Here is a 114,500-nt window from a genome sequence, read left to right as displayed (position 1 = left end):
AGAAGGCGATCATCGAAGAGTACGCGACGCACCCCGGTGACACCGGATCCCCCGAGGTGCAGGTCGCGATGCTGACGCAGCGCATCAAGGACCTCACCGAGCACCTCAAGGAGCACAAGCACGACCACCACTCGCGTCGTGGCCTGTTCCTGCTCGTCGGTCAGCGTCGTCGCCTGCTGGGTTACCTGCAGGACATCGACATCAACCGTTACCGCTCGCTCATCGAGCGTCTCGGTCTGCGCCGCTAAGGCTTCGCGCCCAGCGTTCAATCGCGCAAAACATTCTTGGAGAGCCTCCCCACGGTGTGGGGAGGCTCTCGTCATTCCACGGCCCGTTGCCGCCGCGGCCGGAGGCGCGGGCGGGGTCAGGCGCGGGCGGCGAGCAGGTCGGCGTGCCAGCGCTCGGCGACGTCGGGATGCGCGCGCAGGCGCGACTTGAGGGCGTTCTCGCCGTAGAGGCCGTGAATCGGGTTCGTCGGGTCCTGCGTCACCCCGCGCGCCTGTGCGGCCATCTCCAGCGGCAGTTCGATGAGCGGCAGCCGCGCGTCGAGGGCGGGGTTGAAGAAGAAGGGCACCGAGATGCGATCGTCCGGATGCCGCGGCGAGACGACTCGGTGATTGGTGGCGATGAGATAGCCGCCGGTCGCGTACTCGAGCATCTCGCCGATGTTCACGACGAATGCTCCCGGCACGGGCGGCGCGTCGACCCATTCGCCGTCGCGCTCGACCTGGAGCCCACCCTTGCCGGGCTCGACCCACAGCAGTGTGACGACGCCGGAGTCCTTGTGCGCACCCACGCCCTGCGCGGGCTCGGGGGAGGCCGAGCCGGGGTAGCGCACGATCTTCAGCAGCGTCGAGGGTTCTCCGAAGTGGTCGTCGAAGTATCCTTCGGAGGCGCCGAGGGCGAGCGCCCACGCGCGCAGCAGCTTTCGCGCGACGCCGGTGAGCTGCTCCTGCCACAGCGCGGCGACCTCGCGCAGTTCTGGCTGAGCCGCCGGCCAGAGGTTCGGGCCGATCAGTCGCGCGAAGTCGGGAGCGTCGGGGTCCGTGACAGCCTCCCGTTCCGGCCCGATGTCGATCTGCTCGCGCCAGTCGACCTTTCCCTGGGTGCGTTCCCCGCCCACCCGCGTGTACCCGCGGAAGTGCGGGCTCGTCACGTTCTCGATCGCGAGCTTGTCGGCTTCCGGCAAGGCGAAGAAGTCCCGCGCTGCGTGATGCAGGCGCTGTTCCAGCTCGGGGGTGACGCCGGTGCCGGTGAGATAGAAGAACCCGACGTCGTGCGTCGCCGATCGCAGCTCGTCGCGGAAGCGCGCTGCCGCCGCCGGCCCCGCGTCCAGCAGCGAGAGGTCGAGCACGGGGAGAGTGAGATCGCTCATGAGGCGAGGGTAGGCGTCCTGATACCGGCGCCGGCGGCATGTTGCGTCCGGTTACCGGTGTGCGGGTCGGGAATAACCTGGACACTGCGGTGTTGTACGAGATACATTCACTTGCATGGAATGGATGCCGAGGCATCCGGAAGGCGAAGGACACCGTGAACGAGAAGAGCCCGCAGATGCAGTTCGGCATCTTCACCGTCAGCGACATCACGCAGGACCCCACCACGGGCCACACGCCGAGCGAGGCCGAGCGCATCCGCGCCACCGTGGAGATCGCGAAGCACGCCGAAGAGGTGGGCCTGGACGTCTTCGCGCTCGGCGAGCACCACAACCCGCCGTTCTGGTCGTCGTCGCCCACGACGACGCTGGCGTACATCGCCGCCCAGACCGAGCGGCTCATCGTCTCGACCTCGACGACGCTGATCACGACGAACGACCCCGTGAAGATCGCCGAGGACTACGCGATGCTGCAGCACCTCTCCGGTGGCCGCATGGACCTCATGCTCGGCCGCGGGAACACGGGGCCCGTCTACCCCTGGTTCGGCAAGGACATCCGTCAGGGTCTTCCGCTGTCGATCGAGAACTACGCGCTGCTGCACAAGCTGTGGCGTGAGGACGTCGTGGACTGGGAGGGCAAGTTCCGCACCTCGCTGCAGGGCTTCACCGCGACCCCGCGGCCCCTCGACGGCGTCGCGCCCTTCGTCTGGCACGGCTCGATCCGCACGCCCGAGATCGCGGAGCAGGCCGCGTACTACGGCGACGGCTTCTTCGCGAACAACATCTTCTGGCCGGCCGAGCACTACCAGCGCCTCATCGGTCTCTACCGCCAGCGCTGGGAGCACTACGGCCACGGCGCACCGGAGACGGCGATCGTGGGCCTGGGCGGCCAGGCGTTCATGGCGAAGAACTCGCAGGATGCCGTGAACCAGTTCCGTCCGTACTTCGACAACGCCCCGGTGTACGGCCACGGCCCGTCGATGGAGGACTTCACCGAGATGACGCCGCTGACCGTCGGCTCGCCGCAGCAGGTCATCGACCGCTACGCGGGGATGCGCGACATCTTCGGCGACTACCAGCGCCAGCTGTTCCTCATGGATCACGCCGGCCTGCCGCTGAAGACGGTGCTGGAGCAGCTCGACTTCCTCGGCGGCGAGGTCGTGCCGGCGCTGCGCAAGGAGTTCGCGAAGGACCGTCCCGAGAACGTGCCGGACGCCCCGACGCACGCCTCTCTGGTCCGCGCCGCCTACGGCGACGGACCCTCACGCCAGGCGACGCCGCGCGCCAACCGCGGTGACAACCTGAGCGGGCCCTCGCCCTACCAGGACGCCCCCGCCCCCGCCGGTGCCGCGTTCGGGGTGGGGGCGACCCGATGAGCGCGCGTCGCATCGCCGTGGTCTCGGCCGGCCTGTCGAATCCCTCGTCCACGCGCATGCTCGCCGACCGCCTGGCGGCGGCGACGGTCGCGGCGCTGGCTGAGCTGACGGGTCCTGACGGCGCGCCCATCCAGGCCACCGTCGACACGATCGAACTGCGCGATCTCGCACACGACATCACGAACAACCTCCTGACCGGCTTCGCTCCACCCGCGCTGGAGTCGGCCATCAACACGGTCGTGTCGGCTGACGCCCTCATCGTGGTCACCCCGATCTTCTCCACGAGCTACTCGGGGCTGTTCAAGTCGTTCATCGACGTGCTCGACCCCGACGCGCTCACGGGCAAGCCCGTGCTGATCGGCGCCAACGCCGGCACGGCGCGGCATTCGCTCGCGATCGACTACGCCATCCGCCCGCTGTTCGCCTACCTGCACGCCGAAGCCGTCTCGACGGGTGTGTTCGCGGCATCCAGCGACTGGGGCGCCGCGGCCGATCAGGTCGCGCCGCTGAGCTCGCGCGTCGAGCGCGGTGCCCGCGAACTGGCCGAGGCCGTCGCGCGCCGTCAGCCCGCCGGCAGCGGCGACCCGTTCGATCCGGCGAACTACCTCGGGGAGGGCCGCTCGTTCGGTCACCTGCTCGGCGGTCTCGCCGGGGAGTGACTCCTGGCGACGCCCCCGATCACGCTCCGGCGCGGTCGGGGGCATCGCCGTCTCAGCCGGCTGCGGCCTCAGCGCGGGCGAGGGCGGATGCCGCGCGCACGAGAGCCAGGTGCGAGAGCGCCTGCGGAGTGTTGCCGGCCTGCCGCTTCTCGGCCACGTCGTACTCCTCGGACAGCAGGCCGACATCGTTCGCGCGGGCACAGGCGCGGTCCATGAGCGCCCGCGCGTCGGCGAGACGGCCGCTCGCCGCGTACTGCTCGACGAGCCAGAACGAACACGCCAGGAACGGGTTCTCCGTGCCTTCCAGCCCGTCCACCCCCGACTCGGTGCGATAGCGCAGCACGAGGCCGTCGACCATGAGAGTGCGCTCGATCTCGGCCACGGTGGCCAGCATGCGCGGGTCGTCCGCGGCGCAGAATCCGACCGTCGGAAGCAACAGCAGCGAGGCATCGACCGCGTCCGTCGCGGTGTGCTGCACGAAATGGCCTCGTGGGGAGACTCCGTGAGCGTCGATGTCGGCGCGCACCCGGTCGCGCAGCTGCTCCCAGTGCGCGTCGGGGCCGTGCAGACCGTGTTCGCGCACCGAGCGCACGCCGCGATCGAATGCCGCCCACACCATGGCCCGGGAGTGCACGAAGACCTGCGGCGCACCGCGGATCTCCCAGATGCCCTGATCGGGTTCGTCGATGCGCTCCTCGGCACGGCGCAGCAGCGCGCGCTCCAACGGCCACGAGATCGCCGACTGCTCGATGCCGGCAGCACGCGCGGCGAACAGGCACGTCATGACCTCACCGGTCACGTCGGCCTGATACTGCTGCGCCGCGCCGTTGCCGATCCGCACGGGCGCGGCGCCGCCATAGCCGGGTAGGTCGTCGAGCTCCCGCTCGAGGAGGTCGCGCTCGCCGGCGATGCCGTAGACGATCTGCAGGTCGGCCGGGTCGCCCGCGATCGCCCGCAGCAGCCAGCGCTGCCAGTGCGCCACGACGTGCGCGAAGCCCTGGCCGAGGAGCACCTCGATCGTCAGCGAGGCGTCTCGCAACCAGACGAAGCGGTAGTCCCAGTTGCGCTCGCCGCCGAACTGTTCGGGCAGCGACGTGGTGGGTGCGGCGATGATGCCGCCCGTGTCGCGGTGCGTGAGCGCGCGCAAGGTCAACAGCGAACGCACGACGACGTCGCGGTGCGGCCCGTGCACGTCGATGCGTTCGGCCCACGCGCTCCACCATTCGCGCGTGCACTGCAGGGCATCCTCGACGTCCAGCGGGGCGGGGACAGGGCGGTGCGAGGCATGCCAGGTGAGCGTGAGGTCGCGGTGCTCGCCCGCGGCGATGCTCAGCGTGCCGCGGTGCACGTGGTCGGTGGCCGTCAACGGTGCACCGCGCAGGGCCACAGCATCCGGTCCGGCGATCGCCGTCACCTCGGGGGCGTCGGCCGTCCCGGTCTGGCGCACCCACGGCAGCGCGCGGGCGTAGTCGAAGCGCAGCCTCACCTGCTGCTCGAACTCGATGCGGCCGCTGATGCCGACGACGCGGCGCACCAGGTCGACGCGGTGCACGACGTCGAGATGCCGGGGATCGACGGGCAGACAATCGTGCACCTCGGCCACGCCGTCCGCGCTCTCCCAGCGCGTGATGAGGGTGAAGGTGTCGCCGTCGTAGTGCCGTGTCGCCCGCGCGTCGGGATCGACGGGCCGCAGCGCCCATCGTCCCTGATGGTCGTCGCCGAGGAGGGCGGCGAACACGGATGCCGAATCGAACCGCGGCAGGCACAGCCAGTCGATCGATCCGTCGCGCGAGACCAGCGCCGCCGTGCGGCAGCTGCTCAGGAGCGCGTAATCCTCGATGGGCGTGGGGGAAGAGATCCGGCCCGCGTATGCATCTGCCACGGAATGATTCTGCCCCCTCGCCGCCCCGCACCGGGCGACATAGGGTGTGCACATGGCTGACGTGTCGACACTGGTGATCATCGGGGCAAGCGGCGATCTGACACAGCGACTGCTGCTGCCGGCGCTCGCCGATCTGCTGCGAGGACAACCGCAACGGCAGCTGCATCTGGTCGGTGTCGGTCGCACCGAGATCAGCGACGCGCAGTGGCGGCGACGTGTGCGGACCGCGTTCCGGGAAGCCGGAGCGGACGATGCCTTCTCCGCTGTCGCATCGACGCCGTTCATCACGGCCGACGCGACGACCGCCGCGGGCCTGCGCGCGGTGATCGGCGCCGTCCCGGAGGGGCGGCTCGTGCTGTACTTCGCCGTGCCGCCCGCTGCGGCGGCGGCCGCCTGCGCGGCGCTGTCTCCGGCCGATCTGCCCGAGGGGACGACCCTCGCGTTGGAGAAGCCGTTCGGTGAAGACGAAGCCAGCGCGCGTGAACTCAATGCGGTACTGCTGAAGCTGCTGCCCGAGGAGCAGGTCTTCCGCGTCGATCACTTCCTCGGCCGCTCCACCGTTCTCGACGTGCTCGGCGCCCGGTTCGCGAACCGGCTTCTGGAGCCCATCTGGTCAGCGGAGCACATCGAGCGGGTCGAGATCCGCTTCGACGAGACCCTCGGGTTGGAGGGGCGTGCGGGCTTCTACGATCACGCCGGGGCACTCGTCGACATGATCCAAAGCCATCTGCTGCAGGTGATGGCCGTCGTCGCGATGGAGCCCCCCGCGGCCCTCACCGCGACGGACGTGCGTGACGCCACCGCGGCGGTGCTGCGGGCGACGCACGTCTGGGACGACAACGCCGTGCGCTCCTCGCACCGCGCGCGCTACACGGCCGGCACGGCGGGCGAGGAACGGATGCCGTCGTACGTCGACGAGCCGGGCGTCGATCCCGCGCGGGAGACCGAGACGCTCGCCCAGGTGCGCGTCGAGGTGCGAAACGCCCGGTGGGCGGGCGTGCCGTTCACCCTGCGCTCCGGGAAGGCCCTGGCCGCCAAGCGAGCAGAGGTCGACGTCGTCCTGCATCCCGTGCGCCACCTGCCGCTGGGGTTCAACGGCGATGCGAGTGGTGCCGTCCTGCGCTTCGGACTCGGGCCGGACAAGCTCACGATGGAGATCTCGGTCAATGGCGGTGACGAGCCGTTCGCTCTGCACCGCGCGACGCTCGAGGCCGACCTCGGCCTCGGCACCCACGCCGCGTACACGGAGGTTCTCGCCGCGATCCTCGACGGCGACGCCATGCTGGCCGTGCGCGGCGACGCCGCCGAGGAGTGCTGGCGCATCATCCAGCCCGTCCGCGACGCGTGGCGGCGCGGCGACGTGCCCATGGATGACTACCCTGCCGGATCGGACGGTCCCGACGGGTGGGGCGTTTCCTGAGTCATCTCCAGCGGTACTCGGTCTCCGGCCGTCCGCGCGTGCCGTAGCGGGGCGTGCGCTCGACGCGGCCGGCCTCGGCGAGGTGCTCGAGGTAGCGCCGGGCTGCCACGCGCGACATTCCCAAGGCGTCGGCGGCTTCGGTCGCCGACAGTCCGCCGCCTTCGCGGACGGCCTGGGACACCCGTTCCAGCGACGCGGGGGACAGCCCCTTCGGCAGTCCGATCGTGCCCGTCGGACGCAGCGCCCCCAGCATCGCGTCGATCTCGGACTGGGTCGCTGCCCCCGATGTCGCGCGGGCGCGCTCGCGATATGCGCGATATTGCTCCATCCGGTCGTGGAAGGTCGCGAAGGTGAACGGCTTGACGAGGTACTGCGCCGCGCCGAGGGCGACCACCTGACGGACGACGTCGGCGTCGCGTACCGAGGTGATCGCGATGACGTCGACGTCGGCGGCGTGTGCGCGCACGTGGCGCAGGACGTCCAGGCCCGAGCCGTCGGGCATGGTCATGTCCAAAAGGACGAGGTCGATGCGCTCCCGGTCGGGCGCGTCCAGAATCGCCGAGACAGCGGCCCGCGCGCCCGCGCACTCGGCGACCACCTCGAAACCGTCGACCCGCTCGATGTACGAGCGGTGCAGCTCGAGCGTCAGCGCCTCGTCGTCGACGAGCAGGACGCCGATCATGACCGCACCGTCGGCAGGACGACGCGGAACGTCGTCGGGGAGATCTCGACGGTGATCGTCCCGCCGATCTCGTCGATGACGGCACGCACCAGCGCCAGCCCGACGCCCCGACCGTCGCTGCCGGCCGGTTTGGTCGAGAATCCTCGCTCGAACATTCGTGCACGCACCTCCTCGTCGGGGCCGTCCCCGGAGTCGGAGACGGTGAGCAGCAGTTCGTCCTCCGCCGTGCGCGACATGTGCACGCGCACCCACCTCGGCGCCGGACCGCTCGCGGCAGCGTCCAGGGCGTTGTCGATGAGGTTGCCGACCAGCGCGACCGCGTCGATCGGGCTGAGCAACGAGCGGGGAGCGTCGGGGGCGATGTCGGTCGACCAGTCGATCCCGCGTTCCATCGCCTGCGAGGCTTTGCCGAGCAGCAGCGCCCCGACGGTGGGATCGCCCTCGGTGCGGGCCGCGACCTGGTCCACCAGCGCCTGACTCTGACGCGCCGAATCCGTCAGGATGCCGATCGCATCATCCGTGCGTCCCAGTTCGATGAGTGCGACGGCAGCGTGCATGCGATTGCCGTGCTCGTGCGTCTGTGCGCGCAGGGCCTCGCCGAGCGTGCGCATCGACTCCGCGGATGCCAGGGTGTCGCGGATGGCGCCGGCGGGGAGGTCGCCGGCGACCAACCGCGTCGCGCGGCGGGCGAGCACCGCGCCGGCGAGCCCGGCGCCGACGAGCACGAGGCCGACGGCGGCGACCACGAGCAGCCGCGGCACCACTTGCGCGGTGACCGTTCGGATCGTCACGCCGACCGAGACCCAGCCGACGAGGCGTCCGTCCGCCTCCACCGGCATGATCGTGCGCAGCGACGGTCCGAGGGTCCCGCTGAACTCTTCGGTGAGGGCTGTCGGGGTGTTCGGGATGGTGCCGATGTAGCGCTTTCCGATCTGCGCCGGGTCGCGGTGCGTCACGCGGATGCCGTCGGCATCCATGATCGTGACGAAGTCGACACCCGCGTCCGACATGACCGCCGTCGCCATCGGCTGCAGCGCCTGGCTGGCGGTGACGTCGTCGCCCTGCGCGAGAGCCGTGGAGACCTCCTCCAGGTCGGCGAGGGTAGCCGACACCGCCTGCGTCACACGCTCGGCCTCGGCGCGTGCCGTGCGCTGCGCCTCCAGCACCAGCAGTCCGGCGGTGGCGAGAGCCAGCACGAGAGCGGCGCCGGCCAGCCACAGGAAGATCCGGGACGCGGCGCTGCGTCCGATTCTTCGGGTCATGGCGTCCTCGGCGGTCGATGGCGGGTCGTCGGCCGTCCCGACGGGTATCGGAGCGGCCGCCGGGACCAATACGACCACAAGTGAACCACGAGGCAGCCGACGCTGCACTCTGTGCGTGTGGCCGCCAGCGTCGGCGCCACCCGAACAACGACCCGTTCACACCTGGAGGCGGACATGGCCCTCACATCATCTTTCAAGCTCCCCGGCTACAACTGGCGCCGCGGCAAGAGCTCGTGGGACAAGCACACCTGGCTCTACGTGGCGGTGATCATCGCGGTGGTCCTGGGCGCGGTGGTCGGCCTCGTCTGGCCGGAGTTCGCGAAGGGGCTCGAGCCGGTCGGCAAGGCCTTCGTGAACCTCATCAAGATGATGATCGCACCGATCATCTTCTGCACCATCGTCGTCGGGGTGGGATCGATCGCGAAAGCGGCGACGGTCGGCAAGATCGGGGGCCTCGCACTGCTCTACTTCCTCGTGATGTCGACCTTCGCCCTCGCGATCGGCCTCGTGGTCGGCAACATCATCCACCCGGGTGAAGGGCTGAACATGGCCGGTGCCACGTACGACGCCGGCAAGTCCGGAGAGGCCACCGACACCGTGAGCTTCCTCCTCGGGATCATCCCCACGACGTTCTTCAGCGCCTTCACCGGCCCGAGCGTCCTGCAGGTGCTCTTCATCGCGCTGTTGGTGGGCTTCGCCCTGCAGCAGCTCGGAAAGAAGGGCGAGCCGATCATGTTCGCGGTCAAGCAGCTGCAGGTGCTGGTGTTCCGCATCCTCGGAATGATCCTCTGGCTCGCTCCGATCGGCGCCTTCGGCGCGATCGCGGCGGTCGTCGGCAAGACCGGCGTCTCGGCCATCGTGAGCCTCGGCATCCTGATGATCGCCTTCTACATCACGTGCGCGGTGTTCATCATCGGCGTGCTCGGGTCGCTGCTGTACGCGGTCACCCGGGTCAACATCTTCAGCCTCATCAAGTACCTCGCGCGCGAGTACCTGCTCATCATCGGCACCAGCTCCTCCGAGTCGGCTCTGCCGCGTCTGATCGGAAAGATGGAGCACATCGGTGTGTCCAAGCCCGTCGTGGGCATCACCGTGCCCACCGGCTACTCCTTCAACCTCGACGGCACCGCGATCTACCTGACGATGGCGTCGCTGTTCATCGCGACGGGGATGGGGATGCCGATGTCGATCCCCGAGCAGATCGGCCTGCTGGTGTTCATGATCATCGCCTCCAAGGGCGCCGCGGGCGTCACCGGTGCGGGCCTGGCGACCCTCGCCGGCGGTCTGCAGGCGTTCCGCCCCGATCTGGTCAACGGTGTCGGGGTCATCGTCGGCATCGACCGCTTCATGTCCGAGGGTCGCGCGGTCACCAACTTCACCGGCAACGCGGTGGCCACTCTCCTCATCGGCACCTGGACGAAGCAGATCGACCGTGACCGCGTGCGCGATGTGCTCGCCGGCCGCATCCCCTTCGACGAGGCCACCCTCACCGGCGACGGTCACGATGGCATGTCGACCGACACCGCGGCGGTCGGCACCCAGGGGCTGGAGGAGGCGGCGATCGCCGAAGCCGAGGCGAAGCAGGAGCGTGCCCGCGAGCGCGCCGGGGTCCGCTGACCCGAACCGCCTACGACGGCGCCGCGCCCCCGATCACGCGTCGGGGGCGCGGCGCCGTTGTGCGCGGGCCACGATCGCGTCCGCCGCCGCGCCGAGCACGATCGCCACGACGACCGAGGCGATGACCGCGGCGACGGTGCCGCCCGGGATCAGTGCGGCGACGGCCGCCCCCAGCAGGGCCTGATAGAGCGCCCACGCGCTCGCCGCCGGCGCCGCCAGCAGCAGGTATCGCCGCATCGGCATCCGCGAGGCGCCCGCGACGAGATTCACGGCGAGGCGGGCGAACGGGATGAAGCGGGCCGTGAACATCAACGTCGCGCCGCGGCGGTCCAAGGCGCTACGCGCCCCGCCGAGAGCCGCCGCCACTCTCGGACCGCGCATCCAGCGCCATCGTTCGAGGCCCGCGGTGCGGCCGACGAGGTAGCAGCCGAGGTCTCCGGTCAGTGCGGCTGCCGCCGCGACGACGATGACGGCGGCGAGCGGGGGAGAGCCTTCCGCGACAGCGAGCGCCCCGAGCGTCGTGACGGCGGCTTCGCCGGGGATGACGACGAGGAAGGCGTCGCCGACGACGAGGGCGGCCATCGCGGGGAGGGCCCAGGGACTCTGGGCGAGGGCCTGCAGCCACGCGTCGGTCACGCCTTCGGAATAGCATGCCGTCATGAACGCGCGGGGAACGGCGCGTGCGACGGTGACGTCGGGATGGCCGCCGCGGGACCGTTCGGCGAACACTGCGTTCCCGAGGCCGATTCGGCCCCGTCGCACGCGCTGCAGCCGCAACGCTGGACCCATGAGAGTCGCGTTCGTCGCCGAGTCGTTCCTGCCTCATATGAACGGGGTCACCGGTTCGGTGCTGCAGTCGGTCCGCCATCTCACCGCGAGCGGGCACGAGGCCCTCGTCGTCGCCCCGGGCGCTCCGGGCGCGCGCTCTGACCAGCAGACGCGTCTGCTGCCCTCGATGCCGCTGCCGGGCTACCCACAGGTCCGCGTGGCGCTCGGGCGCACCGGAACCCTGGCCGGCATCCTGCGCGACTACCGTCCCGACGTCGTGCACCTCGCCTCGCCGTTCGTGCTGGGCTGGCGTGCCGTTGCAGCGGCGGCGAGCCTGGACCTGCCGACCGTGGCCGTCTACCAGACCGACGTCATCGCCTACGCCAGAAAGTACGGTCTGCCGCGGGCGACGGCCCTCACCGCGGCGCATGTCGCCCGCTTGCATGCGCGTGCGACTCTCACCCTCGCCCCGTCGTCGTCGGCGCTGGCGCAGCTGCACGAGCTCGGCGTCGATCGCACCCGCCTGTGGGGTCGCGGCGTCGACACCGAGCGTTTCCACCCCGACCGCCGCAGTGACGCGTGGCGCCACTGGATCGCTCCCGGCGAGGTCATCGTCGGCTATGTCGGGCGCCTCGCCCCCGAGAAGCAGGTGGAGGATCTGGCCGCGATCGCCCGGATGCCGGGCGTGCGGCTGGTCATCGTCGGCGACGGGCCCGCGCGTGCACGGCTGGAGCGCACGCTGCCGGGCGCGGTTTTCCTCGGCCACCTCTCGGGTCTGGAGCTCGCCCAGGCGATGGCCGGCTTCGACGTCTTCGTGCACCCGGGGGAGAGCGAGACGTTCGGTCAGACGATCCAGGAGGCGCACGCCAGCGGGGTTCCCGTGGTGGCCACCGGACGTGGCGGCCCCGTCGACCTGGTCCGCTCCAGCGTGGACGGCTGGCTCTACCGGCCCGGTGACCTCGGCGATCTGCGTGAGCGCGTGCGTGACCTCGTCGGAGACGTGACCAAGCGGCGCGCCTTCGGTACGGCGGCGCGCGCCGGCGTCGAAGGACGCACCTGGCCGGCACTCGTCGACGTGCTCCACGGCTACTACCTCGAGGCGCAGCAGCTGCATGCCGCCGACGCGGCGCGCACACCGGGGCCGCACCCGGCATCCCTCGCGCCCGCGCCCTCACCCCGGTCGTGGAGCCGCGTCGTGGCGCTCGGCGACTCGCTCACCGAGGGCCTGTGCGACACGTCACGGATGCCCGAGGGGCAATACCGCGGTTGGGCCGACCGTCTGGCGACGCTCCTTGCACAGCGGTCGTCGTCGACGGTGCGCTACGCGAACCTCGCCGTCCGCAGCCGCCGAGTAGGGGATCTCCTCGACGAGCAGCTGCCACGGGCTCTCGAGCTCGCGCCGGATCTGACCACCGTGCTGATCGGCGCGAACGACCTCGTGTCGCATCGCGCCGATCCCGACGCGCTCGCCGATCGCCTGGACGAGGCCGTCGGCGCGCTGCGGGCCGCCGGCAGCGACGTGCTGCTCGTGACACCGTTTCTTCCCGCTCGTCGCGCATCGGGTCTGTTCGCGCGCCGGTTCGCCCGTTTCGCCGAGCGGCTGCGCGAGACCGCGTCGGCCCACGGGGCGTTCCTGCTCGACCTCGACAGCGATCCGGACGTCGGGGAACTCGAGAAGTGGGCGCACGACAAGGTGCACCTGAGCTCGCGGGGCCACCGTTTCGTCTCGTATCGCGCCGCGGAGGTGCTCGGGCTGCCCGATGTGGAAACGCTCGGGGCGCTCGATGCCGCCCTGCACGCGGAAGAGGACCGTCCGGTCTCCGGGACCTGGCTGCTGCGCGACGCTCTGCCCTGGGTCTGGCGGCGCCTGCGCGGACGCACAGCGGGCGACGAGATCACCGCAAAGCACACCGACTACATCGAACTGCCGGCCGGAGGATCCACCGCGCGCACGCGCGCGGCGCAGCCGTGAGGAGCGAACGTCAGCCGCTCTTGCGTCGGAACTCCCGCTTCGTGACCGCGCCGTGGGTGCCGTGCACCGCGGAGTCGCCGTCGAGGTGGGCCTCTCCGGTGCGACGCTGCGCGTTCTTCTTGTCGAGCGCCTCCTTGAACTTGCGCTTCATCTCCTCGGATGCCGTCGTGTCGTCGGTGCTCATGGCATCAACCATACGCACGCCGAGGTGCGACTGATAGGGTTGAGCAGGTTGCCGTGGATCTTCCGCGGCATCCGGAGCAGGCCGGCAGGAAGCTGGTCCCCTGTGGTGGGTTCCCGTTCGACACGATCCGATGCGAACGGTGGCTTTCTACTGGTGGCCAGCGCTGATCGTCCCGGCGGCGCCGCACGCGGAGCCGCCGCGCGTCTGGATCTGCCTGTTCCTGCTCCTTCGCACGATCTCGTGCGCGAAACGCGCGCGCGAGTCTAAACAAAGAAGGAGAGACCTCTTGGAAGGTCCAGAAATCACCGCCGCCGAAGCTGTTCTCGACAACGGCCGATTCGGCACCCGCACGATCCGGTTCGAGACCGGACGACTGGCGCAGCAGGCACAGGGTGCCGTCGCCGCCTACCTCGACGAAGAGACCATGCTGCTGTCGGCCACGAGCGCGGGCAAGCACCCGCGTGAGGGCTTCGACTTCTTCCCGCTGACCGTCGACGTCGAAGAGCGTTCGTACGCGGCCGGCAAGATCCCGGGATCGTTCTTCCGCCGCGAGGGCCGTCCCTCCACCGAGGCGATCCTCGTGTGCCGCCTCATCGACCGGCCGCTGCGCCCGTCGTTCGTGGATGGCCTGCGCAACGAGGTCCAGATCGTCGTCACCGTCCTGAGCATCGCCCCGGGCGAGTTCTACGACGCGCTGGCGATCAACGCGGCATCGCTGTCGACGCAGATCTCCGGCCTGCCGTTCTCCGGCCCCATCGCCGGCGTCCGTCTCGCGCTCATCCCGGGCCACGGCGAGCACGCCGACCAGTGGGTCGCGTTCCCGACGGCCGCTCAGGTCGAGGAGGCCGTGTTCGACCTGATGGTCGCCGGTCGCGTCCTCGAGGACGGCGACGTCGCGATCATGATGGTCGAGGCCGAGGCCACCGAGAACAGCTGGAACCTCATCAAGGCCGGCGCGGTCAAGCCCAGCGAGGAGATCGTCGCGCAGGGTCTGGAGGCCTCCAAGCCCTTCATCAAGGAGCTCGTCGCGGCGCAGAACGTCGTCGCGAACACCGCCGCCAAGGAGATCCAGCCCTACCCGGTCTTCCCGGCGTACGCGAAGGAGACCTACGACTTCGTCGCCGGTCGCGCCTACGACCGCCTCGTCCCGGTGTACCAGATCGCCGACAAGATCGAGCGTCAGAACGCCGACGACGCCGTGAAGGACGACGTCAAGGCGCAGCTGGTCGCCGCCGTCGAGGCGGGCGAGCTGCCCGAGAGCGCACTGGCCGAGTTCGGCGGCGCCTACAAGTCGGTCACCAAGCTCATCGTGCGCAGCCGCATCCTCACCGAGGGTGTGCGCATCGACGGCCGTGGCCTGGCGGACATCCGTCCGCTGGATGCCGAGGTGCAGGTCATCCCGCGCGTGCACGGTTCGGCGATCTTCCAGCGCGGCGAGACCCAGATCCTGGGTGTCACCACGCTGAACATGCTGAAGATGGAGCAGCAGATCGACTCGCTGTCGCCCACGACGAGCAAGCGGTACATGCACCACTACAACTTCCCGCCGTACTCGACCGGTGAGACCGGCCGCGTGGGCTCGCCGAAGCGTCGTGAGATCGGGCACGGCTTCCTCGCCGAGCGCGCCCTCGTGCCGGTGCTGCCCAGCCGCGAGGAGTTCCCCTACGCGATCCGTCAGGTCTCCGAGGCTCTCGGCTCCAACGGCTCGACGTCGATGGGCTCGGTCTGCGCCTCGACGCTGTCGCTGCTCAACGCGGGTGTGCCGCTGCGCGCCCCCGTGGCCGGCATCGCGATGGGCCTCGTCTCCGACCAGGTCGACGGCCAGACCCGCTATGCGGCGCTGACCGACATCCTCGGCGCCGAGGATGCCCTCGGCGACATGGACTTCAAGGTCGCAGGCACGAGCGAGTTCGTCACGGCGATCCAGCTCGACACGAAGCTCGACGGCATCCCGTCGTCGGTGCTCACGGCCGCGCTGACGCAGGCCAAGGACGCGCGCATGACGATCCTGAACGTCCTCAACGCCGCCATCGACGGACCGGACGAGATGGCGCCGACCGCGCCGCGCGTCATCAGCGTGCAGATCCCCGTCGACAAGATCGGTGAGCTGATCGGCCCGAAGGGCAAGACGATCAACGCGATCCAGGACGAGACCGGCGCGCAGATCTCCATCGAGGAGGACGGCACCGTCTACATCGGCGCGACCGATGGCCCGTCGGCGGAGGCCGCGCGCGCTCAGGTCAACGCGATCGCCAACCCCACCAACCCGGAGGTGGGCGAGCAGTTCCTCGGAACCGTCGTCAAGCTCGCGGCGTTCGGTGCCTTCATCTCGCTGCTGCCCGGCAAGGACGGCCTGCTGCACATCAGTGAGGTGCGCAAGCTCGCCGGTGGCAAGCGCGTCGAGAACGTCGAAGACGTGCTCGGCGTCGGCCAGAAGCTGCTCGTCAAGATCACCAAGATCGACGACCGCGGCAAGCTGTCCCTCGAGCCGGTGCTCGAAGAGGCCGCCGACCAGGAAGGCCGTGCGGCGGCCAGCGAAGGCCCGGAGGCTCCCGCCGAAGGCTGAGTGCTTCGTCGCCCGGCGCTGAGGGATCCACCCTGAGCGTGCCGCGGCGGCGACCCGGACACGGATGCCCGCTTCCTCCCGTCTCGGAGGGGCGGGCATCCGTTCGTTCATCCGGTGTCCACCGGATGGGGGACACCGCCCCCGCGCACAGCGACGCCGTGACGCAAGCGTTATGGAATGTTTACCGTTCGTTGGGCTCAATGCGCGGACCGTACCCGCGTCTGCCCTACCCTCGGAACTACGCATCGGGGGGTGGGTAGACAAGAAGAGCGACACCGCATCCGCGGTTCGTGAAGGGGGTGAACGGATGGGTTACTTCGGTATCGGCGCGACACCGACGGCCGTCAGAACCGCGCCGCCCGCGCACCCCTCCGCTCCCATTCCCGTTCAGGGGGCACCCGTGGGAGCCGGCATCCGCGTTCCGCTCGGCGAGTCCGGGCTTGAGGTCTTTCCGTTCCTCCTCGGTGCCGCCGAGTTCGGCTGGCATGTCGATCTCACCGCCGCGCACGCGATTCTCGACGCGTACCACGCGCGTGGTGGCAACGCGGTGCACACGTCCGACGGATATGCGGCGGGGCGCAGCGAGCACATCGTCGGGCAGTGGCTGCAGCGCCGCGGCATCCGCGACGACATCGTCGTCGCCGTTCGTGTCGGAGCCAACCCCGACCACCCCGGGCTCGGACCGGTGAACCTCATCCGCGCGGTCGAGGCGTCGCTCACGCGGCTGCACACGGACCGGATCGACCTGCTCTACCTCGACGCGCTGTCGGATGACGCGACAACCCTCGAAGACACCCTGGCGACGGTGGAATGGCTGATCGAGTCGGGAAAGGTGCGCGCCGTGGGAGCCTACGGCCACACGGCCGCCCAGCTGGTCGAAGCCCGGATTCTCGCATCGGCGGGTTACCCCCGCCTCACGGTGCTGGACGTCCCGTACAACATCCTTCGGCAGTCCGAGTTCGATGGCGATCTGCGTCTCGTGGCCAGCGCGCAGGGTATCGCCGTGACGCCCTCGCAGGCGCTCGAGCACGGCTATCTCGCCGGTGTGCACCGCGACCGTGCGCAGGTCGCGTATTCGGTACGCGGCATCCAATTGGCTGCGGCCATGAACCGGCGCGGATCGCGTACGCTGCGTGCGCTGGACCGGATCGGTGACGAACTGTCGGTGCCGCCGTCCGCCGTCGCCATCGCTTGGCTGCTGGCGCAGCGCGCGGTGGTCGCCCCCATCGTGAACGTCTTTGCCGTGACCCACGTCGAAGAACTCGTGCAGGGTGTGGGCGCGCGGCTCAGTCGCTCGCACCTGGGTGAGATCTCGCGCGCCACGCAGTAGAGGCGGCGCGGCGTCGCGTGTCAAGACCCGGGTTGACGTCGACCGCCTGACGTAGGCTGGGAGCTGCCCCACCCCCAGGCGAGACGAGTATGACGTGACGCATTACCTGTACCTCGTGCGACACGGAGAACATCTCGACGCGGAGCACGGTCTGGAAGACGGGTCGCTGTCGCCGCGGGGGAGACGCCAGGCGGAGCTTCTCGCCGACCGCCTCTCCGGCGTGCCGTTGGATGCTGTGTGGCACTCGCCCCTGGAGCGCGCGGCCGAGACGGCTCGCGCCGTGTCGGGCCGCCTTCCCTCGGTGACCCCGAAGCCGTCCGCACTGCTGTTCGACTGCATCCCCACCGGGATGCTGCCCGAGACGCCGTCGATCTACGAGCCGTTCTTCGGCTCCTACACCGAGGCCGAGATGGAAGCGGGGCGCGCGCAGATGGGCGACGCGGTCGCCGAGTTCCTCGTGCGAAAGCCCGCCGCCCACGAACTGCTCATCACCCACAACGCCGTGATCGCCTGGTTCGTGCGTGAGGTGCTCGATGCCCCCGACTGGCGGTGGATGACGATCAATCAGGCGCACTGCGGCCTCACCGTGCTCGCGCAGCGCAAGGGGCGTCCGTGGGCTCTCGTGACCCACAACGACCTCGCGCATCTGCCCATGGAGCTGCGCACGGGCTTGCCCGAGGTTCCCCCGGTCTGAGTCGGCAGGATGCGGCGGCCGCGTCCGGCGGGCGGTATCCGACGGCCTGCGCTCGCTGGTCGGCGTTCACAACTCCGGACAGTCTCGCCGGGCTGTCGGGGCGCCCGCACCGCCGCGCGGAAACTCCGGCCGCACGTCGACGATTCTCCGGAGTTGGGAACAGTCCGCGCCGCTGGTCAGTCGTTGCGTGCGACGATCCGCGTGGCGATGCGGCGGATCTCCGCGACGATCGGCGCAAGATCGCCGTCGACCTCCGCGACGTCGTCATACGCGTCGTCGAGCACCGCCAGCAGATCGATCGACTCGTCGTCGGCGCCGTGACGGTAGCGGGAGTGTGCCCACCGCGTGAGCGCACGCGGGCTCACCTCGTCATGAAGAACGAGGTGGCACAGTCGATGCACGACGACCGGTTCGAGGTCCGAGTGAACCGCCTCGGTGATACCCGCGTCGCCCGCTGCCCGGTCGATCAACTCGTCGACGTCGAACCGATTCGCGGTCTCATCGATCAGCGCCAGCTGCACCAGGTCGTAGCCGTCTCTGCCGGCGATCAGCGCCGCCGTCGCCGCGTCGGCGAGCAGGGTTCGTGCGCCGGGCAGATCGGCGCGCCAACAGGCGACGGCCGCCACGAGTTCGGTGACGTCGTGTTCCCCAGCGGGCATGTCGACATCCTTCCACGCGCCTCGGCCGGTCAGTCGATGCAGCCGCCCGAGCTCAGAGCACCTTGCCGTACCAGCGCGTCGCGTTGGGGTTCTCGTTGTAGGGCTCGATGGCGGTGAAACCCGAGCGTGCGTAGAGCGCGCCGGCGGCTTCGAGCGTGTGGTGGGTGTCGAGTACCAGTTCGGCCGCGCCGAAGGCGCGAGCCCGCTCCTCGAGCCCGTCCAGCAGCAGCCGACCCCAGCCGCGACCGCGCGTGCGCGGCTGCAGGTAGAGGTGCTTCACCTCGTACCGCACGCCCGTCGGCGCGTCCTCGATCCGTCGGATGCCGCCGCATCCGACGTCCGCCCCGTCCTCGTCGACGAGGACGAGGAAGACACCTGCTGGCGGGGTGAAGACGGATGCCGTGGGAAAGACGGGACGGTAGGCCTGGCCCTGAGGGAAGGCGTCGGCGCGCATCTGGAAGTACTCCTCCAGGAGGGCATGTGCGCGCGGGTCGTCGGCGGCGAGGGCGTGGAGCAGCACCATCCCTCGAGCGTAACCGTGTCGGTCGCACGGCCTAGGCTGGAACCATGACGACGAGAGTGGCCCTCGTGGGCGGCACCGGCAAGCTCGGTGCGATCATCGCCGGCGTGATCGATGAGCTCGACGACTTCGAGACGGTCGCCGTTCTCGGCTCTGCGAGCGATCTCGCCGAGATCGACGCGGCCGATCTCGTCGTCGACGCGTCGACACCCGGCGTGTCGATCGATGTGGTGCGGGCGGCGATCGAACGCGGCAAGAACGTGCTCGTCGGCACCTCCGGGTGGTCCACCGAACGGATCGCGCTGGTGCGCCCCCTCGTCGAGGCGGCGGGCACGGGCGCGGTCTTCATTCCCAACTTCTCCCTGGGCTCTGTCGTCGCCACGGCGTTGGCGGCGGCGGCGGCGCCGTTGTTCCCCTCGATCGAGATCGTCGAGACCCATCGCGAGACGAAGGTGGATTCACCCAGCGGCACGGCCGTGCGCACCGCCGAACTGATCGCCGACGCCCGCGTCGGGGTCGGCCCGGTGGAATCGCCGCACGTCGACCAGAGGGCGCGCGGCCAGCAGGTCGCCAGTGTTCCCATCCACTCTCTGCGACGACCCGGTGTCATCGCGAAGCAGGAGACGATCCTGTCGGGGCCGGGGGAGTCGCTGACGATCGTCCACGACACGGTCGAGCCGGCACGTGCCTACGCACCCGGCATCCGCGTCGCCCTCGCAGCCGCGCGCGACGCGCGCGGGGTCACGATCGGCCTCGACGCGCTCATCGATCTGGGACTCGGTACGCCGCGCGACGCCGCGTCGGCGAGCGAGGTCATCGACGAGGGCGCCGTTCCGGGCCAGGTCGCCCGCGTCACCGGGGCATGAAGGCCCGCGCGGGTGTCGCCGTCATGGCGGCGCTGCTCGTCCTCTACATCGTCCTCGTCGCACAGCGCGCGTGGCTGTTGTTGACCTCGGGGCAGATCATCGGCGTCGCGATGGGGGTGGCGCTGCTCGTCCTGCCCGTCATCGCCGGGTGGGCGCTCTGGCGAGAGCTCTCATTCGGGCGCAGTGCCGAGCGACTCGCACGGCGTCTGGAGGCCGAGGGTGCGCTGCCGACCGAGGAGATGGATGTCCGTGTGAGCGGCCGTCCCGATCGTGCGCAGGCCGACGCCGTGTTCCCGCACTACCGAGAAGACGTCGAGGCGCACCCGACCGATTGGCGAGCCTGGTTCCGGCTGGGGCTGGCCTACGACGGCGCCGGCGACCGACGCCGCGCCCGCGAAGCCATTCGGCGGGCGATCACGCTCGAGAAGAAGCCGACGACGCGCTGATCACGCCGGCACCGCGGCGGCTACGGCATCCTCGACCGTCGGGTGCGAGAAGACGAATCCGGATGCCGTGAGCGCTTCGGGAACCACGTTCATGTCGCACGTGAGCAGTCCCTCCGCCGCATCGCGCCCGAGCACCAACTTCAGTGCCCACTCCGGCACCCGCAGCAGGTAGGGGCGGTTCATCCGTCTCGCGAGCGCCAGGCCGAGGTCGTTGGCCGTCGTCCGCTGGGGGCCCGCGAGGTTGACAGGGCCGGTGAGGGCGTTGTCGATGACATGCCGGATCGCGCGGACCTCGTCGTCGAGAGAGATCAGCGGCCAGACCTGCGTTCCGCGCCCGATGGGGCCCGACAGGCCGAGTTTGGTCAGCAGCAGAAGGGGCTTGAGAACACCGTCGGCGTGCACCACCGGCGCGGTCCGCAACAGGGACACGCGGGCACGATCTCCGGCGCCGCGCGTCGCGGCCGTCTCCCACTCGCCGCAGAGGTCTGCGAGGAAGGAGTCTCCGCGGGGCGACGACTCCGTGAAGGTGACTCCCGTCGCCGACGGGTAGTAGCCGACCGCGGACGACGACACGAAGTGCGGGGCGTCATCGCCGAGGGCGCGCACGGCTGCCGCCAATGCCTGGGTCGGCGCGATCCGCGACCACACGAGGTCGTGCTTGTACCGCCGCGTCCACGGGAAATGCCCGAGGGTGGCTCCGTTGAGACCGACGACGGCCCGCGCCCCTTCGAGGGCGGAGGGCGGCAGCGGTCGGCTCGCCGGATCCCAGGAGAGCTCGTCCGGCGCGGCGCTGGGGCGGCGCACGAGGCGCGTCACGGCGATGCCGTCGGCGCGCAGGCTCGCCACGAGGGCACGGCCGATCAGGCCGGAGGCTCCGGCGACGACGACGCGCCCCTCGGCGCGCGACGAGTCGTTCTCAGGCAAGCGTGGCCTCGAGGGTGATCTCGATGCCTGCCAGCGCCGCCGAGACGGGGCATCCCGTCTTCGCTTCGCCGGCAATGCGGGCGAAGTCCTCGGCCGACAGCCCCGGGACCACCGCGTTGACGTTCAGATGCGAGCCGGTGATGCCGGTGCCCGGGATGAAGGTGACAGACGCCGTGGTCTCGATGCTCTCGGGGGGCGTCCCGTTGCCGGCGAGCGCGTGCGAGAGTGCCATGCTGAAGCACGAGGAGTGCGCCGCGGCGAGCAGTTCCTCCGGGGTCGTGACCGACGCGGAGCCCTCACTGCGCGCCTTCCAGTCGACGGCGAACGGACCCTGGTTGGAACTCTCCAGGGCGATCTCGCCGGACCCGTCCGTGAGGGAGCCCTTCCAGCTCGTGGACGCTTCGCTCGTGACGCTCATGTGTGCTCCTCGTGTCGGATGCGGGCCGCGTATCGGCGGTGTGCATCCGAGCCTAGACGGGCCCAGGCTCCCGCGGAACCGGTGCGGCCGGCGCGGGCGCAGACCCTCAGACGGTGGCGGGGGTGGCGGTGACGCGCCCGAGCTCCAGCTCGATCGCGCTGCGGCTGGGAGTACCGCCGAAGCGGGTCTGGATGACCCCGTCGCGGTCGAGGATCAACGTCGTCGGCGTCTGAAGCACGTGGAAGTGCTTCGCGATGTCGGGACGGTCGGTGAGATCGACGTCCAGGTGCATCACGCCGTCGTGGGCATCGGCGATCGATCCCAGCACGCGGTGCACGCCGGGGCAGCGCGCGCACATCTGCGTGCTGAACTGCAGCAGGGTGGCCCGCTCGCCGAGGGCGTCGGCTCCGAGGCGTCGCGGTTCCACGACTTCATCGGTCGAGGCCCGGCGGGGACGATTCTGCGTCCACCGCAGGAGCAGTCCGACGGCGAGGGTCACGGCGAGCAGTGCGGTCAGCACGAGCACGGCATCGACGATGTTCACGGTCTGCCACGATACCGCCTCCGGAGGTGCACCGGCTCCGATGACGGGCCGTGCGTAACAGTCCCGGCGTCGGCGGGCGAGGGTAGGGTGGCTGGCGTGAGCGCGGCATCCATCCCCACCCCCTACGAAGACCTCCTCCGCGAGGTGCTCGCCGACGGCGTACACAAGGACGATCGCACCGGCACCGGCACGACGAGTGTGTTCGGACGCCAGATCCGTTTCGACCTGTCGCAGGGCTTCCCGCTCATCACGACGAAGCGTGTGCACATGAAGTCGATCGCCTATGAACTGCTCTGGTTCCTGCGAGGTGAGTCGAACGTCTCGTGGCTCCAGCAGCACGGTGTGACCATCTGGGACGAATGGGCGGATGCCGACGGCGAGCTCGGGCCGGTCTACGGAGTGCAGTGGCGCTCGTGGCCGACGCCGTCCGGCGAGCAGATCGACCAGATCTCACAGGTCATCGAGCAGATCCACGCCAACCCCGACTCGCGCCGGCTCATCGTGTCGGCGTGGAACCCCGCCGACATCCCGCAGATGGCACTCGCTCCCTGCCACGCGTTGTTCCAGTTCTACGTCGCGGACGGCAAGCTGTCGTGCCAGCTGTATCAGCGCAGCGCCGACATGTTTCTCGGTGTGCCGTTCAACATCGCGTCCTACGCGCTGCTGACGATGATGATCGCCCAGCAGACGGGGCTCGAGCCCGGCGATTTCGTGTGGACCGGCGGTGATTGCCACATCTACGACAACCACCTCGAGCAGGTCCGCGAGCAGATCACACGGGAGCCGTATCCGTATCCCCGCCTCTCGTTCGGGCGGACGCCCGCGTCGATCTTCGACTACACGTACGACGACATCGTGGTCGAGGACTACCAGCACCACCCCACGATCCGAGCCGCGGTCGCGGTATGACCCGGCTCGGCCTGATCTGGGCCGAGGCGCGCGGCGGCGTCATCGGCAAGGACGGCGGCATGCCGTGGCACGTGCCCGAGGACCTCGCGCATTTCCGCGCCGCGACGATGGGGGATCCGGTCATCATGGGGCGCCGGACGTGGGAGTCCTTCCCGCCCCGCTTCCGGCCACTTCCGGGGCGACGCAACGTCGTGGTCACCCGCAATGAGTCCTGGCGGGACGACGGCGCGGAGCGGGCCGCCTCGCTCGATGGTGCGCTGGAGGTCGTCGACAGGGAAGAGGCGGCCTGGGTCATCGGGGGAGCGGGGCTGTTCGCCGAGGCGATCGCGCGCGCCGATGTGCTGGAGGTCACCGAGCTCGATCTCGAGGTCGACGGTGACACGTACGCCCCCCGGCGGGACGGGTGGGCCGTGGCGCGCATCGACCCGGACGATGGCTGGTCGCTCTCGCGCACCGGCGTCCCCTATCGCTTCCTGACTCTGATCCGTCCCTGAACGGTTCGTGTCTCGAGCGGCGACGACGAGAGGGAGCTCAGAATGGGCAAGACAGCGGTGGTGACGGGCGCCAGTTCGGGCCTCGGCGCGGAGTTCGCGCGTCAACTGGCGGCACGCGGAGCCGACCTCGTCCTGGTCGCCCGAGACAAGGACGCGCTCGAAGACATCGCGGAGCGACTGCGCGCAGATCACCGGGTACAGGTCGAGGTGCTCGCCGCCGATCTCGTCGCCGATGACGGTCTCGCCGCGGTCGTGGCCCGCGTCGCCGACCGCGAGCGACCGATCGGCATCCTCGTCAACAATGCGGGATTCGGACTCGACCTCGACTTCGCGGCGGGCGACATCGCCGACGAGCAGCGCCACCTCGATCTGCACGTGCGTGCGACGATGCATCTGACCCACGCCGCGCTGGGCACCATGCTCGAGCGGGGATACGGCCGGATCGTCAATGTCGCCTCGGTCGCGGGTTTTCTTCCGCGAGGCACCTACGGTGCGGTCAAGGCCTGGGTGATCTACTTCAGTCGATGGGCCAACATCGCGTACGCGCCGCGCGGCGTCACCGTGACGGCGCTGTGCCCGGGCTTCACGCACACGAACTTCCACGAGCGCTTGGGGCTGCCGCCGGGGCGGGAGGGCATTCCGGCGGTGATGTGGCTCGACGCAGCGGACGTCGTCCGCGAAGGGCTGCGCGACGCCGCGCGGGGCAAGGCCGTCTCGATTCCCTCTCTGCGCTACAAGGTGCTGGTGGCGGCGATGCGTGTGCTGCCGGGCCCCGTGGCCGCGCGCCTGGCGCGCACCGGACGCTGAGGACTCGGCCGTGACCCACCCGCGGTCTGCTCCGACGGGGTCGCCGCGAGCCGGTAGCCTGGAAGCATGACGCACTCGGGCAATCCCTTCGGACAGGTCCTCGTCGCTCTCGTCACTCCGATGACGGCCGACGGTGAAGTGGACTGGCCCGCTGTCGAGAAGCACATCGACGACGTCATCACCGCCGGCGCCGACGGCATCGTCGTCACGGGCACGACCGGCGAGACGAGCACACTCACCGATCCCGAGAAGCTGAAGCTCGTCGAGGTCGGCAAGTCCGTCTCCAGCGGGCGGGCGAAGATCATCACCGGCGGCGGCTCGAACGAGACCGCGCACGCGATCGAGCTCTACAAAGCCAGTGAGAAGGCCGGCGCCGACGGCATCATGATCGTGACGCCGTACTACAACAAGCCCACCCAGGCCGGCATCTTGACGCACTTCCGTCTGGTCGCCGACGCCACCGACCTTCCCGTCATCCTCTACGACATTCCGGGACGCACTGGCGTGCCGATCAAGTACGAGACGATCCTGCGGCTCGCCAACCACCCGAACATCCTCGCGGTCAAGGACGCGAAGGGTGACTTCAGCGAGGTCAGCCGGGTGCTCAACCAGACCGACCTGATGTACTTCTCCGGTGACGATGCGAACGTCCTGCCGCATCTGTCGATCGGCGCGTCGGGCCTCATCGGCGTGACGGCGAACATCACTGCGACGCCCTACCGCGTCATCGTGGATGCCGTCAACCGCGGAGACCTGGCCACGGCGACCGCCGCCCACCAGCAGCTCGAGCCGCTCGTGCGCGCCGTCATGACGCACGTGCCCGGGACCGTGAGCGCGAAGTACATCCTGCACGGACTCGGCCGCATCTCGAGCCCTCGGGTGCGGCTGCCGCTCGTCGGCCCCGAAGAGTGGGAGGCCGCACTCATCGAGGATGAGCTCGCACTCGTGAAGGGCGTCGACGGCGCCGACTTCTCCAACTTCCGTCCCGACCGCAACGCCGCCGCCGGCGGCGCGCTTCCCAAGGTCCACGGCACCACCCGCTGAGCGACCGCGATACCGGTGGATGCCGCGGCATCCACGAAAGGCAGACGATGCCCACGACGTTCTCCGAGCCTCCCGCGCTCGCCCCCCAGACCCTTCGCGTCATCCCGCTCGGCGGGTTGGGCGAGATCGGTCGCAACATGACGGTCTTCGAATACGACGGCAAGCTCCTCGTCGTCGACTGCGGCGTGCTGTTCCCCGAGGAGCACCAGCCCGGCGTCGACCTCATCCTCCCCGACTTCGAGCCGATCAAGGATCGGCTCGACGATGTCGTGGGCGTCGTGCTCACGCACGGCCACGAGGATCACATCGGCGCGGTGCCGTACCTGCTGCGGTTGAAGAACGACATTCCCTTGATCGGTTCGAAACTCACCCTCGCCCTGGTCGAAGCGAAGCTCAAGGAGCATCGCATCAAGGCCTACACGCTCACCGTCGAGGAGGGGCAGGATGAGCAGGTCGGTCCGTTCGACCTCGAGTTCGTCGCGGTCAACCACTCGATTCCCGATGCGCTCGCCGTCGCGATCCACACCGACGCCGGGACGGTGCTGGCCACCGGTGACTTCAAGATGGACCAGCTGCCGCTGGATGGACGCCTCACCGACCTGCGCGCGTTCGCCAGCCTCGGCGAGGACGGCGTCGACCTCTTCCTGGTCGATTCCACCAACGCCGACGTGCCGGGCTTCACACCGCTCGAGCGCGACATCGGTCCGGTTCTCGACCAGGTGATCGCCAAGGCACCTCGACGGGTCATCGTCGCGAGCTTCTCCAGCCACGTCCATCGTGTGCAGCAGGTCATCGACGCGGCGGCGGCAAACGGACGCCGTCTCGCGTTCCTCGGCCGCTCGATGGTGCGCAACATGACGATCGCCGAAGACCTCGGCTACCTGCGCGTCCCGGACGGGGTGCTGATCGACTACAAGAAGGCCCAGGATCTGCCCGACGACAAGATCGTCTACATGTCGACCGGGTCGCAGGGTGAGCCCATGGCGGTCCTCAGCCGCATGGCGAACCTGGACCACGCGATCGAGCCCGGACCGGGTGACACGGTCATCCTCGCCTCGAGCCTGATCCCGGGCAACGAGAACGCGGTCTATCGCGTGATCGACGGGCTCACCAAGCTGGGAGCCAACGTGGTGCACAAGGGCAATGCCAAGGTGCACGTCTCGGGTCACGCGGCGGCGGGCGAGCTGCTGTACTGCTACAACATCCTCCAGCCACGCAACGTCATGCCGGTGCACGGCGAGTACCGTCACCTCATCGCCAACGCCAAGCTCGCGCAGGACACCGGCATCCCCGCGGAGAACACGATCATCGCCGAGAACGGCACCGTCGTCGACCTCAAGGACGGCGTTGCCCGCGTCGTCGGCCAGCTCGATCTCGGCTTCGTCTACGTCGACGGATCGACAGTGGGCGAGATCACCGACGCCGACCTCAAGGATCGCCGGATCCTCGGCGAGGAGGGCTTCATCTCGGTGATCGTCGTCGTCGATGCCACGACGGGGCGGATCATCACCGGCCCCGAAATCCACGCACGAGGGTTCGCCGAGGACGACAAGGTGTTCGACGACGTCAAGCCCAAGATCGCCGCGGCCCTCACGGAGGCGGCTCAATCGGGCGTCCGCGACACCCACGCGCTGTCGCAGGTCGTGCGCCGCACGATCGGTCGGTGGGTGAACCAGCGGCTGCGTCGTCGCCCGATGATCGTCCCCCTCGTCATCGAAGCCTGAGCAGTCGCGGCGCAGCGCTACGATCGGCTCCATGCCCGTCAGCTTTCGTGTGCGCCCCGCGACACAGGCCGATGGCGCGTTCCTCGGAGACATGGTCGTCGAGGCGGCGAACTGGCGGCAAGGGGGCGCGCGGCCGCGGCACGAGGTGCTGACGCACCCCGATCACAATCGCTACATCTCGGGGTGGATGCGTCCCGGCGACGCCGGCTTCGTCGCGATCGACGCGCAGGACAGTCCGGTCGGTGCCGCGTGGTACCGGATGCTGCCGCGCACCGATCCCGGCTTCGGGTACATCGGCACGGGCGTGCCGGAGCTCATCATCGGGGTGCGGCCCATCTGGCGGGCTCACGGGGTGGGGCGTGCCCTCCTGCAGCGGCTCTGCGAGCACGCGCGCGCACAGGGATACGCTCGCATCAGCCTGTCGGTGGAACGGGGCAACTACGCCCAGACGCTCTACCGCAGTGAGGGCTTCGCCGTCACGCAGGCCGGTCATGGCCGCGACACCATGGTCAAGCGCCTGCGTTGACCAGGCGCGGCGGATGCCGGGCCCGCCTCGGGCCGCGTCAATCCGCGGATCCGGGGACCTGTGCGCCTACCGTGGAGTAATGGCACGATCCACGAGCACGCCCACGAACGCCCGCGCGTCCGCGAAGGGCTCATCGACCCGTGCCCGCAAGCCCGCGCCGGCTCCCACGAAGTACGTCGACGACACCGACCGCCCGCCGCTCGCCGTCCGCGCCTGGCTCGGCGTCGCGCACGCCGTCGGCGGCATGTTCCGCGCTTTCGGCCTCGAGACGCTCGAGAAGGACCAGCGCCGCGACGGCTTCCCGTTCCTGCTCGTCGTGCTGGCCGCGCTCGGCGCCGTCAACGAGTGGTTCTTCATCGGCAACGACGCCGCGACGCAGATCAGCGCCTACACCGTGGGGCTGTTCGTCGGCCGCGTCGCCTTCATCATGCCCGTGCTCCTGCTGGTGCTGGCGGGTTGGCTGTTCCGGCACCCGCCGTCCATCCACGACAACGGGCGCATCGGCATCGGCTTCGGACTGTTCGTGCTCTCGATCGCCGGCTTCTGCCATGTTGCGGGCGGTCGGCCGCAGCCGTCGCAGGGCATGCCGGCGCTCAGCGCCGCAGGCGGTCTGTTCGGGTGGACCATCGGCGAGCCGCTGTCGCTGCTCACGCCGATCGGCGCCTACATCCTCCTGGGTGCGCTGACACTGCTGAGCATTCTCATCCTCACCAAGACCCCGCCCAACCGCATCGGCCGCCGTCTCGGAGACCTGTACGCGTGGATGTTCGGCGCCGAGCGCCCCGACGCGCCCGCGGCCGACGCACCCACGGTCGCCTTCGGCGAGACGGACGATGCCGCGGAGAAGGACCTGCCGTGGTGGCGCCGCAACAAGTCCGGCCGGGAGGAGGACGTCGACGGCCACCTGGGCTCCGATGACCTGACGGCGCTCCTGGACACCAGCGGCGACGGCGGCTTCGAGCAGGCCGTCGCGATGCCGGCGGCCGTTCCTCCGGTGCCCCCGCTGCCGGAGGCGCCGACCGAGATCATCGATCCGGCGGTGATCGCCCACGCGAAGAAGGCCGCCCGTCGTGCCGACACCGGCATCCGCGAGGACAGCGGCGAGATCATCCTCGACGACGGGATCCTCCCGGGTATCTCCGCCCTGGGGGACGACCACGATGGACAGCCGCCGCAGGCGCCCTATCGGCTTCCCTCGGTCGCCGCACTGGCCCAAGGCGACCCGCCGAAGGCGCGATCGGAGGCGAACGACCGCGTGGTCGCGGCCATCAGAGGCGTCTTCGAGCAGTTCGGTGTCGATGCGCGCGTCACGGGCTTCTCGCGCGGGCCGACGGTGACCCAGTACGAGATCTCGCTCGGCCCCGGCGTCAAGGTCGAGCGCATCACCGCGCTCACCAACAACATCGCGTACGCCGTCGCGTCGAACGAGGTGCGCATCCTCGCGCCCATCCCCGGCAAGAGCGCCATCGGTGTCGAGATCCCCAACACCGACCGTGAGATCGTCACCCTGGGCGACGTGCTGCGCTCGCAGGCGGCGACCAGTCAGACGCATCCGATGACGATCGGCGTCGGCAAGGACGTCGGCGGCGGCTACGTCGTCGCGAACCTGGCCAAGATGCCCCACCTGCTCGTGGCCGGTTCCACCGGCTCGGGCAAGTCGAGTTTCGTGAACTCGATGATCACGAGCCTGCTGATGCGCGCCAAGCCCTCCGAGGTGCGCATGGTGCTCATCGACCCCAAGCGCGTCGAGCTCACGAGCTATGCCGGCGTCCCGCACCTGATCACGCCCATCATCACGAACCCGAAGAAGGCCGCGGAGGCGCTGCAGTGGGTCGTGAAGGAGATGGACATGCGGTACGACGACCTCGCGTCGTTCGGCTTCCGCCACATCGACGACTTCAATCGCGCGGTGGTCGCGGGGGAGATCAACCTCCCCGTCGGCAGTGAGCGCGTGCTCAAGCCCTACCCCTATCTGCTCGTGGTCGTGGACGAGCTCGCCGACCTCATGATGGTCGCCCCGCGCGACGTCGAGGACTCGATCGTGCGGATCACCCAGCTCGCCCGCGCCAGCGGCATCCACCTCGTGCTCGCGACGCAGCGGCCCTCCGTCGACGTGGTCACGGGTCTGATCAAGGCGAACGTGCCCTCGCGCCTGGCGTTCGCCGTCACGAGCGTCACCGATTCGCGCGTCATCCTCGACCAGCCCGGTGCCGACCGACTCATCGGTCAGGGCGACGGTCTCTTCCTGCCGATGGGTGCGTCCAAAGCGCTGCGCGTTCAAGGCGCGTGGGTGGCGGAGAGCGAGATCGAGAAGGTCGTCACGCACGTCAAGAACCAGGCTCGGCCGGAGTACCGGGCCGATGTCGCCGCGGTCGCCGAGAAGAAGGAGATCGACGCCGACATCGGTGACGACCTCGAGTTGCTGCTGGCGGCGGCCGAGCAGATCATTTCGACGCAGTTCGGCTCGACCTCGATGCTGCAGCGCAAGCTCCGCGTCGGCTTCGCGAAGGCCGGTCGTCTCATGGATCTGCTGGAGTCGCGAGAGATCGTCGGTCCCTCGGAGGGGTCGAAGGCTCGCGACGTGCTCGTCACGCCGGATCAGCTTCCCGAGGTGCTCGCCCGCCTGCGCGGCGACGACCCCCCGGCTACCCACGCGGCGCCGGCGAACGACCCGTACGGGCCGGATGCGGTCGGTGCCCAGTTCGACGGGCTTCCGGTGGTCGATGGCGACGACGGGTCCGAGGACGCGTGGAGCCTCACCGGCCGCGACTGAGCTCGCCTCGGGGCCCGTGCGGACCACTGGCCCCGAGTAGGCTCGCCTCGTGGCGATTCCCCGGCAGCTCCCCAACGCGATCACGATCGTCCGCATCCTGTGCGCGCCGGTCTTCCTCTGGATGCTCCTGGCCGATCAGGGCGGCGACGGCCCGCTGCGGTGGTGGGCAGGTGTGCTGTTCATCGTCGCGATCGCGACGGACGGTATCGACGGCTACCTGGCGCGCAAGTACGAGATCGTCACCGACCTCGGCAAGCTCCTCGACCCGATCGCAGACAAGGCTCTGACCGGCTGTGCCTTCGTCGGGCTCTCCCTCCTGGGCGAGCTCCCCTGGGCCGTCACGATCGTGGTTCTCGTCCGCGAGGTCGGTATCACAGTGCATCGCCTCATCGTCGCGAGCAGTCACGTGGTCGCCGCGGCGTGGATGGGCAAGCTGAAGACCGTCGCGCAGGCGGTCGCGCTCTCCCTCGCGCTGCTGCCGCTGTGGAACGTGGTCGGTGAGTGGGTCCACGTCGTGAACACCGCGGCGATGTGGATCGCGGTCGTCCTCACGGTGGCGAGCGGCGTCGACTACGTGGTCACCGAGATCCGTGGAGCCCGAGCCGCCCGCGGCGGCACCGTGACGGGCACGCGTCGATGAGCGCCTCGTCCCGGCGTGGGGGCGCGCACGACGAACATCCGGATGCCGAGGGAGACGACCTCGAGAGCACCCTGGTCTCCGCGGGTCGTCGCAGTAGCGAGCCGGAGCGCCTCGTCGCCCGACTCGCCGACCTCGGCTGGAGCATTGCGGCGGCCGAATCGTTGACCGGGGGACTGCTCGCCGCATCCATCGTCTCGGTATCGGGAGCCTCGCGCGTCTTCCGCGGCGGGATCGTCGCCTACGCGACCGACGTGAAGGCGAGCCTTCTGGGCGTCGAGCAGCATCTGCTCGACGCGCACGGGCCGGTGCATCCCCGGGTCGCCAGCCAGATGGCGGAGGGCGTGCGCCGCGCGCTCGGACGTGACGGCGTGCCCGCCGACGTGGGCGTGGCGACGACCGGCATCGCGGGCCCGCTGTCACCGGACGGCCAGCCCGTCGGCACGGTGCATATCGCCGTCGCCACTCCGCTGGGCTCACGGGTCGAGTCCGTGCTGATCGACGGCGACCGCGCCGCCATCCGCACCGAGACGGCGGCGCGCGCCGTCCGGCTGGTGCTGGACACGCTCTGAGCCCTCAGATGACGCGGGGAATACCGCTCGTGTCGACGCCGTTACATGACAGCGATTCCCATTCATTACCCAGCACGAGAGGGCTATCGTGGCCAGCACGTGGGGTACTGTTGTCCACCCGGGCACCGATACCCGGTGGGAATCTCGAGTAGAGGAGGGGGCCCGAACATGATCCTGGTTCGTCAGGAGATCGGCGAAGTGCTTCGCGACTTCCGCCTGCAGAAGGGTCGTACCCTCCGCCAGGTCGCCGGACGCGCGAGTGTCGCCCTCGGATATCTCAGCGAGGTCGAGCGCGGTCAGAAGGAGGCCTCGAGCGAGATCCTCGCGGCGGTCGCCGAGGCGCTGGACGTTCCGATCTCGACCATCATGCGCGAGGTCGGTGACCGGCTGTCGGTGCTGGAGGGCCTGCAGGTCTTCCCCGACGTCGTTCCCGACGATCTCGCCGGGCTCGAGGACGGCCTCGTCCAGCCCGAGTTGTCGCTGCGCTGACGTGCGGCGCAGCGAGTTCACGCGAGCCGTCGCGGACGAGTTCGGCGCGCGGGCATCGAGCTTGGTCGCCGACCTCGCTCTGCCCGGTGTGGGTCACCGGACCGCAGCCGAAGCCCTCGCTGACGGCGTCGAGCCGCGCGAGATCTGGCTTGCTCTGTGCGACGAGACGGACGTCCCCGCTTCGCGGCGCCACGGCGTCGGACTGATGGAGCCGCGCCGACGCTGATCCGCGACGGACGCGCGGCGTGTCGCGTGATCGAAACTCTGTTCGATGGGCGTAGGCTCCTGCACATGAGGTGACTCGGGACGTTTGTCCACATTCGAGGCCTGTCGCCGACCGATGTCGGAGACCGTCTCTAGCGTGGACACCGTCATCACGACACCTCCGCCTTGTCGCAGCATCCTTCCCGCCGGGAGGGGGCGTGACAGCCTACAGGCGACGGAATCCCGAGGCCGGCAGCGCCGTCCACGGCAGAGCACAAGGAGCACGTCATGCCCTCACCCGCTGACCGCGAGAAGGCCCTCGAGTCGGCCCTCGCCCAGATCGACCGGCAGTTCGGAAAGGGCTCGGTCATGCGACTGGGCAGCGACGACCGTGCCCCTGTCGAAGTCATCCCCACCGGTTCGATCGCCCTCGATGTCGCTCTCGGCGTGGGAGGTCTTCCCCGCGGGCGCATCATCGAGATCTACGGTCCCGAATCCTCGGGTAAGACGACGCTCACGCTCCACGCGATCGCCAACGTGCAGCGAGCCGGCGGCATCGCCGCCTTCATCGACGCCGAACACGCGCTCGACCCCGACTACGCGCAGAAGCTCGGTGTCGACATCGATCAGCTGCTCGTGTCGCAGCCCGACACGGGGGAGCAGGCGCTGGAGATCGCCGACATGCTGGTTCGTTCGGGAGCGATCGATCTGGTCGTCATCGACTCCGTCGCTGCGCTCGTCCCCAAGGCCGAGATCGAAGGCGAGATGGGCGACTCCCACGTCGGCCTGCAGGCTCGCCTCATGTCTCAGGCGCTGCGCAAGCTGACCGGTGGTCTCAATCAGACCAACACGACCATGATCTTCATCAACCAGCTGCGTGAGAAGATCGGCGTCTTCTTCGGCTCACCCGAGACCACCGCCGGCGGAAAGGCGTTGAAGTTCTACGCCTCGGTGCGTCTCGACATCCGTCGCATCGAGACGTTGAAGGACGGCACCGACGCGGTCGGCAACCGGACGCGCGTCAAGGTCGTCAAGAACAAGATGGCGCCGCCGTTCAAGCAGGCCGAGTTCGACATCCTCTACGGCACCGGCATCTCGCGCGAAGGCTCGCTCATCGACTTCGGCGTCGAGCACGCCCTCGTGAAGAAGTCCGGCGCCTGGTACACCTACGACGGTGAGCAGCTCGGTCAGGGCAAGGAGAACGCCCGCAACTTCCTGCTGAAGAACCCCGACATCGCGGCGGAGATCGAAACCAAGATCAAGCAGAAGCTGGGAATCGGTCAGCCGCGCGGCGGGGCAGAGGTCGCGCCTGCCGATGATCTGGCCGCGCGCCGACCGGCCTGATGACGACGTCGCGACACGGGGGCGAGTCCGAGCGGCTCGCCCCCGTGATCCCGCTGTTCGGCGGGGATGCCGCCGACGCACGCGTCTCCTCCGCCTCTGCGAACCAGCCACCGGATGAGGCAGGTCCGCGCGACCCGCAACCCGGGTCACCCACCGTGTTCCCTGGTCCGTCCGGGCATGAAGGCGGTGTGGGTGATCTCAGCTGGCATCCGACCTGGACGGAGGAGCCCGTCGACGCGGTGTGGGAGGACGACATCGCGACCGTCGTCGACGATGCGGAGGCCGCGCTGATCAAGCGCTTGCGAACGCGCTCCCTGTCCGAACGGGAGGCATCGCGATTCTTGCGCGAACGCGAGCTCGGCGATGCGGCGATCGACCACGTCATCGACCGCATGAGGAGCCTCGGATATCTCGACGACTCGGCACTGGCGGAGCAGCTCGTGCACAGTGGCGTGGAACGAAAGGGACAGGGGCGCGCGATGCTCGTGCAGACCTTGTCGGCCCGCGGCATCCCGCGCGAGGTCATCGACGAGGCCCTCGATGCGCTGCCTGACGATGATGCGGACCGTGCTCTCGAGTTCGCGCGGCAGAAAGCCCGGACGATGCGCGACCTCGATCGCGATACGGCGTTGCGGCGGCTGTCGGGCCAACTCGCGCGGCGCGGGTACGGTGCGAGCGCGCTGACCGCAGCGCGGCAGGCCCTCGAAGAACTCGGGCGACCGGTTCGGCGTGCGCCGGCGGGAACCGTGCGCTTCGAGTGAGCCGTTTTCCCGGTGCGCGGGGCCTCGGGTTCGTGCATGGTGACGGATCGTAGAATGAACGCATCATGACTTCTCCGTCCGCCGCCCCCACGCTGATCGCGCCCTCGGACGCCGCCGTCGCCGCCGACGGACGTGCCCGGACCTACGAGGTGCGCACCTTCGGCTGCCAGATGAACGTGCACGATTCCGAGCGACTTTCCGGCTCGTTGGAGAGCGCCGGATACGTGCGAGCGGAGGCGGGCTCCGAGGCCGATGTCGTCGTGATCAACACGTGTGCGGTGCGCGACAACGCCGCCGGCAAGCTGTACGGCACCCTCGGGCATCTGAAGAGTCGCAAGGATCGTCACGAGGGCATGCAGATCGCCGTCGGCGGCTGTATGGCTCAGATGGACAAAGAGGCCGTGCTCGAGAAGGCGCCGTGGGTCGACGTCGTCTTCGGCACCCACAACATGGGCTCGCTGCCCAGCCTCCTCGAGCGGGCGCGCCACAACGGCGATGCAGAACTGGAGATCCTCGAGGCGCTCGAGGTCTTCCCCTCGACCCTGCCGACCAAGCGCGACGCCGTGCACAGCGGCTGGGTCTCGATCTCCGTCGGATGCAACAACACCTGCACCTTCTGCATCGTGCCGAGCCTGCGCGGCAAGGAGAAGGATCGCCGCCCCGGCGACATCCTCAACGAGATCCGGCTCCTCGTCGAGGACGGCGCCGTCGAGGTCACCCTCCTGGGTCAGAACGTCAACAGCTACGGGGTCGAGTTCGGTGACCGTCAGGCGTTCGGCAAGCTGCTGCGTGCCGCCGGGCAGATCCCGGGGCTCGAGCGCATCCGCTTCACCAGTCCGCACCCGGCCGCCTTCACCGATGACGTCATCGATGCCATGGCCGAGACTCCTCAGGTCATGCCGCAGCTGCACATGCCGCTGCAGTCCGGATCCGATCGCGTCCTACGGGCGATGCGGCGTTCCTACCGCAGTGACCGCTTCCTCGGCATCCTCGAGCGGGTCCGCGACCGCATCCCGCACGCGGCGATCTCCACCGACATCATCGTCGGCTTCCCCGGTGAGACGGATGAGGATTTCGAGGACACGATGCGCGTCGTCGCGCAGGCACGGTTCGCCAGCGCCTTCACCTTCCAGTACTCGATCCGTGAGGGCACCCCCGCCGCGACGATGCCCGACCAGGTGCCGAAGGTCATGGTGCAAGAGCGGTACGAGCGGCTCATCGCCCTGCAGGAGCGCATCAGCCTCGAAGAGAACCAGGCCCAGATCGGCCGCGAGCTGCAGGTGCTGGTCTCGACCGGCGAGGGAAAGAAGGATGCCGAGACCCACCGCCTGACCGGCCGCGCCGAAGACAATCGGCTCGTCCACTTCGAGCTGCCTCGGGGTTCGGCCGTTCCGCGCCCCGGAGACGTCGTGACAGTGACCGTGACGCACGCCGCTCCGTTCCACCTGCTCGCCGATAGCCCCGACGGGGCGCCGCTGCGCATTCGGCGCACGCGCGCGGGCGACGCCTGGGATCGCACCCAGGCGGAGTCATGCGGCGTGCCGACATCCTCGGGCGTCGCGGGCGAGACGGGCGCACCCCGCGCGGTGTCGCTCGGGTTGCCGACGCTCCGCCTCGGGTGACCGGGCGTCTGTGGGGCGTCGTGGGCGCCACGGGCACGGGCAAGTCCGATCTGTCCCTGCGGCTCGCGGAAGCGCTCACCGCCCGCGGTCGCCCGGCGGAGATCGTCAACGCCGACGCCATGCAGCTGTATCGCGGAATGGACATCGGCACCGCCAAGCTGTCGGTCGCCGAGCGCCGCGGCATCCCGCACCATCTCTTCGATGTGCTCGAGGTCACGGATGAGGCCGCGGTCGCGGCGTACCAGGAAGCGGCCCGTACCGTCATCTCAGAGATCTTCCACCGCGGAGCGGACGCCATCCTCGTCGGCGGCTCCGGCCTCTACGTCTCGAGTGTCGTCTACGACTTCCGTTTCCCGCCGCACGACGACATCCTGCGCGCACAGCTGGAAGCGGATCTCGAAGAGGGCGGCCCCGGGCCGCTCCTGGAGCGTCTGCGCGCACTGGACCCGGCGACCGCCGACCGTATCGATGCGCGCAACGCTCGGCGGATCGTGCGCGCCCTCGAGGTCGCCGTGCAGGGCGACCGCGGTCACGGCGCCGTCCTGCCCGCAGATCCCGTGCTCTGGCACGTGCCGACGACCCTCATCGGTGTGGAGGTCGAGCGTGCAACCCTCGTCGCGCGCCTCGACGAGCGGGTGACCCGCATGTGGCGCGAGGGCCTTCTCACCGAAGTCGCAGCCCTCCGCGACCGCGGTCTCGAGCAGGGCGTGACGGCCAGCCGGGCCATCGGCTACGCGCAGGCGTTGGCGCACGTGGCGGGTGAGCTCGATGCGTCCGAGGCCATCGCCCAGACGCAGGCGCTCACCCGACGCTACGCGCGGCGCCAGGTGTCGTGGTTTCGCCGGTATGCCGACGTGCGCTGGGTCGCGCCCGACGTCGACGCGGTCGTCCTGGCAGCATCGGTGGCGTGAGCGAAGTCCGCGAACTCACCGTGCAGCCCGAGCCGCTCCTCGTCGTTCAGTCGGCGTGCTCGGGGGGCCAGACGACGCGGAAGCGTTCGAAGACGATCTCGTCCTCCTCCGACCATTCGGCTCCGCGGGCGGCGGCGACGCGCGTCCAGTAGCGGCGGTGCTCGCGCTGCCAGCTCTCCAGCGATCCGTCGTCCTCGCCCTCGTCGGCGGCGAATGCCGCGTCGCCGCTGGTGAAAGGACCCAACCTCAGTTCGGTCGTGCGCATGATGATGCGCGGTGCGCCGGAGCTGTCGCACGCGATCCAGTGCGATCCGATGCGCGGCACGAGATCGCCCCGAGCGACGAAGTCGGCCACGAGCTCTGCCGTCGCCCGTTTCCGCCCCGACAGCACGATGTCGAGGAGTTCGTCGGCGAGCCGGGCGTTGTCACCGAAGTGCTCGACGGTGTACTCGCCCCCGGCGAGCACCGCTTCGGGCCGCGCGGCGCGGTAGGCGTCCCACATCGCGGCGGCAGCATCGCTGTCGAGGGGGAGCGCGTGAGAGGAGAGAGCGGGTTCTGTCACCCTCAGATCCTGCCACGTCGCTCGCGCGCGGCCGGCCGAGGCGCGGCCTGCAAACCGTAGACTGACCGGGTGGGAGAGTCCATCGCATTCACCAAGGGCCACGGCACCGGGAACGACTTCGTGATCGTGCCCGATGACGAGGGCGCCCTCGACCTGAGCGCCGCCCAGGTGGCGGCCCTGTGTGATCGCCGCTTCGGCATCGGCGGCGACGGCATCCTGCGCGTCGTTCGCAGCGCCCGCATCACCGAGGGTGCGGCGAGCGGGGACGCCGAGTGGTTCATGGACTACCGCAACGCCGACGGATCCGCCGCCGAGATGTGCGGCAACGGCACGCGCGTCTTCGCGAAGTACCTGGTGGACACTGGCCGTGCCGATATCGACGCCGCACCGCTGCGCATCGGCACGCGCGCCGGCATCAAGACCTTGACGCGCAGCGACCTGGGCTTCGAGGTCGACCTCGGCGTCTTCGCCATCGACGGCGACACCGTCGTGAAGGCGCGGGGACTCGACGTCGCCCGGCCCGGTCAGGGCATCGACGTCGGCAACCCGCACGTCGTCGTGGCGCTTTCCAGCACGGCTGAGCTCGAGGAGCTCGACCTCACCGTGCAGCCGCTGCTGCATCCGGAGCCGGTCGCCGGGGCGAACGTCGAGTTCGTCGTTCCGGCCGACCCGCTCGTGAAGAACGGCGTCGGCAGCATCCGTATGCGTGTCTTCGAACGCGGTGTGGGTGAGACGCTTTCCTGCGGCACGGGTGTCGCGGCGGCGGCCCTCGCCGTTCGTCACTGGGCTGGTCCCGCGGCGCCCGATCACTGGAGCGTCGAGGTGCCCGGCGGCATCCTGGGCGTTCGCATCGTCGCCGAAGGCGACGGCGACCACGTGCTCCTGTCGGGGCCGGCGGCTCTCGTCTACTCGGGCGAGGTGCGCCTGGCCTGACGCGGCGTCGATCGCGGGGGACCCAGGGCGGGTCTGGAAACCCAGGGCGGGTCTGGAGACTCAGGGCAGTTCGATGGCGCCGGTGCGCACCGCACCGTGACGGCGCACCTTGAGCACGCGGAAGCCGCGTCCGGTCGCCGCGCGCGTCACGGAGTATCCGTTGTCGAACGTCGCCGCCAGCCACCTCTGCAGCGAGTCGGACCCGAGGTTTCGCTGCACGACCAGCCAGGCATCGCTTCGTTCGTCCAAGCGGGGCAGCCACGTCTCCAGAAGACCGTGCAACTCGTTCTTGCCGACGCGGATGGGCGGATTGGAGCGGATGCTGCGGAAGCGGACGTCGTCCGGAACATCCTCGGGACGCACAGCGTTGATGTTGCCGACACCCCATTCCTGCGCGTTTCGGCGCACCAGGTCGAGGGCGCGATCGTTGACGTCCACCGCCCACACCGTGGCATGGGGCGACTGCACGGCGATGCTGAGCGCGATCGGCCCCCAGCCGCAGCCGAGGTCGAGCAGGTGGCCGCCGGGTGGCGGCGGCGGAGTATTCGCGAGCAGCACCGCCGTCCCGCCGTCGACGTGGTCGGGGCTGAACACCCCGCCCGCGGTCGTGACCTCGCCGCTGCGCCCGCCGAGGGACACGCGGATGCGACGGAGGTTCTCGGCGCTGGACGGGGAGGCGCTGAAGTAGTGGTCACTCCCCATCCTGCGAGCGTACCGGAGCCACCCGCCCGCGCGGGAGGCTAGACTGCAAGGCTGACCTGGAAGGAATCCATGACCCACACCACCGAGACCACCGACGCGCACGGCGAAGAGACGCCGCTCGACCCGGTGGATCGCGTGCTGGCACGTGCCGAGGGCCGCTCTGGCGTGCGCGTCTTCGGTAGCGCCCAGGCGCTGCAGGATGCCGCAACCGTCGCCTCCGGTGACGCCGACGGCGATCAGTGGGATCGCGAGGAACGCGCGGCGCTGCGGCGCGTGCCGGGTCTGTCCACGGAGCTCGAAGACGTCACCGAGGTCGAGTACCGCCAGCTGCGTCTGGAGAACGTCGTGCTCGTGGGGGTGTACCCCCAAGGGTCGCAGGAGGATGCCGAGAACTCGCTGCGCGAACTCGCCGCGCTCGCCGAGACGGCCGGTGCCGTCGTTCTCGACGGCGTGCTGCAGCGGCGTCCGCATCCCGACCCCGCAACCTACATCGGCCGCGGCAAGGCGGCGGAGCTGCGCGACCTCGTGGCCGCCGTCGGCGCCGACACCGTCATCGCCGACACGGAGCTCGCTCCGAGCCAGCGCCGCGCACTGGAGGACGTCGTGAAGGTGAAGGTCATCGACCGCACCACCGTGATCCTCGACATCTTCAGCCAGCACGCCAAGAGCCGCGAGGGCAAGGCCCAGGTCGAGCTCGCCCAGCTCGAGTACCTGTTGCCGCGCCTGCGTGGCTGGGGCGAGTCGATGAGCCGTCAGGCCGGTGGTCAGGTGGGTGCCGGCGGCGCCGGCATGGGCTCACGCGGGCCGGGTGAGACGAAGATCGAGCTCGATCGCCGCCGCATCCGCACCAAGATGGCCCAGCTGCGCAAGCAGCTGCGTGACTTCGCACCCGCCCGCGAGGCCAAGCGCAGCGAACGCAAGCGCAACACGATCCCGTCGGTCGCGATCGCCGGCTACACGAACGCCGGCAAGTCCAGCCTGCTCAACCGGCTCACGAGCGCCGGTGTGCTCGTCGAGAACGCGCTGTTCGCGACCCTGGACGCGACCGTACGTCGCGCCGAAGCGGCCGACGGTCGCGTCTACACCCTGACGGACACGGTCGGGTTCGTGCGCAATCTGCCTCATCAGCTCGTCGAGGCCTTCCGGTCGACGCTGGAAGAGGTCGGCGACGCCGACGTGCTGGTTCACGTCGTGGACGGCTCCCACCCCGACCCCGCCGCGCAGCTCGCGACCGTGCGCGACGTGATGGGCGACGTGGGTGCGCGCTCGACGCGTGAGATCGTCGTCTTCAACAAAGCGGATCTCGTCGACGACGACACCCGACTCGTGCTGCGCGGGCTCGAGCCCTCCGCGCTGTTCGTGTCGTCGCGCACGGGGGAGGGTATCGCGCAGCTGCGCACCGTCATCGAGGACGCCCTCCCGCTGCCGGCGGTCGAAGTGCGCGCGCTCGTGCCGTACGACCGGGGGGACCTCATCAACGCCGTGCACGAGTCCGGCCACATCCTCTCGACCGCTCACGAGGAGGGCGGCACCGCGGTGCACGCCCACGTCTCCGAGCGACTCGCGGCGGAGCTGGCGCCCTACGCGCTCTGACGTGGTGAGGAGCCTGCCAGTTCTATCGGCGGCACGCCGGGCGTCGTGAACCCGAACACCTGGCCGAGGAACGCGAGCTCGCTCTGCAGCGCGTGCACGACCGCCTCGGCGCCGCGGAACCCGTGCCCTTCGCCCTCGTAGAGCACATAGGCGTGCGGGATATGACGGGCCGCGAGCGCGTCGCGGATCGCTTCGGCCTGCGATGGCGGCACGACGGCGTCGTCTGCGCCCTGCAGCAGCAGCACCGGCACCTGGAAGCCGTCGATGTGCGTCAACGGGGAGCGCTGGATGTAGAGCTCCTCGGCCTCGGGTAGCGCTCCGATGAGCCCATCGAGATACCGGGACTCGAAATCGTGGCTATCGGCGGCCAGGGTGCGGGCGTCGCCCACGCCGTAGCGGGAGATGCCTGCGCCGAAAACGTCGGTGCGGGCCAGCGCGGCGAGCACGGTCCAGCCACCGGCTGATCCGCCCTTGATCGCGAGGCGCGCGGGGTCGGCCGCGCCCGTGGCGGCCAGGCCCGTGGCGGATGCCGCGACATCTGCGACGTCGACGACGCCCCATTGGCCGCGCAGCCGCTCACGGTATGCGCGGCCGTACCCCGTCGACCCCCCGTAGTTCACCTCCAGCACCCCGATGCCGCGACTCGTGAAGAACAGCGTCTTCGCGTCGGCGACGCCGCCCTCGTGGCCGGTCGGCCCGCCGTGCACCAGCACGAGGTACGGCGGGCGTTCCGTCTCGGGTGCCGCCACTCGCGGATGTCGCGGGGGATGCACGAACGCGTGCACCGTGCCCGTCGGGCCTTCGAGCGAGAACGGGCGTGTGTCGGGAAGCCACGCATCGAGATCCTCGCCGTCGACCTCTGCACGCTGCCCGATCACCAGATCGACGCGCATCGTCGCGGCCTCCTCATCGATCTCCACGAGCCAGATCCCGCTCATGCCCGGCGCCAGCCCGGAGATCAGCGCCCGACGCCCCACGACCGCTTCGACGCAGAGCGATGCCGTGGCAGGCAGAGGGATCACGGTCTCGGTGCCCGCGGCGGTGCGCCAGACGAGCTCGTCCGAGCCGTTGGTGCGGACAGCGATCACCCCGCCGTCGGAGGTCACCCCGAACCAGCGGCTGCCGAGCGACCACAGCGGGCCTCCCGTGTCTGCATCGGCCGGCGCGAAAGGTGTCCGCGGCAGATCGGCATCGAGGCGCAGTCTCCAGAGGTTCCATCGGCCGGTCGCGTCGTCCAGGTAGAGCAGGTCGTCCTCGTCACACCACTCGGGCTGGAGCGCTGCGGTGCTGCCGTCGGTCACGTCGGTCCACTCGACCACGGCGCCGTCCTCCAGGCGACCGACACGCAGTCTCGTGCGGTCCCAGGGCATGTCGGGGTGATTCCAGGCCACCCACGCGAGACGGTCGCCGCGCGGCGACAGTGCGGGCTGAGCGACGAAGTCGCTGCCCGCGACGAGATCGCTCGCTCCCTCACCCTGCAGGTCGATGCGCACGATCGCCCGTTCACGGCCCGCCCGTTCGCGGATGGCCAGCAGCATGCCGCCGGACGCGCGAAGCCCGCCGTAGCGGACGTCCGCGTCGTTCGTCAGGCGACGCGGCTCCGAGCCGGGTTCGCGCACCCACACCTGCTGGTCTCGCCGTTCGACGAAGAACAGTCGGCCGGCCTCGTCGACCGCCCAGGATCCCCCGCCGTACTCGTGCACGCCGGATCTGGCGTTCCACGGCGCCGGCAGGACGGGGTGCACCCTTCCGGTGGCATCGCGCCGGAACACCGCGGTGCGGCCGGCCTCGTCGGCCACCGTCTGCGCCCACCACACCTCGTCGCCGACGAGCGCGGCACCGTCGATGCGGGGTGACGACGCGGAAGCCCACGCGGCCGTGAACGGAGAGGGCCAGGATCCATAGGGGTGCACATCGACCATGTCTGCCACGCTACGCGCCTGCGTCAGTCGACGTCGCAGGACACGTCTCGTCACACGCGGGGACGGGCGGCAAGGTGGCTCTACAGTGGTGGCACCGAGGCTGCGGTACGCCGGCTGCACGACCCCGACGCGAGAGAAGGCACCGAGCGATGACGTCTCACGAACCGCACATCGCTGCTGCGCGGGCCGGCGGCGAGGCATCGCCGCAGGTTCCGTTCTCGTTCGAGATCTATCCTCCGCGCACGCTGGCGCAGTTGCCTGCGCTCCACGAGACCATCCGCGTGCTGGCCGAGGCGGGGCCGCGGTTCATCTCCGTGACGTTCGGCGCCGGAGGCTCGACCACCGATCGCTCGCTCGCCGTGCTGACGCATATCCTCCGCGAAACGCGGGTTCCCCCCGTCGCGCATGTGACATGCGTCGGCAGCAGCTATGCCGAGGCGACGACGGTCATCCGCCACTTCCTCGACGCCGGCATCACCCGCTTCCTCGCCGTGCGCGGCGACCCGCCGCTCGGCGTCGGAGAGGACGACATCGTCTTCGGCGATCTGGAGTCGGCGGCTCAGCTCGTGCAGCTCATCGGACGTGTGCACGCGGAGCGGTCGACGTATCGCGAGCGGGAGATCCCGGGCGTTCCGGGAGCGGTTCGGGTCATCGACGGCGACCGCGTCGACATCGCGGTCGCTGCGTTCCCGAACGGTCACCCGCGCTCGCGTCATCGCTACGAGGACATCGACGCGCTTCTGGCCAAGCAGGCCGCCGGGGCGACGTCAGCCATCACGCAGCTCTTCTTCCACGCCGACGAGTACCTCGACTTCGTCGCTCGTGCCCGGGCGGCCGGGGTGGTCATTCCGATCGTCCCCGGAATCATGCCGATCACCTCGCCCGGGCGCCTGCGCCGTGTGCTCGAGCTTACCGGAGACGCGCGCCCCGACTCCCTCGCCGCGGCACTGGAGTCCGCTCCGGATGCCGCGGCGCAGCGCGAGGTCGGTCTCGTCCATGCCGCTGCGCTCGCCCGGGCCGTGGTGGCTGGCGGCGCCGAGGGCGTCCACCTTTACGCCTTCAACAATCACGAGACCGTTCTGGGTGTGCTGCGCACCGCGGGGCTGATCCCTGAACGGCGCTCGTAGGGGGCATTCAGTCGGAGGACGCGGTTGCCGCCGCGCGGCGAAGCCCCCAGCGGCGCCACGCATGGCGAACCGCCACCGCCGGCGTCGATGGACCGGCGAGCCACGCGCCGGCGGCGACGGCGAGAGCGATCGCCAGAGCTACGCCGGACGCGCCGACCACCGCCGATATCAGCTGATCGTAGTTCGCGACGGCTGCGGCCGGTGTCAGCGCCGTTCCGGCGGCGGTCGACACCGCCGCGCGGCCGACCGCCGCTGCGATCAGCAGTGCTCCGAGAGCCGCCGCCGCCCCGAGCGCCGCCCACCGGAGGGTGTCGACGCGTCGCCGAGCGAGCGCAATCCCGGCGAGGAACAGGATCGCGGTGGCGACCGGCATCCACCATCCCGCGTTCACGCCGAGCGCATAGCCCGTTCGGACGGCAGCGAGGGCATCGCCGGAGCCGATGATCACGACGTGGTCGACCGAGGGGATGAGCGTCGCCCACGCGACGTCACGCGCGCTCAGGCGTTCCTTCACGCCCGCCACGACGGCGCCGACCTGCACACCGAGTCCGGCATCGGTCTGCACCACGACGCCGGCGCCATCGGCGGTTGCGGCGAGCGTCAGCGCGCGATGAGACTGCCGAAGAACCTCGTCCCAGACCGCTGCGAAGGTGTCGGAGCGGATCGCTTCGGCGATCGCGTCGTGCACGAGAGTCTGCACGGCCGCAGCGGCGGGTGCCTGCAGTCGTCGCAGGGCGTCCGCAGCCCGATCGCCGACGCCGAGGGCGATGATGCCGTCGACGATCGAGCCGGCGAGAGCGCTCGTGTCGAGCTTCGCGTCGACGGCGTCGGTGGATGCCGCGATCACCGCGTCCTGGACGACGGTCGAGCGGGCCAGCGGCGCAAGCGTCGCGGTGAAAGCCTCGTCATCCACCAGCTGCACCCTCGCCCACACGCTCAGGATGGACAGCGGCAGGCAGACGACGGCCAGGACGACCGCGACGGCCGACACGACGGCGCGCGCCCGCGACATGCTCAGACCGCGCGCAGGACGGCCACGACGCGACCGAGAACCACGGCGTCGTCGCCGAGGATCGGCTCGAAGGAGGAGTTGCGGGGGAGCAGCCACGTGTGACCGTCCCGCTGTCGGAAGGTCTTCACCGTCGCTTCGCCGTCCAGCATCGCCGCCACGATGTCGCCGTTTTCGGCCGTCGGCTGGGACCGCACGACGACCCAGTCGCCGTCGCAGATGGCGGCGTCGATCATCGACTCGCCGCTGACCTTGAGCATGAAGAGATCCCCCTTCCCGACCAGCTGACGCGGCAGCGGGAAGATCTCCTCGACCTGCTGATCGGCCGTGATCGGTACGCCTGCCGCGATGCGCCCGACCAGGGGGACGAGCGCGGCGTCGCCGAGCGCGGGGGTGAGGTCGGCGGGGTTCTCCGCGGCGGCACCCGGCAGGTCGATGAGGACCTCCATCGCGCGCGTCTTGCCGGCGTCACGACGCAGATAACCGCTCAGCTCCAGCTGGTTGAGCTGGTGCGTGACGCTGGACAGCGACTTCAGGCCCACGGCGTCGCCGATCTCGCGCATGCTCGGCGGGTAGCCGAAGCGCGCGATGGAGGTCTGGATCACCTCGAGGATCTTCAGCTGCTTGTCGCTGAGGCTCTTACGCCTGCGTGTCTGAGGCTTGTCGGCCATGTCGCGCGCTCCTTCGATCGCGTCCCCGGAAGGCAGCGCCTTCGAATGTCGGAGGTTGGTGATGGGGTCATCTTGTCGAAACCGTATCCGGTTTTCGCACGGTCGCCCGGCACGTGTACGCGTGTCGGGTTCGATTCATCTGCGAGAACGGCAGGGCTTGACACTCGAACACTATCGAAGATAGATTCGGAACAGAGATTCGCATCCACCTCTCCCGGCCGAGAGGAGGATGCGAATCTCGAATCGAATCTTCGAAGTGACGCTTTCAACTCGACGCCCCGGAGCGGGACACGTCTCAAGGAGGAACTCATGACCACGATCGACATCCTCGGCGCTTCGCCCCGTGGCCGTGTCATCGCGGCGGCCCCGGTCACCCGTCTGCGCCTGACGGTTCGCGGTCGCCGGGTGCTCGCCTTCCTCGCTTCGGTCCCGGTCGTCGTCGCGCTCGGCATCGGCATCGTGTCCGGAGGCGGTGCGCTGGCCTCGAACGAGGGGGCGTCGGGAGTCACGTTCACCCATGTCACGGTGCAGCCGGGCGATACGCTCTGGTCGATCGCGCGCGCGGTCGCTCCCGACGTCGACCCGCGGGACGCGGTCGACGCGATCGTGCGGCTCAATGCGCTGGAATCGGGCAGCCTCGACGCCGGGCAGAGCATCGCGATCCCGGCCGAGTACTCCGCCGGTCGCTGAGCGGCCGCTGACCGACCTCGTCCGGGTCTCGCGGCGACCCCTACGATGGTGAGGGTGAGCGTTCGACTCGATGACCTTCCTCTCAGAGATGACCTGCGCGGCCTCACGCCGTATGGGGCCCCGCAGGCTCCGCTGCCCGTCGCGCTGAACGTCAACGAGAACACTCATCCGGTGCCGGAAGCGGTCGCGGACGACATCCTCGACAGCATCGCGCGCGCTCTTCGGGAGGTGAACCGCTACCCGGATCGTGAGTTCACCGCCGTGCGCGAAGGCTTCGCCGAGTATCTGGGTCACGGCCTCTCAGCCGCGCAGATCTGGGCCGCGAACGGATCCAACGAGGTTCTGCAGCACCTCCTGCAGGCGTTCGCCGGCCCCGGACGGACGGCGTTCGGTTTCGCGCCGACCTATTCGATGTACCCGTTGCTCACTCGCGCGACGGGTGCGACCTACGTCAGCGGGACGCGTGGCGTCGACTACACGCTCGCCCCCGACGACGCCGCGGCCCAGATCGACCGTGCGCAGCCCGACGTCGTGTTCCTGTGTGCGCCGAACAATCCGACGGGAACGCCGCTGGGTCTCGATGTGATCGAGGCGGTCTACGACGCGGCGCCGGGCATCGTGATCGTCGACGAGGCCTACCAGGAGTTCGCTCCCCGCGATTCCCGGTCCGCGCTGACGCTGCTGGCCGACCGGCCGCGCCTCGTGGTGTCGCGCACGATGAGCAAGGCCTTCGCTTTCGCGGGCGCTCGCGTCGGCTACCTCGCGGCCGACCCCGCCGTCATCGATGCGCTGCGTCTGGTTCGACTGCCCTACCACCTCAGCGCGCTGACCCAGGCAGCAGCCTCCGCCGCGTTGCGTCATGCGCCGGCCATGCTCGCCATGGTGGACGAGATCGTCGCTCAGCGTGACCGGATCTCTGCGACCCTCGATGCGCTCGGATACCGTCCCTTCGAGAGCTGGACGAACTTCGTGCTCTTCTCGGGTGTGGAAGATCCGGCGACGACGTGGCAGGGGCTCTACGACCGCGGTGTTCTGATCCGCGACGTCGGGATCGCCCACAGTCTGCGTGTCACCGCCGGCACGGAGGAGGAGTCCACGGCCTTCCTCGATGCGCTGGCGTTGCTTGGACCGGGCGGTTCCGGCGCGCACTGACCGTCACCGTCGGGGTAACACGCCAAGGCCCCGTGCGGGCTCTCGGTAGACTCGGCTCATGAGCACCCCGGCCTCCCGCACGGCATCCCTGCGACGCGCGACCAGCGAATCCACGGTCGAACTCGACCTCGATCTGGACGGCACCGGGCACAGCCGCATCGACACCACGGTGCCCTTCTTCGATCACCTGCTCACGGCGTTCGCGAAGCACTCGCTCACCGATCTCACCGTGCGTGCCTCCGGCGACACCAACATCGACGCGCACCACACCGTCGAAGACACCGCGATCGTCCTGGGACAGGCGATCCGCCAGGCCCTCGGCGACAAGAGCGGCATCTCGCGCTACGGAGACGCCCTCGTTCCGCTGGACGAGGCGCTGGCGCAGGCGGTCGTCGACATCAGCGGGCGTCCCTACCTCGTCCACACCGGTGAGCCCGTCGGGTTCGAACACCATCTCATCGGCGGCCACTTCACCGGGTCGCTCGTGCGCCACACCTTCGAGGCGCTCGCGTTCAACGCCGGTGTGACGATGCACGTCACGGTGCTCGGTGGACGCGACCCGCACCACATCGCCGAGGCCGAGTACAAGGCCGTCGCTCGCGCCTTCCGACAGGCGAAGGCGCTCGACCCGCTGGTCCACGGCATCCCCAGTACGAAGGGGGCCTTGTGACCGACGCCGCCTCCGCCCCCCAGACCGGTGCCGATCTCGACGACCGTCCCCTCGTCGCGGTGCTCGACTACGGGTCGGGCAATGTCCACTCCGCCGTCAAGGCGCTCGTCGCCGCTGGCGCCGATGCGCGGCTGACCGCAGATCGCGGACTTATCGACGCCGCCGCCGGCCTCGTCGTCCCCGGTGTGGGAGCTTTCCGCGCCGTGATGGAGGCGCTGCGCGCGACGCGCGGCGACGAGATCATCGAACGCCGTCTCGCGGGGGGATTGCCGGTGCTCGGCATCTGCGTGGGCATGCAGGTCATGTTCGAGCACGGCGTGGAGCGCGGCGAAGACACCGAGGGACTCGGTGAATGGCCGGGGGCGGTCACCGAGCTCGATGCGCCGGTGCTTCCGCACATGGGTTGGAACACGGTCCGGCCCGGTGAGGGCTCGACGCTGTTTCGCGGCTTGGAAGACGAGCGGTTCTACTTCGTGCACTCCTATGCCGCCCAGCATTGGTCGCTCGAGGTCACGCGCCCGTTCCGTGAGCCGGCCCTCACCTGGTGTGATTACGGCACGCCGTTCCTCGCGGCGGTGGAGAACGGGCCGCTGTCGGCGACCCAGTTCCACCCGGAGAAGAGCGGCGAGGCCGGCATCCGCCTGCTCGCCAACTGGATCTCCTCGCTTCCGCAGGAGCTCACCCGCACCCGGTAGTAGTCTCTCTGCTTGTGTGTCCTCGTGTCCGCACGTCGCGGCCACTGAACCTTTCCTGGAGCCATGAACGATTTCGCGTCGACCCCCGAACTGATCCTTCTGCCCGCCGTCGACGTCGCTGACGGCAAGGCTGTGCGCCTGACTCAGGGCGAGGCCGGCACCGAGACGAGCTATGGCGATCCCGTCGATGCGGCGTTGGCGTGGGCGCGCGATGGCGCTCAGTGGATCCACCTCGTCGATCTGGATGCCGCCTTCGGGCGCGGCAACAACTCCGCGGTGCTGCGCAAGGTGATCAAGCAGCTCAAGGGCGTGCAGGTGGAGCTGTCCGGAGGAATCCGCGACGACGCGACACTGGAAGCCGCACTCGAATCGGGCGCGACCCGCATCAACCTCGGCACCGCCGCGCTGGAGAACCCCGAATGGGCAGCGGATGTGATCGGTCGCTACGGCGACGCGATCGCGGTCGGGCTCGACGTGCGCGGCACGACGCTGGCCGCGCGCGGATGGACGCGCGACGGCGGCGACCTCTGGCAGGTGCTCGAGCGCCTCGAGGACGCGGGATGCAGCCGCTATGTGGTCACCGACGTCACCAAGGACGGCACGCTGAAGGGTCCGAACCTCGAGTTGCTGCGCGAGGTCACCACGCGCACGGTCAAGCCGGTCGTCGCCTCGGGCGGCATCTCGAATCTCGACGACATCGCCGCCCTGCGGGAGCTCGTTCCCCTCGGCGTCGAGGGCGCGATCGTGGGCAAGGCACTCTATGCGGGGGCCTTCACCCTCGCCGAGGCGCTGGATGTCGCCGCAGGCTGAGCGTCCCGACGACGCCGCGGCGCACACCTGCGTTACGGACTCTGCCGGCGTGCCGTGGGCGGGGCGCTCCTTCGAGGCCAATCCGCACGCCGGTGACGACGGCTCCGCGGATCCCGCGCTGCTGTCGGCGCTGCGTGCGTTCGGCCGAGGCGAGGGCGATGCGCGCGCGGTCGTGGACGCCTACCGCTCCGCCCGGTTGCTGATCCCGTTGGTCGCCGAGGCCGGCGACGTCGGAATCGCCCCGTCCGGTCACACCGTCGACAAGACGCAGGAGCTCTCCATCGTCACGGTTGCCGCACCCGACGGACGGCGTGTGCTGCCCGTCTTCACGTCGGTGCGCACGATGGCGGCGTGGGATCCGAAGGCGCGGCCGGTGCCGGCCGACGGCGTCCGCACCGCCCTGGCCGCCGCTGCCGACGACACCGACCTGATCGTGATCGACCCGGCATCCGAGACCGAGTTCGTGCTGCGTCGCCCCGCGGTATGGGCCCTCGGGCAGGGGCTGGCGTGGGAACCCGCGCACACTTCGCCGGAGGTGTACGCGGGGCTGCAGGAGTCGGTCGGCTCCGAACTGGGCGTGCTGGATCTGTCGGTGGCGCCGGGCGATCCGCAGGCGCGTCTGCGCGGCCCGGAACTCATCGTGCGCCTGCACTTGGTCGACGGGCTCGACCAGTCCCAGCTGGACGCCACCCTGCAGAGGTTGGCGGCGCGGTGGGCCGCCGACGATCGCATCGCTGTGCTGGTCGATTCCCTGACGGTCAAGCTCGTCCGCGGCTGATCGCCGCGCGGCGTCTCACGTGACGGGACCGGTCCACTTCTCGCCCGGGCCCTTGCCGATCGGGTCGGGGATGACGGATGCCTCCCGGAACGCGAGCTGCAGCGAGCGCAGGCCGTCACGCAGCGAGCGCGCATGCATGTCGCTGATCTCCGGTGCGCCGGCCGTGATCAGCCCCGCGAGGGCGTTGATGAGCTTGCGCGCCTCGTCGAGATCCCGTTGCGTCTCCGGGTCGTCCGCGAGGCCGGTCTTGACGGCGGCCGCGCTCATCAGGTGCACGGCTGCGGTCGTGATGACCTCCACCGCGGGAACGTCGGCGATGTCGCGGGTAGCGGCGGCGGAGGCGCGCTCCTGTTCCTCCCATCGGGCGAGCCGTTCGGCGTCGTGCGGGTCGGGGGTGGAAGGAATCGTGTCCACGTGCTGCTCTCTGCTAGACTGTGCGGGCGCCGGAGTGTTCTGCTCCGGAACGAAAGAGGATCACATCCCACCCGCGCTTGCCGCTCCAGGCTACCGGGTCACGCACTCCGCCTCGTCCGTCGAGGTCGCCGCACCGAGCAGTCGGGGCGGGTGAGGGTGCAGGAACGAAGCCGACGTGCGCGTCGTGCGGGGTGGACGTGACGATCTTCCGCCCGAGACACACCCCTGTGTCCGGTGGCACCCACCCGTACGACTAAGGAGTTCCGCATCAGCGATCCCCGCACCAATGACCGCATCCGCGTTCCCGAGGTCCGCCTCGTCGGACCCGCGGGTGAGCAGGTCGGCGTCGTCCGCATCGAGGTCGCCCTGCGCCTCGCTCAGGAAGCAGATCTCGACCTCGTCGAGGTCGCCCCCAACTCGAAGCCGCCCGTGGTCAAGATCATGGACTACGGCAAGTTCAAGTACGAGGCTGCGCAGAAGGCGAAGGAAGCACGCCGCAACCAGGCGAACACGGTTCTCAAGGAGGTCCGTTTCCGTCTGAAGATCGAAGCGCACGACTACACGACCAAGCTCAAGCGCGCCGAGGGCTTCCTGCAGGCCGGCGACAAGGTCAAGGCCATGATCCTCTTCCGTGGTCGTGAGCAGTCGCGCCCGGAGCAGGGTGTGCGGTTGCTGCGCAAGTTCGCCGAGGACGTCGCGGAGTACGGCACCGTCGAGTCGAACCCCACGATCGACGGTCGCAACATGGTCATGGTCATCGCCCCGCACAAGAACAAGTCCGAGGTGAAGACCGAGCAGAACGCCCAGCGTGCTGCCAACAAGGAGGCGGCACGCCAGGCGCGCAGCGCCCCGGGTGCCGAGCCCGAGGTCGCCCCCGCCGCCGAGCCCGCTCCCGCGGAGTAAGGCCGCAGGCCGGAGGCGCAGCCTCCCGGCCCCCAGAGCTCCCGCCCCGCGGGAACCACAACGAAGGATAGAGACATGCCGAAGCAGAAGACCCACTCGGGTGCCAAGAAGCGCTTCAAGGTCACCGGTAGCGGGAAGATCAAGAAGCAGCAGGCGAACCTCCGCCACAACTTCGAAGGCAAGCCCACCAAGCGCACGCGCCGCCTGTCGGCGGACAAGATCCTGGCTCCCGGCGACGCGAAGGTCGCCAAGAAGCTCCTCGGCATCTGAGCGCTGACGCAGACGAGAAAGTAGAAGAAAATGGCTAGAGTCAAGCGGGCCGTCAACGCCCACAAGAAGCGTCGCGTCATCCTCGAGCGCGCATCCGGTTACCGCGGACAGCGTTCGCGCCTGTACCGCAAGGCCAAGGAGCAGGTCACCCACTCGCTGGTCTACGCGTACCGTGACCGCCGCAAGCGCAAGGGCGACTTCCGCCGCCTGTGGATCCAGCGCATCAACGCCGCGGCCCGTCAGAACGGCATCACCTACAACCGCTTCATCCAGGGCCTCGGCCTGGCCGGCGTGCAGGTCGACCGTCGCATGCTCGCCGAGCTGGCCGTCAACGAGCCGGCCACCTTCGCCTCGCTCGTCGAGACGGCGAAGAAGGCGCTGCCGGCGGACGTGAACGCGCCCAAGGCGTAATCACTGCCCACACAGCACGAGAAGGGGTGTCCTCCCAGCGGGGGACACCCCTTCTTCATTCCCTAGGATGAGATCGTGCTCGAAAACCCTCGCTCTCCACGTGTGCGCGCCGTCGCCAAGCTGACCAAGCGCAGCGCCCGACAGGAGACCGGGCTGTTCCTGCTGGAAGGACCCCAGGCGGCCCGAGAGGCTCTCGCCTTCCGCCCCGACACCCTCGTCGAGCTGTTCGCCACGCCCACGGCGATGGAGCGTCATCAGGACATCCGTGATGCCGCGGGAGACGCCGGCCTCGAGATCGTCTTCACCACCGAGGCGGTGCTCGACGCGATGGCCGACACCGTCACCCCGCAGGGCATCGTCGCCGTGGCACGACAGTCGCCGACGTCGCTCAAGGACATCTTCGCCGCCTCGCCGACGCTCATCGCGATCTGCGAGGAGGTGCGCGACCCCGGCAACCTCGGCACCATCATCCGCGCCGCCGATGCCGCTGGCGCGGACGCCGTGGTGCTGACCGGGCGGACGGTCGATCCATACAACCCGAAGGTGGTGCGCGCCACGACCGGTTCGCTGTTTCACGTTCCCGTCGCCGTCGGCGCGGAGCTGTCGGCAACCGTCGAGCGCGCGCACGCGGCCGGCCTACGCGTCGTCGCGGCAGACGTCGGGGGAGAGGACTTCCTCGCGCGACGCGACGCACTCTCCGCGCCCACTGCCTGGCTGTTCGGCAATGAGGCGCGCGGTCTCGACGACGACGCGCTGGCTCTCGCCGACCTCTCGCTGAGACTTCCGATCTACGGTCGTGCCGAGTCGCTGAATCTCGCCACCGCAGCCAGCGTGTGCCTGTACGAAACGGCATTCGCGCAGCGCGGCGAACGCTGACGCGTATTGTTCCGGGTCGGTGACGACTCGGTCAAGATCCTGTGTATAAGTCGGGCGCCGTCCACAGGATCTGCCTAGGCTGGCCCGCATGTCTCATTCCAGCCCGGCTCCCGCGACGTCGAACATCACGGTCCGGCGGGGGGATCCCCTGGTCGTCGTCACCGGTGTCGAGAAGCACTACGGCGCGTTTCACGCGCTCAAGAACATCGATCTGACCGTGAACCGCGGGGAGGTCGTCGTCGTCATCGGCCCATCCGGTTCGGGTAAATCCACGCTGTGTCGCACCATCAACCGTCTGGAGACGATCACCAGCGGCACCATCACCATCGATGGGAAGGAGCTGCCGAAGGAGGGCAAGGCGCTTGCCGCACTGCGGGCCGACGTGGGGATGGTCTTCCAGTCCTTCAATCTCTTCTCGCACCTGACGATCCTCGAGAACGTCACGCTCGGTCCCATCAAGGTCAAGAAGATGAAGAAGGCGGATGCCGAGGCCGAGGCGAAGATCCTGCTCGAGCGCGTCGGCGTCGGGCATCAGGCATCGAAGCTGCCGGGACAGCTCTCCGGCGGCCAGCAGCAGCGTGTCGCGATCGCCCGCGCGCTGGCGATGAAGCCCAAGGTCATGCTGTTCGACGAACCGACCAGTGCGCTCGACCCGGAGATGATCAACGAGGTTCTGGACGTCATGGTCGGTCTCGCTCAGGACGGTATGACGATGATCGTGGTCACACACGAGATGGGCTTCGCCCGAAAGGCCGCCGATCGCGTGGTCTTCATGGCCGGCGGACAGATCGTCGAGCAGGCCAGCCCCGACCAGTTCTTCACGGCGCCCACGAGCGATCGGGCGAAGGACTTCCTCTCCAAGCTGATCACGCACTGACGAAGACGTCCGCGCCCCGCACCGGCGCGGTCAACGAGAGATGGATACGAAACAGGAGGATCACATGCTGAAGAAGAAGAGAATCGCCGCCAGCGTCGCTGGGGTCGCGCTCGCCGCGCTCGCCCTCACCGCGTGCAACAGCGGCACGCCCGGTGCAGAGCCGGGCTCCACCGGCGGCGCGTCGGGTGCCGCGGACAATCCCTGGACGGTCGCCACCGACGTGACGCTCGACGGCAGCCCCACGTTCGAGAAGATCAAGAGTTCCGGCACCGTCACGGTGGGCGTCAAGGAGGATCAGCCCGGCCTCGGCTATCTGGATCCGGTGACCAACACGCGCAGCGGCTTCGACGTCGACATCGCGCGCTGGATCGCCGCCTCGCTGGGCGTTGCCGAGGACAAGATCCAGTTCCAGCCGATCGCCTCGGCCAACCGTGAGCAGGCCATCGTGAACGGGGACATCGACTACTACGTCGGCACGTACTCGATCACCGACAAGCGCAAGCAGCAGATCTCCTTCGCCGGCCCCTACTTCATCACCGGTCAGGGTCTGCTGGTCGCGGCCGACAACGACAAGATCACCGGAAAAGACGCGCTGACCGCAGAGGACACCGTCTGTTCGGCGACCGGGTCGACCTCGATCCAGCGGATCAAGGATGAGACGCCGGCCAAGACGAAGGAGTACGACACCTACTCGGCCTGCGTCGAGGACCTGAAGAACGGCCAGGTCGATGCCGTCACCACCGACGAAGCGATCCTCATCGGCTACGCGGCGCAGAGCCCCGACAAGCTCAAGGTGGTCGGCGAGCCTTTCAGTGAGGAGCGCTATGGCGTGGGTATCGCGAAGGGCGACACCGCGCTCCAGGCGTTCATCAACACGATGTTCACCGACGGTGGCACGACCTGGCAGGCCATCTTCGACAAGAACCTGGGCGCCTCCGGCGTGAAGGCGACGCAGCCCCCGGCCGACGCCGCGAGCTGAGGCATGCCGGCGGCAGCGACGAGTGCGCTGCCGCCGGCATCCGGTATCCAGACGACGACAACGAGAACGATGGAAGGCGGCGCGGTGGAGATCATCACCAACAACCTCGATCTCTGGGGTGAGGCGCTCAGAGGGACGATGGTGCTGTTCGTCGGAGGCGGCATCCTCGCACTGGTGCTCGGCTTCGTCGTGGGCGCCATGCGCGTCTCGCCGATTCCCGCAGCGCGGGCGGTGGGCGCGGTCTACGTCAACTGGATCCGCAACACCCCGCTCACCCTCGTCATGTTCTTCTTCGCGTTCTGCCTGCCGATCCTGCTGCGCGAGCGCATCGACGCGGTCCTGCTGGCCACGCTCGCCCTCGGGGTCTACACGGCGACCTACGTCGCCGAGACGCTGCGCTCGGGCATCAACACCGTTCCGGTGGGCCAGGCAGAGGCCGCGCGTGCACTCGGGCTCACGTTCGGTCAGGTGATGACCCTCGTCGTCTTGCCGCAGGCCACGCGCTCGGTCATCCCACCCATGATGAGCGTGCTCATCGCGCTGTTGAAGAACACGACCGTCGCCGCGGGCTTCTCGGTGCTCAACCTCGGCTCGGTCCGCAGCAACCTCAGCGAGCGCGGCGAGAACCAGCTCGTGACGCTGCTGTGGGTCATGGTCATCTTCGTCGCCCTCGTGCTGCTTCTCGCATGGCTGCAGCGGGCGATGGAGCGCAGATGGAAGGTCGCGCGATGAGCTCCGTCCTCTACGACGTCCCCGGACCGAAGGCGATCGTCCGCAACCGCGTTCTCGGTGTTCTGACGATCGTCGTGATCGCGGCGGCGGCGGGATGGGTGATCTGGCGCTTCGCCGCCACCGGTCAGTTCGCCGCCGAAAAATGGGAGATCTTCACCTACGCCACGATCTGGCAGCGTCTGCTCGACGGGGCCCTGGCCACGCTCGCCGCCTTCGCCGCCGCGGCGGTGGGTGCCCTCGTGCTGGGATTCGTCCTCGCGATCGGGCGCCTGTCGGATCGTGCCTGGGTGCGGATCCCGGTCGGCTGGGTCACCGAGGTTCTGCGCGCCGTCCCGGTGCTCGTGTTCATGATGCTGCTCTATTACGGCCTGCCCGTCGTCGGCATCCGGATGGAGCCCTACTGGGCGGTCGTGATCGCCCTCGTCGCGTACAACGGCTCGGTGCTCGCCGAGGTCATCCGTGCCGGCGTCGAGTCGCTGCCGCGCGGCCAGAGCGAGGCGGGTTACGCCATCGGTCTGCGCAAGGCCGGGCTGCTACGACTCGTGCTGCTGCCGCAGGCGATCCGGGCCATGATGCCCGTCATCGTCGCCCAGCTCGTCGTCACCCTCAAGGACACCGCGCTCGGCTTCATCATCACGTACCCGGAGCTGCTGTATGTCATCAAGCTGCTCGGCTCGAATGCGGTGTACAGCTCGCCCCTCATCCAAACGGCCATCATCGGCGGCACGATCTACGTCGCCATGTGCCTGGCGTTGAGCTACGTCGCGTACCGCATCGAGCAGCGTACGAAGCGTCGTCAACAGCAGCAAGCGGCGGAAGGCGGGGCGCTGCACCACCCGGTGGGGGCGACGACCGATACCCAGCTGATCGGTCTGCAGCAGTCGACCGATCGCTCCACGGGCAACGAGGGCGGCGGACCGACACGTCTGCCGCGCCGTCCGCGCTGATCGGCGGGCGACCAGCGCGGCAGGGATGGCTGTCCGCCCCCCGGTAGACTCCTCTCTTGTGTCTGACGCACCCGAGATCACTCCAGAGAACGTCGATGCCGCCGTCGTCGACGCGCTTTCAGCCATCGCCGCGGCAGGCTCGACGATCGAGGTGAAGGCCGCGCGCGCCGCTCACGCCGGCGAAGGCTCGCCCCTGGCGCGGCTGAACGCGCAGCTGCGGCATGTGCCGAACGATCAGAAGGCGGCCTTCGGCAAACTGGTGGGGCAGGCGCGCGCTCGTCTCACGCAGGCCCTCGCCGCCCGTGAGGAAGAGCTCGCCGCTGCGGAGTCCGCGGCCCAGCTCGAGTCCGAGCGCATCGACATCACCGCCGTCTCACCGCGGACGCGTGTCGGGGCTCGGCATCCGGTGTCCCTGCTGCAGGAGGAGATCGCCGACCTGTTCGTCGGCATGGGGTGGGAGATCGCCGAGGGCCCCGAGCTCGAGCACGAGTGGTACAACTTCGACGGCCTGAACTTCGACATCGATCACCCGGCACGCCAGCTGCAGGACACATTCTTCGTCGACCCGATCGCGCGACACCTGGTGCTTCGCACGCAGACCAGCCCGGTGCAGATGCGATCGATGCTCGAGCGCGACGTGCCGATCTACGTGCTCTCGCCCGGGCGCGTGTATCGCACCGACGAGTTCGATGCGACCCACCTGCCGGCCTTCCACCAGTTCGAAGGTCTCGTCGTCGACAAGGGCATCACGATGGCGAACTTGAAGGGCACGCTGGATCACGCGGCGAGGGTGCTGTTCGGCGCCGAGGCGAAGACGCGCTTTCGCACCAACTACTTCCCCTTCACCGAGCCGTCGGCAGAGCTGGATCTCTGGCACCCCACCTTCAAGGGCGGCCCGCGTTGGATCGAGTGGGGCGGATGCGGAATGGTCAACCCGAACGTGCTCCGCGCGGCCGGGATCGACCCCGAGGTCTACTCGGGGTTCGCGTTCGGAATGGGCATCGAGCGCACGCTGATGTTCCGCTCGGACGTGCAGGACATGCGGGACATGGCCGAAGGCGATGTCCGTTTCAGTGAGCAGTTCGGAATGGTGGTCTGATGCGCGTCCCTCTGTCGTGGCTGCGTGAGTACGTCGAGCTTCCCCAGGACGCCACGACCGACGATGTCTTCGCGGCGCTCGTGTCGGTCGGCTTCGAGGAGGAAGAGGCGATCGGCTTCGAGATCAGTGGACCGGTCGTCGTCGGCCAGGTGCTCTCCTTCGACGCCGAGCCGCAGTCCAACGGCAAGACGATCCGGTGGTGCCAGGTGGACGTCGGTGCGGCGAACGGCGGCGTCCGTGGCATTGTCTGCGGCGCGTCGAACTTCGTCGAGGGCGACAAAGTCGTCGTCTCGCTGCCCGGCGCCACCCTGCCGGGGCCCTTCCCCATCTCCGCGCGCAAGACCTACGGTCATGTCTCGGACGGCATGATCGCCTCCGCGCGCGAGCTCGGGCTGGGTGACGAGCACAACGGCATCCTGCGGCTCGTCGAACTGGGCCTGGACCCCGAGGTCGGCACCGACGCGATCGCTCTGCTGGGCCTCGACGACGTCGCCGTCGACATCAACGTCACTCCTGACCGTGGCTACGCCCTGTCGATCCGCGGGATCGCCCGCGAATACTCGCACGCGACCGGTGCCGCCTTCACCGACCCCGCCGCGCACGCGTGGGACGACGTGCAGCCCGGCTCGGGGTTCGCCGTCGTCGTGGACGACCGTCTGCCGCTGCGCGGACGCGTCGGAGCCAGCGAGTTCGTGGCCCGCGTGGTCCGCGGCGTCGATCCGACTCGGCCGACGCCGCCCTGGATGGTGGCGCGGTTGACCCTCGCCGGTATCCGCTCGCTCGGCATCCTGATCGACATCACGAACTACGTCATGCTCGAGCTCGGCAACCCCATCCACGGGTACGACCTCGACAGACTTCAGGGCGGCATCACGGTGCGCCGCGCGCACGAGGGCGAGAAGCTGACCACCCTCGACGGCAAGGAGCGCACGCTCAGCGCCGAGGACCTCCTCATCACCGACGACTCCGGCCCCATCGGTCTCGCCGGTGTGATGGGGGGCGGCACCACCGAGATGACGGATTCGACGCGCAATGTGCTCGTCGAAGCCGCGATCTTCGACCCGGTCACGATCGCCCGCACGGCACGCCGTCACAAGCTGCCGTCGGAGGCCTCGCGTCGTTTCGAACGCGGAGTGGACCCGCTCCTGCCGTTCGTGGCGGCCCGTCGCGTCGCCGACCTCATGGTCGAGCTCGCCGGCGGCACTCTCGACGCCGACCTCGGGGGTGCGCTGTTCGGCGAGGTCTTCGTGGGCGGCATCGAGCTGCCGCGCGCCTTCGTACCGCAGCTGATCGGCGTCGACTACACGGATGCCGAGATCACCGACGCCCTGGAGATGGTGGGCTGCGAGGTGCTGCCGGGCGACGAGCTCGATGGTGCGACGGACGGCTGGCACGTCATTCCCCCGACGTGGCGTCCTGACCTCACCGACAAATGGACGCTCGCCGAGGAGGTGGCCCGTATCCACGGGCTCGAGCGCATTCCGTCGGTGTTGCCCACGCCGCCCTCCGGCCGCGGCCTCACGTCGGTGCAGAAGGGGCGGCGCCGGGTGGCCAACGCGCTCGCCGCTGCCGGCTTCGTCGAGACGCCCTCGTTCCCGTTCTCCACGGCGGAGGCGAACGCCCTGCACGGGTCGGCGTCGGGGGAGCCCGTGGCATCGGTCAAGCTCGCGAACCCGCTCGACGGTCAGGCGCCGTACCTCCGCCGCTCCCTCGTGCCGGGGCTGCTGCAGGTCGCGCACCGCAACCAGGCGCGCGGCCTCGGCGACCTCGCCCTGTTCGAGACGGGACTCGTGTTCACCCCGGAAGAGGGCGTGACGTATGGAACCGACACCGTACCGCCGTTGGCGGTGCGCCCGGACGACGAGACGATCGCCGCGTTGAACGCCGCCCTGCCGCCGCAGCCCCGCCACGTCGCGGTGCTGCTGACGGGTGACATGGTCGCCAAGCAGCCCGGTCATGCTCCGATCCCGGTCGACCTCTCGGACGTCCTCGGCGCGGTCCAGACCATCGCCGCCGGAGCGGGAGTGCGCATCGAGGTCGCCCAGGGGCAGCGCGCCGCGCTGCATCCCGGCCGCGCGGGAGTGCTGACGGTCGCCGGTGACGAGGTGGGCTACGTGGGCCAGGTGCTGCCGCAGGTGGCCGCCGACGCGGACCTGCACGGGGAGGTCTACGTCGCCGAGCTCGATCTCGACCGCGTGCTGCGCCGTGCCGGTGCCCCCGACGTGGCGCCATCGCTGTCGGGGTACCCGGCGGCGACCCAGGACGTGTCGCTGGTCGTCGGCGAAGACGTGGTCGCGGGCGACGTCGAGTCGGCGTTGCGCGAGGGTGCGGGCACACTGCTGGAGGCGGTCCGACTCGTCGACGACTACCGCGGAACGGGCCTCGTCGAAGGTACGAAGAGCCTCACCTTCGCTTTGCGCTTCCGCGCGCCGGATCGCACGCTCACGGCCGCCGAGGCCACCGACGCGAAGCTCGCCGGAGTGGCCGTCGCCGCGGAGCGCTACGCGGCGAGCATTCGCGAGTAGCCGGGGGTTCGCGGTTCGTTCACCGTGACCCCCAATGCCAGGCGGGTACCTCCATGAACCCCTGCCCGACCACGGCCGTGCCGTTCTGATCCTTGCGGAGCTCGACGCGCGCTGCGGCGGGCAGCGCCTCGACCAACTCTCGCGCGTGCGAGACGACGAGCACCTGCGTGTGCGCGGCGGCGCGCTGGATCAATCGGGCCAGCGGCGTCAGCAGTGACACGTGCAGACTCGCCTCGGGCTCGTTGAGCACCAGCAGCGGGGCGGGCCGCGCCGGGAGCAGGGCCGCGCACAGCAAGAGGTAGCGCAGCGTCCCGTCCGACAGCTCGGCGGCATCCAGCGGACGCAGCAAGCCGTTCTGGTGCAGGACGAGGCGAAACAGGCCCTCGCTCGACTCGATCTCGACGCGAGAGCCCGGAAAGGCGTCACGGACGGCGCGTTGCAGGGCATCGCCGTGGCCGGCATCCACGATCGTCGCCCACGTGGCTGCCAGGGTTGCCCCGTCGTGCGACAGCGTCGGAGTCCGGGTGCCGACCTGCGGTCGGCGGGCCGGGGCCTGCGCATCCACGCGGAAATGGTCGTAGAAGCGCCATCCGCTCATCGTGCGCCGCAGCGCCAGCAGTTCGGGCGCCGTGTCACCGTCGGCAAGATCGGTCACGATGCTCTCGTAGGGCGCGAGGCGCTGGTCGAGGTCGGTCCATCGACCGTCGCGCACGCGGGTCGCCTGCCGTCGCCGGTCGATCAGCAGCGCTGCGGGCTTCGCCACAGGGCCGGCGAAGACCTGCTCGCGCTTGATCTCGGGGTCACGGGCGAACGGGTTGGCGACGGAGGGGTCCGATTGCGGGATGCCGAGGTCGATGAGGTAGCCGAGTTCGTCCGAGGAGAAGCCCAGCATCAGGGCGATCGGTCCGCGGCGCACCGTGCCTTGGGTGCCGCCGTTCTCCGGACCCGCCCAGAGCACGGACGACAACCCGCCTTCGCGCGCCACGGCGCCGACGACCTCGCCGCGCGCCGAGGCTGCGAGAAGACGCAGAGCGCGGTAGAGGTTGGACTTGCCCGACCCGTTGGGGCCGGTGACCACGGTGAGCCCGCCCAGAGGCACCACGACATCCCGGAGAGAGCGATAGCCGGCGACGGCGAGGGTCTGCAGCATGCGGTCATGGTGCCAGAGCCTTCCGACACCCCGCAGAGGTCGGGCTAGGCTCGGTGGGGATGACTGATACGCAGATGGTCCCCGCCCTGCAGCTCGCAGGCCTCGTGAAGCGCTTCGGAGACAAGACCGCGGTCGGCGGCGTCGACCTGAACGTTCCCGCCGGTTCGTTCTACGGGCTGGTCGGTCCCAACGGGGCCGGAAAGACGACGACACTGTCGATGGCCACCGGCCTGTTGCGACCCGACGCCGGCGGCGCCTGGGTGCACGGCGTCGACGTGTGGGCCGACCCCGTGCGCGCCAAAGCCCTCATCGGCAACCTCGCTGACGGCGTTCGTCTGTTCGATCGACTCACGGGCGAGCAGCTCATCACCTACACGGCGATGATGTTCTCGGTGCCGCGCGATCAGATCGCGCCCCGCGTGGCCGACCTGATCGCTCTGATGGACCTCGGCGAGGCCGCCGGAACGATCGTCGCCGACTACTCCGCGGGCATGACGAAGAAGGTCGCGCTTGCGTGCGCACTGGTGCACGCGCCGCGTCTCCTGGTGCTCGACGAGCCGTTCGAATCGGTCGACCCGGTCTCGGCGGCCAACATCGAGGACGTCCTGCGCTCCTACACGTCCTCGGGCGGCACGATCATCATCTCCAGCCACTCGATGGACCTCGTGCAGCGTATGTGCGACCACGTCGCCGTCATCGCGGCCGGTCGTGTCCTGGCCGCCGGAACGGTCGACGAGGTGCGCGCGGGTGAGAGCCTGCAGGACCGTTTCCTCTCGCTCGTGGGAGGTCGCCACACGTCGGAAGGACCGCAGTGGTTGCGACAGTCCTGAGGCTGAGGTACCGCATCCTCGGCAACACCCTCGCGCGTCGCCCCTGGCAGCTGGTCGGCTTCTGCTTCGGCATTCTCTGGGCGCTCGGCATCCTCACGTCCGTGGTCGCGGGCCTCGTCGCCGTCGCGGTGTTCCAGAGTCTGGACGGCGCGCGCGCCGTCGCCATCATCGGCGGGTCTGCACTGCTGCTGGGCTGGGTGCTGGGCCCCGTGCTCGTCACGGGCATGGACACGACGGTGGATGCCGACAAGCTCGCTCCGTTCCCGCTCAGCACGCGGCAGATCATGCTGGCCCTCACCGCCACCGGTCTCACCGGCATTCCCGGCATCGCCACGTCGGTCGCGGCGCTCGCGACGCTCGCACTCTGGTTCCGTTGGCCGCTCGCCGCGGGCACCGCGCTTGTGTGCGTCGCTCTGGCGGTGCTGACGTGCGTCGTGGCATCGCGGCTCGTGTCTGCGCTCTCACGCGGGGTGGGGGGAAACCGACGCGGGCGCGAGTTCATCGGCACGATCGTGCTCGTCCTGCTGATCATGGCAGGTCCCATCGTGACCGGCACGCTCGCCCTGACCTCGACGGCCGGCGTCCGCGAGCGCATCCCGCAGATCGCGGGCGTGCTCGGATGGACGCCGATCGGCGCCGCGTGGGCCGTTCCCGCTGACGTCGCGGCCGGGCAGTGGGCGGCTGCGGCCGCGCGTCTGCTCATTGCGGTGGCGACCCTCGGCGTGCTGTGGCTGCTGTGGGCCCGCGCGCTTCGCGGTGCCGTGACCGCGCCCCGGCAGCGAACCGCCAAGGTCGCCCGCTCGGGAGCGCTCGGGCTGTTCGGGCGCATGCCGACCGGGGGCGTCGGAGCGACGTGGGCGCGGTCGCTGACGGCCTGGCTGCGCGACCCGCGATACCTGCGACAGCTCTTGATCGTGCCGCTGTTCCCGCTGCTGTTCGCGTTCACGGGCGGCATCGACGGCTTCATGTTCTCCGGCTCCGCGGTGCTCGTAGCCCTGGTGCTGTGCCTCGCCGGCTACACGGACGTCTCCTACGACGGCACGGCTTTCGCGTCGGTGCTCGCAACCGGCATCCGCGGGCGCGACGATCGTCTCGGCCGCATGCTCGGGGCGGCGAGCATCGGCATCCCGCTCGTCGTCCTGCTGGCGGTGGTCACGACGGCGGTGAGCGGGCGTCTCGCGCACCTGCCCGGCATCCTCGGGGCCTCGCTCGGTCTGGTCCTCGGCGGGTACGGCGTCTCGGCGGTGTCGTCCGCGCTGCTCGTGACGCCGGTCGCCGCGCCGGGCGACAGCCCGTTCAAGAGCGTGCCCGGCCAGACGTTCCTGACCGGCCTGCTCGTGTTCGTCGTGATGGGCGCCTGCCTCGTCATCGGAGCGCCGGCCATCGCGTTCGCTGTCGCGGGCTTCATCACGGGTGCGGCGGTCTGGGGATGGGTGGCGCTCGTGGTCGGCATCGTCGTCGGCGGCGGTGCCGCCGCCCTGGGGGTGTGGCTCGGCGGACGGACGCTGGATCGCACCGGTCCTGACCTTCTCCAGCGCATCAAGGCTTTCCCGACGACATGACCGATGTTCTGATCCTCGGCGGGACCGGATGGCTGTCCGGGCGCATCGCGGAGCGCTGGCGGGATGCCGGTGCCGCCGTGACCGTCCTCGCCCGCGGCGGCCGCGACGCACCGGCTGGCACCCGGCTGGTCGTCGCCGATCGGGAGCGCGACGATGCCTACACCGCCGTCGCGGATCGCGAGTGGGACGAGGTCGTCGACATCTCCTCCACCGCCGACCACGTGCGTGCCGCGACCGCCGTGCTCGCGGAGCGGACGCGGCACTGGACGTACGTGTCGAGCGTCTCCGCCTATGCGACAGACGACGTGGCGGGCGCCGACGAGTCCGCCGCCCTCGCCGTCGCCGCAGAGCCCGGCGACCCGTACGACTACCGGCGCGAGAAGGCCGCCGCCGAGGAGGCCGTGACAGCCGCCCTCGGCCGCCGTGCGGCCGTGGTGCGCCCGGGTCTGATCGTCGGCCCGGGTGACCCCACCGATCGCTTCGGCTACTGGGTCGCCCGCCTCGCCGCCGCGGCGGCCGAGCCCGTGCTGATTCCCGACGCACCCGGCGCGCGGGTGCAGGTGATCGACGTCGACGACCTGGCCGACTTCGTGGTCGAGGTGGGCGCGGCGCGCTTCACCGGTGCCGTCAATGCCGTCGGCGACAGTCTTCCGCTGGAGGCGGTGCTCGCCATCGCTCGCAGCGTCGCCGGTCACACCGGCCGCCTCGTCGGGGCCTCCGCGCCGTGGCTCGTCGCGCACGGCGTGGGGTACTGGGCGGGGGAGCGATCGCTGCCGCTGTGGCTGCCCGACGATGTGCCCGGCTTCGCGACTCGCGCCAATGGCACCTATCGCATTCTCGGCGGACGCCACAGGCCGCTGGAGGACGTGCTGCGGCGCGTGCTCGCCGATGAGCGCGAACGGGGACTGGACCGTCCCCGCTCCGCCGGGCTCACGCGCGCCGACGAGCGCGAGCTTCTCGATGCCCTTGCGCAGTGACGGCATCGATTTGCGGGGACGACGCGCCGCGCGATAGCGTCTCCGCATGCACGCCGCCGCTCCCGTCACCGTTGCCACGGTGCTGCGCGCGCGCCGACGTCAGGACGGCCGCCGACTCTAGGCGACCCCGCGAGCTCCCTGTCGTCGTGACGGGTCGAGTCGCCGGTGTCGCCGCTTCGAGCCCACCGTTTGCCGACTCACGTCACAATAAGGTTGAACAATGACCCTTTCGGTCGCCGTCTCCGGCGCTTCCGGCTATGCCGGCGGCGAGATCCTGCGCCTCCTCGCCGCCCATCCCGACGTCCACATCCGCACCGTCACCGCGCACAGCAACGCCGGCGATGCGCTCATCCAGCATCAGCCCCACCTGCGTTCGCTGGCCGACCTCACCCTGCAGCCGACGACGCCCGAGGTGCTCGCGGGCCACGACGTGGTCTTCCTCGCGCTCCCGCACGGCCAGTCCGGTCAGTACACCGACGCGCTCGCAGACACGCCCCTGGTCATCGACGCCGGTGCCGACCACCGTCTGACCTCGCCGACGGCGTGGGACGCGTTCTACGGCGGCGCCTTCCACGAGCCGTGGACCTACGGTGTGCCGGAGCTGATCGTCGGCGCCGGCGGGCAGAAGCAGCGTGAGCACCTCGTCGGCGCCTCCCGCATCGCCGCCCCGGGTTGCAACGCCTCCACGGTGGCGCTGAGCCTCGTCCCCGGCGTCGCGGCCGGCGTCATCGACGCTCGCGACATCGTCAGCGTGCTGGCCGTGGGGCCCTCCGGGGCGGGTAAGAGCCTGAAGACGAACCTTCTCGCATCCGAGATCCTCGGCACCGCGAACCCGTATGCCGTCGGCGGAACGCACCGCCACATTCCCGAGATCCAGCAGGCGCTCAGGGCGGCCGGCGCTTCCGAGGCCCGCATCTCGTTCACGCCCGTGCTGGTGCCGATGGCTCGCGGCATCCTGGCCACGTCCACCGCGCCGATCGCGGACGGCGTGACGGATGCCGAGATCCGTTCGGCCTGGGAGAGTGCGTACGGCGGCGAGACGTTCGTTCACCTGCTGCCCGAGGGGCAGTTCCCTCGCACGGCGGACGTTCTGGGCGCCAACACCGCCCTCGTCGGACTCGCGGTCGACCGCGCCGCGAACCGCGTCGTCGTCGTGACGGCCGTCGACAACCTCGTCAAGGGCACCGCCGGTGCCGCCATCCAGTCGATGAACATCGCCCTGGGCCTTCCGGAGGCCACGGGCCTGACCGTGAACGGAGTGGCACCGTGAGCGTCACCGCCCCTGCAGGATTCGCCGCCGCCGGCGTCGTGGCCGGTCTCAAATCGACCGGCAGGCCCGACGTCGCCGTCGTCGTCAACCGCGGCCCGCTGAAGGTCGGAGCCGCCGTGTTCACCAGCAATCGTGCCAAGGCCAACCCGATCCTGTGGTCGCAGCAGGCCATTCAGGACGGCACTGTCGAGGCGATCGTGCTCAACTCGGGCGGTGCCAACTGCTTCACCGGGGCGTTCGGCTTCCAGACCACTCATCAGACGGCGGAGAAGGCCGCCGAGCTGCTGAGCATCAGCCCCGGCGACGTGCTCGTGTGCTCCACCGGGCTCATCGGCACGGGCGACGAGGTCTTCCGCGGCAAGGTCCTTGCCGGTACCGAGGCGGCGATCTCCGCCCTCTCGGACGACGGCGGCGACCACGCGGCGCGCGCCATCATGACGACCGACACCGTACCCAAGACCGCTGTCTTCGCCGGTGACGGGTGGACCATCGGGGCGATGGCCAAGGGTGCGGGGATGCTCGCTCCGGGCCTTGCCACGATGCTCGTGGTCATCACGACCGACGCGGTGCTGTCGGCCGACGAGGCCGATGCGCATCTGCGCGCCGCCACCCGGGTGAGCTTCGACCGACTCGACTCCGACGGCTGCATGTCGACCAACGATCAGGTGACGCTGATGGTCAGTGGCGCGAGCGGCGTGACGCCCGACGCGGACGCGTTCCGTGCGGCTCTCGTCGAGGTGTGCACGAGTCTCGCTCGGCAGCTGCAGGCCGACGCCGAGGGCGCCAGTCACGACATCACCATCCGCGTCGTGGGCGCGGCATCCGAAGACGACGCCGTCGAGGTGGGCCGCTCGGTCGCACGCAACAACCTCTTCAAGGCCGCGATCTTCGGCAACGACCCCAACTGGGGCCGGGTTCTGGCGGCGATCGGCACGACGCAGGCGGCCTTCGACCCGTACGCCGTGGACGTGAGCTTCAACGGGGTGCGGCTGTGCAGCGCCGGCGCCCCCGACCGTCCCCGCGAGGAGGTCGACCTCACGCCGCGCGCGACGGACGTGCTCATCGACCTCAAGGAGGGCGACGCGGCGGCGACGATCTTCACGAACGATCTGACGCACGACTACGTCCACGAGAACAGCGCGTACAGCTCATGACCGAGAAGATCCAGCACACCACCCCCGAAGAGGCCGCCGAGAAGGCCGCCGTTCTCATCGAGTCCCTGCCGTGGCTGCAGCGCTTCCGCGACCAGATCATCGTCATCAAGTACGGCGGCAACGCGATGGTGTCCGAAGAGCTGCAGGACGCGTTCGCGCAGGACATCGCCTATCTTCGGTTCGTCGGCGTGAAGCCGGTCGTCGTGCACGGCGGCGGCCCGCAGATCTCGCAGATGCTCGATCGGCTCGCCATCCCCAGCGAGTTCAAGGGCGGATACCGGGTGACCTCCACCGAGGCGATCAGCGTCGTTCGGATGGTGCTCACCGGCCAGGTGAATCCGCAGCTGGTCGGGCGCATCAACGCGTTCGGCCCCTTCGCCGTCGGTGTGTCGGGCGAGGACGCCGGGCTCTTCCAGGGCCGGCGGCGGGGTGTGGTGATCGACGGGACCGAGCACGACCTCGGCGCCGTCGGCGATGTGGTCCGTGTCGACCCGCAGCCGGTGGTCGACCAGCTCGCCGCCGGTCGCATCCCGGTGGTCTCGTCGATCGCGCCCGACCTGGACAACCCCGGGCAGTCGCTGAACGTCAACGCGGATGCGGCGGCGGCGGCTCTGGCCATCGCGCTGGGCGCGGCGAAGCTCGTCGTTCTCACCGATGTCGCGGGCTTGTACGCCGACTGGCCGAACCGCGACTCGTTGGTCTCGCATCTGACCGCCGACGAGCTGCGCGCGATGCTGCCGCGGCTGGAGTCGGGCATGATCCCGAAGATGCAGGCGTGCCTCGACGCCGTCGACGGCGGCGTCGACACGGCGGCGATCATCGACGGACGCCAGCCCCATTCGGTGCTGGTCGAGGTCTTCACGGAACAGGGAATCGGAACAGAGGTGGTGGCGCGGTGAGCGGCGTACAGGAGCAGACGACGGCAGCGACGATGTGGCAGGAGGACGCCGGGCGCGACCTCGTCCGCAACGCCGGCGACCGGATGGCTCTGTTCGTCCGCGGCGAGGGGTCGTCGCTGTGGGACGCGGACGGACGCCGCTACCTCGATTTCCTCGGCGGCATCGCCGTCACCTCCCTCGGTCACGCTCACCCCGTCTTCGTGGAGGCCGTGTCGCGCCAGGCCGCGACGCTGTCGCACGTGTCGAACTTCTTCGCGACGCCGCCGCAGCTGGCACTGGCAGCCGAGCTCAAGCGCCTCACGGGCGCGGGCGACGCCGGACGCGTCTACTTCGCCAACTCGGGAGCCGAGGCGAACGAGGCCGCGTTCAAGCTCGCGCGCCTGCACGGAGCGGCGACGGATGCGCGTGCCGCGCGCCCCCGCATCCTGGCGCTGAAGGACGCGTTCCACGGGCGCACGATGGGCACGCTCGCCCTCACCGGCAAACCGTACATGCAGGCACCGTTCCTGCCGATGGTCCCGGGCGTCGAGTTCCTCGACTCCACCGTGGAGGCGCTCGAGGCCGCGATCGGCGACGACGTGGCGGCCCTGTTCGTCGAGCCGATCAAGGGTGAGGCCGGTGTCGTGCCGCTGCCGGAGGGGTACCTCGCGGCAGCGCGTGAGATCACCGCGCGTCACGGTGCGCTGCTGATCGTCGATGAGATCCAGACGGGTGCGGGTCGAACCGGCGCCTGGTTCGCCTTCCAGCACGAGGGGATCACGCCCGACGCGATCACGGTCGCCAAGGGCATCGGCGGCGGCTTCCCGATCGGCGCGCTCATCACGTTCGGCGCCGCCAGCGACCTCTTCTACCCGGGCACCCACGGGTCGACCTTCGGGGGCAATCCGCTTGCGACGGCGACCTCCCTGGCCGTGCTCGGCGAGATCGATCGCGCGGGGCTCGTCGCCAACGCCGCCGTCCGCGGCGAGCAGCTGCGTGCCGCGATCGATCAGATCGACTCGGTGCTGATCGACGGATGCCGCGGGCGCGGTCTGCTGCTGGGCGTCGCGCTGCGGCATCCCGTCGCCGGTGCCGTCGTGGCCGCCGCGCAGCAGCACGGTCTCATCGTCAACGCCGCCAATGACAGCACGATCCGCATCGCGCCCGCGCTGACGATCGGCGACGTCGAGATCGACGAGTTCATCGACCTGTTCACCCGTTCCCTCGCGACCGTCGCCGACGCCCTCGTGCTCGATGCGTCCGACACCCACCCCTCGACCCCGGAGGCCTCCGCATGACCCGCCATCTGCTCCGCGACGACGACCTCAGCCCGGCCGAGCAGGCCGAGATCCTCGATCTCGCGGTCTCGCTCAAGAAGGACCGCTGGAAGCTGAAGCCCCTCGAAGGCCCGCAGACCGTGGCGGTGATCTTCGACAAGAGCTCGACCCGCACGCGCGTGTCGTTCGCGGTGGGTATCGCCGATCTCGGCGGCTCGCCCCTGGTGATCTCGACGGCGAACAGCCAGCTCGGCGGCAAGGAGACCCCCTCCGACACCGCGCGCGTTCTGGAGCGGCAGGTCGCGGCGATCGTCTGGCGCACCTACGCGCAGGCGGGGCTCGAGGAGATGGCGCGCGGCACGACCGTGCCGGTGATCAACGCGCTCAGCGACGACTTCCACCCCTGCCAGCTGCTCGCCGATCTGCTCACCATCCGCGAACACAAGGGTGAGCTGAAGGGGCTGACCCTCACGTTCTTCGGCGACGGCACCTCGAACATGGGCCACTCCTACGTGCTGGCCGGCGTGACGGCGGGGATGCACGTGCGCGTCGCCTCGCCCGCCGCCTACGCTCCTCGCGCCGATGTCGTCGCCGACGCCGAGCGGATCGCTGCGACCACAGGAGGCTCGGTCACGCTCTTCACCGATCCCGCCGCGGCCGCCGCCGGCTCCGACGTCATCGTCACCGACACCTGGGTGTCGATGGGCAAGGAGGAGGAGAAGATCCAGCGCGTGCACGACCTCGGCGGGTACAAGGTCACGCAGGCGACGATGGAGCTCGCCGATCCGGACGCGATCTTCATCCACTGCCTGCCCGCCGACCGGGGATACGAGGTGGATGCCGAGGTCATCGACGGACCGCAGAGCGTGGTCTGGGATGAGGCGGAGAACCGACTCCACGCCCAGAAGGCTCTTCTGGTCTGGCTGCTGCGTCAGCAGTGACCCGGATGCGGACGGCGGGACGACGATGACGGCCCTCCGTCCGCTCCGAGCGCGCACGCTGGATGACGCGGGCCGGCTCGCCGGCGTCGATCTCGCGCGGGGCCTGGCCGTCTTCGGGATGTTCGCCGCGCACCTGCTGGTGACCCCGCACTTCGATGCGGCGCAGCCTGCGACCTGGGTCGATCTCGTCAACGGGCGGTCTTCGATCCTGTTCGCGACGCTCGCGGGGGTCTCGATCGCTCTGATGAGCGGCGCGCGGGCGAGCGCGGGCAGCAGCCCCGCGTCGGGCCGGACGCTCGTCGTCGCGCGGCGCCGACTGGTCGTGCGTGCGGTGATCATCTGGGGCATCGGGATGCTGCTGAACGCGACGGGCGTGCCGGTCTACGTGATCCTGCCGGCGTACGGCATTCTCTTCCTCCTCGCGGTGCCGCTGCTGCGCCTGTCGGCATCCACCCTCTGGGTGCTCGCTGCCGTCGTCGGTGTCGGCGCGCCGTGGCTGCTGCCGCTCGCAGATCGGGTTCTCGTGGCCGCCGGGCCCGTCGGCGGCGATCTCGTTCTGCTGCTGGGCTGGCACTACCCCTTCCTGCTGTGGGCGGCCTTCCTGATCGCGGGCCTGGCAGCCGCACGCTCCGACCTGCGCTCCCCGCGCACTCTCGTCGCGCTGGCCGTCGGTGGTGCGGCGTGCGCGATCGCGGCGGCCGCGGCATCCACGGTCATCGACGTCGACGAGGATTCCTTCCTCGGACGTGTGCTGGCCGACGGCGCCCACTCCGGTGGCATGCTCGAGGCGGTCGGGTCGGGCGGCTTCGCGCTCGCCGTCGTCGGCCTGTGTCTGCTGATCTGCCGCACGCCCGCGCGCATCGTGCTGCTGCCGGTGCGCGCGGTGGGGTCGATGCCGCTGACCGCATACGTCGGCCAGATCGCGGCGTGGGCCGTGTGGGCGTCGTTCGCTCTGGGCGACGTCGGAGATCTGTCGGGCTTCCGCGCCCTGCAGCCGTTCTGGCCGTTCGTCGCGGCGACGCTCGTGTTCTGCACCGTGTGGGCGCTCCTCCTCGGCCGTGGTCCCCTCGAGCGCGCCGTGGCGTACGCCACGCGCGTCGTCATCCCCGGCTGAGCTGCTCAGCGGCGGCGGGAGCAGCGTCGCGCCGCGGCGCAGCAGTCGCAGCGGTAGTGGCAGCTCCCAGATCACCGCCGCCGTCACGTGGGTGAACAGGATGCCGGGGACCGCTCGTGTCGCATCCGCTTGCGCGGCGCGCTGGATCGTCAGACGCAGACGGGCGTCTTCGTTCACCGCCGGCGGCCGCGATCGCACGCCGCGGAAGGGTGTGGCCAGGTCGCGCGCGCGAAGCCGGCGCGGTGACACCCCGGCATCCAGCGCCTGCGCGACACCGGATCTGTGCACACCTGGCGTGCAGCGGAGCGTCGGTGCGGCGCTCGCTAGGCTGGTGCGGTGAGCGAAACGACACCGCATGGCACGAACGACGGCGCACTCTGGGGGGCACGCTTCGCGTCGGGACCCTCACCCGAGCTCGCGACCCTCAGCCGTTCCACCCACTTCGACTGGGTGCTTGCGCCCTACGACATCGCCGGGTCGCACGCGCACGCGGCGGCGCTCGCGGCCGCCGGGTATCTCACCGCCGACGAAGAGGCACGCATGCACGCGGGGCTCGATGCCCTGGCGGCGGCGGTCGCCGACGGCTCACTGGTCGCCCAGCCGGCCGATGAGGACGTCCACGGCGCTCTGGAAGCCGCTCTCATCGCCGAGGTCGGTCCAGCGCTCGGCGGCAAGCTCCGCGCGGGTCGCAGCCGCAACGATCAGATCGCCACCCTCGTGCGGTTGTACCTTCTCGATCACGCGCGCGTGATCGCCCGCGACCTTCTTCGGGTCATCGACGCCATTGTGTCGCAGGCCGAGGCGCACGCGGAGGCCATCATGCCGGGCCGCACCCACCTGCAGCACGCGCAGCCGATCCTGTTGGCCCACCACCTGCAGGCGCATGGCTGGCCCCTCGTCCGCGACCTCGAGCGCCTCCGCGACTGGGCGGCGCGCGCGTCGGTCTCGCCGTACGGCGGGGGAGCGCTCGCCGGTGCGACCCTGGGCCTCGATCCCCAGCTGGTCGCCGATCGGCTGGGCCTCGCCCGGCCGGCGGAGAACTCCCTCGACGGCACGAGCTCGCGAGACGTGGTCGCCGAGTTCGCCTTCATCGCAGCGATGATCGGCGTGGATCTCTCCCGTTTCGCGGAGGACATCATCATCTGGAACACCCGCGAGTTCGGCTTCGTCACGCTCGACGACGGCTACTCCACGGGCTCCAGCATCATGCCGCAGAAGAAGAATCCCGACATCGCCGAACTCGCTCGGGGCAAGGCGGGCCGCCTGATCGGCAACCTGTCGGGTCTTCTGGCGACGCTGAAGGCCTTGCCGCTGGCCTACAACCGCGATCTGCAGGAGGACAAGGAGCCGGTCTTCGATTCGGTCCTCACGCTCGAAACGGTGCTGCCCGCGTTCGCCGGCATGGTGGCGACGATGCGGTTCGACACGGCGCGCATGGCCGGCTTGGCCCCGGCCGGGTTCTCGCTGGCGACGGATGTGGCCGAGTGGCTCGTGAAGCAGGGCGTGCCTTTCCGCGATGCGCATGAGATCTCCGGGTCGCTGGTGCGTGCGTGCGAGGAGCGTGGAATCGGCCTCGAGGATGCCGACGACGCTCTGCTCGCGGAGGTGTCGACGCATCTGACCCCGAGCGTCCGCGAGGTGCTGACGATCGAAGGGTCGGTCGCGAGCCGCACCGGCGCCGGCGGCACGGCCGGTATCCGTGTGTCCGAGCAGCGTGCCGAGCTCATCGCCCGCTCGCAGAGCGCCGCACGGAGCCTGATCGATCTCGAATAGCAGCTAATAACTGATATCTGGCCAATATCAGCGATATGCTTCTTTCCATGAATGTTGCGGTGATCGCCGACATCGTCGGATCGCGGAGTCTTCCCGATCGGGCTGCCGCCCAGCGCGCTCTGGAAGAGACGATCGCCCGTGTGGAACGTGACGTTCCGCTGGCCGAGCGCCCCCTCACCGCCACGGTGGGGGACGAGCTGCAGGGCGTATACCCGTCTCTGGATGCCGCCATGGCGGCCCTGCTGCTGGTGCGGCTCGCGTTGCCCGACGATCTCGACTGTCGCTTCGGCATCGGGATCGGGGCGCACCGCGACGTCCCCTCCCGGGTGGGCACTCTCGCCGAGGGGCCGGGGTGGTGGGCCGCGCGTGAGGCGATCGATGCCATCCACGCCGCGCAGGCGCGCACCATCCCGGGCGCCCGCACCTGGGTCGTCGCCGATGCCGGCGCGGCGGTGGATGTCCGGATCGCCAATGCGTATCTCCTCGCACGGGACCACCTCGTGACCGCGATGACGGCGCGCACTCGGCGACTCGCCTACGGCCGGATGCTCGGTGCGACGCAGTCGGAGCTCGCGGCCGCGGAGGGCATCACCCAGTCGGCGGTGTCCCAGGCCCTCGGCGCCGCCGGAGTCGCCGCCCTCGTCGAGGGCTACGCGCAGCTGCGCGCGGACGCGTCGCCGACGTCCGAGGTCTGAGCCGCGCGGCGATCACCTCACCAGACCGCGAGCCAGACGACCCCCGCGACGGCGCACGCCCACAGCAGACTCGCCATCGTGCCGACGATGAACCTCTCGCGCGCGGCCGGTGTGGCGAGTTCCGTGAATCGTCCGACGCCCTTCAACGCCACGACGATGGCGACGGCGCCGGGGAAGCCGGCGAGGATGCCGAGGGCCGCGCACGCCCGCTCGAGGTAGCCGATCGTCGTGCCGCCGCGCAGGATCTCCTCTTCGCGGACCGCTGCGCTGTCGCGACCGGACATCATCTCGACGAGGATGCCGCCGCGTGGACCCTCCGCCGTGCGGCCGCCGTCGGCGATCGTGAGCACCCAGCGGGTGAACGGGTTGCCGCCGACGATGGCCAGCGCGGTGCCGAGGACGGCCAGCACAGCCGAGGCCAGGACGGGAAGGTGCGCCGGCAGGATGCTGAGAGCGACGAGCGCGAGCAGGACGATCGCCGCCGCGGCGATCAGAACCGGGCCCCGCGGGCGCCGCAGGGAGATCACGACGAGGATCAGGGCCGCGCACAGCGCGATGAACAGCACGATCACGCCGATCAGCGTGACGATCGCCTGGGTGTCGGGATCCATGTCGTCAGTCTCCCACGGCGTCCTGACGTCGCAGCGGCGGCGCCACCGGCATGATCGGGGCGCGGCATCGGCCGCTGATAGCCTGGGCGCGTGTCTGAAACCGTCTCCGTGAGTGCTCCCGCGCCCGCGCGTGCACTGGCTCCCGCCAACGACCCCTCGTTCGAGAACGTCTGGGACGAGATCGTCTGGCGAGGCCTGGTGCACGTGTCCACCGATCAGGACGCCCTGCGCGTTCTGCTGGCCGGCGAGCCCATCACGTATTACTGCGGCTTCGACCCGACGGCACCGAGCCTGCACCTGGGAAACCTCGTACAGCTGCTGCTGATGCGCCGTCTGCAGCTGGCCGGTCACCGCCCGCTCGGTCTCGTCGGCGGATCGACCGGACTCATCGGCGATCCCCGGCCCACGGCGGAGCGCACGCTCAACACGAAGGACACGGTCGCCGAGTGGGTGGGCAACCTGCGTGCCCAGGTCGAGCGCTACCTGAGCTTCGACGGCGACAACGCCGCGCGCATGGTCAACAACCTCGACTGGACGGCGCCGATGAGCGCCATCGACTTCCTCCGCGAGATCGGCAAGTACTACCGCGTCGGCACGATGCTGAAGAAGGATGCCGTCGCCGCGCGCCTGAACTCCGAAGCGGGCATCAGCTACACCGAGTTCAGCTACCAGATCCTGCAGGGGATGGACTACCTCGAGCTGCACCGCCAGTACGGCTGCGTGCTGCAGACGGGCGGGTCCGATCAGTGGGGCAACCTCACCAGCGGCACCGACCTCATCCACCGCGTCGAAGGGGTGTCGGTGCACGCCATCGGCACGCCCCTGATCACCAACAGCGACGGCACGAAGTTCGGCAAGAGCGAGGGCAACGCGATCTGGCTGGATGCCGAGATGTGCAGCCCGTACCGGATGTACCAGTTCTGGTTGAACACCGACGACGCCGATGTCATCGAGCGACTGAAGATCTTCACCTTCCTGACGCGCGCAGAGATCGAGCAGTACGAGGAGATGGTCGCCGCGGAGCCGTTCCGCCGTGCCGCGCAGAAGCGTCTCGCGCTCGAGGTGACGACGACCGTGCACGGGCCGGAGGCCGCGGCCGCGGTGATCGCGGCATCCGAGGCCCTCTTCGGTGCCGGCGATCTCGGTGCCCTGGATGCCGCCACGCTGCGCACCGCGTTGGAAGAGCTGCCGCACGCGACGATCGTGGGGGGCACCACGGTCGCGCAGGCACTGGTGGAGACGGGACTGTGTGCGAGCCTCAGCGAGGCACGCCGATCGATCGCGCAGGGCGGCGTCAGCCTCGACGGGACCAAGGTCGACGACGAGTCCGCCGCCATCACGGGGGCGCTGCCGGGCGGCGTCGCGGTGCTGCGCCGCGGCAAGAAGACGCTCGCCGGGCTCTTCGTCGCACCTGCGGCCTGACCCGGCTCGACACCCCGCCGGAGGCCGCATGCCGTTCACTGTCTCGCACGCCGTGGTGGCGTTGCCGTTCGTCCGCACGCCGCTGCTTCCGGCCGCGATCGCGATCGGCGCGATGACGCCGGATCTGCCGCTCTTCGTCCGCGGCACGCCCGTGTCGTACCAGCTTACTCATACGAATCTTCTGGTCTCAACGGCGATCGCCGCCGTGCTGACGGTCATCTGGTACGGCGTGCTGCGTCCGGCCGTGCGGTCGCTGTCGCCGCGATGGATCGCAGCTCGGGTGCCGGCCGCGTGGGACCGACCCGGTGTGCCGCAGTGGTGGTCGCGGCGTCCGGCGTGGCAGTCGGCGGTGCTCGCGGCCCTCTCGCTGTTGCTGGGGGTGGCCACGCACATCGCCTGGGATGCCTTCACGCACGAAGGGCGATGGGGAACCCGGCTGCTTCCCGCACTCGACGCGCAGTGGGGGCCGCTTCTGGGGCTCAAGTGGCTGCAGTACGGCTCCACCGCGTTCGGACTGATCGTGCTCGCTCTCGCCGCCGCGCTGTGGCTGCGTGGTCGCCGTGCGGAGTCGGCGACCACCGGCATCCCGCCGATCGTTCGATATCTGTGGTGGCTCTCGCTGCCCGTCGTGCTGCTGGCGGCATGGCTTCTCGGCCTCGCCGTCTACGGTCCTTTCACTCCTGCCTGGACGGTGCAGCACCTGGCGTACCGGGTGCTGCCGCCCGCCTGCGCCCTCTGGGGTGCAGCCACCCTCGTGCTGTGCGTGGTCATCGCGGTCCGCCGGCGTCGCGCGGCGTGACGCGTTGCGCGTCACCGCGGTAATGTGAACGTGCACATCGAAGGCGAGGGCACCGTGTCGGCTGGCGAGGAGAAAGCACGCAGCGCGAGCATCCGCGATGTCGCGCGCGCCGCCGACGTCTCGTATCAGACCGTCTCACGCGTGCTGAACGGCCACCCGTCGATTCGACCCGAGACCAAGCAGCGGGTGCTCGATGCCATGGCCGACCTGCGCTACCGTCCGAATCAGGCGGCTCGCGCCCTCGTGACCAGCAGATCGCAGACGCTGGGGGTCGTGCTGGGCTCGCGGGGCGAGTACGGTCCGTCGTCCAGCCTGGCCGCCCTCGAGGATGCCGCGCGCGAGCGCGGGTACTGGGTGAACTCCGCTTACCTGCGCGACACCCGCCCGGAGACGATCGCCGCCGCCGTGGAACATCTGCGCCGACAGTCCGTCGAGGGCATCATCGTGCACGCCCCGCAGGTGCGGGTGTTCGATGTGCTCGCCGAGCTCGATGTCGACATCCCCTACCTCGGGCTGCACAGCGCCGAGCGCGGGATCGCCGAACTCGCGGAGGATCAGGTGCGCGGCGGCATGCTCGCCACCGAGCATCTGATCTCGCTGGGACACGCCGAGATCGTGCACGTGGCCGGTCCGCAGGATTGGATCGAGGCGGAGAGCCGCATGCAGGGCTACCTGCGCGCCCTCTCGGACGCCGATCTGCCGACGCGTCCGCCGATCCTCGGCGATTGGACCGCGGATTTCGGCTACCACGCCGCCGTGGAGCTCTCGCGCCGCCTCGACTTCACCGCCGTCTTCGCTGCGAACGACGCGATGGCACTCGGGATGATCCACGGCTTCCGCGATCTCGGCATCGACGTGCCGCGCCAGGTGAGCGTCGTCGGCTTCGACGACATTCCCCTCGCCGCGCATGCGTGGCCGCCGCTGACGACCGTCCATCAGCAGTTCGCGGGGCTGGGGGAGCGTGCCATGGCCGCTCTGCTGCGGGCGATCGGCGAGCCGGACGTGCCGACGGATGCCGTGAGCGGCATGAATCTGGAGCCTTCGCTCGTGGTGCGCGAGTCCTGCGCCGTCGCCATCACGGCGAAAAGATGACGCTTCGATAACGGCCCCTTCCCGTGATTGACAACCTCGTTCCGAGGGTGCACGATGTTCAAGCGATGTGAACGGTCACATTGAGCTTCGGAACGAAGCCCGCTCAACGAAGACAAGCTGACGACGAGGAGGTCGCGCACAATGCCGGATGCAGTGCCGATCCTGGAGATGCGCTCCATCACCAAGGAGTTCCCGGGTGTGAAAGCGCTCAGCGACGTGTCCATCACGGTCGCCGCGGGCGAAGTCCACGCGATCTGCGGCGAGAACGGCGCCGGCAAGTCCACGCTCATGAAGGTGCTCTCCGGGGTGTACCCGTACGGCACGTACAGCGGCGACATCTGGTACCGCGGCGAGGTCGTCCAGTTCAGGGACATCCGCGCGAGCGAGCACGCGGGCATCGCGATCATCCATCAGGAGCTGGCGCTGATCCCCGAACTCTCGGTGACGGAGAACATCTTCCTCGGCAACGAGATCGAGCGCGGCGGCGTCATCGACTGGGCACAGGCGCGGCTCCGAGCCGTCGATCTGCTGGCGCGCGTGGGCCTGCGCGACGACCCCGACACGCAGATCAAGCATCTCGGTGTCGGCAAGCAGCAGCTGGTCGAGATCGCGAAGGCGCTCGCCAAGGACGTCAAGCTGCTCATCCTCGACGAGCCGACCGCCGCGCTGAACGAAGACGACTCGCAGCACCTGCTCGATCTGATCCTCTCGCTCAAGGGCAAGGGCATCACCTCGATCATCATCAGCCACAAGCTCAACGAGATCGAGCAGATCGCCGACTCCATCACGATCATCCGCGACGGCCGCACGATCGAGACCCTCGATGTCGCCTCCGGCACCGTCGACGAGGACCGCATCATCCGCGGCATGGTAGGCCGCTCGTTGGAGAGCCGGTTCCCGGACCGCACGCCGCACATCGGCGAGGTCTTCTTCGAGGTGCGCGACTGGACGGTGCGCCACCCGCAGATCCCCGAGCGGCTCGTCGCCAAGCACTCGAACCTCTACGTGCGCCGGGGCGAGATCGTCGGCATCGCCGGCCTCATGGGCGCGGGGCGCACCGAGCTCGCCATGAGCCTCTTCGGCCGCTCCTACGGCATCTACGAGTCGGGCCAGATCCTCATCGACGGCAAGGAAGTCGTCATCAAGGACGTCCAGTCCGCGATCGATCACGGCATGGCCTACGTCAGTGAAGACCGCAAGGTGCTCGGACTCAACCTTCTCGACACGATCAAGCGCTCCATCGTCGCGGCCAAGCTCAAGAAGATCGCGCGCAACGGCGTCATCGATCCGTACGCCGAGAACGACATCGCCGACGACTACCGCAAGAAGCTGCGCATCAAGACGCCGAGCGTCGATGTCGGCGTCTCGAAACTCTCCGGCGGCAACCAGCAGAAGGTCGTCCTGGCCAAGTGGATGTTCACAGACCCGGAGCTGCTGATCCTCGACGAGCCCACCCGCGGTATCGACGTGGGGGCCAAGTACGAGATCTACGCGATCGTCCAGCAGCTGGCCGCGCAGGGCAAGGGCGTGATCCTGATCTCCAGCGAGCTGCCCGAGCTGCTCGGCATCTCCGACCGCATCTACACGATCTTCGAGGGGCAGATCACCGATGATCTGCCCGTCGCCGACGCAACCCCCGAGAACCTCATGCGCAGCATGACCTCCGCACGACAGAAGGCACAACGATGAGCACCGAGACGGTACCCACCAAGCGTTCAGGCGGCATCTCCGACCTGAAGAAGATGTTCGGCGGGGGAACCTCCTCCCTCCGCCAGTTCGGCATCCTGGCGTCGCTGATCGCCATCATCCTGATCTTCCAGATCTGGACCGGGGGCACGACGCTCTCGCCGCAGAACCTCATCAACGTCGTCAGCCAGCAGTCCTACATCCTGATCCTCGCGATCGGCATGGTGATGGTCATCATCATGGGACACATCGACCTGTCCGTCGGCTCGGTCGCGGCTTTCGTGGGCATCATCGTCGCCAAATCGATGAACGAGTGGAACACGCCGTGGCCCCTCGCGATCGCGATCGGTCTGGTCGTCGGTGCCCTCGTCGGTGCGTGGCAGGGCTTCTGGGTCGCCTATGTCGGCGTCCCCGCGTTCATCGTGACGCTGGCCGGCATGCTCATCTTCCGCGGCGGCAACCAGTGGATCGGCCAGTCGACCACCACGCCGGTGCCCCCGGAGTACAGCTACATCGGCTCCGGCTACCTGCCCGAACTTCCCATCGCGGTCGACTTCAACGTGCTCACCATGCTCTTGGGCCTCATCGGCGTCGCATGGATCGTCTACAACGAATGGCGGCTGCGTCGCCAGCAGGCGAAGATCGGCGCCGACTCGGCTCCGCTCTGGGTGTCGGGCGTGAAGGTCGTCATCCTCTCGGCCGCGATCCTCTGGGCCGCCTGGCTGTTCGCCACCGGACGCCCGGGCACGAGCTTCCCGATCTCCGGCGTGATCCTGCTGGTGCTCGTCGTGATCTACTCGTTCGTCACCAACCGCACGGTCTTCGGCCGACACATCTACGCCGTCGGTGGCAACCGCCTCGCCGCGGCCCTCTCGGGTGTCAAGGACCGCCGTGTCGACTTCTTCGTCATGATGAACATGTCGGTGCTCGCCGCCATCGCGGGCATGATCTACGTCGGCCGCGCCACGGCATCCGGGCCCCAGGACGGCAACGGCTGGGAGCTCGATGCGATCGCCGCGGTGTTCATCGGCGGTGCGGCCGTGTCGGGTGGTATCGGCACGGTGATCGGCTCGATCATCGGCGGCCTCGTCATGGCGTTCCTCAACAACGGGCTCCAGCTGATCGGCGCCGGCGCCGACTCGGTGTCGATCACGAAGGGGCTCGTCCTCCTGCTCGCGGTCGCCGTCGACGTGATCAGCAAGCGCCGCGGAGGCCCCTCCATTATCGGTCTGCTCACGCGTCGACGTGACCGGGCCGCCGTGGTGGTCACAGAAGTTCCCGCCGTCATTCCGACGTCGGGCACGAACGAGTCGAGCCAGCCGGCTGACCTCCCCAAACGGTAGGTCCGGGACCGACTCGCCTCACCCTCACCAGAGAAAGTGATGAATCAATGAAGAGAATCGCTCTTGCGGCAGCCTCCCTGGCCGCCGTCACGGCACTCGCGCTCACGGGCTGCTCGAGCTCCGGGCGCGGCGGCGACGCGACCGCATCGGCGGGCGCGGCGGCAGGCTTCGCGGCCGATGCCACCATCGGCATCGCGCTGCCGGACAAGACGTCGGAGAACTGGGTTCTCGCGGGCGGCCTGTTCGACTCCGGTCTGAAGGAGGCCGGCTTCAAGGCCGACGTGCAGTACGCCCCGGCGTCCAACACGGTCGCCGAACAGCAGAACCAGATCTCGGCCATGATCACCAACGGCGCCAAGGTCATCGTCATCGGCGCCAAGGACGGCAAGCAGCTCGGCACGCAGCTGCAGCAGGCGGCGGATGCCGGTGTCACGGTGATCGCCTACGACCGTCTCATCGAGAACACGCCGAACGTGAACTACTACGTCGCGTTCGACAACTTCAAGGTCGGCGAGCTGCAGGGTCAGGCGCTCCTCGACGGCCTGCAGAAGCGTTCGGGCCACGGCGCGCCGTGGAACGTCGAGCTGTTCTCCGGCTCGCCGGACGACGCCAACTCGGCGGTCTTCTTCAACGGCGCCATGAAGGTGCTGCAGCCGAAGATCGACGACGGCACCCTGAAGGTCGTGTCGGGTCAGACCGACATCCAGCAGACGGCGACCCAGGGCTGGAAGGCCGAGAACGCGCAGAGCCGTATGGACTCGCTGCTCGCGGCCAACTACACGTCGGCGACCATCGACGGCGTCCTCTCGCCGAACGACACGCTTGCTCGCGCCATCATCACCTCGGTGAAGCAGGCCGGAAAGAACATCTCGCAGTTCACCGTCACCGGTCAGGACTCCGAGGCCGAGTCGGTCAAGTCGATCATGGCGGGGGAGCAGTACTCCACCATCAACAAGGACACCTCGCTGCTGGTGGCCCAGACCATCAAGATGATCCAGTCGCTCCAGAAGGGCGAGACGCCTGAGGTCAACGACACCACCCAATACAACAACGGTGTCAAGGTCGTCCCGGCGTACCTGCTGCCGCCGGTCATCGTCACCAAGGAGAACGCGGCCGAGGCTTACGCCAACAACCCCACCCTCCTGGCCCTCGTGAAGGCCGCGCAGTAAGCGACCCGCACGCCCACGACGGCCCCCGTTCTTCGGAGCGGGGGCCGTCGACGTGTCACCGGGGGAGCCAGACCGGATCGGCGGAGCCCCACGGTTCCGGCGGCGTGAACCTCGTCGGGGCTCCCGCGTAGGCCACGGCCGATCCGGCGGTGACGATGTCGTGGCCGTCGACGACGAACCGCTGGAGGTAGCGCGAAGGATCCGCCGGTTCGGCGAGCTGGCCCGCCCGATCCCGGGTCATGCCGAGCAGTTCCGCGGCGACGCGTCGGAGCGAGGTCTCGACGAGCCAGCTTCCTCCGACCTCGAGGCGACGACGCATCGCCGCGATCACACCGGCGGCCAGTGCATAGCCCGCGGTGTGATCCAACGCCTGGGCGGGAAGCGCACCCGGGGTGATGCGGTCGCCGGATTCGATCCACGCGATGCCGGATGCCGCCTGCACGAGGCTGTCGAACCCGCGTCCGCACTCGCGGCCCCATGCACTGAGTCTGGCCACGATGACGCTGGGATGCCGTGCGCATAGCGCTCGGGGGTCGAGGCCGAGCCGGGAGAGCGCCTCGGGGCGGTAGCCGAGAACGACGACGTCCGCGCCGGTGAGCAGACCGTCGAAGCGTCGCCGACCGTCGGCGGCATCGAGATCGAGGACAGCGCTGCGCTTGCCGTGACCGGTGTCCAGATGCTGCGCGGCGATCTCCGGCATCCGGGGAGGATCGATGCGGAGCACGTCGGCGCCGAGAAGTGCGAGTGTGCGGGTCGCCACCGGGCCCGCGATGACACGGGTGAGATCGAGCACGCGTACTCCGTGCAGGGGAGCGCAGGCGTCGACGGCAGTCGTGGCGACCGGGCTGTCCGCCACGCGGAGCACGGTGGCCAGAGGCGAAGCGCGAAGCCGACCGTCCGCGACGGGATCCTCGTGCCGCACCTCGACGCACAGACCTCCGGCCCGCGTGATCATCCCGACGGCGTCGCGGGTGGACAGCGCGCTCAACCGTGCACGCGCGCGGTCGAGATCGTTTGCACCCGGCGCCGCGCCGGTGAGGCCGAGCACCTCGCGCAGCGCACGCTCGTGGTGCGGGTAGTTCGCATGCGTGCGCACCCAGCCGTCCCGTGTGTGGAAGAAAGCCGACAGCGGGGCGAAGCCGATCTCCGCCTCGCCGTCTCGTCGGAACCACCGCTCGCTCGTGTACGCCATGGTGACCGCCTCGGCATCCACAGCCGTCACGGGTACGCGGCCAAGGGCCGACGCCTCCGCGATGACGGCGGCGACGGCGTCGGTCGCAAGAGTGCCGACGGGCAGCCGCGCGCGCAGTAAACGAGGCTCCATGGGGAGAGCCTACGGTGACATCCCGAGCGCGACACGCCCGGGATGTGGGGGTGATTTGCCGGATGGTGGTGTGCCGCGTAAGTTATTACTTGTTCGCCCCACAGGGAAGAGCGAAGGGCCGGAAGGCCTCGCCCCCTCAAGCGGAGAACCGAATCCCATCCCAAACCTCTCGCTAGAGAGAACAGGACTTTTGGTCTAGGATGGAAAACCTCCCTCCTGCACTCCGTTTCATTCGGAGGATGGTGGTGGGTTGTGGCAGTCGCGAAAGCTGTACTGCCGGCGTGGCAAGACTGTCACTCCAGTCGTGTTCCTTAGGGCGCGCGACGACGGAGACACCTTGCCCGCGTAGAGAAGTCGCCCCGCGATGAAGGCCGAGAGGCCGGAGCACGGGAGCGTCCGATCCTTGAGAACTCAACAGCGTGCACTTGTCAAATGCCAAATTACCTCGTCCCTGCCTTTTGGTGGGGTGAGATTCCTTTGGATCAAAGTCCGGTATTTCGGTGCCGGCATTATGGATTGTCAGTGATGGCATCCTTTTTGGTCAGTTTCGAACTCGCTGCATTGTCGTTTTCCCGATGGTGTATGCATTTTTTCTTTTTGGAGAGTTTGATCCTGGCTCAGGATGAACGCTGGCGGCGTGCTTAACACATGCAAGTCGAACGGTGAAGCCCAGCTTGCTGGGTGGATCAGTGGCGAACGGGTGAGTAACACGTGAGCAATCTGCCCCTGACTCTGGGATAAGCGCTGGAAACGGCGTCTAATACTGGATACGAACCGTGGAGGCATCTTCAACGGTTGGAAAGATTTTTTGGTCAGGGATGAGCTCGCGGCCTATCAGCTTGTTGGTGAGGTAATGGCTCACCAAGGCGTCGACGGGTAGCCGGCCTGAGAGGGTGACCGGCCACACTGGGACTGAGACACGGCCCAGACTCCTACGGGAGGCAGCAGTGGGGAATATTGCACAATGGGCGAAAGCCTGATGCAGCAACGCCGCGTGAGGGATGACGGCCTTCGGGTTGTAAACCTCTTTTAGCAGGGAAGAAGCGAAAGTGACGGTACCTGCAGAAAAAGCGCCGGCTAACTACGTGCCAGCAGCCGCGGTAATACGTAGGGCGCAAGCGTTATCCGGAATTATTGGGCGTAAAGAGCTCGTAGGCGGTTTGTCGCGTCTGCTGTGAAATCCCGAGGCTCAACTTCGGGTCTGCAGTGGGTACGGGCAGACTAGAGTGCGGTAGGGGAGATTGGAATTCCTGGTGTAGCGGTGGAATGCGCAGATATCAGGAGGAACACCGATGGCGAAGGCAGATCTCTGGGCCGTAACTGACGCTGAGGAGCGAAAGGGTGGGGAGCAAACAGGCTTAGATACCCTGGTAGTCCACCCCGTAAACGTTGGGAACTAGTTGTGGGGTCCATTCCACGGATTCCGTGACGCAGCTAACGCATTAAGTTCCCCGCCTGGGGAGTACGGCCGCAAGGCTAAAACTCAAAGGAATTGACGGGGACCCGCACAAGCGGCGGAGCATGCGGATTAATTCGATGCAACGCGAAGAACCTTACCAAGGCTTGACATATACGAGAACGCTGCAGAAATGTAGAACTCTTTGGACACTCGTAAACAGGTGGTGCATGGTTGTCGTCAGCTCGTGTCGTGAGATGTTGGGTTAAGTCCCGCAACGAGCGCAACCCTCGTTCTATGTTGCCAGCACGTAATGGTGGGAACTCATGGGATACTGCCGGGGTCAACTCGGAGGAAGGTGGGGATGACGTCAAATCATCATGCCCCTTATGTCTTGGGCTTCACGCATGCTACAATGGCCGGTACAAAGGGCTGCAATACCGTGAGGTGGAGCGAATCCCAAAAAGCCGGTCCCAGTTCGGATTGAGGTCTGCAACTCGACCTCATGAAGTCGGAGTCGCTAGTAATCGCAGATCAGCAACGCTGCGGTGAATACGTTCCCGGGTCTTGTACACACCGCCCGTCAAGTCATGAAAGTCGGTAACACCTGAAGCCGGTGGCCCAACCCTTGTGGAGGGAGCCGTCGAAGGTGGGATCGGTAATTAGGACTAAGTCGTAACAAGGTAGCCGTACCGGAAGGTGCGGCTGGATCACCTCCTTTCTAAGGAGCATCTGGCACTCTTTGGGGTGTCCAGGCGCCGGATCAGGGCCGAATGTGTCTTGCCGGTTAGCTCATGGGTGGAACGTTTGATGAGGTGTCGAGGAGTGATCTTCGAGTTAGTACGGCCTTCGGGCGTGGAACGCTGGGGGTGAGTGAGTCGGCACGTGCACGCTGTTGGGTCCTGAGGGACCGGATGCGCTTTCATCTTCGGATGGGGAGCAGACGAACCTCAGGACTCTTTCTGTTGCCGGCTGGTGCTGGTGCGGGGAGGGTACCGCCCGTACTTTGAGAACTACACAGTGGACGCGAGCATCTTCGAGATGATTTTTCATCTCGTGAAGATGATCTTAAAGATCATTAGTCAATTTTGATTGACGATTCGAACTCATGTGATTTCAAGTCTTTAAGAGCAAACGGTGGATGCCTTGGCATCTGGAGCCGAAGAAGGACGTAGCAATCTGCGATAAGCCTCGGGGAACTGATAAGCAAGTTTTGATCCGAGGGTGTCCGAATGGGGAAACCCCGCCAGGGCGCGTGCGTACCTGGTGACTCCCGCCTGAATATATAGGGCGGGTAGAGGGAACGTGGGGAAGTGAAACATCTCAGTACCCACAGGAAGAGAAAGCAACCGCGATTCCGTTAGTAGTGGCGAGCGAAACCGGATCAGGCTAAACCTAGCGTGTGTGATAGCCGGCAGGCGTTGCACGTTGGGGGTTGTGGGACTTTTCAGACATGTCTGCCGATGTGTCGGCGTTACAAGAAGGTATAGACGAACCGCATTGAAAGGCGGGTCATAGAGGGTGCCAACCCCGTAGTCGAAATGCTTCTCTTGGCGCGAAGAGTATCCCAAGTAGCACGGGGCCCGAGAAATCCCGTGTGAATCTGTCAGGACCACCTGATAAGCCTAAATACTCCCAGATGACCGATAGCGGACAAGTACCGTGAGGGAAAGGTGAAAAGTACCCCGGGAGGGGAGTGAAATAGTACCTGAAACCGTTTGCTTACAAACCGTTGGAGCCTCCTTAGTAGGGGTGACAGCGTGCCTTTTGAAGAATGAGCCTGCGAGTTAGCGATACGTGGCGAGGTTAACCCGTGTGGGGTAGCCGTAGCGAAAGCGAGTCTGAATAGGGCGATTCAGTCGCGTGTCCTAGACCCGAAGCGAAGTGATCTATCCATGGCCAGGCTGAAGCGACGGTAAGACGTCGTGGAGGGCCGAACCCACTTAGGTTGAAAACTGAGGGGATGAGCTGTGGATAGGGGTGAAAGGCCAATCAAACTTCGTGATAGCTGGTTCTCTCCGAAATGCATTTAGGTGCAGCGTTGCGTGTTTCTTGCCGGAGGTAGAGCTACTGGATGGCCGATGGGCCCTACAAGGTTACTGACGTCAGCCAAACTCCGAATGCCGGTAAGTGAGAGCGCAGCAGTGAGACTGTGGGGGATAAGCTTCATAGTCGAGAGGGAAACAACCCAGACCACCAACTAAGGTCCCAAAGCGCGTGCTAAGTGGGAAAGGATGTGGAGTTGCCTTGACAACCAGGAGGTTGGCTTAGAAGCAGCCACCCTTGAAAGAGTGCGTAATAGCTCACTGGTCAAGTGATTCCGCGCCGACAATGTAACGGGGCTCAAGCACGCCACCGAAGTTGTGGCATTGACATTTTTGGTAGGCCTTCGTGGTCCAGCCGTGTTGATGGGTAGGAGAGCGTCGTGTGGCCAGCGAAGCGGCGGTGTGAACCAGCCGTGGAGGCTACACGAGTGAGAATGCAGGCATGAGTAGCGAAAGACGTGTGAGAAACACGTCCTCCGAAAGACCAAGGGTTCCAGGGTCAAGCTAATCTTCCCTGGGTAAGTCGGGACCTAAGGCGAGGCCGACAGGCGTAGTCGATGGACAACGGGTTGATATTCCCGTACCGGCGAAGAACCGCCCAAGCTAATCCAGTGGTGCTAAGTGCCCGAATCCTGTCGTATCGATCCCTTCGGGGTGAGAGCTTCAGGGCTAGCGCATGACCCCATGCTGGTGCGGTTAGCGTATTAACAGGTGTGACGCAGGAAGGTAGCCCAAGCCAGGCGATGGTTGTCCTGGTGCAAGTGCGTAGGCCGAGTCATAGGCAAATCCGTGACTCGTTACGGCTGAGACACGATGCGGATAAAAAGTGGGTGATCCTATGCTGCCAAGAAAAGCATCGACGCGAGGTTCTAGCTGCCCGTACCCCAAACCGACTCAGGTGGTCAGGTAGAGAATACCAAGGAGATCGAGAGAATCGTGGTTAAGGAACTCGGCAAAATGCCCCCGTAACTTCGGGAGAAGGGGGGCCATCCACTTATATGAGCTTGCCTCAAAAAGGGTGTGGTGGCCGCAGAGACTAGTGGGTAGCGACTGTTTATTAAAAACACAGGTCCGTGCCAAGTCGCAAGACGATGTATACGGACTGACGCCTGCCCGGTGCTGGAAGGTTAAGAGGACCGGTTAGCCGCAAGGCGAAGCTGAGAATTTAAGCCCCAGTAAACGGCGGTGGTAACTATAACCATCCTAAGGTAGCGAAATTCCTTGTCGGGTAAGTTCCGACCTGCACGAATGGCGTAACGACTTCCCAACTGTCTCAACCGCGAACTCGGCGAAATTGCACTACGAGTAAAGATGCTCGTTACGCGCAGCAGGACGGAAAGACCCCGTGACCTTTACTACAGCTTGGTATTGGTGTTCGGTGTGGCTTGTGTAGGATAGGTGGGAGACTGTGAAGCGGTGACGCTAGTTACCGTGGAGTCATTGTTGAAATACCACTCTGGTCACTCTGGATATCTAACTTCGAACCGTAATCCGGTTCAGGGACAGTGCCTGGTGGGTAGTTTAACTGGGGCGGTTGCCTCCCAAAAAGTAACGGAGGCGCCCAAAGGTTCCCTCAACCTGGTTGGCAATCAGGTGGCGAGTGTAAGTGCACAAGGGAGCTTGACTGTGAGACTGACAGGTCGAGCAGGGACGAAAGTCGGGACTAGTGATCCGGCAGTGGCTTGTGGAAGCGCTGTCGCTCAACGGATAAAAGGTACCTCGGGGATAACAGGCTGATCTTGCCCAAGAGTCCATATCGACGGCATGGTTTGGCACCTCGATGTCGGCTCGTCGCATCCTGGGGCTGGAGTAGGTCCCAAGGGTTGGGCTGTTCGCCCATTAAAGCGGTACGCGAGCTGGGTTTAGAACGTCGTGAGACAGTTCGGTCCCTATCCGCTGCGCGCGTAGGAAATTTGAGAGGATCTGACCCTAGTACGAGAGGACCGGGTTGGACGAACCTCTGGTGTGCCAGTTGTTCCGCCAGGAGCACCGCTGGTTAGCTACGTTCGGGATGGATAACCGCTGAAAGCATCTAAGCGGGAAGCCGGCCTCAAGATGAGATTTCCATACCTTCGGGTGAGAGGCTCCCAGCCAGACTACTGGGTTGATAGGCCGGATGTGGAAGCGTGGCAACACGTGAAGCTGACCGGTACTAATAAGCCGATGACTTGATAACACACCGTTTTGGTGCTTGCGTCCACTGAGTGGTTCTCGATGTACGGTCGAGAACACACACAAACATCATTTTTGATCGTTGTGTGCTTGATGAAACATCAATAGTGTTTCGGCGGCCATAGCGTGAGGGAAACGCCCGGTCACATTCCGAACCCGGAAGCTAAGCCTCACAGCGCCGATGGTACTGCAGGGGGGACCCTGTGGGAGAGTAGGACACCGCCGGACTTCTTTTCAGGAAATGGCCACCCAACGCTGGGTGGCCATTTCCCGTTAACACGACTGAAAGGAACTCCTTCGATGGCACAGGATCGCGATCCCGAGAACCCGGATGCGACGCCCGAGCGCCGCCGGAGGTTTACCGACCGTGCTGGGTCGTCACGGGGCGCGGCCCGCTCCGACAACCAGCGCCAGCGCGATGGTGAGCGTAAGCCGTACGTCAAGCGTGATGGTGAGCGTAAGCCGTACGTCAAGCGTGATGGTGAGCGTAAGCCGTACGCGGCGCGTGATGGTGAGCGTAAGCCGTACGCGGCGCGTGATGGTGAGCGTAAGCCGTACGCGGCGCGTGATGGTGAGCGTAAGCCGTACGTCAAGCGTGATGGCGACCGGACGTCGCGTATTCCGGCTCGCACCTCGCGTCCGCCGCAGGGTTCGGACCGTCGCAGCGGCCCCGCGGCACCGCAGCTGCCCGATGATGTCACACCCCAGGACCTGCCGGCGTCCGCGCGTAATGAGCTCAAGACGCTGTCGAAGGAGAACGCCGAACAGGTCGCCCGTCATCTGGCCATGGCGGCGCGCCTCATCGACGCTGACCCCGAGCGCGCCCACGCGCACGCCCTCGCCGCATCCCGTAGCGCCGGCCGTATCGCCATCGTGCGGGAGACTGTGGCGATCACCGCGTACGCGCTGGGCGACTTCGCTCTCGCCGTGCGCGAACTGCGCACATATCGCCGCATCTCCGGCCGTGACGACCAGATCGCTCTCCTCGTCGACAGTGAGCGCGGGGTCGGCCGGCCCGATCGCGCCCTTGAGGTGGGGCGCGCGGTGGATCGGTCCACGTTGACGACGGACGTCCGGGTCGAGCTGGCGATCGCCATGTCCGGCGCCCGGCTCGATCTCGGCGAGACCGAACGCGCACTCAGCGAATTGGACATTCCGGAGCTGGATCCCGATCGGGCCTTCTCGTGGAGTCCGGGTCTGTTCGCCGCCCGCGCCGCGGTGCTCGAAGAGCTCGGGCGCCTCGACGAGGCCCAGCAGTGGCAGCGACGCGCCGAGGTTGCTGCTGACGCCCTCGGTGCTGTCGACGCTGATCTCGAGGTGATCGAGGTCGACGAGATCGACGAGATCGAGGAAGCCGCCCCTCCGGTGGAGGAGGCGACCGACTGATGGTGCTGTTCTCGAAGCGCACGGCGCCGACTCCGCTCGACGGTGTCGATGTGGTGCTCGCAGACCTCGACGGGGTCGTCTACGCCGGTCCCGGGGCCCTCCCGTATGCCGTCGACAGTCTGAATGCCGCCGCCGCCTCGCGACGTCTGGGGTACATCACCAACAACGCGTCGCGCCGCGATGCCGTCGTGGCGGAGCACCTCCGCGATCTCGGACTGACATCGACACGTGCCGAAGACGTGGTGACCAGTCCGCAGGCTGCGATGCGGTTGCTACGTGGGCGGGTAGCTCCGGGTTCGACGATCCTCGTCGTCGGGGGAGACGGACTCGTGTTCGAGATCGAGAAGGCGGGCTATGTCGTGACCCGCAGCGCCGACGACGCGCCCGCTGCCGTCGTCCAGGGGTTCGCACCCCAGGTGGGGTGGGAGCAGCTCGCCGAGGCTGCATACGCCCTGGCCACACCGGAGGATTCCGGTGGCATCCCATGGATCGCGACGAACACGGATTGGACGATCCCCCAGGCACGCGGGATCGCGCCGGGCAACGGCACGCTCGTTTCCGCCGTGCACACGGCCGTCGGTCGGCTTGCCGTCGTCGCCGGCAAGCCCGAGCGTCCGATCTTCGATGAGGCGGTCGACCGCTTCGGTGCGCACAAGGCGCTCTTCATCGGCGACCGGCTCGACACCGACATCGCCGGCGCTCAGGCAGCCGGCCTCGCCTCGGTGCTGGTACTGACCGGGATCGACCGTCCGAAACACGTGCTCGCCGCTCCGCCGACGTCGCGGCCCACGTTCATCCTCGGAGACCTGCGTGAGCTGCACGAGGAGTATCCCGAGACCGTCGTGCGGGGAGATGTCACCTCGGTTCGAGATGCGGCCGTGCGCGTCGACGGTGCCGACATCCACATCGTGTCGGAGGGATCGCGCCCGATCGATCTCGTTCGTGCCGGCGCCGCAGCAATCTGGTCCACCGGACGCGCCATCTACGGTTTCCGCGTGCCCGAGCGTCTCTACGCCGATCCCTTCCACCGCCCGTGAGGTCACATCGGCACTGACCGTCCTGAGGTTGTCAACCCCTCCGCACCACGAGGGTCTGCAACGTAGCCTCATCGTACGTGTCGTTCGAGGAGGATCCATGTCCGGAGTGAAGTTCTGGCTCACCGCGGCGATCGCCGGTGGCGTCGGCTATGTGCTGGGCGCCCGCGCGGGTCGTGCACGGTACCGCGAGATCAGTGCAGCGGCGAAGCACTTGTGGGATGACCCGTCGTTGAAGAAGGCCCGCGCGCGCTCCCGGAAGCTCGTGGACAAGGCGGCCAAGCGAGCAGCGAAGAAGCTGGGCGTCTGAGGCGCGTTCGACGGTCACTGCCACCCGAAGGTGTTGAACCACTCTGCGCGCGCTGCGGACTCGGTGACGTCGTCGGCGCCGCGGAATCGGTCGTGGACAGCGATGCGGCCATCGACGAGGGGCACGAAAGCATCGCACTCGAGGCATCGCGCCCGCCCGTCGGGAAATCCGGCAGCGGAGGAAGTGTCTGAGAGGCGAGGCGCGCTGACAGCCTGAACGCCTGACCCCGGGCACCGTGGGGCGTCGGCCTCGTTATCGGACCACATCTGCGACGTGCCGACGCGGTTGTGCAGCCCCGCATGTCCGGACGGTCGCGTACACAGGGCGCTCCCGCGTCGACTGCGGCACCACCGTGCGGTCGGATAGGTCACTGCTTCAGCTTACGTATCCTGGCCCGACTGGTGGTCGCGTCCGGTCAGTCCACGAGTGGGCCGCCGTGCTTCCAGTAGCCGAGGAACGAGACCCTCTTCGGCGTGATACCGCCGACCGAGATGAGATGGCGACGGATCCGGGTCACGGCACCGGTCTCGCCGGCGATCCACACATACGATGTGGCGTCGTCGCGAAGCGGTGCGGACGCGGCATCCGCCCAGCCCCGTACGAGCCGTTCAAGCGCGGAGCCGGGCGAGACGTCGGGCGCGACCGCGGTGGTGAGCGTTGCGAGACCCCCGTCGCCGAGGTCGTCCGCGTCGGCGAGTTCGGCGAGGACCTCGATGCGCGTCGCGTTGCGGTGCGTCTGGACGATGTTCCTCATCGCCGGGATCGCGGACGCATCGCCGACGAGTAGAAGCCGCGTCGGCGGTGTGGGCGGAGTGAAGTGGATGCCGTAGCCCGTGTATCCGGCGCGCGCGTCGGGCCCGGTCACCATCAACTCGTCGCCGGGCGCGCAAGTCATCGCCCAGTGGGAGGCCGGTCCCGCAGGTTCGTGCAGGAACACATCGACGTCGATCTCGGCCTCATCGGGACGGATGGCGGCTGGCGTGTAGGTCCGCAGCGGATTGCGCTGGGAGGCGGGAAGCGACTTCCAACGCGTGTACCACTCGCGCGGGTGCGGCGTCGGGACCTTTCGCAACCCGACGTCAACGATGCCGATCTCCGGCAGGGGGAGGACGAGCTTGATGCGCTGATCGAGTCCCCACGGCGCGAAGTGGCGGAGCATCGGACCGGCCAGAGTGACGCGCTGAAAGTTCGGGGTCACGCGTCGCACGGCGGCGACGGTCACCGGAAACGCACTGTACTCCCACGGCCGCACGTCGCCCGATGCCAGAGCGGGCACGCTGGTCACCGTGCTCCCGCCGCGGCGTGTCGGGCGCCCAGTGGCACGACGAGCGGTCCGCGCGTGACGGGATCGGCGATCACCACGTTGGGCAGGTCGAAGACCTCCTCCACACGTTCGGCCGTGATGACCTCGGCCGGGGGGCCTTCCGCCGCGATCCGTCCGTCTCTCATCGCAATGATGTGGTCCGCGTAGCGCGCCGCGTGGTTCAGGTCGTGCAGTACCGCGACGATCGTGCGACCGCGACGGTTGAGCGCTGCGAACAGCTCCATCAGATCGACCTGGTGCGCGACGTCCAGGAACGTGGTGGGTTCATCGAGCAGCAAGAGCTCGGTCTGCTGCGCGAGGACCATCGCGACCCACACGCGCTGGCGTTGGCCGCCCGAGAGCTCGTCGACGCGACGGCCCGACAGTGCGCTGATCCCGGTTTCGGCCATCGCCTCACGCACCGCCGCTTCGTCGGCATCCGTCCACTGACGCCAAAGTCCGAGATGGGGATAGCGACCGCGCGCCACGAGGTCGGCGACGGTGATTCCCTCGGGGGCCGACGCGCTTTGGGGCAGCAGACCGAGGCGTCGAGCGACTTCCTTCGGTGAGCGGCGTGAGATGTCGGCACCGTCGAGCATGATGGTCCCGGCCGAAGGGCGCAGCAGTCGAGCCAGCCCTCGAAGAAGCGTCGACTTGCCGCAGGCATTCGGTCCGATGATGACCGTGAACGATCCATCGGGAATGTGCGTCGTCAACTGGGTGATGATCGACGCCTCGTCGTAGCCGAGCGACACCGCGTCAGCCGCGAGGCGGGTATGGCCGCGAGGTCGATCATGGGGGGCGAGGTCGGGAACGGGCTCAGACACGGCGGCGAATCTCCTGGATGAGGGTGAGGACGAGATAAAGACCGCCGACGGACACGGTCACGACCCCGGCCGGCAGCGCCACCGGCAGAAGGTGTTGGGCGATGATGTCGGCGGCGAGCAGCAGCGCCGCGCCCACGAGCGCGGACAGCGGCAGGGAGAGGTAGGGCGTCCGACCCAGCCGACGCGCGATCTGGGGCGCCGCGAGGGCGATGAAGGCGATCGGACCGACCACCGCTGTGGCGATCGAGACCAGCAGCACCCCGATGAACAGCGCGCCGCTGCGGATCATCGACGGGCGCGTGCCGGTCGCGATCGCCAGATCGTCGCCGAGGTCCAGCTGGCGCAGGCCCGGCGCGAGGGGGGCGAGCGCGATCAGCAGAGGGATGCCGCAGAGTGCTGCACCGGCCACCGCCGCCCCTGTCACGCCGTTGAGCGAGCCCGTTCCCCATGCGGAGGCGAACATGGCGGTCTCGAGCTCGATCTGCAGCAGCATCCAGGTGTTCGCTGACGCGAGCATGGCGGCGACGCCGATGCCGATCACGATGATGCGAAAGCCGTCGCTGCGAACGCGACCCGCCAGCAGCACGATGATGCCCGCCGTCAGCAGGCCGCCGACGACGGCGCCCGCCGCCAGGACGGTCCATGACGTGGAGATGAACAGCATCGCCCCCAGCATCCCCGTGAACGCCCCGTTCGAGAGCCCCAGGATGTCGGGGCTGGCGAGGGGGTTGCGGGTGACGGTCTGGAACAGCGCTCCCGCGATCGCGAGGTACGCCCCGAGAGCGATCGCGGCCAGCGTGCGGGGCAGCCGCCACTCGAAGACGACGGTGCGATCCAGGGGAAGGCCGCCGCCCGCGATGACCTCGACGACCGCTGTCGGAGACAGCGGGTACGAGCCGAGCCCGAGCGCGATGACCGCCGCTGTCAGGGTCGCCGCTGCCAGTGCCGCGCCCGTCAGGGCGCCTCGAAGACGGATGTGCACGACGTGCGGGTGCCGCCCGATCGGGATGCGGCGATATCCCCGGTCGGACGTCGTCGCCGGACGTGTTCGTGTCGCCGGCACGTTCATGCTGCGGTCGCCCTGCGACGACGGGCGAGAGCGATCAGCACGGGTGCACCGACGAACGCCGTCACCACTCCGACGGGGATCTCGGCGGGGGCGATGAGCACACGTCCGAGCACATCCGACAGCAGGACGAGGATAGGGGCGAGGATCATCGAGGCGAGCAGGATACGTCTCTGATCGATGCCGAACATCCACCGTGCCACGTGCGGAACCATGAGCCCGACGAACGAGACCGGTCCGGCGATGGCGGTCGCCGCTCCCGCCAGGACGGTGACCGCGGCGACGACACCGAAACGGATGCCGACGACCGAGGCGCCTTGCGCACGCGCGACGTCATCGCCGAGAGCGAGGGCATTCAGCCCCCGAGCGAGAAAGAGCGCGCCGACCACGGTGACAGCGACGAAGGGGAGGAGGGGGAGCAGGACGTCGAAGCCGCGACCCAGCAGCGAGCCGGCGTGCCACGCTCTCATGCGATCGAACGCGTCGGGATCGCTCAGCGTCATCCCCGTCGTCGCGCCCGCGAAGACCGCTCCCAGCGCGACACCGGCGAGCGTGAGACGCAGGGGATCCGCGGGACCCCGACCGGAGGATCCGATGATGGTGACGCCGATGGTCACCACCAGAGCGCCGGCGAACGACAACCAGATCAGCGAGGTGATGTCTCGCAGCCCGATGACGGCGATGCCGATCGCGATCGCGAACGCGGCGCCGGCGTTGACACCGAGGATGCCGGGGTCGGCGAGGGGATTGCGTGTGAAGCTCTGAATCAGAGCTCCTGCCGTCCCGAGCGCGGCGCCGACGATCAGCCCTGCGGCCGTGCGTGGCACCCGCAACTCTGCGACGATGTAGCGGACATCCGGCGAGCCGCCGCCGGCGAGGACATCGAGCACCGTGCCCGCGTTCAGCGGACGGGAGCCGATCATCAACGACAGTGCCACCGACACGGCCAGCAGGATGGGGAGCGCGACCAGCGCGAACGCGTGAATCGTCGCGCGTGGCAGGCGGGGCAAGGCAGGGGGGCTCGCCGGTGTGCGAGGCCCCCGGGGCGCGACGACGGTCACCGTGTCGACAGGAGACGCGCGACATCGTCGAGCACGCGCATACCGCCCTTGGGGCCGACGCCCGACACCCAATAGCTCGTGTCGACGAGGGTGACGGAACCGAACGCGTCGGCGTTCTGAGTGATGGCCGCCGGGATCAGGCTCCTGTCGTCGACATCGGCGGCGGTGACGAAGAGGTAGTCGGCGGCGGCGCTGCGGATGTTTTCCGGAGAGATGTCCGCCTGCAGGCCGTCCTTCCAGTTCTGGGCGGGAATCGTGAACCCCACGCACTCGAGGGCGCTGCCGGCGAAGGATGTCGGGCCGTACAGACTCAGCGTCGTCTCGTCGCGCGGTCGGATCATGTTCGCGGTCTTGCCGTCGAGGGCGAACTCGTCCTTGATGGAAGAGCATCGCTGGGTGAAGTCGGCCAACAGCGCCGTGGTCTGGGCCGTCTTTCCGAGCGCCTCGCCCACCAGCATCGCGTTCTGCTGCCAGGGGTCGGACTGGGTGGTCATGAACACCGTCGGCGCAATGGAACTCAACTGGTCGTACAGCTTCGAGTGGCGCGACTCTGTTCCGAGGATCAGGTCGGGTCGTAGTGCCGCGATCGCCTCGAGGTCGGGCTCGGGCACCGTCCCCACCGGAGCGACGCCATCGACGCCGAGGTAGGCGGGGACGCCGGCGACGTTGCTCGCGACGGCGGCGCCGACGGGCGTCACGCCGAGCGCTACCGCGGTGTCCAATTCGACGGGTTCCAGCACCACGACGCGCTGCGGGTCATCGGGTACCTCGGTGACTCCGCGGGCGTGCGCGACGGCATGGGTGCCGCCCGTCGTCGCCGCCGGTGCAGCATCCGCTGTCGACGAACATCCCCCGAAGGCGATGATGGCGGTCACCATGACGGCGAGGGCGGGCAGGGATCGTCGAGCGGGGGAGCGCATGGGGTTTCGCTTTCGTCGGACCGCACCTCCAGAGTCGGTGCGGACGAGGTATGGCTTACCTAACTATGCTCATAGCCGCGGCGTGCGTGCAAACTCGCCGCCTAGGATGGGGGATCGTGACTGAGAACCAGCGACAGATCTTGGATGCCGACGTCCGCGACATCAGCTACCTCGACGAAGGCACCGGGCCCGCGATCGTTCTGCTGCCCGAAGCCGGACTGGACTTCGCCTACTTCGGCGCTCTGGCGAGCATCCTCGTCGAAGAGGACTTCCGGGTGGTGCGCATCGCCGCGCGACGCTCCGACGCGCAGACGTTGCACGAGTTCGCCCAGGACGTGGTCGACGTCCTGGAGCACCTGGGCATCTCGGAGGCATGGATCGGCGGGCACGGATTCGGCGGAGCTGTCGCGCGGACCGTTGCGATCGACCATCACGAACGAGTGAGCGGCGTGCTGCTGCTGGGTGTCACGCGTGACGCTCCGTACGGTGAGGATTTCGACGCGGAGGTGCGTGCCGTCTTCGGTGACTCGTTCTCGCCGCAGGCCGATGTGCGCCGGGTGCAGGCGGACGCGCTCGCGGCGACGGCTGCCGAGGCGTGGCGGCCCGTCGCGGACGCCACTCCCGTCCTCATCGTCCAGGGGACCGCGGATCGCGTCACGCCGGTCGAAGCCGGAGACGCACTGCGTGAGACCGCGCCGGGGCTGGTCAGCGTGAAGGCGGTCGATGGCGCCGGCCACTTCTTCCCACTGACCCACCCCGGCGAGACGTCGTGGTTCATCGAGGACTACCTCGACTGGGACTGAAAAGCGTCCCCTTTCAGGCCGTCTGGCCGTCGTGCGTGCCTTCGCCGATCTCCTCGACGAGCTTCGCGGTGAAGGCGGGCAGATCGTCGGGCGTGCGGCTGGAGACGAACCCCTCATCGACGACGACGTCCTCGTCGACCCACGACGCGCCCGCGTTGGTCAGGTCAGTGCGAAGGCTCGGGAAACTCGTCATCGTACGACCCTCGACCACCCCGGCTTCGACCAGCAGCCAGCCTGCGTGGCAGATCGCGCCGACGGGCTTGCCCTGCGCGAAGAAGTCGCGAGCCAGCCGCACCGCGGCCTCGTCGAGGCGGAGGTTGTCGGCATTGACGACGCCCCCGGGCAGGACCAGGGCGTCGAAGTCGGCGGCGTCGGTCTGCGCCGTCGTCCTGTCGACATGCTGGCGGTGACCATTCTTGCCCTCGATGTCTCCAGGGGCGGGCGAGATCATGACGGCCGTGGCTCCGGCATCTGTCACCGCCTGCCAGGGGGCGGTCAGCTCGCTGTCCTCGAAGCCGTTCGTCGCGATGAATGCCACCGTCTTGCCGGCGAGTTCGTCTGTCTGCGTGGGAGTGCTCATGTCATCGACGCTACGGATGCCGCCTCGGCCGCGCCCGGGGGTTGACATCGACGTAAGATCGACGCATGACCACTTCGAATCAGCCTGAGGTCTCCGTCGACGCTGACGCTTCGAGCGCGAAGGGCGTCACGACGCTTCTGCCGCTCGTGGACGCGAGCGTCGACGCCTCCGCGTCGTGCTGCGGTGGCGGGGCCTGCAGCATCGGCTGACGGACGGGCCTCCGCCCTCGGCGCCCGCGCCGGTCGGCGTGAGTCTCCTCAGTGTGCGGAGACACCCTCCGGTGCATCATCCGGCTTGCGGATGAGAACGGCGCTGATCAGCAGGGGCGTCCCGATGATCGCCGCGAGCAGGAATGCCGCTCGGGCACCCGCTGCCCCGGCTGGCGCGTCGGCCGCTCCGCTCTGCGCCGCCGCCGCAGCCACAGACGACATCACAGAGATCAGCAGGGCGATCCCGGCCGCACCGGCGACCTGCTGGATGGTCGAGACCATCGCGCTGCCGTAGGAGTAGAACCGCGGCTCCAGCGAGCCCAAGGATGCCGTGAACAAGGGCGTGAACGACATCGCCAGTCCGATCGACAACAGCGTCTGGGTGACGACGAGGATCCACACGGGGGTCGATTCGGTGAGGAGCGTGAAGCTCCACAGGATCGTCAGCACGACGATGGTGCCGGGAAGCAGAAGCACGCGGGTACCCCAGCGATCGTAGATGCGCCCGATGACGGGTCCGAGAAGACCCATCGCCAGTGCGCCCGGCAGGACGACGAGACCGGACGCACTCGCCGACAGCCCCAGCGTGTTCTGCAGGTACAGCGGGAGAGCGGTCAGCGTCCCGAAGAACGCCAGCGACATCACCGCGAAATGCGCGACCGAAAGGGAGAAGTTGCCCGAGCGGAAGATCCGCAGATCCAGGAGCGCCTCATCGCGCTTCTGGAGGATCAGCTGACGCCAGGCGAACAGGCCGAGGGCGACGAGGCCGACGCCCAGCGCGATGACGAGAGTCGTCGTCGCCGTCTCGGCGGCGGCGAGATCCGAGCCATGCCCGCCGATCTGGCTGAGCCCGAAGACGACACCGCCGAACCCGACGGCGGACAGCGCTACGGAAAGGATGTCGATCGGCGTGTGGGTGCTCTCACCCAGGTTGTGGATCCAGCGCACGCCCACGACCAGGGCCACCAGTGCGATGGGAAGGACGATCGCGAAGATCCACCGCCAGGTGAGATTGTCGAGGACGATACCCGCCATGGTGGGTCCGATGGCGGGAGCGAGTGAGATCACGACGCTGACACGGCCCATCATCCGTCCCCGCAGGTGCGCAGGAACGACGGTCATGAGTGTCGTCATGAGCAGCGGCATCATGATGGCCGTCCCCGACGCCTGGACGACGCGAGCGATGACGAGCACCTCAAAACCCGGAGCGACCAGCGCGATGAGGGTACCCGCCGAGAACAGACTCATCGCCGTCGCGAACATCGCTCGCGTGGTGAAGCGGCGCAGCAGGAAGCCGGTGATGGGAATGACGACCGCCATCGTCAGCATGAACGCCGTCGTGAGCCACTGCGCAGCCACCGCGGTGATGCCGAGGTCGACGATCAGGTGCGGGATCGCGACGCCCATCGTCGTCTCGTTCAGGATCGCCACGAACGCGGCGGCCAGCAGCAGCCAGATGACGCGGTTCTCCTTGGCCCCGACCTGAGCGGGTGCGGCCGGCGCGGTGGTCGTGTCGGGAGAAGTCATCGGGCTCCTGGGTGTCGTCGGGACGCTTTCCCGGCGGGCGGGGCAACTCTTCACTGTAACGGGAGGGTCGGACACGGCATTCCCGATCACGGTGGGAGCATCGAGGCATGAGTTCTCGCCGTCATCCGTCGCGGGTGGCCGTCCGCGGCCCCCTCTCCCTCGCCGTCGGAGTCGTGGTCGCGGTCGTCGTCTCGATCGCCGCCGGGATCTCGGTCGGTCTTCTCGCCGGCTGGGCTGTCGTGGCAGCGATCAATGTGGTGTGGCTGCTGAGCGTGGTGTGGCCGATGAATGCCGATCAGACGCGCTCGCACACGACGAGTGTCGACCCGGGGCGCCCCGTTGCACGGTTGATCGCACTCGCCGGCAGCGTCGCGAGCCTGGGCGGGGTGGTCGCGGTGCTGGTCGGGGGAGGCGGCGGCGGGCACGCCCGCGCCTTCCTCGTCGCAGGGGTCGCGATTGCGGCGGTGGTCAGCTCATGGGCGCTCATCCAGGTGGACTACATGCTGCGTTACGCCCGCGTCTACTACGCGCGCGTGGCCGCAGGGAAGGCGGGAGGGATCGACTTCAATCAGGACGATGCGCCGATGTACTCCGACTTCGGCTACTTCTCCGTCGGTTTGGGGATGACCTACCAGGTGTCCGACACAGACGTGTCCGCGAACGAGATCCGGCGGATCATCGTCGCGCAGACGCTGCTGGCCTATCTGTTCGGCGCAGTCATTCTGGCGTCGGTGATCAATCTCGTCGCTGGTCTCGGCTGAGCCGCCCCCGTCCGACACGGGGTTAGAGTGACCCGGTGAGCATGGGGATGGGCGGTATGGGGCCGGGCGGGCGTCCGGCGGCCTTTCGCGGTGTCGACGAGGGGGCCCAACGACGACGGAATGCCGAGGCCCCGGTCATCCCGAACCTCGGCGCTCGGGTCGTCGCCCTGTTCCGCCCCTACCGCGTGCGCATCCTGGTGACGGCGGTGATGGTCGTCGTCGGCGCGGCGATCGGCGTCGTACCGCCCCTCATCGTGCAGCGGATCTTCGACGACGCGCTCTTTCCCACCGACGGCGCGCCGCCGGATCTCGCGCTTCTGCTGCGCTTGGTGCTCACGATGATCGGACTGTTCCTGTTCTCCGCCGTGCTCGGCGTCACGCAGACCTGGCTCACCTCGACGGTCGGGAATCGTGTCACGGGAGACCTGCGGGTTCGCTTGTTCGATCACCTGCAGGCGATGGAGCTGGGCTTTTTCACCCGCACCAAGACCGGGGTCATCCAGTCGCGGCTGCAGAACGACGTCGGCGGCGTCTCGGACGTCCTGACCAATACGGTCACCAGCATCCTCGGAAACACGGTCACGGTGATCTCGGCGCTCGTCGCCATGATCCTCATCGACTGGCGGCTGACCGTCATCGCCGTCATCATGATGCCCGCGCTCGTGCTGGTGCAGAGGCGCGTGGGTCAGGTGCGGGCGCGCATCGCGGGTCAGACGCAGGAGTCGCTCAGCGAGTTGACCAGCATCACCCAGGAGACGCTGTCGGTGAGCGGCATCCTCCTGTCCAAGGCTTTCAACCGCCAGCGAGCGGAGTCAGAGCGCTACCGTGCCGAGAACCTCAACCAGGTGCGTCTGCAGGTGCGACGAGCCATGAGCGGCCAGGGCTTCTTCGCTGTCGTGCAGGTCATCATGGCGTCGGTGCCGGCGGTCATCTATCTGGTGTCGGGCTATCTCATCGCGGGCGGAACCGGCGCGATCACAGCCGGTACGGTCGTGGCGTTCACCACGGTGCAGGCGCGCCTGCTCCAGCCGCTGATGGGGCTGATGCGCGTCGCGCTGGATCTGCAGACCTCGCGGGCCCTGTTCGCGCGCATCTTCGAGTACCTGGACTTGACGCCGGCGATCGTCGACGCTCCCGGCGCGATCGAGGTGGGGCGCGCTCCCGGGCCGATCGGACGGGTCGAGTTCCGCGATGTCGTATTCCGCTACCCGGATGCGGCGGGTGACGCCCGCCCGACGCTCGACGGGGTCTCGTTCGTCGCCGAGCCCGGCCAGCACATCGCCTTCGTGGGGCCGTCCGGCGCGGGCAAGACCACCATCGTCTACCTGGCTCCCCGCCTCTACGAGGCGTCCGAGGGTGCGGTCGTCTTCGCCGGCCGAGACGTGCGCGGGCTCACTCAGGAATCGATCGTGGAGAACGTCGGGATCGTTTCCCAGGAGACGTACTTGTTCCACGCCACCATCGCCGACAACCTCCGCTACGCGAAGCCGGATGCCAGCGACGAGGAGCTCGTGGCGGCGTGCACGGCGGCGAATATCCACCACGCGATCGCGAACTTCGAGCACGGCTATGACACGGTCGTCGGCGAACGCGGCTATCGGCTCTCGGGCGGCGAGAAGCAGCGCATCGCGATCGCCCGCGTTCTCCTGAAGGACCCGCCGGTGCTGCTGCTGGACGAGGCCACGTCGGCTCTGGACACCGTGTCGGAACGGGTCGTGCAGGAAGCGCTGGACAATGTGGCGCGGGGGCGCACGACCATCTCCATCGCACACCGGCTGTCCACCGTCGTCGGTGCCGATGTCATCCATGTCGTCGAAGCGGGGCGCATCGTGGAGTCGGGAACCCATGCCGAACTCCTCGCCCAGGGCGGGCTCTATGCGGAGCTGGCCCTCGAGCAGATGGCGGCTGCGACGATCGAGGGCCTGGAGGCGCAGGCGCGGGAACAGGCCTGAAAGAGCTCAGGCCTGTTTGTTCCCGTCTTCGGACCCGATCGCGTCCGTGGGGTACGGGATCGGCTCGTTCTCGGCGATCACCTTCGGCTTCGGGTTGACGAGATCCTCCGTGGAGAGGGCGGCGAGCTCGTCGATCTCGGCACGGATCTCGGCGAGATCGGGACCCGTGGGGCGATCGGGGAGGTGAGCGGCGTCGGAAGCGGTCATCCGCTCAGGATATCTCCGGCCCGTCTCACCACAGTTCTGCCGCGCTGCGCAACCGTGCCGCGGCGTGGTCGAGTTCGATGGACTCGGCATCCGCGCGATCATGGAGCACGCGGATGAACGCGCCGAGTGTGCGGCGGTACGCGTCGTCGGGACTGTCCTGCGCGATGCGGACGAGCGGAGGGACATCCATCTCCAGAATGAGACGGATGCGGGCACGGACGGCGGCGCGCTGGCCGGCGCCGTCGAGCACGGCGATGCCTCCGCTGAGGGCGTCGAGATAGTCCACGAGCACGGGGAGCAGATTCTTGTTCTGCGTGATCGATGAGCCATCGGCACGCTCGCGCCAGTGGACGACGACGTCGGGGATGACGTCGATGGCGCGCGCGGCCGTGTAGAGGCGTTGCGCGACCAGCTGATCTTCGTAGAGCTTGCCCTCGGGAAAGCGCAGGCCTGTCCGCCGCCACAGCTCCACCCGGCTGAGCTTCGACCACGCCACGATGTTGCCGGAAACCTGGGGATGCGCCGCCAGCGTCGTCGCGAGACGTGGCGGATCGGTGGCCGCGCGAACCCACGGCTGCACGGGACCGGGACGGTAGACGCCCGCCTCGTCGGCGCGCAGCCGGACATACGCGCCCACGACGACGTCGCTGCCCGATCGTGTCAGCGTGTCGACGAAGCGCTCCAGTGCGCGCGGGGTCAGCACATCGTCGGCATCCAGGAATCCGACGAACGGTGTCTCGACGAGATCCAGTCCGGTGTTGCGGGCGGCTGACAGTCCACGCGCGACGGGATGGGTGACCACGTGGAAGCGATCGTCGGATGCCGCTGCCTCCGCGAAGACCTCTCCGGTCGCGTCGAGGGAACCGTCGTCGACCAAGATGGCGCGCCACCTCGTGAGCGTCTGGGCGCGGAGGGAGTCGACGGCCTCGTGCGCGTAAGCGGCGACATCGCGTCCGGGGACGATGACGGTCACGACGGGTGTGCTCACGGCCCCGATCGTACCGCCGCCACCGATGCGGCGACCGCGTCCGCGGCCACATCGAGTATCGCTGTGGCCCGCTCTTCGTCGCCGACACCGAAGTCATGGCTCAGACTGAAGCGCACCGCGGTCTGGGCGAGTTCGGGACAGACGCCCAGCGCGAGCAGCACATGAGAGGGCTCATCGCTGCCGGCGGCGCACGCGGAGCCGCTGGAGGAGATCACCCCTCGGCGCTCGAGCTCCAGCAGCACCGACTCGCCGCTTGTTCCCGCGAAGGTGAAACTGGCCACGGAGGGCAGTCGCCGCGTGGCGTGGCCCGTGAGCCGGGACGACGCAACGAGGCCGAGCACGCGGGCGATGAACCGATCGCGCAACGCGCCGACGCGAGCCGCCGCGGCCACGCGCTCGCGCTCCGCGATCTCCAGTGCTGTCGCGATCGCGACGGCGCCGGCGACGTTCTCGGTGCCGCTGCGTCGCTCCCGCTCCTGGCCGCCGCCGTGCAGCAGCGGCTCCAGAGGCACGCGGCCTCGGAGCGCAAGCACACCGATGCCCGGGGGAGCACCGATCTTGTGCCCGGCGACCGAGATCGCATCGGCGCCCGTGCCGGCGAGCGGCAGCCAGCCCGCAGCCTGTACCGCATCGACGTGCAGCGCCACACCGGCTGCGCGCGTCACCGTCGCGATCGCGTCGAGATCCTGGACCGTGCCGATCTCGTTGTTCGCATAGCCGATCGACACGAGCGCGGTCTCGGGCCGAAGCGCCGCGTCGACGTCGGCGGCCGCGACGAGACCCGTCGCATCGACCGGCAGGTGGGTGATGCGTGCGCCGTGCACACGCTCGAGGTATCCGCAGGAGGCGAGGACCGCCTCATGCTCGATAGGTGTCGTGATCACGTGCACGGGCGCGTCTCGTCCTGTGCCGCGATGCAACGCCGTGCCGATCGTGATCCCCTTCACCGCCAGGTTGTCGGCCTCGGTGCCGCCCGAGGTGAAGACGATGTCGGCGGGGCGCATGCCGAAGACGGCGGCGACGCGCCGCCGCGCATCGGAGAGCACGGATGCCGCGGCTTCGCCGACCGTGTGGTGGCTGGACGGGTTGCCGAAACGATCGCCGAGGAAGGGCAGCATCGCCTCCCGCACTTCCGGACGCACCGGCGTGGTGGCAGCGTGATCGAGATAGAACACGGCTCCTCCGGTCAGGCTCCGACGTCGGCGCCCGACACGCGCGCGTCCAGGCCGAGGTCGAGCGCGCGTGCGGAGTGCGTCAGGGCGCCCACCGAGATCACATCGACACCGGTGGCGGCGATGTCGGCCACGGTGCGCAGACTCACTCCGCCCGACGCCTCGACGGTGGCGCGTCCGGCGACGAGCGCGACGCCCGCGCGGAGGTCGTCGAGGGTGAAGTTGTCGAGCATGATCGTGCCGACACGCGCGGTGCCGTCGCCGGCGGCGAGGACGGGTTCGATCTGCTCCAGTCGATCGACCTCCACCTCGACATGCGTCGTGTGGGGGAGCGCCGCCAGCGCACGGCGCAGCGCGACCGTCAGATCACCGCCGTCGGCGGTCAGCACAGCGAGATGGTTGTCCTTGGCCATCACCGCGTCCGACAGCGAATAGCGGTGGTTGTGGCCGCCGCCGCTGCGGACGGCGTGACGTTCCAGTGCCCGCAATCCCGGAGTGGTCTTGCGCGTGTCCGCGATGCGCGCGCCGCTGCCTGCGACCGCGTCGACGTAGCGGGCGGTGAGCGTGGCGATGCCGCTCATGCGCTGCACGAGGTTGAGGCCCACCCGTTCAGCCGTCAGCACGCCTCGTGCCGGCCCGCTGACGGTCGCGAGCACATCACCCGCTCCGAAAGCGGCGCCATCGGAAACGGCCAGGTCGACGGTGATGTCCGCGTCGGTGAGGGTGAACGCTGCCGCGAACACGTCGCCGCCGCTGAACACACCGGGCTCGCGCGCGACCAGGTCGGCCGTGGCGGCGGCATCCGCCGGGATCAGATACTCGCTGGTGACGTCGCCCCACGGCGCGTCCTCCTCGAGGGCGGCGATGACCACGCGCTCGATCTGGCGTGGACTCAGCATGCCGACGCCTGGAGCTCGGCGAGAGCCGGGACGGACGGTGAGCCGGTGTGCATGTCGTCGCGGCGCGCGTGCGCTCCCACCGAGGCTGTCCGCGCGAGCGCGGCATCCACCAGGCAGGCCGCGACGAGCAGCAGGTTGGCGTCCTCGAAATCGGCCTCCCGGTGCGGCGGGTGCTGCGCGGCCCGCCAGTCGTCGATCACGGATGCGGCGTGGCGGAGCCCCGCCGCATCGCGCACGAGTCCGGCGTGCTCCCACATCAGCATCTGCAGCGCCGTTCGGTGCCACGGCGTCGCATCGGCCGTGCTCGGATCGCCGACGACGGCCGTCGTCGCACGGGAACCGCCGACGACCGGCCAGGTTGCGGAGTCGGTGTCGCCCACGATCGCGTCACCGGCACGGGCGCCGAACACGGCGCCCTCCAGCAGCGAGTTGGAGGCGAGTCGGTTCGCGCCGTGCACGCCGGTGCGGGCGACCTCGCCCACCGCATACAGTCGCGGAACGCTCGTGCGTCCGTGCAGGTCGGTGGCCACGCCGCCCATGAGGTAGTGAGCGGCCGGCGTCACCGGAATCGCCTCCTGCGACCAGTCCAGCCCGCGTTGGCGCACGGCGGCGTCGATCGTCGGGAAGCGGCGTCGCAGGAAGGCAGCCGCCTTCTTGCGCGCCGAGCCCGTACCAGCGGCTTCGAGGCCCAGGCCGGTCGCGTCGAGGAGCACCGGCTCGCCGCCCTGCTCGTCCATCACCGCGGCGATCGCGCGGGCGACCACATCGCGGGGCGCGAGCTCGGCATCGGGGTGGATGTCGAGCATGAAGCGCCGCCCCTCCTGGTCGCGCAAGACCGCACCTTCGCCGCGGACGGCCTCCGAGACGAGGAAGGGTTCGGCGCCGTCGACCGACAGGACGGTGGGGTGAAACTGCACGAACTCCAGGTCGCACACATTCGCGCCGGCGCGTACGGCCGCGGCGATGCCGTCGCCGGTGGCGACGGCGGGGTTGGTGGTGTGCGCGTAGAGCTGGCCGATTCCGCCGGTCGCCAGCACGACGGCATCCGCCGGAATCTGTTCGCGCCGCGCATCGCCGATGAGGAGATCGACGCCGGCCGCGCGCCCGTCGCCGTCGAGGATGAGATCGACGAGGAACGCGTGCTCGATGACACGGGCCTCGCTCGTGCGCACGCGCGCGACGAGCGCCTTCTCGATCACGCTCCCGGTCGCGTCACCCCCGGCGTGCAGCACCCGCGGGTAGGAGTGTGCCGCCTCGAGCCCCTTGACGAGAGCGCCGTCACTGCCGCGGTCGAAGGCGACGCCGAGCGCGATGAGCTCGCGGATGCGCTCGGGCCCCTCGGTCACCAGGACGCGGACGGCGGCGGGGTCGCTGAGCCCCGCGCCCGCGACGAGCGTGTCGTGTTCGTGTGCGGCGACGCTGTCGTCGTCGAACATGACGCCGGCGATACCGCCTTGGGCGTACCGCGTGTTGGCGTGTTCGAGCACGTCTTTCGTGACGAGCGTCACGCGGCATCCGGAGGCGGCGGCGTGCAGCGCCGCAGTGAGGCCCGCGATCCCCGAGCCGACCACGACGACGTCGGGTGCGTCCGCGCTCACGGCTTGGCCGCCAGCATCCGCTCGAGGGCGACGCGCGCCGGGTCCGCGACGTCGGCGGCGACCGTGATGCGGTTGACGACCTCGCCGGCGACGAGGCGCTCGAGCACCCAGGCCAGGTAGCCGGGGTGGATGCGGTACATCGTGGAGCACGGGCACACCACGGGGTCGAGGCAGAAGATCTCGTGCTGGGGGAACTGCGCCGCGAGTCGCTGCACGAGGTTGATCTCGGTGCCGATCGCGAAGGTCGTCGGCTCGGTGGCGGCGGCGATGGCCTTACGGATGTAGTCGGTGGAGCCGGCCTCGTCGGCGGCGTCGACGACGGCCATCGGGCACTCGGGGTGCACGATGACGCGCACGCCCGGGTGATCGGCGCGGGCCTTCTCGATCTGGTCGACGGTGAAACGGCGGTGCACCGAGCAGAACCCGTGCCAGAGGATGACGCGCGCGTCGGCGAGCGCGCTCTCGCTGGATCCGCCGAGCGGCTTGCGGGGATTCCACATCGGCATCTGCGTCAGAGGCACCCCCATCGCCTTCGCGGTGTTGCGTCCGAGGTGCTGATCGGGGAAGAACAGGACGCGACGCCCCCGTGCGAACGCCCATTCGAGCACGGTGCGCGCGTTCGAGGACGTGCAGACGATGCCGCCGTGTCGGCCCACGAACCCCTTGATCGCCGCCGAGGAGTTCATGTACGTGACCGGAATCACCGGGACGAGGCCGTCGGCGTCGGGGGCCGTCAAGTCGCCGTAGATGTCTTCGAGCTGCTCCCAGCACTCCTCCACGTCGTCGATGGAGGCCATATCCGCCATCGAACAGCCGGCGGCGAGGTTGGGAAGGATCACGGCCTGCTCCGGGCGGGAGAGGAGATCGGCGGTCTCGGCCATGAAGTGCACGCCGCAGAACACGATGGCCTCGGCGTCGGGGTGCTCCAGCGCCGCGTTCGCGAGCTGGAACGAGTCTCCGACGTAGTCGGCGTGCGTGACCACCTCCTCGCGTTGATAGAAGTGGCCGAGCACGACGACGCGCTCGCCGAGGGCAGCCTTGGCCGCGCGGATGCGTGCGTGCAGCTCGTCCTCGGATGCCGCGCGGTACTCCGCGGGAAGTTCGCCCTGACGCGGCGCGCCGGTGGGGATGACGTCGCCCATCGACGAGCCGGGGCCGTACCCAGGCCGCGCATCGAAGTCCCACGGTCCTGCCGCGAGATCGGTGTTGCAGGTCTCGGCCGTCGAGGCGCCCGAGACGATGGCCTGGATGCCGTGGTCGACGCTGGGGTCGATCTCGTCGCCGGGACGGGGCTGGAGGGTGAGGAAGGTGGCGCTCATATCGTGACCTCTTCGGGAAGGGCGGATGGTGCGGACGCGGCGCCGCCGTCGCGGTCCGGGTCGGGTGGCAGGGGCCCGCGGTCGGCGAGCTCCACATCGTGGTTGTAGCGATACAGACGTGCGGGTCGGTGGCTGCCGGTGCGAAACGCGTCGGTGGGGATCAGCGTCGCCGAGTTCTCCACCTGACGGCGGAAGTTGGCGGGGTCCAGATCACGTTCGAGGATCGCCTCGTACACCTCGCGCAGATCCGACAAGGTGAACAGCTCCGGCAGCAGCCCGTGCGCGATCCGGCTGTAGCCGACCTTGTTGCGCAGCCGCCACAGCGCGTAGTCGACGATGTGGTTGTGGTCGAACGCGAGGGCCGGCAGGTGCGCCGCGTCGAACCACCTCACGTTGTGGGCGTCCTCGGGCAGCTGTGCGCCTTCGCGCAGCAGTGCCCAGTAGACGATGGACACGACGCGCCCGGGCGCGCGGCCGACGTCGCCGAACGCGTAGAGCTGTTCGAGGTAGCTCGGAGCCAGTCCGGTCGTCTCGGCGAGGGTCCGCGACGCGGCTGCCTCCAGGTTCTCCGCGGCATCGAGCCAGCCACCCGGAAGCGCCCAGAGACCGTCGTGCGGGTCGCGCGTGCGACGCACCAGCGGCAGGACGACGGCGAGCCGTCCCGACTCGTCGCGGCGCAGGCTGAAGATGACCGTCGAGACGGCGACACGAATCGTATCGGTCGGGGAACTTGTTCTTGTCATGATGACCATAACCTCGTCGTCGATCTTAGAGTCATCCGGACTCGAAGGGCAAACCGGCAGCGCCGCCGAAAATCCCGTCGGCGCTCGACCGGCAGCATTCGTGCAGGAATCGCGGAGCCGCAGCGGCTACGGTGAGCGCGGAGGTCCCCGTGCTGATCGTCGACATCATCGCCGTCGTGGCGCTGCTTCTCGCCCTCGCGTCGGGTCTGGCGCGCGGCTTCTTCGCCAGCCTCGGCAGCGTCATCGGGATGATCGGCGGCGCGGCCGCCGCTCTCTGGCTGCTGCCTCTGGTGACCCCGTGGCTGTCCACCGTCGTCCCCTCCGGAGGCTGGCGCACCGCTGCGCTCGCCGCCGCCGCGATCGGGCTCGTGGTCATCGGAACCGCGGCCGGCGCCGCCATCGGAATGGCCATTCGTCGCGGCGTCGACCGCGCGCGACTGCGCGGACTCGAGCGTTTCCTCGGCGGCGTGCTCACCACCGTGGCCGCCGCGTTGGCTCTCGTGCTCGTCTCCTCGGGGCTCGCGACCGCGGGCATCCCTTACGTGTCGTCGGCGGTCGCCTCCTCGCGCGTCGTCGGTGCGCTGCAGGCGATCACGCCCCCGCCGGTCCAGGACGCGCTGGCCCAGGCGCGTGGTGCGCTGCTCTCGGACGGCCTGCCGCGGCTGGAGGCGGCGATCGGCGCGATCGTCACCCCCACCGATCCGCCGATCAGCCTCGACGACCCCGCGCTGCAGAACGCTGCGGCATCCGTGGCCCGGGTGAGCGGCACGGCCTACGCGTGCGGGGTCTCGATGACGGGATCGGGCTTCGTGGCTGCGCCGGGACTGGTCGTGACGAATGCCCACGTCGTTGCGGGAGTGGACACGCCCGTCGTGGAACTGCCCGGTGGTCGTGCGGGAGAGGGGCGCATCGTCCTCTTCGATCCGGTGGCCGACCTCGCCGTGCTCTCGATCGGTGGCCTGCCGGCGACCCCGCTCACCATCGCCGACCCCGCTGCCACCGGAACGCAGGCGGCCGTGCAGGGATACCCGCACGGCGGCCCGTTCACCAACGTGTCGGCGGGGATTCTGTCCGTGTCGTCGGTGCCCGTGCCCGACATCTACGACTCGTCGGTGAATCCGCGGGAGATCTACGCATTGCAGGCCGACGTCCAGCCGGGAAACTCCGGCGGCCCGCTGCTGGATGCCGCCGGCGACGTCGTCGGCGTGGTCTTCGCCCGCGGCGCGGACGGCGAAGGGCGTGGCTATGCGACCACGACCACCGTGCTGCGCCCGGAGCTGGATCGGGTCACGGCCGACTCGCCGACCGTCGCATCGGGACGCTGCACGCGCTAGCCGCTGATGTGCGTCGAGCCAGGCGCTATGCTGACAGGGCAACTGAAGACAGGCCGCATGACGTGTGCGGGAGAGCCCCGGCATCCAGCGTTTCTCGAGGATCCGGGCACCGAAGGAGCAAGCCTCCCCGCCAATCTCTCAGGTCCGCGTACCGCTCGCGTCCGGCCGCTCTGGAAAGCGATCCCGCAGTGGGGGATCCGCCGACGGTGAAAGCCGGTTCCGCGCAGGCGGGCCCGGCGAAACTCTCAGGCCGATGACAGAGGGGGAGTTCCCGGCTGCCGGTCCCGGCATCCGCCCGCCCGATGTCCCGGGGAGAACTCATGTCAGACCTCCGCACCACCGCACTCGCCGATCGCCATGCTGCCCTCGGCGCCTCGTTCACCGACTTCGGTGGCTGGAACATGCCCGTGCGCTACACGTCCGATCTCGCCGAGCACCACGCGGTGCGAACAGCCGCCGGACTGTTCGACATCTCGCACATGGCGGAGTTCCTCGTGACCGGCGTGGGCGCGGCGACCTTCCTCGACTACGCGCTCGCCGGGCGGATCTCGACCATGACGATCGGCAAGGCGAAGTACTCACTGCTGCTCGACGACAACGGCGGCGTGATCGACGACGTCATCGTCTACCGCACCGGCGACGACCGGTTCCTCGTCATCTCGAATGCCGGCAACCGCGCGCTCGTCGCGGAGGCGTTCGCGGCGCGCGCCGCACACACGCCCGCTGTCGTCGAGGACATCTCCGATCAGACCTCTCTGATCGCGGTGCAGGGTCCGCGTGCTCGCGAGATCGTGGAAGCGACCGCCGGCATCGCCGACGTCGAGCCCGCGCTCGCCGACCTCGGCTACTACGCCTGGTCGCAGGCGCGCTTCCAGGACCAGCCGCTGTTCATCGCCCGCACCGGATACACCGGTGAGGACGGGTTCGAGCTGATGCTGTCGAACGCGCTCGCCCCCGCGCTCTGGGACTCGCTGGTCGAGGCGGGGGAGCCGTTCGGACTCGTCCCCGCGGGACTCGCCGCGCGCGACACCCTCCGTCTCGAAGCGGGCATGCCGCTGCACGGCCATGAGCTGTCGACCGCGATCCTGCCCGCCCAGGCGAGGCTCGGGCGCGTCGTCGCCGCCGACAAGGACGATTTCGTCGGCAAGGCCGCCGTCGCGGTGGCCGCCACCGACCGGCCCGTGCTGGTCGGTCTCGTCGCCGAGGGCCGTCGCGCCGGCCGCGCCGGCTACGCCGTGGTGGATGCCGACGGCAACGTGGTGGGTGAGATCACGAGCGGTGCGCTGAGCCCGACGCTCGGACATCCCATCGCGATGGCCTTCGTGCCCCCGAGTTTCGCCGACCCCGGCACCTCGCTCTTCATCGACGTGCGGGGCACTCTGATCCCCGCGACCGTGACCGCTCTGCCTTTCTACCGGAGGACCGCATGACCGACCTGACCACCCTCAAGTACACCGAAGAACACGAGTGGGTCGCCCTCGAGGGCGATGTCGCGACGGTCGGCATCACCGACTACGCCGCGGACAAACTCGGCGACGTCGTCTACGTCGACCTGCCTGCGGTGGGCTCCACCGTCACCGCGAACACGGTGTGCGGCGAAATCGAATCCACAAAGTCGGTCGGTGAGCTCTACGCGCCGCTGTCCGGCGAGATCGTCGCCGTCAACGACGCCGTCGTGGACGACCCGTCCCTCGTCAACAGCGGGTCGTTCGAGGGCGGATGGCTCGTGAAGATCCAGGTCGATCCCGCCGATGTCGACGCCCTGCTCGATCGAGCTGCCTACGTCGCACTCACGGGCGGCGAGGAGTGAACACGGCGCCCTTCCGCGATCGGCACATCGGCACGGACGCCGCCGCCCAGGCGGAGATGCTGCACGTGCTCGGCTACGAGACCGTGAACGCCCTCGTCGAGCGGGCGGTCCCGGCATCCATCCATGCCGCACCCGTCGCCGACAGCGCGATCCCTTTCGCTGCCACCGAGGCCGAGGCGCTCGCAGAACTGCGCGAGCTCGCCTCGCAGAACCGGCCCGCGCGCGCCATGATCGGCCTGGGATACTACGACACGCTGACGCCGTCGGTGATCGCGCGGAACGTCTTCGAGAACCCCTCCTGGTACACGGCCTACACCCCGTACCAGCCGGAGATCTCTCAAGGACGGCTCGAGGCCCTCATCAACTTCCAGACGATGGTCACCGATCTCACCGGCCTCGCGACCGCGAACGCGTCGATGCTCGACGAGGCGACCGCTGTCGTCGAGGGGATGCTCGTGGCGCGCCGCGCCTCGAAGGCGACCAGCAACGTGTTCCTCGTGGACGCCGATGCCCTGCCGCAGACCAAAGCGCTGCTTACCCACCGTGCGGCGGCGCTCGGTATCGAGATCATCGAAGCCGATCTCGCCGCCGAGGGGGTGCCCGCCGGCGCGACGGGTGCGTTCGGAGCCCTTGTTCAGTATCCCGGAGCATCCGGTCGCGTGTGGGATCCGTCCGCCGTCATCGGCGCCGTGCAGGAGCAGGGCGGCCTCGTCGTGGCCGCGGCCGACCTGTTGGCGCTGACGCTGCTGCGCTCGCCGGGCTCTCTCGGCGCCGACATCGCCGTGGGCACCACGCAACGTTTCGGCGTGCCGATGGGCTTCGGCGGTCCGCACGCCGGATACATGGCCGTCAGGTCCGGTCTCGAGCGCCAGCTGCCGGGACGGCTGGTCGGCGTTTCGGTGGATGCCGAGGGACGCCCGGCGTACCGCCTGTCGCTGCAGACCAGAGAGCAGCACATCCGTCGCGAGAAGGCGACCTCGAACATCTGCACCGCGCAGGTGCTCCTCGCCGTCATGGCGTCGATGTACGCCGTCTATCACGGTCCGCACGGTCTGCGTCGCATCGCCGATGAGGTCGCGGGCAAGGCGCACCTGCTGCGTGACTGGCTGGTCGAAGCCGGCAACGGGATGCTTCACGACGACTTCTTCGACACCATCGTCGTGTCGGTGCCCGGCCGCGCCGGCGAGATCGTGGACGCGGCGCGGGAGCGCGGGTTCCAGCTGTGGTTGCGCGACAGCGACAGCGTCGGCATCTCCGTCGACGAGGCGACGACGGTCAGCGAACTGCATGTGCTCGCCCAGGTCTTCGGTGGCCGCGCGCAGCGGGCCTTCGGGTGGACCGGGGGAGGCGGCGCCCCGTCGCTGCCGGAGTCGCTGCGGCGCGCGGACGAGTTCCTGACGCACCCCGTCTTCCACGCTCACCACTCGGAGACGGCGATGATGCGCTATCTCAAGCAGTTGGCCGACCGGGACTACGCTCTCGATCGCGGCATGATCCCGCTCGGATCCTGCACGATGAAGCTGAACGCGGCGACCGAGATGGCGGCGGTGTCGTGGCCCGAGTTCTCCCGCGTTCACCCGTTTGCACCGATCGAGGATGTCGCGGGCTACATGGTGCTGATCGAGCAGCTCGAGTCGTGGCTGGCGGAGATCACCGGGTACGACGCCGTCTCCTTGCAGCCCAATG

The 114,500-nt window shown here is 68.9% G+C and carries 107 protein-coding genes, 3 rRNA genes and 2 riboswitches (2 of these 112 running past the window's edge); of the genes, 76 read left to right on the top strand and 34 right to left on the bottom strand.

The features are described 5' to 3' along the window. On the top strand, positions 1–248 hold the 3' portion of the coding sequence (rpsO, locus tag PP359_RS04480) for a 30S ribosomal protein S15 (protein WP_005048780.1). Its footprint begins 22 nt before the window's first position; the window shows 248 of its 270 coding nt (coding positions 23–270); the start codon falls outside the window, past its left edge; the stop codon is at positions 246–248. Positions 249–364: 116 nt separating this feature from the next. Here the strand turns inward: rpsO and PP359_RS04475 are convergent, their stop codons facing one another. Further along, complete coding sequence (locus PP359_RS04475) at positions 365–1,375, bottom strand: isopenicillin N synthase family dioxygenase (RefSeq protein WP_499249974.1); 1,011 nt, start codon at positions 1,373–1,375, stop codon at positions 365–367. A gap of 155 nt (positions 1,376–1,530) precedes the next feature. Between PP359_RS04475 and PP359_RS04470 the strand changes: the two genes are divergently transcribed. Together PP359_RS04470 and PP359_RS04465 are read left to right on the top strand one after the other, a co-directional pair. After that, complete coding sequence (locus tag PP359_RS04470) at positions 1,531–2,748, top strand: LLM class flavin-dependent oxidoreductase (protein ID WP_499249973.1); 1,218 nt, start codon at positions 1,531–1,533, stop codon at positions 2,746–2,748. Then, positions 2,745–3,407: a CE1759 family FMN reductase gene (locus tag PP359_RS04465; RefSeq protein WP_499249972.1), complete on the top strand. Its 663-nt coding sequence runs from the start codon at positions 2,745–2,747 to the stop codon at positions 3,405–3,407. Before PP359_RS04470 ends, PP359_RS04465 begins: the two co-directional genes overlap by 4 nt. A 52-nt stretch (positions 3,408–3,459) precedes the next feature. Here PP359_RS04465 and PP359_RS04460 read toward each other — a convergent pair whose 3' ends face one another. Next, on the bottom strand, positions 3,460–5,289 hold the full coding sequence (locus tag PP359_RS04460; protein ID WP_499249971.1) for a glycoside hydrolase family 15 protein: 1,830 nt from the start codon (positions 5,287–5,289) through the stop codon (positions 3,460–3,462). A 52-nt stretch (positions 5,290–5,341) separates the two neighbouring features. Here PP359_RS04460 and PP359_RS04455 point away from each other — a divergent pair, with 52 nt between their 5' ends. Then, on the top strand, positions 5,342–6,709 hold the full coding sequence (locus PP359_RS04455) for a glucose-6-phosphate dehydrogenase (RefSeq protein ID WP_499249970.1): 1,368 nt from the start codon (positions 5,342–5,344) through the stop codon (positions 6,707–6,709). A gap of 1 nt (position 6,710) precedes the next feature. Here PP359_RS04455 and PP359_RS04450 read toward each other — a convergent pair whose 3' ends face one another. Further along, a complete protein-coding gene (locus PP359_RS04450) occupies positions 6,711–7,391 on the bottom strand; it encodes a response regulator (protein WP_112932716.1) in 681 nt (226 codons plus the stop codon). Further along, entirely contained in the window at positions 7,388–8,653 is a 1,266-nt protein-coding gene (locus tag PP359_RS04445) for a sensor histidine kinase (protein ID WP_499249969.1), read from the bottom strand. The genes PP359_RS04450 and PP359_RS04445 overlap by 4 nt, the downstream gene beginning before the upstream one ends. Before the next feature lie 174 nt (positions 8,654–8,827). On the opposite strand from PP359_RS04445, the gene PP359_RS04440 reads away from it, so the two are divergent. Then, the gene (locus tag PP359_RS04440) at positions 8,828–10,270 is read left to right on the top strand and encodes a cation:dicarboxylate symporter family transporter (RefSeq protein WP_036320258.1); all 1,443 of its coding nucleotides are present in this window, start codon (positions 8,828–8,830) and stop codon (positions 10,268–10,270) included. 33 nt (positions 10,271–10,303) lie between these two features. On the opposite strand, the gene PP359_RS04435 is transcribed toward PP359_RS04440, so the two are convergent. After that, the gene (locus PP359_RS04435) at positions 10,304–10,906 is read right to left on the bottom strand and encodes a DedA family protein (protein ID WP_378794628.1); all 603 of its coding nucleotides are present in this window, start codon (positions 10,904–10,906) and stop codon (positions 10,304–10,306) included. A gap of 151 nt (positions 10,907–11,057) precedes the next feature. On the opposite strand from PP359_RS04435, the gene PP359_RS04430 reads away from it, so the two are divergent. Beyond that, entirely contained in the window at positions 11,058–13,010 is a 1,953-nt protein-coding gene (locus PP359_RS04430; protein WP_112932718.1) for a GDSL-type esterase/lipase family protein, read from the top strand. 10 nt (positions 13,011–13,020) lie between these two features. On the opposite strand, the gene PP359_RS04425 is transcribed toward PP359_RS04430, so the two are convergent. Then, the gene (locus PP359_RS04425) at positions 13,021–13,194 is read right to left on the bottom strand and encodes a DUF5302 domain-containing protein (protein ID WP_162722461.1); all 174 of its coding nucleotides are present in this window, start codon (positions 13,192–13,194) and stop codon (positions 13,021–13,023) included. A 286-nt stretch (positions 13,195–13,480) separates the two neighbouring features. Between PP359_RS04425 and PP359_RS04420 the strand changes: the two genes are divergently transcribed. The 3 genes from PP359_RS04420 to PP359_RS04410 all read left to right on the top strand — a co-directional run bounded on the left by PP359_RS04420 (position 13,481) and on the right by PP359_RS04410 (position 17,784). Further along, complete coding sequence (locus PP359_RS04420) at positions 13,481–15,760, top strand: polyribonucleotide nucleotidyltransferase (RefSeq protein ID WP_112932719.1); 2,280 nt, start codon at positions 13,481–13,483, stop codon at positions 15,758–15,760. 307 nt (positions 15,761–16,067) lie between these two features. After that, the gene (locus tag PP359_RS04415) at positions 16,068–17,090 is read left to right on the top strand and encodes an aldo/keto reductase (RefSeq protein WP_135948349.1); all 1,023 of its coding nucleotides are present in this window, start codon (positions 16,068–16,070) and stop codon (positions 17,088–17,090) included. Between the two features lie 94 nt (positions 17,091–17,184). Then, entirely contained in the window at positions 17,185–17,784 is a 600-nt protein-coding gene (locus PP359_RS04410) for a histidine phosphatase family protein (protein ID WP_499249968.1), read from the top strand. 176 nt (positions 17,785–17,960) lie between these two features. On the opposite strand, the gene PP359_RS04405 is transcribed toward PP359_RS04410, so the two are convergent. Together PP359_RS04405 and PP359_RS04400 are read right to left on the bottom strand one after the other, a co-directional pair. After that, positions 17,961–18,443 carry a hypothetical protein gene (locus tag PP359_RS04405; RefSeq protein ID WP_112932722.1) on the bottom strand — a complete coding sequence of 161 codons (483 nt, stop codon included), beginning with the start codon at positions 18,441–18,443 and terminating at the stop codon, positions 17,961–17,963. Positions 18,444–18,495: 52 nt separating this feature from the next. After that, positions 18,496–18,966, bottom strand: a complete 471-nt coding sequence (locus PP359_RS04400; RefSeq protein WP_378794637.1) for a GNAT family N-acetyltransferase — start codon at positions 18,964–18,966, stop codon at positions 18,496–18,498. 44 nt (positions 18,967–19,010) lie between these two features. On the opposite strand from PP359_RS04400, the gene dapB reads away from it, so the two are divergent. Beyond that, positions 19,011–19,829 carry a 4-hydroxy-tetrahydrodipicolinate reductase gene (gene dapB, locus PP359_RS04395; RefSeq protein ID WP_499249967.1) on the top strand — a complete coding sequence of 273 codons (819 nt, stop codon included), beginning with the start codon at positions 19,011–19,013 and terminating at the stop codon, positions 19,827–19,829. Next, positions 19,826–20,275: an FxsA family protein gene (locus tag PP359_RS04390; protein WP_036320055.1), complete on the top strand. Its 450-nt coding sequence runs from the start codon at positions 19,826–19,828 to the stop codon at positions 20,273–20,275. Before dapB ends, PP359_RS04390 begins: the two co-directional genes overlap by 4 nt. On the opposite strand, the gene PP359_RS04385 is transcribed toward PP359_RS04390, so the two are convergent. The 3 genes from PP359_RS04385 to PP359_RS04375 form a co-directional block, all read right to left on the bottom strand. Then, a complete protein-coding gene (locus PP359_RS04385) occupies positions 20,276–21,199 on the bottom strand; it encodes a TIGR01777 family oxidoreductase (RefSeq protein ID WP_135948344.1) in 924 nt (307 codons plus the stop codon). Next, a complete protein-coding gene (locus PP359_RS04380; protein ID WP_036320048.1) occupies positions 21,192–21,617 on the bottom strand; it encodes an OsmC family peroxiredoxin in 426 nt (141 codons plus the stop codon). Before PP359_RS04380 ends, PP359_RS04385 begins: the two co-directional genes overlap by 8 nt. A 106-nt stretch (positions 21,618–21,723) precedes the next feature. Next, positions 21,724–22,161 carry a TlpA family protein disulfide reductase gene (locus PP359_RS04375; protein ID WP_039416574.1) on the bottom strand — a complete coding sequence of 146 codons (438 nt, stop codon included), beginning with the start codon at positions 22,159–22,161 and terminating at the stop codon, positions 21,724–21,726. A gap of 96 nt (positions 22,162–22,257) precedes the next feature. Here PP359_RS04375 and PP359_RS04370 point away from each other — a divergent pair, with 96 nt between their 5' ends. From PP359_RS04370 to miaA, 15 genes are all read left to right on the top strand, one after another. Continuing rightward, positions 22,258–23,070 (top strand): thymidylate synthase, encoded by an 813-nt coding sequence (locus PP359_RS04370; RefSeq protein WP_499249966.1) that lies wholly within the window; start codon positions 22,258–22,260, stop codon positions 23,068–23,070. Continuing rightward, positions 23,067–23,564, top strand: a complete 498-nt coding sequence (locus tag PP359_RS04365) for a dihydrofolate reductase (protein WP_499249965.1) — start codon at positions 23,067–23,069, stop codon at positions 23,562–23,564. Before PP359_RS04370 ends, PP359_RS04365 begins: the two co-directional genes overlap by 4 nt. Positions 23,565–23,606: 42 nt before the next feature. Then, complete coding sequence (locus PP359_RS04360; protein WP_499249964.1) at positions 23,607–24,371, top strand: SDR family NAD(P)-dependent oxidoreductase; 765 nt, start codon at positions 23,607–23,609, stop codon at positions 24,369–24,371. A gap of 66 nt (positions 24,372–24,437) precedes the next feature. Further along, positions 24,438–25,415 carry a 4-hydroxy-tetrahydrodipicolinate synthase gene (dapA, locus tag PP359_RS04355; protein ID WP_036320028.1) on the top strand — a complete coding sequence of 326 codons (978 nt, stop codon included), beginning with the start codon at positions 24,438–24,440 and terminating at the stop codon, positions 25,413–25,415. Between the two features lie 47 nt (positions 25,416–25,462). After that, the gene (locus PP359_RS04350) at positions 25,463–27,139 is read left to right on the top strand and encodes a ribonuclease J (protein ID WP_112932728.1); all 1,677 of its coding nucleotides are present in this window, start codon (positions 25,463–25,465) and stop codon (positions 27,137–27,139) included. Between the two features lie 31 nt (positions 27,140–27,170). Next, a complete protein-coding gene (locus tag PP359_RS04345) occupies positions 27,171–27,665 on the top strand; it encodes a GNAT family N-acetyltransferase (protein WP_036317923.1) in 495 nt (164 codons plus the stop codon). 79 nt (positions 27,666–27,744) lie between these two features. Next, positions 27,745–30,438, top strand: a complete 2,694-nt coding sequence (locus PP359_RS04340; protein WP_292681829.1) for an FtsK/SpoIIIE family DNA translocase — start codon at positions 27,745–27,747, stop codon at positions 30,436–30,438. Between the two features lie 49 nt (positions 30,439–30,487). Next, entirely contained in the window at positions 30,488–31,078 is a 591-nt protein-coding gene (pgsA, locus tag PP359_RS04335; protein ID WP_135948342.1) for a CDP-diacylglycerol--glycerol-3-phosphate 3-phosphatidyltransferase, read from the top strand. Further along, positions 31,075–31,647 carry a CinA family protein gene (locus PP359_RS04330; protein WP_036287237.1) on the top strand — a complete coding sequence of 191 codons (573 nt, stop codon included), beginning with the start codon at positions 31,075–31,077 and terminating at the stop codon, positions 31,645–31,647. The genes pgsA and PP359_RS04330 overlap by 4 nt, the downstream gene beginning before the upstream one ends. Positions 31,648–31,815: 168 nt before the next feature. After that, positions 31,816–32,136 carry a helix-turn-helix domain-containing protein gene (locus PP359_RS04325; protein ID WP_005048854.1) on the top strand — a complete coding sequence of 107 codons (321 nt, stop codon included), beginning with the start codon at positions 31,816–31,818 and terminating at the stop codon, positions 32,134–32,136. A gap of 1 nt (position 32,137) precedes the next feature. Beyond that, positions 32,138–32,362: a DUF3046 domain-containing protein gene (locus tag PP359_RS04320; protein WP_036287224.1), complete on the top strand. Its 225-nt coding sequence runs from the start codon at positions 32,138–32,140 to the stop codon at positions 32,360–32,362. Between the two features lie 266 nt (positions 32,363–32,628). Next, positions 32,629–33,684: a recombinase RecA gene (recA, locus tag PP359_RS04315; RefSeq protein WP_039416593.1), complete on the top strand. Its 1,056-nt coding sequence runs from the start codon at positions 32,629–32,631 to the stop codon at positions 33,682–33,684. Between the two features lie 188 nt (positions 33,685–33,872). After that, positions 33,873–34,445 (top strand): regulatory protein RecX, encoded by a 573-nt coding sequence (locus PP359_RS04310; protein WP_239498543.1) that lies wholly within the window; start codon positions 33,873–33,875, stop codon positions 34,443–34,445. A gap of 65 nt (positions 34,446–34,510) precedes the next feature. Further along, positions 34,511–36,067, top strand: coding sequence for a tRNA (N6-isopentenyl adenosine(37)-C2)-methylthiotransferase MiaB (gene miaB / locus PP359_RS04305; RefSeq protein ID WP_112932733.1), 1,557 nt, complete (start codon positions 34,511–34,513; stop codon positions 36,065–36,067). Further along, the gene (gene miaA / locus PP359_RS04300) at positions 36,064–36,978 is read left to right on the top strand and encodes a tRNA (adenosine(37)-N6)-dimethylallyltransferase MiaA (RefSeq protein WP_112932990.1); all 915 of its coding nucleotides are present in this window, start codon (positions 36,064–36,066) and stop codon (positions 36,976–36,978) included. The genes miaB and miaA overlap by 4 nt, the downstream gene beginning before the upstream one ends. Before the next feature lie 46 nt (positions 36,979–37,024). Here miaA and PP359_RS04295 read toward each other — a convergent pair whose 3' ends face one another. Continuing rightward, positions 37,025–37,540, bottom strand: coding sequence for an ASCH domain-containing protein (locus PP359_RS04295; RefSeq protein WP_036322052.1), 516 nt, complete (start codon positions 37,538–37,540; stop codon positions 37,025–37,027). A 69-nt stretch (positions 37,541–37,609) separates the two neighbouring features. Here PP359_RS04295 and dapF point away from each other — a divergent pair, with 69 nt between their 5' ends. Then, complete coding sequence (dapF, locus tag PP359_RS04290; RefSeq protein ID WP_499249963.1) at positions 37,610–38,473, top strand: diaminopimelate epimerase; 864 nt, start codon at positions 37,610–37,612, stop codon at positions 38,471–38,473. Between the two features lie 60 nt (positions 38,474–38,533). Here dapF and PP359_RS04285 read toward each other — a convergent pair whose 3' ends face one another. Beyond that, entirely contained in the window at positions 38,534–39,175 is a 642-nt protein-coding gene (locus PP359_RS04285) for a class I SAM-dependent methyltransferase (RefSeq protein WP_112932734.1), read from the bottom strand. A 69-nt stretch (positions 39,176–39,244) separates the two neighbouring features. Here PP359_RS04285 and hflX point away from each other — a divergent pair, with 69 nt between their 5' ends. Then, positions 39,245–40,768, top strand: a complete 1,524-nt coding sequence (gene hflX / locus PP359_RS04280) for a GTPase HflX (RefSeq protein WP_039416602.1) — start codon at positions 39,245–39,247, stop codon at positions 40,766–40,768. On the opposite strand, the gene PP359_RS04275 is transcribed toward hflX, so the two are convergent. Continuing rightward, positions 40,756–42,690 (bottom strand): S9 family peptidase, encoded by a 1,935-nt coding sequence (locus PP359_RS04275; RefSeq protein WP_499249962.1) that lies wholly within the window; start codon positions 42,688–42,690, stop codon positions 40,756–40,758. The two genes, hflX and PP359_RS04275, sit on opposite strands and share 13 nt — an antisense overlap. Positions 42,691–42,839: 149 nt before the next feature. Between PP359_RS04275 and PP359_RS04270 the strand changes: the two genes are divergently transcribed. Continuing rightward, positions 42,840–43,817, top strand: coding sequence for a methylenetetrahydrofolate reductase (locus PP359_RS04270; protein WP_499249961.1), 978 nt, complete (start codon positions 42,840–42,842; stop codon positions 43,815–43,817). Between the two features lie 7 nt (positions 43,818–43,824). On the opposite strand, the gene PP359_RS04265 is transcribed toward PP359_RS04270, so the two are convergent. Together PP359_RS04265 and lexA are read right to left on the bottom strand one after the other, a co-directional pair. Continuing rightward, positions 43,825–44,829: a hypothetical protein gene (locus PP359_RS04265; protein WP_499249960.1), complete on the bottom strand. Its 1,005-nt coding sequence runs from the start codon at positions 44,827–44,829 to the stop codon at positions 43,825–43,827. Positions 44,830–44,831: 2 nt separating this feature from the next. Continuing rightward, the gene (gene lexA / locus PP359_RS04260; protein ID WP_499249959.1) at positions 44,832–45,497 is read right to left on the bottom strand and encodes a transcriptional repressor LexA; all 666 of its coding nucleotides are present in this window, start codon (positions 45,495–45,497) and stop codon (positions 44,832–44,834) included. Positions 45,498–45,806: 309 nt separating this feature from the next. Here lexA and PP359_RS04255 point away from each other — a divergent pair, with 309 nt between their 5' ends. The 6 genes from PP359_RS04255 to PP359_RS04230 all read left to right on the top strand — a co-directional run bounded on the left by PP359_RS04255 (position 45,807) and on the right by PP359_RS04230 (position 50,292). Continuing rightward, positions 45,807–46,187 (top strand): LysM peptidoglycan-binding domain-containing protein, encoded by a 381-nt coding sequence (locus PP359_RS04255; RefSeq protein WP_499249958.1) that lies wholly within the window; start codon positions 45,807–45,809, stop codon positions 46,185–46,187. A 54-nt stretch (positions 46,188–46,241) separates the two neighbouring features. Beyond that, positions 46,242–47,339 (top strand): histidinol-phosphate transaminase, encoded by a 1,098-nt coding sequence (locus PP359_RS04250; RefSeq protein WP_499249957.1) that lies wholly within the window; start codon positions 46,242–46,244, stop codon positions 47,337–47,339. A gap of 58 nt (positions 47,340–47,397) precedes the next feature. Then, the gene (gene hisB / locus PP359_RS04245) at positions 47,398–48,009 is read left to right on the top strand and encodes an imidazoleglycerol-phosphate dehydratase HisB (RefSeq protein WP_036318593.1); all 612 of its coding nucleotides are present in this window, start codon (positions 47,398–47,400) and stop codon (positions 48,007–48,009) included. Then, the gene (hisH, locus tag PP359_RS04240; RefSeq protein WP_036318590.1) at positions 48,006–48,704 is read left to right on the top strand and encodes an imidazole glycerol phosphate synthase subunit HisH; all 699 of its coding nucleotides are present in this window, start codon (positions 48,006–48,008) and stop codon (positions 48,702–48,704) included. The genes hisB and hisH overlap by 4 nt, the downstream gene beginning before the upstream one ends. Positions 48,705–48,767: 63 nt before the next feature. After that, complete coding sequence (gene priA / locus PP359_RS04235; protein WP_036318587.1) at positions 48,768–49,514, top strand: bifunctional 1-(5-phosphoribosyl)-5-((5-phosphoribosylamino)methylideneamino)imidazole-4-carboxamide isomerase/phosphoribosylanthranilate isomerase PriA; 747 nt, start codon at positions 48,768–48,770, stop codon at positions 49,512–49,514. Beyond that, positions 49,498–50,292 (top strand): SseB family protein, encoded by a 795-nt coding sequence (locus PP359_RS04230; protein ID WP_036318584.1) that lies wholly within the window; start codon positions 49,498–49,500, stop codon positions 50,290–50,292. Before priA ends, PP359_RS04230 begins: the two co-directional genes overlap by 17 nt. Before the next feature lie 15 nt (positions 50,293–50,307). Here the strand turns inward: PP359_RS04230 and PP359_RS04225 are convergent, their stop codons facing one another. Next, the gene (locus PP359_RS04225) at positions 50,308–50,706 is read right to left on the bottom strand and encodes a DUF1844 domain-containing protein (protein WP_036318582.1); all 399 of its coding nucleotides are present in this window, start codon (positions 50,704–50,706) and stop codon (positions 50,308–50,310) included. A gap of 234 nt (positions 50,707–50,940) precedes the next feature. Here PP359_RS04225 and infC point away from each other — a divergent pair, with 234 nt between their 5' ends. The 10 genes from infC (at position 50,941) to pheT (ending at position 60,325) form a co-directional block, all read left to right on the top strand. After that, a complete protein-coding gene (gene infC / locus PP359_RS04220; protein ID WP_082013814.1) occupies positions 50,941–51,609 on the top strand; it encodes a translation initiation factor IF-3 in 669 nt (222 codons plus the stop codon). A 75-nt stretch (positions 51,610–51,684) separates the two neighbouring features. After that, a complete protein-coding gene (rpmI, locus tag PP359_RS04215; protein WP_005048908.1) occupies positions 51,685–51,879 on the top strand; it encodes a 50S ribosomal protein L35 in 195 nt (64 codons plus the stop codon). A gap of 30 nt (positions 51,880–51,909) precedes the next feature. Then, positions 51,910–52,290: a 50S ribosomal protein L20 gene (gene rplT / locus PP359_RS04210; RefSeq protein ID WP_005048911.1), complete on the top strand. Its 381-nt coding sequence runs from the start codon at positions 51,910–51,912 to the stop codon at positions 52,288–52,290. Positions 52,291–52,365: 75 nt separating this feature from the next. After that, complete coding sequence (locus PP359_RS04205) at positions 52,366–53,166, top strand: TrmH family RNA methyltransferase (RefSeq protein WP_036318576.1); 801 nt, start codon at positions 52,366–52,368, stop codon at positions 53,164–53,166. 148 nt (positions 53,167–53,314) lie between these two features. Then, positions 53,315–54,043 carry an amino acid ABC transporter ATP-binding protein gene (locus PP359_RS04200; protein ID WP_499250810.1) on the top strand — a complete coding sequence of 243 codons (729 nt, stop codon included), beginning with the start codon at positions 53,315–53,317 and terminating at the stop codon, positions 54,041–54,043. Positions 54,044–54,107: 64 nt separating this feature from the next. After that, positions 54,108–55,022, top strand: coding sequence for a glutamate ABC transporter substrate-binding protein (locus tag PP359_RS04195; RefSeq protein ID WP_499249956.1), 915 nt, complete (start codon positions 54,108–54,110; stop codon positions 55,020–55,022). Positions 55,023–55,106: 84 nt separating this feature from the next. Then, entirely contained in the window at positions 55,107–55,754 is a 648-nt protein-coding gene (locus PP359_RS04190; RefSeq protein WP_036317774.1) for an amino acid ABC transporter permease, read from the top strand. Continuing rightward, positions 55,751–56,701, top strand: a complete 951-nt coding sequence (locus PP359_RS04185) for an amino acid ABC transporter permease (protein WP_499249955.1) — start codon at positions 55,751–55,753, stop codon at positions 56,699–56,701. The genes PP359_RS04190 and PP359_RS04185 overlap by 4 nt, the downstream gene beginning before the upstream one ends. Positions 56,702–56,759: 58 nt before the next feature. Continuing rightward, complete coding sequence (pheS, locus tag PP359_RS04180; RefSeq protein ID WP_499249954.1) at positions 56,760–57,800, top strand: phenylalanine--tRNA ligase subunit alpha; 1,041 nt, start codon at positions 56,760–56,762, stop codon at positions 57,798–57,800. Then, positions 57,800–60,325: a phenylalanine--tRNA ligase subunit beta gene (gene pheT, locus PP359_RS04175; RefSeq protein ID WP_499249953.1), complete on the top strand. Its 2,526-nt coding sequence runs from the start codon at positions 57,800–57,802 to the stop codon at positions 60,323–60,325. The genes pheS and pheT overlap by 1 nt, the downstream gene beginning before the upstream one ends. Positions 60,326–60,344: 19 nt before the next feature. Here pheT and PP359_RS04170 read toward each other — a convergent pair whose 3' ends face one another. Next, positions 60,345–61,475: an AAA family ATPase gene (locus PP359_RS04170; RefSeq protein WP_295818498.1), complete on the bottom strand. Its 1,131-nt coding sequence runs from the start codon at positions 61,473–61,475 to the stop codon at positions 60,345–60,347. Between the two features lie 59 nt (positions 61,476–61,534). On the opposite strand from PP359_RS04170, the gene PP359_RS04165 reads away from it, so the two are divergent. From PP359_RS04165 to PP359_RS04115, 11 genes are all read left to right on the top strand, one after another. Further along, positions 61,535–62,305, top strand: coding sequence for an ABC transporter ATP-binding protein (locus PP359_RS04165; RefSeq protein WP_112932747.1), 771 nt, complete (start codon positions 61,535–61,537; stop codon positions 62,303–62,305). After that, positions 62,287–63,867: a hypothetical protein gene (locus PP359_RS04160; RefSeq protein ID WP_499249952.1), complete on the top strand. Its 1,581-nt coding sequence runs from the start codon at positions 62,287–62,289 to the stop codon at positions 63,865–63,867. The genes PP359_RS04165 and PP359_RS04160 overlap by 19 nt, the downstream gene beginning before the upstream one ends. Next, positions 63,864–64,844, top strand: coding sequence for an NAD-dependent epimerase/dehydratase family protein (locus tag PP359_RS04155; protein WP_499249951.1), 981 nt, complete (start codon positions 63,864–63,866; stop codon positions 64,842–64,844). Before PP359_RS04160 ends, PP359_RS04155 begins: the two co-directional genes overlap by 4 nt. A 220-nt stretch (positions 64,845–65,064) precedes the next feature. Next, complete coding sequence (argC, locus tag PP359_RS04150; protein WP_499249950.1) at positions 65,065–66,114, top strand: N-acetyl-gamma-glutamyl-phosphate reductase; 1,050 nt, start codon at positions 65,065–65,067, stop codon at positions 66,112–66,114. Beyond that, positions 66,111–67,268 (top strand): bifunctional glutamate N-acetyltransferase/amino-acid acetyltransferase ArgJ, encoded by a 1,158-nt coding sequence (gene argJ / locus PP359_RS04145; RefSeq protein ID WP_036287164.1) that lies wholly within the window; start codon positions 66,111–66,113, stop codon positions 67,266–67,268. The genes argC and argJ overlap by 4 nt, the downstream gene beginning before the upstream one ends. Beyond that, on the top strand, positions 67,265–68,167 hold the full coding sequence (argB, locus tag PP359_RS04140; protein WP_499249949.1) for an acetylglutamate kinase: 903 nt from the start codon (positions 67,265–67,267) through the stop codon (positions 68,165–68,167). The genes argJ and argB overlap by 4 nt, the downstream gene beginning before the upstream one ends. Then, positions 68,164–69,444, top strand: coding sequence for an acetylornithine transaminase (locus PP359_RS04135; RefSeq protein ID WP_275574460.1), 1,281 nt, complete (start codon positions 68,164–68,166; stop codon positions 69,442–69,444). The genes argB and PP359_RS04135 overlap by 4 nt, the downstream gene beginning before the upstream one ends. Further along, the gene (gene argF / locus PP359_RS04130; protein WP_036317792.1) at positions 69,441–70,364 is read left to right on the top strand and encodes an ornithine carbamoyltransferase; all 924 of its coding nucleotides are present in this window, start codon (positions 69,441–69,443) and stop codon (positions 70,362–70,364) included. The genes PP359_RS04135 and argF overlap by 4 nt, the downstream gene beginning before the upstream one ends. A 25-nt stretch (positions 70,365–70,389) precedes the next feature. Further along, on the top strand, positions 70,390–71,478 hold the full coding sequence (locus PP359_RS04125; RefSeq protein ID WP_135948323.1) for a DUF418 domain-containing protein: 1,089 nt from the start codon (positions 70,390–70,392) through the stop codon (positions 71,476–71,478). 336 nt (positions 71,479–71,814) lie between these two features. Then, on the top strand, positions 71,815–73,251 hold the full coding sequence (argH, locus tag PP359_RS04120) for an argininosuccinate lyase (protein ID WP_112932753.1): 1,437 nt from the start codon (positions 71,815–71,817) through the stop codon (positions 73,249–73,251). Positions 73,252–73,298: 47 nt separating this feature from the next. Next, a complete protein-coding gene (locus PP359_RS04115) occupies positions 73,299–73,946 on the top strand; it encodes a SatD family protein (RefSeq protein ID WP_499249948.1) in 648 nt (215 codons plus the stop codon). A 17-nt stretch (positions 73,947–73,963) separates the two neighbouring features. Here the strand turns inward: PP359_RS04115 and PP359_RS04110 are convergent, their stop codons facing one another. After that, complete coding sequence (locus tag PP359_RS04110; RefSeq protein WP_036317806.1) at positions 73,964–74,557, bottom strand: hypothetical protein; 594 nt, start codon at positions 74,555–74,557, stop codon at positions 73,964–73,966. 90 nt (positions 74,558–74,647) lie between these two features. Between PP359_RS04110 and tyrS the strand changes: the two genes are divergently transcribed. The 6 genes from tyrS to PP359_RS04080 all read left to right on the top strand — a co-directional run bounded on the left by tyrS (position 74,648) and on the right by PP359_RS04080 (position 82,068). Next, positions 74,648–75,979 carry a tyrosine--tRNA ligase gene (gene tyrS, locus PP359_RS04105; RefSeq protein WP_036317807.1) on the top strand — a complete coding sequence of 444 codons (1,332 nt, stop codon included), beginning with the start codon at positions 74,648–74,650 and terminating at the stop codon, positions 75,977–75,979. A 28-nt stretch (positions 75,980–76,007) separates the two neighbouring features. Beyond that, positions 76,008–76,778 (top strand): DUF4184 family protein, encoded by a 771-nt coding sequence (locus PP359_RS04100; protein WP_499249947.1) that lies wholly within the window; start codon positions 76,008–76,010, stop codon positions 76,776–76,778. 30 nt (positions 76,779–76,808) lie between these two features. After that, complete coding sequence (locus tag PP359_RS04095; protein ID WP_231560343.1) at positions 76,809–77,870, top strand: LacI family DNA-binding transcriptional regulator; 1,062 nt, start codon at positions 76,809–76,811, stop codon at positions 77,868–77,870. Between the two features lie 141 nt (positions 77,871–78,011). Further along, positions 78,012–79,559 carry a multiple monosaccharide ABC transporter ATP-binding protein gene (gene mmsA, locus PP359_RS04090; protein WP_036317820.1) on the top strand — a complete coding sequence of 516 codons (1,548 nt, stop codon included), beginning with the start codon at positions 78,012–78,014 and terminating at the stop codon, positions 79,557–79,559. Continuing rightward, positions 79,556–80,899, top strand: a complete 1,344-nt coding sequence (gene mmsB, locus PP359_RS04085) for a multiple monosaccharide ABC transporter permease (protein WP_036317822.1) — start codon at positions 79,556–79,558, stop codon at positions 80,897–80,899. The genes mmsA and mmsB overlap by 4 nt, the downstream gene beginning before the upstream one ends. A 47-nt stretch (positions 80,900–80,946) precedes the next feature. Then, positions 80,947–82,068, top strand: a complete 1,122-nt coding sequence (locus PP359_RS04080; protein WP_036317825.1) for a substrate-binding domain-containing protein — start codon at positions 80,947–80,949, stop codon at positions 82,066–82,068. Between the two features lie 55 nt (positions 82,069–82,123). Here PP359_RS04080 and PP359_RS04075 read toward each other — a convergent pair whose 3' ends face one another. After that, positions 82,124–83,392 carry a CoA transferase gene (locus PP359_RS04075; protein WP_499249946.1) on the bottom strand — a complete coding sequence of 423 codons (1,269 nt, stop codon included), beginning with the start codon at positions 83,390–83,392 and terminating at the stop codon, positions 82,124–82,126. Between the two features lie 594 nt (positions 83,393–83,986). Here PP359_RS04075 and PP359_RS04070 point away from each other — a divergent pair. From PP359_RS04070 to PP359_RS04045, 6 genes are all read left to right on the top strand, one after another. After that, a 16S ribosomal RNA gene (locus PP359_RS04070) occupies positions 83,987–85,509 on the top strand. Between the two features lie 393 nt (positions 85,510–85,902). Beyond that, positions 85,903–89,009, top strand: a 23S ribosomal RNA gene (locus PP359_RS04065). Positions 89,010–89,116: 107 nt separating this feature from the next. Further along, positions 89,117–89,233: ribosomal RNA gene (gene rrf, locus PP359_RS04060) — 5S ribosomal RNA — on the top strand. The 16S, 23S and 5S rRNA genes sit together here, the layout of an rRNA operon. 72 nt (positions 89,234–89,305) lie before the next feature. Continuing rightward, entirely contained in the window at positions 89,306–90,391 is a 1,086-nt protein-coding gene (locus PP359_RS04055; protein WP_499249945.1) for a hypothetical protein, read from the top strand. Next, on the top strand, positions 90,391–91,428 hold the full coding sequence (locus PP359_RS04050; RefSeq protein ID WP_499249944.1) for an HAD-IIA family hydrolase: 1,038 nt from the start codon (positions 90,391–90,393) through the stop codon (positions 91,426–91,428). Before PP359_RS04055 ends, PP359_RS04050 begins: the two co-directional genes overlap by 1 nt. 97 nt (positions 91,429–91,525) lie before the next feature. Further along, entirely contained in the window at positions 91,526–91,735 is a 210-nt protein-coding gene (locus tag PP359_RS04045) for a hypothetical protein (RefSeq protein ID WP_051039639.1), read from the top strand. A gap of 415 nt (positions 91,736–92,150) precedes the next feature. On the opposite strand, the gene PP359_RS04040 is transcribed toward PP359_RS04045, so the two are convergent. From PP359_RS04040 to PP359_RS04020, 5 genes are read right to left on the bottom strand one after another with little or no spacing between them, the layout of a single operon-like run. Then, positions 92,151–93,011, bottom strand: a complete 861-nt coding sequence (locus PP359_RS04040; protein ID WP_499249943.1) for a siderophore-interacting protein — start codon at positions 93,009–93,011, stop codon at positions 92,151–92,153. Between the two features lie 5 nt (positions 93,012–93,016). Beyond that, the gene (locus PP359_RS04035; RefSeq protein ID WP_499249942.1) at positions 93,017–93,865 is read right to left on the bottom strand and encodes an ABC transporter ATP-binding protein; all 849 of its coding nucleotides are present in this window, start codon (positions 93,863–93,865) and stop codon (positions 93,017–93,019) included. Then, positions 93,858–94,928 carry a FecCD family ABC transporter permease gene (locus PP359_RS04030; protein ID WP_499249941.1) on the bottom strand — a complete coding sequence of 357 codons (1,071 nt, stop codon included), beginning with the start codon at positions 94,926–94,928 and terminating at the stop codon, positions 93,858–93,860. Before PP359_RS04030 ends, PP359_RS04035 begins: the two co-directional genes overlap by 8 nt. Positions 94,929–94,930: 2 nt before the next feature. Continuing rightward, positions 94,931–95,941: a FecCD family ABC transporter permease gene (locus PP359_RS04025; protein WP_499249940.1), complete on the bottom strand. Its 1,011-nt coding sequence runs from the start codon at positions 95,939–95,941 to the stop codon at positions 94,931–94,933. A gap of 47 nt (positions 95,942–95,988) precedes the next feature. Next, positions 95,989–96,912 carry an ABC transporter substrate-binding protein gene (locus tag PP359_RS04020; protein ID WP_499249939.1) on the bottom strand — a complete coding sequence of 308 codons (924 nt, stop codon included), beginning with the start codon at positions 96,910–96,912 and terminating at the stop codon, positions 95,989–95,991. Positions 96,913–97,028: 116 nt separating this feature from the next. Here PP359_RS04020 and PP359_RS04015 point away from each other — a divergent pair, with 116 nt between their 5' ends. After that, positions 97,029–97,715: an alpha/beta fold hydrolase gene (locus tag PP359_RS04015; RefSeq protein ID WP_499249938.1), complete on the top strand. Its 687-nt coding sequence runs from the start codon at positions 97,029–97,031 to the stop codon at positions 97,713–97,715. 13 nt (positions 97,716–97,728) lie between these two features. Here PP359_RS04015 and PP359_RS04010 read toward each other — a convergent pair whose 3' ends face one another. Further along, positions 97,729–98,295: a type 1 glutamine amidotransferase domain-containing protein gene (locus tag PP359_RS04010; protein ID WP_499249937.1), complete on the bottom strand. Its 567-nt coding sequence runs from the start codon at positions 98,293–98,295 to the stop codon at positions 97,729–97,731. 65 nt (positions 98,296–98,360) lie between these two features. On the opposite strand from PP359_RS04010, the gene PP359_RS04005 reads away from it, so the two are divergent. Beyond that, complete coding sequence (locus tag PP359_RS04005; protein WP_155947569.1) at positions 98,361–98,504, top strand: hypothetical protein; 144 nt, start codon at positions 98,361–98,363, stop codon at positions 98,502–98,504. A gap of 48 nt (positions 98,505–98,552) precedes the next feature. On the opposite strand, the gene PP359_RS04000 is transcribed toward PP359_RS04005, so the two are convergent. Beyond that, entirely contained in the window at positions 98,553–100,031 is a 1,479-nt protein-coding gene (locus PP359_RS04000; protein ID WP_135949029.1) for an MDR family MFS transporter, read from the bottom strand. Positions 100,032–100,138: 107 nt separating this feature from the next. Between PP359_RS04000 and PP359_RS03995 the strand changes: the two genes are divergently transcribed. Beyond that, complete coding sequence (locus PP359_RS03995) at positions 100,139–100,792, top strand: DUF1345 domain-containing protein (protein WP_039415849.1); 654 nt, start codon at positions 100,139–100,141, stop codon at positions 100,790–100,792. Positions 100,793–100,833: 41 nt separating this feature from the next. Beyond that, entirely contained in the window at positions 100,834–102,744 is a 1,911-nt protein-coding gene (locus PP359_RS03990; RefSeq protein WP_499250809.1) for an ABC transporter ATP-binding protein, read from the top strand. A gap of 6 nt (positions 102,745–102,750) precedes the next feature. Here PP359_RS03990 and PP359_RS03985 read toward each other — a convergent pair whose 3' ends face one another. The 7 genes from PP359_RS03985 to PP359_RS03955 are packed head-to-tail and all read right to left on the bottom strand — an operon-like array spanning position 102,751 to position 109,670. Next, positions 102,751–102,951, bottom strand: coding sequence for a hypothetical protein (locus tag PP359_RS03985; protein ID WP_499249936.1), 201 nt, complete (start codon positions 102,949–102,951; stop codon positions 102,751–102,753). A 25-nt stretch (positions 102,952–102,976) separates the two neighbouring features. Further along, positions 102,977–103,939 (bottom strand): glycosyltransferase family 2 protein, encoded by a 963-nt coding sequence (locus tag PP359_RS03980; RefSeq protein ID WP_499249935.1) that lies wholly within the window; start codon positions 103,937–103,939, stop codon positions 102,977–102,979. Then, a complete protein-coding gene (locus PP359_RS03975; RefSeq protein WP_499249934.1) occupies positions 103,936–105,114 on the bottom strand; it encodes a cysteine desulfurase family protein in 1,179 nt (392 codons plus the stop codon). The genes PP359_RS03980 and PP359_RS03975 overlap by 4 nt, the downstream gene beginning before the upstream one ends. A gap of 11 nt (positions 105,115–105,125) precedes the next feature. Further along, on the bottom strand, positions 105,126–106,010 hold the full coding sequence (gene nadC, locus PP359_RS03970; protein WP_499249933.1) for a carboxylating nicotinate-nucleotide diphosphorylase: 885 nt from the start codon (positions 106,008–106,010) through the stop codon (positions 105,126–105,128). Beyond that, positions 106,004–107,608, bottom strand: coding sequence for an L-aspartate oxidase (gene nadB / locus PP359_RS03965; protein ID WP_499249932.1), 1,605 nt, complete (start codon positions 107,606–107,608; stop codon positions 106,004–106,006). The genes nadC and nadB overlap by 7 nt, the downstream gene beginning before the upstream one ends. Continuing rightward, a complete protein-coding gene (gene nadA / locus PP359_RS03960; RefSeq protein WP_112931266.1) occupies positions 107,605–108,927 on the bottom strand; it encodes a quinolinate synthase NadA in 1,323 nt (440 codons plus the stop codon). Before nadA ends, nadB begins: the two co-directional genes overlap by 4 nt. After that, the gene (locus PP359_RS03955) at positions 108,924–109,670 is read right to left on the bottom strand and encodes an NUDIX hydrolase (protein ID WP_112932857.1); all 747 of its coding nucleotides are present in this window, start codon (positions 109,668–109,670) and stop codon (positions 108,924–108,926) included. Before PP359_RS03955 ends, nadA begins: the two co-directional genes overlap by 4 nt. Positions 109,671–109,801: 131 nt before the next feature. Between PP359_RS03955 and PP359_RS03950 the strand changes: the two genes are divergently transcribed. The 4 genes from PP359_RS03950 to gcvP form a co-directional block, all read left to right on the top strand. Continuing rightward, the gene (locus PP359_RS03950) at positions 109,802–111,004 is read left to right on the top strand and encodes a MarP family serine protease (RefSeq protein WP_499249931.1); all 1,203 of its coding nucleotides are present in this window, start codon (positions 109,802–109,804) and stop codon (positions 111,002–111,004) included. Positions 111,005–111,061: 57 nt separating this feature from the next. Then, positions 111,062–111,168, top strand: a riboswitch (glycine riboswitch). 1 nt (position 111,169) lies between these two features. Continuing rightward, a riboswitch (glycine riboswitch) is annotated at positions 111,170–111,271 on the top strand. A gap of 53 nt (positions 111,272–111,324) precedes the next feature. Next, the gene (gene gcvT, locus PP359_RS03945) at positions 111,325–112,434 is read left to right on the top strand and encodes a glycine cleavage system aminomethyltransferase GcvT (protein ID WP_499249930.1); all 1,110 of its coding nucleotides are present in this window, start codon (positions 111,325–111,327) and stop codon (positions 112,432–112,434) included. Continuing rightward, complete coding sequence (gcvH, locus tag PP359_RS03940) at positions 112,431–112,814, top strand: glycine cleavage system protein GcvH (RefSeq protein WP_039415831.1); 384 nt, start codon at positions 112,431–112,433, stop codon at positions 112,812–112,814. Before gcvT ends, gcvH begins: the two co-directional genes overlap by 4 nt. Next, on the top strand, positions 112,811–114,500 hold the 5' portion of the coding sequence (gene gcvP / locus PP359_RS03935; RefSeq protein ID WP_499249929.1) for an aminomethyl-transferring glycine dehydrogenase. It continues 1,184 nt past the right edge of the window; the window shows 1,690 of its 2,874 coding nt (coding positions 1–1,690); the start codon lies at positions 112,811–112,813; its stop codon lies beyond the right edge, outside the window. The genes gcvH and gcvP overlap by 4 nt, the downstream gene beginning before the upstream one ends.

Source organism: Sphingomonas sp. BLCC-B65 (assembly GCF_028550675.1).
Lineage (GTDB): Bacteria > Actinomycetota > Actinomycetes > Actinomycetales > Microbacteriaceae > Microbacterium.
Note: the sequence above shows the minus strand (reverse complement) of the source record. Positions and strands in the feature narration are given on the sequence as shown.

Excerpts from the sequence above, each read along its gene's own strand:
- mmsB (WP_036317822.1), top strand. The coding sequence starts at position 79,556 with ATGAGCACCGAGACGGTACCCACCAAGCGTTCAGGCGGCATCTCCGAC.
- rpmI (WP_005048908.1), top strand. The coding sequence starts at position 51,685 with ATGCCGAAGCAGAAGACCCACTCGGGTGCCAAGAAGCGCTTCAAGGTC.
- PP359_RS04275 (WP_499249962.1), bottom strand. The coding sequence starts at position 42,690 with ATGGTCGATGTGCACCCCTATGGATCCTGGCCCTCTCCGTTCACGGCC.
- PP359_RS04285 (WP_112932734.1), bottom strand. The coding sequence starts at position 39,175 with ATGGGGAGTGACCACTACTTCAGCGCCTCCCCGTCCAGCGCCGAGAAC.
- PP359_RS04340 (WP_292681829.1), top strand. The coding sequence starts at position 27,745 with ATGGCACGATCCACGAGCACGCCCACGAACGCCCGCGCGTCCGCGAAG.
- PP359_RS04050 (WP_499249944.1), top strand. The coding sequence starts at position 90,391 with ATGGTGCTGTTCTCGAAGCGCACGGCGCCGACTCCGCTCGACGGTGTC.
- PP359_RS04430 (WP_112932718.1), top strand. The coding sequence starts at position 11,058 with ATGAGAGTCGCGTTCGTCGCCGAGTCGTTCCTGCCTCATATGAACGGG.
- argB (WP_499249949.1), top strand. The coding sequence starts at position 67,265 with ATGACCGAGAAGATCCAGCACACCACCCCCGAAGAGGCCGCCGAGAAG.
- gcvT (WP_499249930.1), top strand. The coding sequence starts at position 111,325 with ATGTCAGACCTCCGCACCACCGCACTCGCCGATCGCCATGCTGCCCTC.
- argC (WP_499249950.1), top strand. The coding sequence starts at position 65,065 with ATGACCCTTTCGGTCGCCGTCTCCGGCGCTTCCGGCTATGCCGGCGGC.
- PP359_RS04450 (WP_112932716.1), bottom strand. The coding sequence starts at position 7,391 with ATGATCGGCGTCCTGCTCGTCGACGACGAGGCGCTGACGCTCGAGCTG.
- hflX (WP_039416602.1), top strand. The coding sequence starts at position 39,245 with ATGACCCACACCACCGAGACCACCGACGCGCACGGCGAAGAGACGCCG.
- dapA (WP_036320028.1), top strand. The coding sequence starts at position 24,438 with ATGACGCACTCGGGCAATCCCTTCGGACAGGTCCTCGTCGCTCTCGTC.
- PP359_RS04350 (WP_112932728.1), top strand. The coding sequence starts at position 25,463 with ATGCCCACGACGTTCTCCGAGCCTCCCGCGCTCGCCCCCCAGACCCTT.
- gcvH (WP_039415831.1), top strand. The coding sequence starts at position 112,431 with ATGACCGACCTGACCACCCTCAAGTACACCGAAGAACACGAGTGGGTC.
- PP359_RS04005 (WP_155947569.1), top strand. The coding sequence starts at position 98,361 with ATGACCACTTCGAATCAGCCTGAGGTCTCCGTCGACGCTGACGCTTCG.
- PP359_RS04465 (WP_499249972.1), top strand. The coding sequence starts at position 2,745 with ATGAGCGCGCGTCGCATCGCCGTGGTCTCGGCCGGCCTGTCGAATCCC.
- PP359_RS04055 (WP_499249945.1), top strand. The coding sequence starts at position 89,306 with ATGGCACAGGATCGCGATCCCGAGAACCCGGATGCGACGCCCGAGCGC.
- PP359_RS03990 (WP_499250809.1), top strand. The coding sequence starts at position 100,834 with ATGGGGATGGGCGGTATGGGGCCGGGCGGGCGTCCGGCGGCCTTTCGC.
- PP359_RS04170 (WP_295818498.1), bottom strand. The coding sequence starts at position 61,475 with ATGCTGCAGACCCTCGCCGTCGCCGGCTATCGCTCTCTCCGGGATGTC.
- PP359_RS04365 (WP_499249965.1), top strand. The coding sequence starts at position 23,067 with ATGACCCGGCTCGGCCTGATCTGGGCCGAGGCGCGCGGCGGCGTCATC.
- PP359_RS04345 (WP_036317923.1), top strand. The coding sequence starts at position 27,171 with ATGCCCGTCAGCTTTCGTGTGCGCCCCGCGACACAGGCCGATGGCGCG.
- PP359_RS04045 (WP_051039639.1), top strand. The coding sequence starts at position 91,526 with ATGTCCGGAGTGAAGTTCTGGCTCACCGCGGCGATCGCCGGTGGCGTC.
- PP359_RS03955 (WP_112932857.1), bottom strand. The coding sequence starts at position 109,670 with ATGACAAGAACAAGTTCCCCGACCGATACGATTCGTGTCGCCGTCTCG.
- hisB (WP_036318593.1), top strand. The coding sequence starts at position 47,398 with ATGAGCACCCCGGCCTCCCGCACGGCATCCCTGCGACGCGCGACCAGC.
- PP359_RS04185 (WP_499249955.1), top strand. The coding sequence starts at position 55,751 with ATGAGCTCCGTCCTCTACGACGTCCCCGGACCGAAGGCGATCGTCCGC.
- miaB (WP_112932733.1), top strand. The coding sequence starts at position 34,511 with ATGACTTCTCCGTCCGCCGCCCCCACGCTGATCGCGCCCTCGGACGCC.
- mmsA (WP_036317820.1), top strand. The coding sequence starts at position 78,012 with ATGCCGGATGCAGTGCCGATCCTGGAGATGCGCTCCATCACCAAGGAG.
- PP359_RS04475 (WP_499249974.1), bottom strand. The coding sequence starts at position 1,375 with ATGAGCGATCTCACTCTCCCCGTGCTCGACCTCTCGCTGCTGGACGCG.
- PP359_RS04115 (WP_499249948.1), top strand. The coding sequence starts at position 73,299 with ATGAATGTTGCGGTGATCGCCGACATCGTCGGATCGCGGAGTCTTCCC.
- nadC (WP_499249933.1), bottom strand. The coding sequence starts at position 106,010 with ATGCTGAGTCCACGCCAGATCGAGCGCGTGGTCATCGCCGCCCTCGAG.
- PP359_RS04110 (WP_036317806.1), bottom strand. The coding sequence starts at position 74,557 with ATGGATCCCGACACCCAGGCGATCGTCACGCTGATCGGCGTGATCGTG.
- PP359_RS04455 (WP_499249970.1), top strand. The coding sequence starts at position 5,342 with ATGGCTGACGTGTCGACACTGGTGATCATCGGGGCAAGCGGCGATCTG.
- PP359_RS03985 (WP_499249936.1), bottom strand. The coding sequence starts at position 102,951 with ATGACCGCTTCCGACGCCGCTCACCTCCCCGATCGCCCCACGGGTCCC.
- PP359_RS04080 (WP_036317825.1), top strand. The coding sequence starts at position 80,947 with ATGAAGAGAATCGCTCTTGCGGCAGCCTCCCTGGCCGCCGTCACGGCA.
- PP359_RS04100 (WP_499249947.1), top strand. The coding sequence starts at position 76,008 with ATGCCGTTCACTGTCTCGCACGCCGTGGTGGCGTTGCCGTTCGTCCGC.
- PP359_RS04155 (WP_499249951.1), top strand. The coding sequence starts at position 63,864 with ATGACCGATGTTCTGATCCTCGGCGGGACCGGATGGCTGTCCGGGCGC.
- PP359_RS04325 (WP_005048854.1), top strand. The coding sequence starts at position 31,816 with ATGATCCTGGTTCGTCAGGAGATCGGCGAAGTGCTTCGCGACTTCCGC.
- PP359_RS04405 (WP_112932722.1), bottom strand. The coding sequence starts at position 18,443 with ATGCCCGCTGGGGAACACGACGTCACCGAACTCGTGGCGGCCGTCGCC.
- recA (WP_039416593.1), top strand. The coding sequence starts at position 32,629 with ATGCCCTCACCCGCTGACCGCGAGAAGGCCCTCGAGTCGGCCCTCGCC.
- argF (WP_036317792.1), top strand. The coding sequence starts at position 69,441 with ATGACCCGCCATCTGCTCCGCGACGACGACCTCAGCCCGGCCGAGCAG.
- PP359_RS04270 (WP_499249961.1), top strand. The coding sequence starts at position 42,840 with ATGACGTCTCACGAACCGCACATCGCTGCTGCGCGGGCCGGCGGCGAG.
- PP359_RS04165 (WP_112932747.1), top strand. The coding sequence starts at position 61,535 with ATGACTGATACGCAGATGGTCCCCGCCCTGCAGCTCGCAGGCCTCGTG.
- priA (WP_036318587.1), top strand. The coding sequence starts at position 48,768 with ATGAACGATTTCGCGTCGACCCCCGAACTGATCCTTCTGCCCGCCGTC.
- PP359_RS04125 (WP_135948323.1), top strand. The coding sequence starts at position 70,390 with ATGACGGCCCTCCGTCCGCTCCGAGCGCGCACGCTGGATGACGCGGGC.
- PP359_RS04075 (WP_499249946.1), bottom strand. The coding sequence starts at position 83,392 with ATGGAGCCTCGTTTACTGCGCGCGCGGCTGCCCGTCGGCACTCTTGCG.
- PP359_RS04255 (WP_499249958.1), top strand. The coding sequence starts at position 45,807 with ATGACCACGATCGACATCCTCGGCGCTTCGCCCCGTGGCCGTGTCATC.
- PP359_RS04440 (WP_036320258.1), top strand. The coding sequence starts at position 8,828 with ATGGCCCTCACATCATCTTTCAAGCTCCCCGGCTACAACTGGCGCCGC.
- PP359_RS04360 (WP_499249964.1), top strand. The coding sequence starts at position 23,607 with ATGGGCAAGACAGCGGTGGTGACGGGCGCCAGTTCGGGCCTCGGCGCG.
- PP359_RS04265 (WP_499249960.1), bottom strand. The coding sequence starts at position 44,829 with ATGTCGCGGGCGCGCGCCGTCGTGTCGGCCGTCGCGGTCGTCCTGGCC.
- PP359_RS04400 (WP_378794637.1), bottom strand. The coding sequence starts at position 18,966 with ATGGTGCTGCTCCACGCCCTCGCCGCCGACGACCCGCGCGCACATGCC.
- PP359_RS04330 (WP_036287237.1), top strand. The coding sequence starts at position 31,075 with ATGAGCGCCTCGTCCCGGCGTGGGGGCGCGCACGACGAACATCCGGAT.
- PP359_RS04020 (WP_499249939.1), bottom strand. The coding sequence starts at position 96,912 with ATGCGCTCCCCCGCTCGACGATCCCTGCCCGCCCTCGCCGTCATGGTG.
- PP359_RS03995 (WP_039415849.1), top strand. The coding sequence starts at position 100,139 with ATGAGTTCTCGCCGTCATCCGTCGCGGGTGGCCGTCCGCGGCCCCCTC.
- rplT (WP_005048911.1), top strand. The coding sequence starts at position 51,910 with ATGGCTAGAGTCAAGCGGGCCGTCAACGCCCACAAGAAGCGTCGCGTC.
- PP359_RS04425 (WP_162722461.1), bottom strand. The coding sequence starts at position 13,194 with ATGAGCACCGACGACACGACGGCATCCGAGGAGATGAAGCGCAAGTTC.
- lexA (WP_499249959.1), bottom strand. The coding sequence starts at position 45,497 with ATGGCCGACAAGCCTCAGACACGCAGGCGTAAGAGCCTCAGCGACAAG.
- PP359_RS04010 (WP_499249937.1), bottom strand. The coding sequence starts at position 98,295 with ATGAGCACTCCCACGCAGACAGACGAACTCGCCGGCAAGACGGTGGCA.
- PP359_RS04195 (WP_499249956.1), top strand. The coding sequence starts at position 54,108 with ATGCTGAAGAAGAAGAGAATCGCCGCCAGCGTCGCTGGGGTCGCGCTC.
- dapB (WP_499249967.1), top strand. The coding sequence starts at position 19,011 with ATGACGACGAGAGTGGCCCTCGTGGGCGGCACCGGCAAGCTCGGTGCG.
- PP359_RS04390 (WP_036320055.1), top strand. The coding sequence starts at position 19,826 with ATGAAGGCCCGCGCGGGTGTCGCCGTCATGGCGGCGCTGCTCGTCCTC.
- PP359_RS04380 (WP_036320048.1), bottom strand. The coding sequence starts at position 21,617 with ATGAGCGTCACGAGCGAAGCGTCCACGAGCTGGAAGGGCTCCCTCACG.
- PP359_RS04000 (WP_135949029.1), bottom strand. The coding sequence starts at position 100,031 with ATGACTTCTCCCGACACGACCACCGCGCCGGCCGCACCCGCTCAGGTC.
- PP359_RS04230 (WP_036318584.1), top strand. The coding sequence starts at position 49,498 with ATGTCGCCGCAGGCTGAGCGTCCCGACGACGCCGCGGCGCACACCTGC.
- pheT (WP_499249953.1), top strand. The coding sequence starts at position 57,800 with ATGCGCGTCCCTCTGTCGTGGCTGCGTGAGTACGTCGAGCTTCCCCAG.
- nadA (WP_112931266.1), bottom strand. The coding sequence starts at position 108,927 with ATGAGCGCCACCTTCCTCACCCTCCAGCCCCGTCCCGGCGACGAGATC.
- PP359_RS04445 (WP_499249969.1), bottom strand. The coding sequence starts at position 8,653 with ATGACCCGAAGAATCGGACGCAGCGCCGCGTCCCGGATCTTCCTGTGG.
- PP359_RS04415 (WP_135948349.1), top strand. The coding sequence starts at position 16,068 with ATGGGTTACTTCGGTATCGGCGCGACACCGACGGCCGTCAGAACCGCG.